Below are 115,343 nucleotides of genomic sequence, written 5' to 3'. Positions count from 1 at the left end.
CCGACGCGCTGGGCGGATGCAGTCGCCTCAGAACGCAGCGCCTTTCTGCGCTGGCAGAAGGGTTAGCCGTGCCGGAAGGGATCTTTTGCGTTACACTGCCGCCAGAATGATGTTGAAGAGACCCTGTCATGTTACGTAACCCTATCCATTTGCGCCTCGAAAAGCTGGAAAGCTGGCAGCATGTGACCTTTATGGCCTGCCTCTGTGAGCGGCTTTACCCCAATTATTGGGCATTTTGCCAGCAAACCGGCTTTGCCGACGCGCAGCGCTACCGCCGCATTCTCGATCTCATCTGGGAATCCCTGACGGTAAAAGATGCAAAAATCAATTTCGATTCGCAGCTGGAAAAGCTGGAAGAAGCGATTCCGCTGGCGGACGATTTTGACGTCTACGGCGTTTATCCGGCGATCGATGCCTGCGTCGCGTTAAGTGAACTGCTGCATTCACGTCTGAGTGGGGAAACGCTTGAGCATGCTATTGAGGTCAGCAAGGCATCAATTACGACCGTAGCAATGCTGGAAATGACCCAGGCCGGGCGGGAAATGACGGATGAAGAGCTGGGCAATTTACCGGCGATTGAAGAAGAATGGGATATCCAGTGGGAGATTTTTCGCCTGCTGGCAGCCTGTGAAGAGCGCGACCTGGATCTGATAAAAGGACTGCGTTCTGACCTGCGGGAAGCCGCGATAAGTAATATCGGTATAAAAATAGAGCAATAACGCGAGAAAACGTGACTTCATGCCTCAATTGTCGCGCCTAAAGGCTTCACATTCGCCCCCTGTCTGGTCTACATTTGGGGGGCTGAAAAATGTGGCTATCGGTGCGTGCAGGCTGAAGAGTGTCAGAATCTGGCTATTCCCTCGCACTCGATGCTTAGCAAGCGATAAATACACTGTAAGGATAACTTATGAACAAGACTCAACTGATTGATGTAATTGCAGAGAAAGCGGATCTCTCCAAGTCCCAGGCTAAAGCTGCGCTGGAATCCACCCTGGCTGCAATTACCGAGTCTCTGAAAGATGGTGATGCTGTACAACTGGTTGGTTTTGGTACTTTTAAAGTTAACCACCGTGCTGAGCGCACTGGCCGCAACCCGCAGACTGGCAAAGAAATCAAAATTGCTGCTGCAAACGTACCGGCATTCGTATCTGGTAAAGCACTGAAAGACGCTGTTAAGTAATCGCGTCGTTGCAGTGAAGGTTTTACGAGGGCGGCAATGATTTGTCGCCCTTTTGTTTTATGTCGTCTGTTATCGTAACGGAGCATCATGAAGCGGCTAATTGCACTTCTGACGTTATTGTTGGCAGGATGCAGCTCGCAGCCGACGCTGCCCGCTTTTACCGCCAGCGGCTATCTTGCCGATCGCGGTTCGGTACGCATCTGGCGTAAAAACCAGGATCGCCATGTTCATATGATGACGGTGTTTGCGCCGTTTCAGGGCGGAGCGACAATCTTTACGCGTTACAACTGGCAGGATGACAACCTGGTCAGTATGGAACGTCACCTTAGCGGCGCTCAGCCGGATGACATTACCCTGCGTTTCGATCGCGACGGCAGCCTGAGCTATATGCAACGACAGCTTGCCGGACGACGCGAATCGGTCAGTGAGCAAAATATCGAACTGTATAAATTCGAGGCGCAGCGGATGTTGCGTATCAGCGATGCGCTGCTGGCGGGAAGAGTGCTGCTAAAGCAGGGGCGCTGGCAAGGGGACGAAACGTTACGTAGCTGTCAGGGCGAGCCGCTAAAGCCTGCGCTGGATGAGCATGAATGGCAGTTTGTCCGTCAGTATCGCCATGCGGCGGGACAGGCGCTTAGCGTCGCCTGGCTGGAGGCACCAGCGGGCACCCAGCTGTTGCAGGTATCAGCGGAAGATGCATGTTCATGGGAGCCGCAGGAAGCGGATTTTTGATGTCAGCCGGAAGAGAGAGCGGCTCCGCCCACGCAGAGCAGAACCGCCAGCAGATTATTTGCGGTTGATAGCGCGATAGCCGATATCATGGCGGCAGAAGCTGCCTTCCCATGAGATGGGCGTTGCCAGTTCATAGGCGCGACGTTGCGCTTCAGCAATATCTTTCCCTAACGCCGTCACGCACAGCACGCGTCCGCCGTTGGTCAGTGCACGATCGTTTTCCAGCCGGGTTCCGGCGTGAAATACTTTGCCATCCGGCAAGGCTTCCAACGGCAGACCGTGAATAACGTCACCGGTGCGGTAGTCTCCCGGATAGCCGCCTGCTGCCAGCACCACACCCAGCGCCGGACGATCGTCCCAGCGTGAATCCTGTTTATCTAACGTACCGTCGCACGCCGCCAGACAAAGCTCAACCAGATCCGATTGCAGGCGCAGCATGATCGGCTGTGTTTCGGGATCGCCGAAGCGGCAGTTAAATTCAATGACTTTAGGCTGACCGTCTTTGCCAATCATCAGCCCGGCATACAGGAAGCCGGTATAAACATTGCCTTCTGCCGCCATGCCGCGCACCGTAGGCCAGATTACCTCATCCATCACACGCTGATGGATCTCCGCTGTTACCACCGGTGCCGGAGAGTATGCGCCCATGCCGCCGGTATTCGGGCCGGTATCGCCATCGCCGACGCGCTTGTGATCCTGGCTGGTGGCCATCGGCAGCACATGCTCACCATCAACCATAACGATGAAGCTTGCTTCTTCGCCATCAAGAAACTCTTCCACCACAATCCGGTGCCCGGCGTCGCCGAAGGCGTTACCCGCCAGCATATCGCGCACGGCGGCTTCCGCCTCTTCCTGCGTCATCGCCACGATAACGCCTTTGCCCGCCGCCAGACCATCCGCCTTAATCACAATTGGCGCGCCTTTAGCTTGTACGTACTGGAGTGCCAGCTCGACATCGGTAAAGTTCTGGTATTCAGCGGTGGGAATCTGATGGCGCGCCAGAAAATCTTTGGTAAAGGCTTTTGAGCCTTCCAGCTGCGCGGCGGCTTTGGTGGGGCCGAAAATTTTTAGCCCCGCCTGACGAAATGCGTCCACCACGCCTTTTACCAGTGGCGCTTCCGGGCCGACGATAGTCAGGCCAATGTTCTCTTTTTGGGCAAAGGCCAGCAGCGCCGGGATATCAGTCGCGGCGATATCGACGTTTTGTAGCGCAGGTTCCAGCGCGGTGCCCGCATTGCCCGGCGCAACGAAAACGCGATCAGCCAGCGGAGACTGGGACGCTTTCCAGGCCAGCGCATGTTCACGCCCGCCGTTGCCGATAATTAGAATATTCATCTGTTTCTCCGGGAGCAATTAATGGCGGAAATGGCGCATATCGGTAAAGATCATTGCAATGCCGTGTTCGTTAGCGGCGGCGATCACCTCTTCGTCACGAATTGAACCGCCGGGCTGGATAACGCAGCTTACACCAACGGCAGCAGCGGCATCGATTCCGTCACGGAACGGGAAGAAGGCGTCTGACGCCATCGCGGAGCCTTCCACTTCCAGTCCTTCATCGCCTGCTTTGATACCGGCGATTTTAGCGGAATAGACGCGGCTCATCTGTCCTGCGCCGATACCGATAGTCATATTGTTGCGCGCATAAACAATGGCGTTGGATTTCACAAACTTCGCCACCTTCCAGCAGAAGAGCGCGTCACGCAGTTCCTGCTCTGTTGGCTGGCGCTTGCTGACCACGCGCAGCTGGTGGCTTTCTACCATACCCAGATCGCGATCCTGCACTAACAGGCCGCCGTTGACGCGCTTAAAGTCCAGGCCGGGAACGCGCTGCTGCCAGGTGCCGCAGGTCAGCACGCGCACGTTCTGTTTGGCCGCCGTTACCTTTAACGCCGCTTCGCTGACGGAAGGGGCAATAATCACTTCAACAAACTGACGGCTGATAATCGCTTCTGCGGTAGCTTCATCCAGTTCGCGGTTAAAGGCGATGATACCGCCGAAAGCAGAGGTAGGATCGGTTTTATAAGCGCGATCGTAAGCGTCAAGCAGAGAGCCGCCTACCGCTACGCCGCACGGGTTAGCGTGCTTCACGATAACGCAGGCGGGCTCATCAAAGGCTTTAACGCACTCCAGCGCGGCATCGGTATCGGCAATGTTGTTATAGGAGAGCGCTTTGCCCTGAAGCTGTTGCGCGGTGGCGACGGAAGCTTCTTTAACTTCCTCTTCTATATAGAATGCGGCCTGCTGGTGGCTGTTCTCGCCGTAGCGCATATCCTGTTTCTTGATAAAGTTCAGGTTCAGGGTACGAGGGAAGCGTCCGGCTGGCGCGTTTGTTTCGCCATGGTAGGCGGGCACCAGGCTGCCGAAATAGTTGGCGATCATGCTGTCGTAAGCGGCGGTGTGTTCAAACGCCTTAATCGCCAGATCGAAACGGGTTTCCAGCGTTAACGCATTCTCATTAGCATCCAGCTCGGCAATGATTGCCTGGTAGTCGCTGCTTTTCACTACGATGGCGACATCTTTATGGTTCTTGGCCGCTGAGCGTACCATCGTCGGCCCGCCAATATCGATATTCTCTACCGCGTCCTCCAGCGTGCAGCCTTCACGCGCTACGGTCTGAGCAAAAGGATAAAGGTTAACGACAACCATATCGATCGGTGCAATATGGTGCTCCGCCATGATGGCGTCATCCTGACCGCGACGCCCCAAAATACCGCCGTGTACTTTTGGATGCAGCGTTTTAACACGACCGTCCATCATCTCCGGGAAACCGGTGTAATCGGAAACCTCTGTTACCGGCAGGCCCGCGTCTGCAAGCAGGCGAGCGGTACCGCCGGTGGAGAGCAGTTCAACACCCCGGCTGGAAAGAGCCTGAGCGAATTCGACGATACCGGCTTTATCAGAAACGCTGAGCAGAGCACGGCGTACAGGGCGACGTTGTTGCATGGTGGTTTTATCCCTTGGCTTTGGTTCGCAAGTAAAGAGCGTTACATCAAGCTTAAGAATTAATACAGCCGTAAGCTTCAGGTAACGCCCCATCAGGGGCATTGCTAACGTCGGCTGGCATTGTAGCGAAAACGTTTGCGCGATGCTCGTCTAAATTAAATGGCTGGCGCAATGTGGGTAATTCTGTGGATAACTGGGTATAAACCCGGCTTTTGCTGAGGATTGCAGCAAACAGTCATTTTATTGCAATTTAGCGGTTGCAGCGCCGCGAGAACTCCCTATAATGCGCCTCCATCGACACGGCACAGCGGCTTACGCCACGCGGTGTTGAGCGGTTCAGCGGTTCTGAATCGCCGGAGAAAAACTTCCCGAAAAAGGGGTTGACTCTGAAAGAGGAAAGCGTAATATACGCCACCTCGCAACACGGCGAAGCGCCCTGTTGCACTGCTCTTTAACAATTTATCAGACAATCTGTGTGGGCACTCACGGAACGGATATCGCAAACTAATTGCAGTATCAAAGTCTCTGAGTGAACACGTAATTCATTACGACGTTTTTCTCTGAGCATCAGACTTTAATTGAAGAGTTTGATCATGGCTCAGATTGAACGCTGGCGGCAGGCCTAACACATGCAAGTCGAACGGTAGCGGGAAGAAGCTTGCTTCTTTGCCGACGAGTGGCGGACGGGTGAGTAATGTCTGGGAAACTGCCCGATGGAGGGGGATAACCACTGGAAACGGTGGCTAATACCGCATAACGTCTTCGGACCAAAGTGGGGGACCTTCGGGCCTCACGCCATCGGATGTGCCCAGATGGGATTAGCTTGTTGGTGGGGTAACGGCTCACCAAGGCGACGATCCCTAGCTGGTCTGAGAGGATGACCAGCCACACTGGAACTGAGACACGGTCCAGACTCCTACGGGAGGCAGCAGTGGGGAATATTGCACAATGGGCGCAAGCCTGATGCAGCCATGCCGCGTGTATGAAGAAGGCCTTCGGGTTGTAAAGTACTTTCAGCGGGGAGGAAGGGGTGAGCCTTAATACGGTTCGTCATTGACGTTACCCGCAGAAGAAGCACCGGCTAACTCCGTGCCAGCAGCCGCGGTAATACGGAGGGTGCAAGCGTTAATCGGAATTACTGGGCGTAAAGCGCACGCAGGCGGTCTGTCAAGTCGGATGTGAAATCCCCGGGCTCAACCCGGGAACTGCATCCGAAACTGGCAGGCTTGAGTCTCGTAGAGGGGGGTAGAATTCCAGGTGTAGCGGTGAAATGCGTAGAGATCTGGAGGAATACCGGTGGCGAAGGCGGCCCCCTGGACGAAGACTGACGCTCAGGTGCGAAAGCGTGGGGAGCAAACAGGATTAGATACCCTGGTAGTCCACGCCGTAAACGATGTCGACTTGGAGGCTGTGAGCTTGACTCGTGGCTTCCGGAGCTAACGCGTTAAGTCGACCGCCTGGGGAGTACGGCCGCAAGGTTAAAACTCAAATGAATTGACGGGGGCCCGCACAAGCGGTGGAGCATGTGGTTTAATTCGATGCAACGCGAAGAACCTTACCTGGTCTTGACATCCACGGAAGACTGCAGAGATGCGGTTGTGCCTTCGGGAGCCGTGAGACAGGTGCTGCATGGCTGTCGTCAGCTCGTGTTGTGAAATGTTGGGTTAAGTCCCGCAACGAGCGCAACCCTTATCCTTTGTTGCCAGCGCGTGATGGCGGGAACTCAAAGGAGACTGCCGGTGATAAACCGGAGGAAGGTGGGGATGACGTCAAGTCATCATGGCCCTTACGACCAGGGCTACACACGTGCTACAATGGCGCATACAAAGAGAAGCGACCTCGCGAGAGCAAGCGGACCTCACAAAGTGCGTCGTAGTCCGGATCGGAGTCTGCAACTCGACTCCGTGAAGTCGGAATCGCTAGTAATCGTGGATCAGAATGCCACGGTGAATACGTTCCCGGGCCTTGTACACACCGCCCGTCACACCATGGGAGTGGGTTGCAAAAGAAGTAGGTAGCTTAACCTTCGGGAGGGCGCTTACCACTTTGTGATTCATGACTGGGGTGAAGTCGTAACAAGGTAACCGTAGGGGAACCTGCGGTTGGATCACCTCCTTACCAGCGGATACCATTCGGTGAAGTGCTCACACAGATTGTCTGATAGAAAGCATGAGCAAGGCGTCTTGCGAAGCAGACTCAGTGTCCCCTTCGTCTAGAGGCCCAGGACACCGCCCTTTCACGGCGGTAACAGGGGTTCGAATCCCCTAGGGGACGCCACTTGCTGGTACGTAAGTGAAAGTTACCTGCCCCCATATCTTAAAACTGACTTTAGCGAGTCGGCTTTAAGATATTGCTCTTTAACAATCCGGAACAAGCTGAAAATTTGAAAGAGCGGCTTTTTTACAGAAGCCGTTCAGAGTCTCTCAATTTCTCGCGCCGGTAAGTGTCTCACGAGACGCTTGCGGGTTGTGAGGTTAAGCGACGAAGCGTACACGGTGGATGCCCTGGCAGTCAGAGGCGATGAAGGGCGTGCTAATCTGCGATAAGCGCCGGCAAGGTGATATGAACCGCAATAATCGGCGATACCCGAATGGGGAAACCCAGTGCAATCCGTTGCACTATCATGTCATGAATACATAGTGGCATGAGGCGAACCGGGGGAACTGAAACATCTAAGTACCCCGAGGAAAAGAAATCAACCGAGATTCCCTGAGTAGCGGCGAGCGAACGGGGAAGAGCCCAGAACCTGAATCAGCGCGTGTGTTAGTGGAAGCGTCTGGAAAGGCGCACGGTACAGGGTGACAGTCCCGTACACAAAAGCGCATGCGCTGTGAGTTCGACGAGTAGGGCGGGACACGTGGTATCCTGTCTGAACATGGGGGGACCATCCTCCAAGGCTAAATACTCCTGACTGACCGATAGTGAACCAGTACCGTGAGGGAAAGGCGAAAAGAACCCCGGCGAGGGGAGTGAAACAGAACCTGAAACCGTGTACGTACAAGCAGTGGGAGCCTACTTGTTAGGTGACTGCGTACCTTTTGTATAATGGGTCAGCGACTTATATTCTGTAGCAAGGTTAACCGCATAGGGGAGCCGAAGGGAAACCGAGTCTTAACCGGGCGCTAAGTTGCAGGGTATAGACCCGAAACCCGGTGATCTAGCCATGGGCAGGTTGAAGGTTGGGTAACACTAACTGGAGGACCGAACCGACTAATGTTGAAAAATTAGCGGATGACCTGTGGCTGGGGGTGAAAGGCCAATCAAACCGGGAGATAGCTGGTTCTCCCCGAAAGCTATTTAGGTAGCGCCTCGTGAATTCATCTCCGGGGGTAGAGCACTGTTTCGGCTAGGGGGCCATCCCGGCTTACCAACCCGATGCAAACTGCGAATACCGGAGAATGTTATCACGGGAGACACACGGCGGGTGCTAACGTCCGTCGTGAAGAGGGAAACAACCCAGACCGCCAGCTAAGGTCCCAAAGTCATGGTTAAGTGGGAAACGATGTGGGAAGGCCCAGACAGCCAGGATGTTGGCTTAGAAGCAGCCATCATTTAAAGAAAGCGTAATAGCTCACTGGTCGAGTCGGCCTGCGCGGAAGATGTAACGGGGCTAAACCATGCACCGAAGCTGCGGCAGCGACACGTAAGTGTTGTTGGGTAGGGGAGCGTTCTGTAAGCCTGCGAAGGTGTGCTGTGAGGCATGCTGGAGGTATCAGAAGTGCGAATGCTGACATAAGTAACGATAAAGCGGGTGAAAAGCCCGCTCGCCGGAAGACCAAGGGTTCCTGTCCAACGTTAATCGGGGCAGGGTGAGTCGACCCCTAAGGCGAGGCCGAAAGGCGTAGTCGATGGGAAACGGGTTAATATTCCCGTACTCGGCGTTACTGCGAAGGGGGACGGAGAAGGCTATGTTGGCCGGGCGACGGTTGTCCCGGTTTAAGCGTGTAGGCTGAGCATCCAGGCAAATCCGGATGCTTAAGGCTGAGGCGTGATGACGAGGCGCTACGGCGCTGAAGCAACAAATGCCCTGCTTCCAGGAAAAGCCTCTAAGCTCCAGGTAACGCGGAATCGTACCCCAAACCGACACAGGTGGTCAGGTAGAGAATACCAAGGCGCTTGAGAGAACTCGGGTGAAGGAACTAGGCAAAATGGTGCCGTAACTTCGGGAGAAGGCACGCTGGCGCGTAGGTGAGGGGACTTGCTCCCGGAGCCGAGGCCAGTCGAAGATACCAGCTGGCTGCAACTGTTTATTAAAAACACAGCACTGTGCAAACACGAAAGTGGACGTATACGGTGTGACGCCTGCCCGGTGCCGGAAGGTTAATTGATGGGGTCAGCGGCAACGCGAAGCTCTTGATCGAAGCCCCGGTAAACGGCGGCCGTAACTATAACGGTCCTAAGGTAGCGAAATTCCTTGTCGGGTAAGTTCCGACCTGCACGAATGGCGTAATGATGGCCAGGCTGTCTCCACCCGAGACTCAGTGAAATTGAACTCGCTGTGAAGATGCAGTGTACCCGCGGCAAGACGGAAAGACCCCGTGAACCTTTACTACAGCTTGACACTGAACACCGGTCCTTGATGTGCAGGATAGGTGGGAGGCTTTGAAGCGCGGACGCCAGTCCGCGTGGAGCCGCCCTTGAAATACCACCCTTTAATGGCTGGTGTTCTAACGTAGGCCCGTAATCCGGGCTGCGGACAGTGTCTGGTGGGTAGTTTGACTGGGGCGGTCTCCTCCCAAAGCGTAACGGAGGAGTACGAAGGTCAGCTAATCACGGTCGGACATCGTGAGGTTAGTGCAATGGCATAAGCTGGCTTGACTGCGAGAGTGACGGCTCGGGCAGGTGCGAAAGCAGGTCATAGTGATCCGGTGGTTCTGAATGGAAGGGCCATCGCTCAACGGATAAAAGGTACTCCGGGGATAACAGGCTGATACCGCCCAAGAGTTCATATCGACGGCGGTGTTTGGCACCTCGATGTCGGCTCATCACATCCTGGGGCTGAAGTAGGTCCCAAGGGTATGGCTGTTCGCCATTTAAAGTGGTACGCGAGCTGGGTTTAGAACGTCGTGAGACAGTTCGGTCCCTATCTGCCGTGGGCGCTGGAAGACTGAGAGGGGTTGCTCCTAGTACGAGAGGACCGGAGTGAACGCACCGCTGGTGTACGGGTTGTCATGCCAATGGCACTGCCCGGTAGCTACGTGCGGAAGAGATAAGTGCTGAAAGCATCTAAGCACGAAACTTGCCTCGAGATGAGTCTTCCCTGAGGCCTTTGAGCCTCCTGAAGGGACGTTGAAGACGACGACGTTGATAGGCCGGGTGTGTAAGCGCAGCGATGCGTTGAGCTGACCGGTACTAATGACCCGTGAGGCTTAACCTTACAACGCCGGAAGCGTTTTGGGGAAAGAGAGAGACGCGAGAATTTTCAGTTTGTTCACCGGATTAAAGCATCAAGCGGGAGCGGGTAAAAGCGCGTTCCGGCGACAAGAATTTGCCTGGCGGCGAGAGCGCGGTGGTCCCACCTGACCCCATGCCGAACTCAGAAGTGAAACGCCGCAGCGCCGATGGTAGTGTGGGGCTTCCCCATGCGAGAGTAGGGAACTGCCAGGCATCAAACAAACGACGGAGCCCCGGCGAAAGCCGGGGCTTTTTCGTCTCTGCAATATCCAGGTTTTCCTTTCCTTTTTCCTGCCGGGAAAATTTTCACCCTGTTTTTCTGATCAACAGATCAATCCCACCTTTCCTGACCAGCCTTTTCCGATTTTTTCTATAACCAATTTCATGTTTTTTTAGCTCCGTTATTCCGCTTATGCCGTTTTGTATGAAACATTTTCAATTTCTGCCTGAAGACTCGACATTTTACACGCCACAGGTTATTTTTAGGCATCTGGATGTCTAAACGTATAAACGTGTGTTGTGAGGAAAACAGGTTATGCCGATTCGGGTACCCGATGAACTACCAGCCGTAAACTGTCTGCGTAATGAGAATGTGTTTGTCATGACCCATTCCCGCGCCAGCGTTCAGGAAATTCGACCGCTCAAAGTGCTGGTACTGAATCTGATGCCGAAAAAGATCGAGACAGAAAATCAGTTTTTGCGCCTGCTTTCCAACTCGCCGCTACAAATTGATATTCAGCTGTTGCGTATCGACAGTCGTGAATCGCGTAATACGCCTATGGAGCACCTCAATAACTTCTACTGCAACTTTGAAGATATCGCTCATGATAACTTTGATGGCCTGATAGTGACCGGTGCCCCGTTAGGTTTGGTGGATTTTCAGGATGTCGCCTACTGGCCACAGATCCAGCGCGTACTGCACTGGGCTAAAGAGCATGTCACCTCAACCCTGTTTGTCTGCTGGGCGGTACAGGCCGCGCTCAACATCCTCTACGGTCTCCCAAAACAGACCAGGGCTACCAAGCTGTCAGGCGTCTATGAACATCAAACGCTGCAACCGCATGCGTTGTTGACTCGTGGTTTCGACGATACCTTCCTTGCTCCACATTCGCGCTATGCCGATTTTCCTGCACAGCTCATCAGGGACTATACCGATCTGGAAATCTTCGCTGAATCTGAGCTGGCAGGACCTTATCTGTTAGGCAGCAAAGATAAACGCCTGGCTTTTGTCACCGGCCATCCGGAATATGATGCGCTAACGCTGGCGGGTGAATATCAGCGTGACTGCGAAGCCGGTCTAAATCCGGTTATTCCCTGTAATTATTTTCCACAAGATAATCCGACATTGCCGCCGCGCGCCAGCTGGCGCAGCCACGGTAATTTGCTGTTCTCTAACTGGCTTAACTATTACGTTTACCAGATCACACCTTACGATTTACGGCATATGAATCCCACGCTCGACTAGGTAAAAAAGCGTTGCCAGTGAAAGTGCGCAGCAACTCACCGTTACGACACGCTGGCTCTTATAACTATTAATAAAAACAGCGTGATCTACGGAGTCGTTTTCCCGATTCGTAGACGGTAATAAGAATGATGAGACAGGTGAAATAAGAGTGAATAACAGAATCGATACGCTGCATCAGCAGCTGGCACAGCGCATTATGGTGCTGGATGGCGGTATGGGCACCATGATCCAGAGCTATCGGCTGGAGGAAAAGGATTACCGCGGTGAGCGCTTTGCCGACTGGCCCAGCGATCTGAAGGGAAATAACGATCTGCTGGTACTGACGCAGCCAGAGATCATACGTTCTATTCACTGCGCCTATCTGGAAGCTGGTGCCGATATTCTGGAAACCAACACCTTTAACGCCACCACGATCGCCATGGCGGATTACCAGATGGAGTCGTTGTCGGCAGAAATTAACTATGCCGCCGCAAAGCTCGCCCGCGCCTGCGCTGACGAATGGAGCGCTAAGACACCGCATCGTCCACGCTATGTGGCTGGCGTGCTGGGCCCGACTAACCGCACCTGCTCTATTTCGCCTGACGTTAACGATCCCGCCTTTCGTAATATCACCTTTGAGCAGCTGGTTACCGCCTATCGCGAATCCACGCGTGCGCTGATTGAGGGCGGCGTCGATCTGTTGATGATCGAAACCATTTTTGACACGTTAAACGCCAAAGCCGCCATTTTCGCGATCCAAAGTGAATTTGAAGCGCTGGGCGTCACGCTGCCGCTGATGATCTCTGGCACCATTACCGATGCTTCCGGACGCACGCTGTCGGGTCAGACAACCGAAGCCTTTTATAACTCGTTGCGCCATGCTGAACCGCTGTCGTTTGGTTTGAACTGCGCATTGGGGCCGGATGAACTGCGTCAGTACGTGGCGGAAATGTCTCGTCTTGCTGAATGCTGCGTTAGCGCGCATCCCAACGCCGGGTTGCCTAACGCCTTTGGCGAATACGATCTGGATGCCGCGGTCATGGCTGAGCAGATCAGCGAATGGGCACGCGCTGGCTTTCTTAATATCGTTGGCGGCTGCTGCGGTACCACGCCCGCACATATTGCCGCTATGGCCCGTGCGGTGGACGGCGTAGCGCCGCGTAAACTTCCACAGCTAGCGGTAGCCTGCCGTCTTTCCGGCCTTGAGCCGTTAAATATCGGCGCTGACTCGCTGTTTGTTAACGTCGGCGAGCGTACCAACGTTACCGGTTCGGCCAAATTTAAGCGGTTGATCAAAGAAGAGAAATATAGCGAGGCGCTGGATGTCGCACGGCAACAGGTAGAAAACGGTGCGCAAATCATCGATATCAATATGGATGAGGGCATGCTCGACGCTGAGGCGGCGATGGTGCGCTTCCTGAACCTGATTGCTGGCGAGCCGGATATTGCCCGCGTGCCGATTATGATCGATTCCTCCAAATGGGAAGTGATCGAAAAAGGCTTACGCTGCATCCAGGGGAAAGGCATCGTCAACTCCATCTCGATGAAGGAGGGCGTTGCTGCCTTTATTGAACATGCGCGGCTGGTGCGGCGTTACGGCGCGGCGATGGTGGTTATGGCCTTTGATGAAGAAGGCCAGGCGGACACGCGGGCACGTAAAATTGAAATCTGTCGTCGGGCTTATCAGATCCTGACAGAAGAGGTGGGTTTCCCGCCGGAAGATATTATTTTCGATCCCAACATCTTTGCGGTTGCCACCGGCATCGATGAGCATAACAACTATGCGATGGATTTTATCGGTGCCTGCGAGGATATTAAACGCGAGCTCCCGCACGCGCTGATCTCTGGCGGCGTCTCCAATGTTTCATTCTCATTTCGCGGAAACGACCCGGTACGCGAGGCTATTCACGCGGTATTCCTCTATTACGCCATCCGCAACGGTATGGATATGGGCATCGTCAACGCCGGTCAGCTGGCTATTTATGACGATCTGCCCACTGAACTGCGCGATGCGGTTGAAGATGTTATTTTAAACCGACGCGCCGACGGCACCGAGCGCCTGCTGGATCTGGCGGAGAAATATCGCGGCAGTAAAAGCGATGATGAGAGCAGTAAACCGCAGGCGGAATGGCGCAGCTGGGACGTGGCGAAGCGGCTGGAATATTCGCTGGTTAAAGGTATCACCGAATTTATCGAAGAGGATACCGAGGCGGCGCGTCTGGAAGCCGATCGGCCTATTGAAGTGATCGAAGGACCACTGATGGCCGGGATGAATGTCGTTGGCGATCTCTTCGGCGAAGGGAAGATGTTTCTGCCGCAGGTGGTGAAATCGGCACGCGTCATGAAGCAGGCGGTGGCCTGGCTGGAACCCTATATTCAGGCCAGCAAGGCGGTCGGCAGCAGTAACGGCAAGATCGTGCTGGCGACGGTAAAAGGCGATGTGCATGATATCGGTAAAAATATCGTTGGCGTGGTATTGCAGTGCAACAATTATGAAATTATCGATCTCGGCGTAATGGTGCCGACAGAAAAAATTCTTAAGACCGCGCGCGAAGAGAAGGCAGATATTATTGGCCTGTCGGGGCTGATTACGCCTTCGCTGGATGAGATGGTTAACGTCGCCAAAGAGATGGAGCGCCAGGGCTTTACGCTGCCGCTGCTGATTGGCGGCGCGACCACATCAAAAGCGCATACCGCAGTGAAAATTGAGCAGAACTACAGCGGCCCGACGGTCTATGTGCAGAATGCTTCGCGTACCGTAGGCGTCGTTTCTGCACTGCTGTCGCCTACGCAGCACGATGATTTTGTTGCCCGCACGCGTAAAGAGTATGAAACGGTGCGCATACAGCACGCGCGTAAAAAGCCGCGCACGCCGCCGGTAACGCTCCAGGCGGCGCGGGAAAATGATTTCGCCTTCGACTGGGCGCACTACACGCCGCCGGTGGCGCATCGACTGGGCGTTAGTGAAGTGCGGGCCTCTATTGAAACGCTACGTCACTATATTGACTGGACGCCCTTTTTCATGACCTGGTCTCTGGCAGGGAAATACCCGCGCATTCTGGAAGATGAGGTTGTTGGAGAAGAGGCGCAGCGGCTGTTTGCCGACGCCAATGCCATGCTGGATCGGCTGAGCGCTGAGGGCAGCCTGACGCCACGCGGCGTGGTAGGCATCTTTCCAGCTAACCGTGTAGGCGATGATATTGAAATCTATCGTGATGAGTCACGCACGCAGGTTATCGCCATCAGCCACCATTTGCGTCAGCAAACGGAGAAGGTAGGCTTTGCAAACTATTGCCTGGCGGATTTTATCGCGCCGAAAGCGAGCGGAAAGGCGGACTACCTTGGCGCTTTTGCCGTAACCGGCGGCCTGGAAGAAGATGCATTGGCACAGGCCTGGGAGCGCCAGCACGACGATTACAATAAAATTATGGTGAAAGCGCTGGCCGATCGTCTGGCGGAAGCCTTTGCCGAATATTTGCATGAGCGGGTGCGTAAGGTTATCTGGGGCTACGCGGCCAATGAAAATCTTAGCAACGAAGAACTGATCCGCGAGAACTATCAGGGAATCCGTCCGGCTCCTGGCTATCCCGCCTGTCCGGAACATACCGAGAAAGCCACCATCTGGCAGCTGCTGGAGGTAGAGCGCCATACCGGTATGAAGCTGACGGAATCTTTCGCCATGTGGCCCGGCGCTTCGGTTTCCGGCTGGTATTTCAGCCATCCTGACAGCCGCTACTTTGCCGTGGCGCAGCTGCAACGCGATCAGATTGAGGATTATGCGCAGCGTAAAGGAATGGCGGTCAGCGAAGTCGAGCGCTGGCTGGCTTCGCATCTCGGCTATGATGCGGATTAAGACGCGGTATCAGGTCAGCTTCACCAGCTGGCCTTATCGCTTATCCTGAAAATGGGTTCCTGCACGCCAGCTCCGGCTGGCGGATAACTTCTTTACCGTTAACCGCCCGCAACCGGACTTAACTTTACCTGCCACTCGTCGCTATTGGTCTACATTTATAGTGCCGCCAGTATTAACTTGCCTGAAAAATAAGCTAAAAATATGCCGCCGTGGTGTGCTTAAAGGGCAGGCATTTCCTTCATTTGTTGATTTTTTCTGTCGGGCTGGCAACCAATGCTGCTTTAGTCCGGCACGAAGGAGTGGATAGTTGTGTTAACTCTGCTTAATTTACTTTCCGCCGTCGCGTTACTGGTATGGGGCACGCATATTGTCCGTACCGGTATTATGCGCGTTTACGGTGCGGATCTGCGGCGCGTGCTAAGCCGCAGCGTAGAAAAAAAACCGATGGCTTTTATCGCCGGTATTGGCGTGACGGCGCTGGTGCAGAGCAGCAATGCTACCACGCTGTTAGTCACTTCATTCGTGGCACAAAACCTGGTAGGGCTAACGCCCGCTTTGGTTATTATCCTCGGCGCTGATGTCGGGACGGCGATCATGGCGCGCGTGCTGACCTTTGATCTCTCCTGGCTATCGCCGCTATTTATCTTCTTTGGCGTGGTATTTTTCCTTGGGCGTAAACAGTCGCGTGCCGGTCAGCTGGGGCGGGCCAGTATCGGCTTAGGCTTGATTCTGCTGGCGCTACAGCTGGTGGTCGAGGCGGCACGCCCGATTACTCAGGCATCGGGCGTGCAGGTTCTTTTCTCGTCGCTAACCGGCGATATCATGCTGGATGCGCTGATCGGCGCGGTATTTGCCATTATCAGCTATTCCAGCCTGGCGGCGGTGCTGCTGACGGCCACCTTAACGGCAACCGGCGTCATTTCCTTTCAGGTAGCACTGTGCCTGGTTATCGGCGCTAACCTTGGTAGCGGCCTGCTGGCGATGCTCAATAACAGTGGCTCTAACGCCGCCGGGAAGCGCGTGGCGCTTGGCAGCCTGTTGTTTAAAGCTATCGGCTGCGTGCTGGTACTGCCTTTTATACATGTGCTGGCACCCTGGCTTGACAGGTTGCCGGTTCATGATGAAGAGCTGGTAATTTTCTTTCATGTCTTCTACAACCTGATCCGCTGCGTAATTATGGTGCCCTTCACCGATCCAATGGCGCGCTTGTGTAAACGGCTGATCCGGGACGATCAGGAGAATGACGCACGTCTGAAGCCGAAACATCTCGATCGCAGCGCGCTCGATACCCCCGCGCTGGCGCTGGCAAATGCGGCGCGTGAAACGCTGCGCATGGGCGATGTATTGGAGTTGATGATGTTTAACTTCAGTAAGGTTATTCACGGTGAACCGCGTCAGGATCGTGAAATACGGCGGCTGGATGATGATGTGGATGTGCTCTATACCGCCATCAAACTTTACCTGGCGCGGATGCCAAAAGAGGATCTGCCGGAAGAGGACTCGCGCCGCTGGGCTGAAATCATTGAAACTGCGCTGAATCTGGAGCAGGCGGGCGATATTATTGAACGCATGAGCGGCGACGTAGCCGATAAGTCACTGGCTGCGCGTCGCGCTTTTTCACCGGAAGGGCTAAAAGAGCTGGAGCAGCTGCATGAGCAGCTAATGAATAACCTGCGGCTGGCGCTGTCGGTATTTCTGTCGCGCGATATCGCCAGCGCAAAACGGCTGCGCCGCGCCAAACATCGCCTGCGTATGATGATTCGCCGCTTTTCCCACGCGCATGTCGATCGACTGCATCAGAAGAATGTGCAGAGTATTGAAACCAGTTCGCTGCATTTGGGGCTGTTGGGCGATATGAAGCGCCTGAATTCGCTGTTCTGTGCGGTGGCCTATAGTGTACTGGAGCAGCCGGATGATGAGCGGGATGAAGGGTGACGGGATATTTTGAAACGTAAAATCCCGCGCAAAGCCGCGCGGGACAAACAGGCCTGTTTTACATCTTCTTCTCTGCAACCGGCTTACCTGACCAGTAACCTGCCAGTAGCGAGCCGGAGAGATTATGCCAGACGGAAAACAGCGCGCCGGGCAGTGCCGCCAGCGGCGAGAAATAAAGTTTACCCAGCGTTGCTGCGAGCCCGGAGTTCTGCATGCCGACTTCCAGCGCCAGCGTGCGGCAGGTAGACTCATCGAAACCAAAGAGCTTGCCACCCCAGTAGCCGCCAAGCAGCCCGGTGGCGTTATGCAGCATGACCGCGACGATCGTTACCAGCCCCACTGAACCGATAAAACCCTGGCTGCCTGCTACCACGGCGCTGATAATCAGCAGAATAGCGATCATGGAGAAAGCAGGCAGCCACGGCTCAATACGTTTAACCAGGCTATTCATGCTGTGATGGATAATCAGGCCGAGACCAATCGGAATTACCACAATTTTGATGATGCTGAGCAGCATGCCCATCACATCCACTTCGATATGGGTATCGACATACAGACGCGTCAGCAGCGGCGTAGCGAAAACGCCGACCAGCGCCGACACTGAAGAGATAGTGACCGACAGCGCCACATCGCCTTTCGCCAGATAGATCATTACGTTGGAGGCAGTACCGCTGGCAACGCTGCCAACCAGAATCATACCTGCTGCCAGATCGGGCGGCATCTGGAACAGTTTTGCCAGCAGCCAGGCCGCCAGCGGCATCACCAGATAGTGCAGAAAGGTGCCGGCAATAACCGGTGCCGGACGCACCAGCACGCGTTTGAAGTCATTAATATGCAGAGTTACGCCCATTGCGAACATAATGATCATCAACAGATAAGATACCCAGGGGCCAATGCCAAGAAAGGTGCCGGGAGAATAACAGGCGGCCGCGGAGAGCAAAACAGCCCACACGGGGAACAGCCGGGTGATTTTGGCGAGCATAAGCCAGACTTCCTTATAAGAATGTGATGTTGATTTGCCAGTAGACAGTTGTCGCCTTTATCCGGAACGTGGGTAAAAAGCGAACAAAAATCATAGCATTAAGGAAGAATGGGTAAAGGGGCGACAGGACGCCGCCCCTGAAAAGCGAGTTTATGCCTTGTTTTGCAGCAGAAAACGGTAAACCAGACCGCCAACGACGCCGCCAGCCAGCGGAATCAACCAGAACATCCACAGCTGATCGATAGCCCAGCCGCCCTGATAGAGCGCAACGCCGGTACTGCGCGCCGGGTTGACGGAGGTATTGGTTACCGGAATACTGACCAGATGGATCAGGGTCAGCGCCAGACCGATAGCCACAGGTGCGAAGCCCGCAGGCGCATTTTTATCGGTTGCACCCATAATCACCACCAGGAAGATCGCGGTCAGTACCGCTTCCACTAACATACAGGCGAACAGCGAATAGCCGCCAGGTGAGTAGTCGCCGTAGCCGTTAGCGGCGAAGCCGTGGATATCTACGTCAAATCCAGCCTTACCGCTGGCGATTAACCACAGCACGCCACCGGCAGCGATAGCGCCGAGCACCTGAAAAACAATGTAGGGCAGGATCTGCGCAGCATTGAAACGCCCGCCAGCCCACAGTCCCAGCGTTACGGCTGGGTTAAAGTGCCCGCCGGAAATATGTCCAACGGCGTAAGCCATCGTCAATACCGTCAGACCAAACGCCAGCGAAACGCCGGTAAAACCGATTCCCAGCTCAGGCCAGCCGGCAGCTAATACCGCACTGCCACAACCGCCCAGAACCAAAACAAATGTCCCTAAAAATTCAGCCAATAGTTTTTGCATCATGATCCCTCATTTTATTTATATCCAGCGCAGCGCATTATCTTTGTCTGTTCAAAGACTGCAATCTTTATACGTGTTTTGCCGCCGGTTGGCGGCCTGTAGCGTCAATTTCGAGACGAGTCTTGCTTTTTTAACCGGGTAAAAGCGCAGGAAAAGGAAAAAATAAAGGGCGATGTTATGAACAGGGTAAAAAAGAAAGGATGCCGGAAATTGACCGGCATCCATGCCCGTTTCAACATTTAAATAAATTATGGTGCAAAGTGCGTACAACCTGTTCGGCATCGTTTCCCGGTACCAGGAAACAGAGATTGTAGCTACTGGCACCATAGCAGATCATCCGCAGATTAAACGGCTCCAGCACGCCAAACACCTCTTTACCTACGCCACATGCCTGCGACAGCTTGTTACCGATTAACGCAACCAGCGCCAGATTCTCTTCAACCTCAACCCGACACAGCGAAGAAAGCTCGGTCAGCAGCGCCTGCGTCAGCAGGCTGCCGTCGGTGGAGGTGGATCCGGTGGTATCCAGCGTCAGCGCAACGCTGACTTCTGAAGTGGTAATCAGATCGACAGAAATATGATGGCGCGCCAGGATAGCAAAAACCTCGGCAAGAAAGCCGCGTGCGTGCAGCATATTCAGGCTATGCAGGGTCAGCAGCGTTTGCTTGCGGCGCAGCGCCAGCGCCCGGAACAGCGGAGGATTTTCCGTTTCGTTACAGACCAGCGTGCCGCCAGCAGCGGGATCTTTGCTGGAACCAACAAATACCGGGATGTCACTGCGTACCGCTGGCAGCAACGTCGCCGGATGCAGCACCTTCGCGCCAAAGGTCGCCATTTCCGCCGCTTCTTCAAACGTAATTTTATCGATGCGCTGGGCGGCAGGCACAATACGCGGATCGGTAGAATAGATCCCCGGTACATCGGTCCAGATATCAATACGTTGTGCCTGTAACGCTTCACCCAGCAGCGCAGCGGTGTAATCACTGCCGCCGCGCCCAAGCGTGGTAGTGCGGCCTTTTGCCTCGCTGCCGATAAAGCCCTGGGTTATTACCAGCGCTTTTTCCAGGCGTGGACGCAGTTGCAGGCGGCTTAGCTCGGCCAAAGCATTAACATCCGGCTCGGCGCGCCCAAAACGATCGCTGGTGCGCATAATTTTGCGTACGTCAAACCATTCTGCGGCAACGTTACGCTCGCGCAGAATCTCTACAAACAGCAATGATGACATCAGTTCGCCGTGGCTGACCAGTTCGTCGGTTAGCGCGGCGGAAGCGGTCTGTGCGGCGGTTTCCGCCAGCATGGCAATATTTTCCAGCATCCGATCGATCTCTTCGCGGATTACCGCTGGCTGCTGTAGCCGATCGATAATGGCATACTGAATCTGGCGAATATCCTCCAGCAGATTATCGCGCTGTGGCTGTGGTTGGCCTTCTGCCAGAGCAACCAGCAGGTTAGTGATACCGGCGGAGGCGGAGAGCACCACCAGACGTACGCTGGCATCAGCCAGCACCACATCGGCGCTGCGGTTCATAGCGGTAAAATCGGCAACGCTGGTACCGCCAAATTTTGCAACGATCAAATCAGTGTGAGACATAGTGACCCCGTGTCAGGTTTATTCTGGCAGCCTTGGCACAAGGGAAGCAGAGACGGGAGCAGACGTAGAGAGGAACAGCTACGAGCACCCAGAAGCGCTCCACCTTGCGGCGCGTCCGACTGTCGCACGCGCCTGGTGACAACCCAGGGGATTCAGCCCCTGCAGCCGACAGATTTTCCGCCGTGGATTTTCTGCCTCGGCGTCGCTCCCCCTGATGTGTTTTCACCGGATACGGCTCCTCCAACACACTGCCTGGGCGACGCGCCTCTTCTGGCCTGCGCATTGCTGCGCAAGTAACCATTTACAAATATCGGGTTATCGTTCTGCTGTCAATCAATGGTTTTTGAATATTTTTCAACTTATTGACACTCATTAGGTAAACAAGTTGATAACATCGAATGAATACAGGCAGTTTCATCCTTACCAGGCTATTTTCATCGGCTATTTAGCGTTAACTTGAGCTGTTGAAATGATTCAGCATGCTGATGCAGCACAATGAAAGGGCGTTGCAATAGCGTAAAAATAGACGCTGCAACGCACGTAGTGCTGCTGGCTTTTTGTATCTTATTAAACCGCTTAGGCTATCGTCCGGCGCGCATTTTCAGCGAGCGTGAACGCATTGGGGAACAAAATGTGCGTTATCGAACCGGGTACGATTCCGAAAACCAGCAGCAATAGCGTAGCTGAAAGCCGCAGTTGCCAGGCTATCCGTCCGGGCAGGCGATGCCCTGAAGCTGATATCTGGCCGCAGCGCTAAGGCAAAAAGCGGCATAAAAAATTTTCCTTCGCGGTAAGAATCGTCATACTGAAATACCTGACGGCTATCATCGCCGCAGCCTGAATTACAATGAGTCCCGGGCTCCGGGTGAGGAAAACCAGCGCGCCCTATGAGAGTCGTAACCTGTTGCAGAAAACGGAAAGTGAGTCACCATCAGCAGGTAAGATGACGTCCGGTCAGAATTACGGTTGTTAAACATAAGAGTGTTGCCATGAAAAATATCAATCCGACGCAAACTGCTGCCTGGCAAGCCCTGCAGCAGCATTACGAACAGATGAAAGATGTACGCATTGCCGAGCTGTTTGCCCAGGACAGCGATCGTTTTGCGAAATTCTCCGCCACCTTTGACGACCAGATGCTGGTGGATTTCTCAAAAAACCGCATCACTTCTGAAACCCTGGATAAATTGCAGGCGCTGGCGAAAGAAACCGATCTGGCAGGCGCGATCAAATCCATGTTTTCCGGTGAGAAAATCAACCGTACCGAAGATCGTGCAGTGTTGCACGTTGCCCTACGCAACCGCAGCAACACGCCGATTATGGTTGATGGCAAAGATGTGATGCCGGAAGTGAATGCCGTACTGGATAAAATGAAGACGTTTTCTGAACGTATCATTGGCGGCGAATGGAAAGGTTATACCGGCAAGCCGATCACGGACGTAGTAAATATCGGTATCGGCGGTTCCGATCTGGGTCCTTACATGGTGACCGAGGCGCTGCGTCCCTATAAAAACCACTTGAATATGCACTTTGTTTCCAACGTTGACGGCACCCATATCGCTGAAACGTTGAAAAAAGTCAGCCCGGAAACCACGCTGTTCCTCGTGGCTTCCAAAACCTTTACCACGCAGGAAACCATGACCAACGCCCACAGCGCGCGTGACTGGTTCCTGAAGGCGGCAGGTGATGAGCAGCACGTAGCAAAACACTTTGCGGCGCTCTCTACCAATGCGCAAGAAGTTGCAAAATTCGGTATCGATACCGCCAATATGTTTGAGTTCTGGGATTGGGTTGGCGGTCGTTATTCTCTGTGGTCTGCGATTGGTCTCTCTATCATCCTGTCCGTTGGCTTTGATAATTTCGTGCAGCTGCTGAGCGGCGCGCATGCCATGGACAAGCACTTTGCAGAAACCCCAGCAGAACAGAACCTGCCGGTACTGCTGGCGCTAATCGGCATCTGGTACAACAATTTCTTCGGCGCGGAAACTGAAGCGATTCTGCCTTATGACCAGTATATGCACCGTTTTGCGGCTTACTTCCAGCAGGGCAACATGGAATCTAACGGTAAATATGTTGACCGCGAAGGCAACCCGGTTACCTGGCAGACTGGCCCCATCATTTGGGGTGAGCCTGGCACGAATGGTCAGCATGCGTTTTATCAGCTGATCCACCAGGGTACTAAGCTGGTTCCCTGCGATTTTATCGCTCCAGCTATCACGCATAATCAGTTAGGCGATCATCACGACAAGCTCCTCTCTAACTTCTTCGCGCAGACCGAGGCGCTGGCTTTCGGTAAATCACGTGAGGTAGTAGAGAAAGAGTTTGCTGATGCGGGTAAAGATGCTAAATCCGTTGAGCATATCGTACCGTTTAAAGTGTTTGAGGGTAACCGCCCAACAAACTCTATTCTGTTGCGTGAGATCACCCCGTACAGCCTGGGCGCGTTAATTGCGCTGTATGAGCATAAGATCTTTACTCAGGGCGCGATACTTAACATCTTTACGTTCGATCAGTGGGGCGTTGAGCTGGGTAAACAGCTGGCAAACCGCATCCTGCCTGAATTGAAAGATGCCGGTAATGTCAGCAGCCATGACAGTTCCACTAACGGCTTGATTAACCGTTATAAATCCTGGCGCTAAGATTTCTCATTATTTCTCAAGGCGTCTTAATGACGCCTTTTTTACGGATATAGTCTGGCAAAGTCTCATTGTTCGCACCTTCCTTTCAAACTTTACCTGCCTGAACATACTGCGCGCGGCTGAATAAAACATGCTGTTTTGTTCTTCTTCTGACTTGATGATAAACCGTAAAACGGGGGTAAAGCACTGTCTCTCCGCCATGCAGTTAATCCAGCTTAAAAATAACGAGAAATTAAGTTAACTTATTGAAAGATAAATTATTTGGTAAAACTTGCTTATGTAATTACCCTTGGTAATTTTCTTTTAATCTAAAAAGAAATTAATTTAGATAATCTTAATAATTAAATTAGTTTTAGGATAAAGGCTTGCATTTACCCTCAATACCTTCTCTGTTTTACTAAGGGTTAATCATAATCCGGAATAATATATCCTTACCAATTCTTATCGACTTTTCTTGTTATCTCACAATTTCTGATAATTTATTTTCTGTACTGGAGCGCGCCGAAAGTAACCGGTCCTTTTCTGATTCAGTTAATAAAGGAATGCTCATCATAAAACCTATAAGAAATTCAATATGAAAATTCTACGTTACGTTATGGCTGCTGCGTTGATTTTAGCCTCTTTGTCGGCTGTAGCCGCTGAAAAAAATGAGGTGGGTGCAGCAGTAGGGGATATTGCCGGTATCGCCGCTGGTGAAGAAGCTGGCGCTATTTCTACAGGCAGCACAAGTTATGCTGGCGTTAGTGTGGCCAGTTCGTTGTTAGGGACCGGGGTAGCTGCTATCGGCGGCGGTGATAGTGCTAATACCGGCACTACAACCACAGGAACAAGACGTTAGTGGCCTGATGATAGTCACAACCATGTAGTTCTTTCGTTTTGCACAACCTACGCAAGGATGCCAGGGTGCGCCATATTCTATTGCTGTTTTTATGCCTGTTCTTACAGGCTTGTACACAAGTGCAACAGGGGCTGGTTGATAGCGTTAAACAGGCGTTTATAGGTCTGGATGATGTTACCGTACCGGTAGAACGTATTCGGTCCCTGCCTTACGCCAGTATTTACCTTCGTGTTAATCACGGTCAGCGCATTTTCCTGGTACTCGGCTATGCCGAAAATGGTCAGCATAAATGGGTCACACAAGACCGTGCGATGCTGGTTACGCAAAACGGGCGTCTGGTGAAAACCCTGGGGCTGACCAATAACCTGCTGGAAACCACTAACCTTTCTCAGGATCCGCTTGCTCAGCCACTGTTGATACAGGAAGGCGATAGCTGGTCGTACGTGCTGATCTGGACTGATAAGGGACGTCTGCAATCGGCACTGGTCACTTCACGTTTTCAACGTGCGCAGGATGAAATACTGCATATTGCCGGGAAAGCCATCGCCTGTCGCGTTTGGCGTGAAAAGGCCAGCGTCGCTGCTACCGGTGTCCGCTGGCAGAATACATTCTGGATTGACAATGCCAGCGGTGAAGTGCGTCAGAGTACACAACATTCTGGCGCAGAGGCGTTATCGGTTGATATCACCCTGTTAAAACCGGTGAAATCATGAAAATTTTACTGCTTCCGATCGCGATGGCATCTGGCCTTTCGTTAAATGCGCTGGCGGCAAGCCAGGTTATCGTTCATTCCCCCCATACGTCCGAAACCGCCGTAGTGAAAGATGCCGAAAGGCTGTTACAGTTGGCAACCAGTCCGATGCTGGCACAACGCACCTGGTGGCCTGGTACGATTATCGCTGAACCTCTGGCAAGTGCAGCAATGCATCAACGCTATCAGCAAACGCTCTCGCGACTGCGTGACTGGGCTGCAAACGAGCGGGGCGATCGCGCCGCAGCCATTCATTCCGTTATTCAACAGTTGAGCACGGTTCAGGTAACCGGGCGGCAATTTACCGCACTCGATCCTGACTGGATACGGCTGCATCCGGAGGCGAATCGTTGTCTGGAAGGGGAATATCATCTCTATACCTTACAGCGTCCCGATACCGTTACGTTGATGGGGGCGATTAGCAACGGCGGTAAGGTGCTTTGGCAGCCGGGACGCGATACACGGGACTATCTGCGTGGCCATGCATGGCTAAGCGGTGCGGATCTTAATCAGGCGATCGTGATTGCGCCAGACGGCGCTACACAGGCAGTGCCGATAGCTTACTGGAATCATCGTCACGTTGAGGTAATACCGGGCAGCACTATTTTTGTCGGCTTTTCACCCTCGGTGCTGCCGGATGAGCTGCACGATCTGAATTCGCACATTGTTGCTGTTTTAACGCACCGGATTCCTGACTGATGAAAAAATATCTGCTTCCCACCCTGATGGCTGTTTCTGTCACTGCCGCTCTTCATGCACAGGCAACAATCTGGGATGAGCCGGTGCGCTCCTCCCAGTCAGATTTCGGCGGCGTAGGCCTGCTTCAGGTGCCAACGGCGCGCATGGCGAAAGAGGGTGAGTTCAGCTTTAACTATCGCGATAACGATCAGTACCGTTTCTATTCCGCATCAATGGTGGTTTTCCCATGGCTGGAAGCTACCGTACGCTATAGTGATGTGCGCACCAGACAGTACAGCAGCTCTGTTAACTTCAGCGGCAATCAGACCTATAAAGATAAGGCGTTCGATTTTAAGCTACGCCTGTGGCAGGAAGATTACTGGTTGCCGGAAGTGGCGGCAGGAACGCGCGACCTGTCCGGAACCGGCCTGTTTGACAGTGAATATCTGGTTGCCAGCAAAGCCTGGGGGCCACTCGATTTTACGCTGGGCATCGGCTGGGGTTATATCGGTAACGGCGGCAATATTAAGAATCCTTTCTGTAGCTATGACGATAAGTTCTGCCAGCGCCGCAACGGTTCCGGATCGTCAACCTCCGTTAACGGCGACGATCTGTTCAAAGGACCTGCCTCAATCTTTGGTGGCGTCGAATACCAGACGCTGTGGCAACCGTTACGCCTGAAAATAGAATATGAAGGTAATGATTACCGTGGAGACTATGCGGGACAGCTGGAACAACGTAGCAAAGTAAACGTTGGTGCCGTTTATCGCCTCAGCGACTGGGCCGATATTAATACCAGCTATGAGCGTGGCAATACCTTAACTTTTGGCGTCACGCTGCATACGAACTTTAACGATCTGCATACGCAGCATCTCGATCAGGCGAAACCAAAGTGGCGACCGGAACCGCAGATGGAAGTCTTGCAGCATACGGTGGTCGCTAATCAGCTGATGGCGCTGAAGTATAATGCCGGTTTTGATGCACCCAATCTGCAAATTAAAGACCGTACGCTCTATGTCACGGGCGAACAGGTCAAATACCGCGATACTCAGGAAGGTGTCGATCGAGCTAACCTGATTTTAATGAATCATTTACCCGCGAATATCGATAGGCTGCGTATTACCCAGACACGTTATAACCTGCCACAGGTTACTACCGAAACGCGCGTGAGCAGTTTGTATCAGCAGCTTGATGGTTATCCACTGGGACATAAGCCGCCGCTACAACAACGACGCGTCAATCCTGTCGATCCTGGAAAAACGGAACAGGGCTACTATATCGAAAGAGATTCCTTCAGTTATGGTCTTGCGCCGGTATTGAATCAGTCATTTGGCGGCCCGGAAAGCTTCTATATGTATCAGGTTGGTGTCGGGGGGCATGCCGACTACTGGCTAACTCAGCATCTGCTGGTGGGGGGCGGTTTCTTTGCCGACGTAACGAACAATTATGATCGATTCAAATATGATGGGCGACCTGCTGATTCCGCGCTGCCGCGCGTACGTACTCATATCCGTGATTATGTAAAAAATGATTTATACATTAATAATCTACAAATGACTGGCCTCCACTATTTTGGTAACGGCATCTATGCGCAGCTCTATGGCGGTTATCTTGAAACCATGTACGCTGGCGCGGGCGCAGAGATACTTTATCGTCCGCTGGACAGCTGCTGGGCAGTTGGCGTCGATGCAAACTACGTGAAGCAGCGCGACTGGGACAATATGATGCGGTTCACCCGTTATAAAGCTTCAACGGGCCATCTTACCGCCTACTGGCAGCCCGGTTTTGTGGATGATGTACTGGTAAAAACGAGCGTTGGACAGTATCTGGCGGAGGATAGAGGCGGTACGCTTGATATTTCGAAGCGTTTCGCCAGCGGCGTTAGCGTGGGTGCTTATGTCACGCTGACGAATGTCTCCCGCGAAGAGTATGGTGAAGGTGATTTTACCAAAGGCTTTTATATCTCCGTGCCGATGGAGCTGTTTACCGCCACGCATAACCGTGGAAAAGCGCTGATTGGCTGGGAACCGCTGACGCGTGATGGTGGGCAGAGGCTGATCCGTAAGCATCGCCTGTACGATATGACCAGCGATCGCGACATAAACTTTCGTTAGTTATTAAGACTTAGTGAAAGTAGGTTTTTCGTCCGCTTTTTATTTTGTTGTGACTATACTGTGATCTTGCTCACGTTATGTCATGATGCCTGTACGGTCTGGCTGACCAGTTGAGCCACCTTTAACAGGAAGCTTTAATGATAAGTGAAAAATTCATCGCTGCGGCGCTACAATGGGTATTAAATGCCGGTCTGTTGATCCTGGCGATTATTTTAATTGTTTTCTTAGGTAAAGAGACAATTCATCTGGCAAACGTATTGCTGAATACCGGTGAGGCGGCTTCCGCCTATCTGCTGGTGGAAGGGATTGTCATCTGGTTTCTTTATTTTGAATTTATTGCGCTGATAGTGAAATATTTTCAGTCCGGATACCATTTCCCGCTACGTTATTTTGTCTATATCGGTATTACAGCGATTATTCGACTGATCGTTGTCGACCATAAAAATCCATTTGATACGCTCTGCTATTCCACAGCGATACTTATTCTGGTGGTAACGCTGTGGCTGGCGAACAGTAACCGGCTGAAGCGTGAGTAATATTGGCGGCTTCAGGCCGCCTGAACCTGTTTTTACTGGTTGATAAGCCGCAGTGGTTATCCCTTTTTATAAGAGCATCGGTTGTTGTTTATTAACAGAATTCCTTAAAAAAAAGGCGGCCTACAGGCCGCCGGAAAAACACAGGGAACAACTTAGCAGTGGCAATAACAACAAAGGCAACAACACAAAATCATTAATTAACCCTTCACGCCGCCAGCGGTCAGGCCGCTTACCAACCAGCGCTGCGCCAGCAAAAAGACCAGCGTAATCGGCAGCGCTGACAGCACCGCCGCTGCGGCAAAATCACCCCACAGATAGTTCTGCGGATTCAGGTACTGCTGCATTCCTACCGCCAGGGTATAGCTGTTAACGTCGCGCAGCAGCAGCGAAGCAACCGGCACTTCGGTGACGGCAGCGATAAACGACAAAATAAACACCACGGCGAGAATCGGTACGGAAAGCGGCAGCAGAATCAGGCGAAACGCCTGCCAGGGCGTCGCGCCATCAAGCGCCGCAGCTTCTTCCAGCGAACCGTCGATAGTCTCGAAATAACCTTTAATCGTCCAGACATGCAGAGCAATGCCGCCCAGATAAGCAAATACCAGCCCGGCATGAGTATTCAGGCCAATAAAAGGAATGTACTGCCCCAGGCGATCGAACAGTGCATAGAGCGCCACCAGCGACAGTACCGCCGGGAACATCTGAAATATCAACATGCCCTTCAACAGCGTTGATTTACCGCGAAAGCGCATACGGGCAAAAGCATAGGCACAGGTGGTTGAAAGCGCCACGATACCAACGGCAGTAATCGCCGCCACTTTTACCGAGTTCCACAGCCACAGCAGCACCGGAAAGGGCGGCGGTGTGACGCTGCCGTTTTCATGGGTTACCGCAAAACCGAGGGCCAGCTTCCAGTGATCCCAGGAAATATGCTCCGGCAGCAAACTGCCGATGGCATAATTGCCAGGGCGCAGCGAGATAGCAAACACCATCAGCAGCGGATACATAATCAGTACGATAAAGCTAAGCAGCAACAGATGCGTCAACGCCAGCCGTAGCTTTTGCGATTTAGGTTTTACCATCGCCATGATTCGCTCCTTACTCTGTTCTGATACGGGTGAACTTCAGATTAACCAGCGCCAGTGCGCCAACCAGCAGGAAGATCAGCGTAGCGATAGCGGCTGCCAGGCCGAAATCCTGACCGCCGCCGCCTTCAAAGGCGATACGCCAGGTGTAGCTCACCAGCAGATCGGTGTAGCCTGCAGGCGTGGTCGTGCCCAGACGGTCCGGCCCGCCGTTGGTCAGTAGTAATACCAGTACGAAGTTATTAAAGTTAAATGCAAAGCTGGCGATCATCAGCGGTGTCAATGGCTTAATCAGCAGCGGCAGCGTAATACGCAGGAAGTTTTGCCGTGGCGTGGCGCCATCCAGCGCGGAAGCCTCATAGAGATCGTCCGGTATCGCCTTTAACAATCCCATACAGAGAATCATCATGTAGGGATAACCAAGCCAGGTATTAACGATGACCAGCATAGTGCGCGCCATCGCCGGATCGCTGAACCAGGCGGGTTTGATACCGAACAGGCTATCAAGCATCATATTGATCTCGCCGAAGCTCTGATTAAACAGCCCCTTAAAGATCAGAATAGAGATAAAGGCGGGCACCGCGTAGGGCAGAATCAACAGTAGTCGATAAATTGCGCGTCCTTTCAACGCTTCCCACTGCATCAGGCAGGCCAGCACCATGCCAACCGCGACGGTCAGCAGCACCGTCAGCGCCGCGAAAACTACCGTCCAGATAAAAATAGCGACAAACGGCTGCTGGATGCCCTGATCGGTCATTACGCGCAGGAAATTTTTCCAGCCAATTGCGACGGTGTAGCCAGGACTAAGCTTTTCGCTGGTCCACTGCTGATTTGCATCTTTGGTTTGCCAGAAGCCTGTATCATCGTTGGGATACCATATCTGGCCGGTTTGTTTGTCGGTCAGGATATCACCTTCACCGAGGTGATAACGCGGCTGTGTACCGGAGAACTGGCGCAGCGAACTCATCCGTAGCTGTGTGCCATCCGGCAGGTGCGCAGTCAGCCGGGAAAGAGCCTGACGATTCTGCGTAATAACACGCAGCATTGCACGCTCGCCATCGGGCGGCTGTTGTGTCTCAGTAAGAGTAAGCGTTTGCTCACTTGGAGAAGAGAGCGAGAAGGGCGGCGAGATAAACTGTTTGTTTTCCGCGCCGTTCAGTAACAGACGCCATTGGTTATCTGTCGCTGACCAAAGTGAAAAAGCGTAGCCTTCGCCCGCCTGAAACTGGCGGTCCAGCAACACCTGGCGTGCCCGCTCGAAGGTGAGCTGGTTAGTGCTGCTGTAATTAGTGAAGGCGATAGCGATAGTGCAGGCGAGCGGGAACAGGATAAACAGTACCATGCCCGCCAGACCGGGCCAGACATAGCGCCACGCCTGCGCCCGGCGTGCGGAAAACACCACCAGGCCGCTGCTGAGCAGCACCAGCGTGACGATAGCGAACAGGTATTCGCCCTGAGCATACATCAGCACAACCAGATAGCCGGTTACTAACACGCAGAGGGCAAGAACCAGCCACTTCAGGGCGTCACGCTGCCACCACAATGCGGATTTTGCCATTTCAGGATCCTTCTGCAACAGATGAAAAGAGGTACGGGTAACGCTCCACACCGGAAACGCGACAGATAACACTCAGCCTGCGAGCGACACAGGCCGCCCGTAGTCCAATTTAATTCGGTAGTGAGTCCTTACTTGGTTAGACGGCTCTCCGCATCTTTCAGCGCGGCTTCCACGCTCTGACGCCCGTTAATCGCGTTCAGTACCGCGCTGCGTTCCGCATACCAGAAGGCGGACATCTGCGGCACGTTCGGCATGATTTCACCTTTCTGTGAGTTCTCCATGGTGGCGGAGATCTTCTCATCCTTCGCCAGCTTCTCCTGGTAGGATTTCAGCGCCACGGCACCCAGTGGTTTGTCAGCGTTCACTTTCGCCAGACCATCGTCTGTCAGCAGGTAGTTTTCGATAAACTCTTTCGCCAGTTCTTTATTCGGGCTGGCGGCGTTAATTCCGGCGCTCAACACTCCAACGAACGGTTTTGAAGGCTTACCTTTAAAGGTAGGCAGCAGCGTTACGCCATAATTAACTTTCGCGCCGTCGATATTATTCCACGCCCAGGGACCGTTAATAGTCATAGCGGTTTCACCTTTATTAAATGCGGCTTCGGCGATGGCGTAATCGGTATCCGCATTAAGATGTTTGTTCTTAATTAAATCGACCAGGAATTTCAGACCTTCCTGCGAGCCTTGATTATTAACACCGACGTTTTTTACGTTATAGCTGCCGTTTTCTTTCTTAAAGGCGTAGCCGCCGTCCGCAGCAATGAGCGGCCAGGTAAAATAGGGCTCCTGAAGGTTAAACATAATGGCGCTTTTACCTTTGGCGCGCAGCTGTTTATCCAGCGCCGGGATTTCTTCCCAAGTTTTCGGCGGATTAGGCAACAGGTCTTTGTTATAAATCAGCGACAGTGATTCCACCGCGACCGGATAACCGATCAGCTTGCCGTTATAGCGCACGGCATCCCAGGTAAAGGGGTAGATTTTGTCCTGTAGGGTTTTATCTGGTGCGACTTCCGCCAGCAGGCCGGACTGCGCATAGCCGCCGAAGCGATCGTGCGCCCAGAAAATAATATCAGGGCCATCACCGGTTGCGGCCACCTGCGGATATTTTTCTTCCAGCTTATCGGGATGCTCGATAGTGACTTTAATACCGGTATCCTGCTCAAATTTCTTACCCACTTCCGCCAGGCCGTTGTAGCCCTTATCGCCGTTAATCCAGATGACCAGCTTGCCTTCTTCGATTTTCGCCAGCGCCGCGCCGGGCAGCAGCGCGGCGGTCAGAGCGCATAACAGTAGAGTTTTGCCATTCAGTTTGAACTTTGACATTTCCCTTTCCTCTAAACGTGAGTGGTTGTCGTTAGGCAGAAGTCTGCTGTTAAGCGACGGCTGACTCATCCTCCTTGTTTCTACGCCCTGCCGTTAATAAGTGTGATCTCTGTAGCTTTTTTGCCGCTTTCTGCGTGTTGGGACACATAAAATCGCCTGTTTTCCTGCCGATTCGATCACGAAAAAGCCTGTCTGACCGGTTAACCCTCCCTGCTATTGTCAATCTCATCCTCCTGCCTCCTCCCCCGTAAAAAAGCGGATGGCGGAGGATTTTTCCTCTGTGGCCTTCACGCACACTCCCAGCCATTCGAAGGAAGTCGTAACGAGACGGGAGAAAGCAATGGCGAATGTGGTGCTGAAAGAGGTCACCAAATCCTGGGGCGATGTGGTGGTATCGCAAGATATCAATTTGACCATTGCCGAAGGGGAGTTCGTGGTATTTGTCGGGCCGTCAGGCTGCGGCAAATCAACGCTGCTGCGCATGATCGCCGGGCTGGAAGATATCACTGCCGGTGAGCTGACCATCGGCGGTAAACGCATGAACGATGTGCCGCCTGCGGAACGCGGTGTGGGCATGGTGTTTCAGTCCTATGCTCTCTATCCCCACCTGACGGTGGCGGACAATATGTCGTTTGGTCTCAAGCTGGCGGGCGTCGGCAAACGTGAAATCCAGCAGCGTGTTTCGCAGGTAGCGGAAGTCTTGCAGCTGGCGCACCTGCTCGATCGTCAGCCGAAAGCGCTCTCCGGCGGTCAGCGTCAGCGCGTAGCGATTGGCCGCACGCTGGTGGCCGAGCCGCAGGTTTTTCTGCTGGATGAACCGCTCTCTAACCTTGATGCTGCGCTGCGCGTACAGATGCGTATTGAGATCTCTCGTCTGCATAAGCGTTTACAGCGCACCATGATTTACGTCACCCACGATCAGGTCGAAGCAATGACGCTGGCGGACAAAATCGTGGTGTTGGAAGGCGGACGCATCGCGCAGGTCGGCAAGCCGCTGGAGCTTTATCACTATCCCGCTAACCGATTTGTCGCCGGTTTTATCGGCTCGCCCAAGATGAACTTCCTGCCGGTTAAGGTAACCGCCACCGCAATCGATCAGGTTCAAGTGGAGCTGCCGAATCGCCAGCAGGTCTGGCTGCCGGTAGACAGCACCGGCGTACAGCCCGGCACCAATATGTCCTTAGGTATTCGCCCCGAACATCTGCTGCCCAGCGAGGTGGCGGACGTTACGCTGCAAGGCACCGTTCAGGTCGTCGAGCAGCTGGGTCATGAAACGCAAATCCATATCCAGATCCCCGCGCTGCGTCAGAACCTGGTCTACCGCCAGAATGACGTGGTGCTGGTTGAAGAAGGTGCCCAATACGCCATCGGCCTGCCGCCACAGCGTTGTCATCTGTTCCGAGAAGATGGCCGCGCATGCCGTCGGTTACACAGCGAACCCGGCGTAGAAGCACACAACAACAGCAGAACGTTAACAGGAGAACCGCGATGATAACGCGCTCTAAGTACCCTCTGGCCGTGGCAGTGGCCCTTGCTATCGTAGCACCGCACGCTAATGCGGTGGATTTCAAAGGCTATGCTCGTTCTGGTATTGGCTGGACCGGCAGCGGCGGCGAGCAGCAGTGCTTCCAGGCAACCGGCGCCAGTTCTAAATATCGTCTCGGCAACGAATGCGAAACCTATGCGGAAATCGAGCTGGGCCAGGAAGTATGGAAAGAAGGCGAAAAAAGTTTCTACGTTGATAGCATGATCGGTTACAGCGTTTCGCAGCAGAACGATTATGAAGAAGATTCGCCTGCGGTACGTCAGATGAACGTGGTGGGTAAAAACCTGTTTGATGCGCTGCCGGGTGCCAATATCTGGGCCGGTAAGCGTTACTACAAACGCCACGACGTGCATATGATCGACTTCTACTACTGGGATATCTCCGGTCCTGGCGGCGGTATTGAAGATATCGATCTCGGCTTTGGTAAACTCTCGCTGGCCGCTACCCGCAGCAGCGAATCGGGCGGCTCCTCTGCGTTTACCGTTGGCAACACGCGTGGCGAAGCCAAAGACCGTGCTAACGATATCTTCGATGTGCGCCTCGGCGGTATGCAGGTTAACCCTGGCGGTTCGCTGGAGGTGGGCTTTGATTACGGCAGCGCCAACGATACTGACGGCTATAGCCCGAATGAAAGCGATGCCTCTGACGATGGCTGGATGGCGACGCTGGAACATACCCAGACTTTCTACGGCACCAGCCTGAACAAATTTGTCGTGCAGTATGCTACCGATGCCATGACGCAAAACCGCAACGGTCGTCCCGGCACCGCCGAGAACAACAACGGCTCAATGATCCGCGTGATTGATCACGGCGCTATCGATTTCAACGACACCTGGAGCCTGATGTATGTCGGCATGTACCAGGATGTAGATCGCGATAACAACAACGGCACCACCTGGTACACCGTAGGCGTGCGCCCGATGTACAAATGGACGCCGATCATGAGCACCCTGCTGGAAGCGGGTTACGACAATATCAAGTCGCAACGCACCGGCGATCGTAACAGTCAGTATAAAGTTACCCTGGCGCAGCAGTGGCAGGCGGGCAACAGCATCTGGTCACGTCCGGCTATCCGCGTTTTCGCTACCTACGCCAAGTGGGATGAGAAGTGGGGCTACTCCTCTAACGACACCAGCAGCGATAACTACGTTGCTAACGTCGCTAACAACACCGCTTTCAGCGACACCAGCTCCCGCACTTTCAGCCGTGGCGATAGCGATGAGTTCTCCTTCGGTATTCAGATGGAAGCCTGGTGGTAACAAAACAAGCTAAAGGAGCGTAGTTAGCTCTGCGATCTGCCTTAGCCCGCCGTTCTATTGCCTGAGAGCGGCGGGTTTCTCCTGAGGATAAAAAAATGAAAAAACATCTGCTCGCGCTCTGCCTGTTTCCGGCTCTGAGCTTTACCGTGCTGCCTGGCTTCGCCGCCAGCCCCAGCGTTAATCCACAAAATGTGGCGACCGCACCAAGCGTATCGCCTGATAAACTGCAACGTCTTTCCTGGCTGCCGCTGACGCCACCGGTGAGTCAGGATATTATGCTGGATGCCGCGTCGGCCACGCTGAACGAAGGTGACATAAGCGGGCCGGTGGCTGCCGTGACGCTGCCTGCCGATCAGGGCTCGCTGGAAGTGACCTTAGCCAGCATCATGAAAGATCAGCAAGTCTATGCGCCTAATGTGCTGGTGCTGGACAGCCAGCTTCAACCTGCCGCTTTCTTTCCCAGCAGCTATTTTACCTATCAAAAGCCCGGCATCATCGCCACTAACCGGCTGGAAGGCACCATGAAACTGACGCCGGTGCTGGGGCAAAAACAGATCTATCTGTTGATCTACACCACCACGCGTGACCTGGCGCAGACCTCTACCATGATCAATCCGGCGAAGCTCTACGCGGAAGGGGCCAGCAATGCGATCCCTGACGTGCCCGATCCGATCGTGCGTCATGTCAGCAGCGGCACTCTGTCGCTGAAAGTGAAAAGCGAGCAGAACAGCGGCAATATCATGATTGGCAAGCTGTTCGGTTCCGATAGCGCCAAACCGGTTGTGGTTGGCAGCAACAATGCGGCGGTGAGCCAACCGTTAGCGCCATCAGCGGCACCGCTTCCCGCACCAGCGCCTGCTGCCAAAGCGGAGCCGATGCTGAACGACACAGAAAAATATTTTAACGACGGTATCCGCAAAGCGGTGAAAGCAGGGGATATCGATAAGGCGCTGAAGCTGATGAATGAGGCGGAGCGTCTCGGCTCCTCATCGGCACGCGCAACCTTTATCAGCAGTGTGAAAGGCAAGGGATAACAGATCCCCATATTGCTGATCTTGCTGGACGATTGGTGCGCCGCTGGCGCACCCTTTTTCGTGGTCATCCCGAACGCTTTTTCCTTCTCGCCGGGTGTTCTGTGCCTGTCTCTGCGCTACACTATGGCACCTGATTTCTTACCGGAGATGCCGTATGTCAGATAACGCGCTTTCCCTGTTGCGCGCCATCGAATGGCTTCCCGCTTCGTCACCGCTTCTCTCTGCCGCACTGCTTGACTGGCTATTGGAAGAGGATTCAATGACGAAGCGCTTTGAACGCCACTGTCGGCAAGTTACCGTTGAGCCACAATATGAGGGTTTTGTCACCGCCGAGGCGATAGCCGCAGAGCTGCCGTTTCTGTCGCGAGAGTCGCGCTACTGGCTGCGCGAGGTAATCCTTTTTGGCGATGGTGTGCCCTGGCTGGTTGGCCGCACGGTAGTGCCGGAATCAACGCTGAACGGACCGGAAATGAAGCTTAGCCAGCTGGGTAACTGCCCGCTGGGTCGTTATCTTTTTTCTTCCTCAACGCTGACGCGGGACTTTATCGATCCTGGTATCGTTGCAGCGCAGTGGGGACGTCGATCCCGCCTGCGTTTGTCAGGCAAGCCGCTGCTGTTGACCGAACTTTTTTTGCCCGCTTCGCCGCTTTATCAAAGTCTGTCTGGAGAAACGCGTGACTAATCTCGAGAAAGGAGTGACGCTGACAAAGCTACAGGCGTACAGCCGCCTGATGCGTATTGATAAACCTATCGGCTCGCTGCTGCTATTGTGGCCAACACTGTGGGCGCTGTGGCTGGCAGGTGAGGCAGTGCCATCGTTACAAGTGCTGTTGGTGTTTGTGCTCGGCGTCTTTTTTATGCGCGCGGCGGGTTGTGTGGTAAATGACTTCGCCGATCGGAAAATCGACGGACATGTAAAGCGTACCCAGATGCGTCCGCTGGCCAGTGGCGCGGTCACGGAAAAAGAGGCGAAAGTGCTGTTTGTCGCCCTGGTGCTGATCTCCTTTGCGCTGGTGCTGACGATGAATGCATTAACCATCTGGCTGTCGTTTGCCGGGCTGGTGCTGGCGTGGATTTACCCTTTTATGAAGCGCTACACTCATTTGCCGCAGGTGGTGCTGGGCGCAGCTTTCGGCTGGGCGATACCTATGGGCTGGGCAGCGGTCAGCGGTAGCGTGCCGCTTAACTGCTGGCTGCTGTTTTTCGCCAATATTTGCTGGACGGTGGCTTACGATACGCAGTACGCCATGGTGGATCGGGATGACGATTTAAAAATTGGTGTCAAATCAACGGCGATCCTGTTCGGGCGCTTCGATAAGCTGATTATTGGATTATTGCAGCTGGCGACGCTGCTGCTGTTGATATGGGTAGGATTGCGTATGGCGCTGGATGGCGCTTTTTACTGGTCGCTACTGGTTGCCGGTGCGCTCTTTGTGCATCAACAAAAATTAATCGCCGATCGTCAGCGTGAGCGCTGTTTCCAGGCCTTTTTGAATAACAACTATGTTGGGCTGGTGGTGTTTGTTGGCGTTGCGCTGAACATGCCGCCTTTCAGCCAGTAGTAAGATAAACAGAATAATAAAACGGGCGCTCCAGGGCGCCCGTTTTGTTTTATGCGCCAGCTTAACTCAGCTGTGCGCGACTGCATTTTCAATGGTTTGTCGCACGTCACTGGTAATCAACTCTGACAGCAGGCGAGAGGTGCTCTGCGTTTTGTCCAGCGCCGCATCGCCGGTATCGCTGATATAGCCTTCATCACGCAGCGTCAGCACCAGCGTCGAGAAGACCGCTTTATCAAAGAACTCTGGTGCGTTGATACCGTGCAGTACCGACAGGCGCTGGGCCAGGGTACGGCTCTCTTTCTCCAGCGAACCGCGATTAATTTCTGGGTTGGCGCTCAGGATAGAGAAAGTGATGGCATAGCGCTGTAGCGTTTCACGCATCCCGGCAGCCAACAGCTGTAGCGTCCGAAAGCGAGTGGCATTCAGGCGCATCGTTTCGCCCTCAACCGTAATAAGCTGCTGGCGTGCCAGCTCCGCTACCAGAGACTGAAGCAGCTGCGGCAGCTGCGCTTGATCCCAGCGCAGGAACAGTTCGCTTTTCAGCAGCGGATAGATCACTTCTACCTGACGTAGCAGCTCTGCGGTATCAATCTCGCGGCGCTGCTGCACAATCGCGGCGATCAGCGACGGCATGACCAGCATATGATGTACGTTATTGCGGTAATACGTCATCAACACAGCCTGCTCACGCGGCAGAATAATGATATCGCCGATATTGTCCTGCTCGGTCTCAAACTTGTTCATGCTTAGCGCATGTTTCAGCAGCGCTTCTGGCGTCATATCCGGCACGGTAGCATCCGGCGAATAGGGCACGTTGCGCAGCAGCTCAAGATAGCATTCTAACTGTTCCAGCAGCTGTTCGCGGGTTAGCGAACGCTGACGTGAAGCGAGCAGGGCAGTTACGCACAGGTTCATCGCGTTGACGGCACCGGCGTTATTAATACGCACCATAACCTGCTGAGCGATATCGTTAACTGCCGGCGTCAGCCACTGCGGGCGCTGAGCCACAATGGGATCGATAGAGTCACGCCACTCCGGTACCTGTTTGTTAAGGTAGCTCACCAGCGGCAGCGGTTCGCCGAAGTTAACGTAGCCCTGCCCCAGGTTGCGCAGCTTACTGAGGCCACGCACCATCTGCATAAAGCTCTCTTTCTCTTTCGCCGCGCCGCGCAGCTCTTTGGCGTAAGTACCCACTTCCATTACGTGCTCGTAACCGATATAGACCGGCACCACGGTAATCGGGCGATTACCGCCACGCAGCATCGCCTGTATCGTCATTGCCAGCGTGCCGGTTTTCGGATCGAGCAGGCGTCCGGTACGCGAGCGCCCGCCCTCAACAAAATACTCTACGGAATAACCGCGGCTGAACAGTTCGCCCAGATATTCACGGAACACCGTGGAGTAGAGTTTGTTGCCTTTAAAGGTGCGACGGATAAAGAATGCACCCAGGCGGCGGAAAATCGGACCGGCGGGCCAGAAGTTAAGGTTAATACCGGCGGCGATATGCGGCGGCACCAGGCCCTGATGATAGAGCACATAGGAAAGCAGCAGATAATCCATATGGCTGCGGTGACAAGGTACGTAAACCAGCCCATGTCCGTCCAGCGCCAGCTGACGCACTCGTTCGCCGCCGCTAACGTTGATGCCCTGATAAATTTTGCTCCACGTCCAGCCGATAACGCGATCGGTAAGGCGGATCATTTCATAGGAGAAGTTGGCAGCAATTTCTTCCATCAGCTCGACGGCATTTTGCTGCGCTTTTTCCTGCGAAATTTTCTTACTGCGCGCCTCATCTTCTACCGCTTTAGCGATAGCTGGTGATTGCAACAGCTTGTTAAACAGATCGTGGCGTACCGGCAGACGTGGCCCTACGGCAGCCAGCCGTTGACGGGCGAAATGGATGCGCGCCACACGCGCCAGTTTTTGCGCGATAGTTTTATCGGTACCGTGTTCCGTCGCCATTCGGCGTAGCGAAACCATCGCTGAAAAGCGAACAAAACTGTCACGCCCCAGCCACAGCACGGCGAAAAATTTTTGCACCCCGTTCAGTTCGCGCAGATAAGGTGTCTGTTCGCCCTGTACCTCGCGTCCCGGCGCACGGCCAAACATCACCGAAACCGGCACCATCTGTACGTCTAAATCGGGATTATTACGGTGCAGATCGAGATAATCGTGAAACAGCTTCACCGATTCCTGATTCGGCACGAAATAGGGGAATACGCGCGGGCCGTCATGAATAAAAACATAACGCGGCAGCAGCGTACCATCGATCTCCAGCGGCTCAAGCGGATCGGGCAGATCATGCAGGCGGCACTGGGTGCGCAGCGCCAGCAAATCGGCCTTTGAATCGTAAGGCAGCACATACATAATGGGGCGTGATGTATCCAGACCCAGTTCGGTGACCGGATCGCCCGGTATCGCCTTACTTTTAACTAAAAATGTAAGTGGTAAATTCAGTAACTTATAATAAAGTTTACGCCAACCTGACATAGACAACATGAAGCCTCTTGTTAGCAAAGCGCGGCAAGCATACCAGAAAGCGCATTGAAGATCTGTGGTGTTGCATTTAGTGCTCCACCCTGACATTGACGTTAAACATGGCAAAGGGTTCCCTGAAGATGGCAAATAACGTAACGGGCCTGGTACGCATCATCAAAGCGGCGGGCTATTCCTGGAAAGGCTTGCGCGCGGCATGGCAACATGAGGCGGCGTTCCGTCAGGAAGCGGTGCTGGCGCTGGTGGCCATTATTATTGCCTGTTGGCTGGATATCGATGCCATGACGCGAGTCATGCTGATCGGTTCGGTGGTGCTTATCATCATTGTTGAAATCCTTAACAGCGCTATCGAAGCGGTCGTTGACCGTATCGGCAACGAATTCCATCCGCTGGCTGGACGGGCGAAGGATATGGGATCCGCCGCCGTTCTGATCAGCATCATACTGGCGCTTTTTGTCTGGGTAACCTTGCTCTGGTCATATTTGCGATAGCGCTTCCGTAATAGACAAAGTGTCGTTTTTTACGCGGCAATTGGTTTCCATTCCGCCAATACCTGTATATACTCACAGCGACTGTATAAACAACCAGGGGGCGGGATGAAAACCTTAACGGCTCGGCAGCAGCAGGTTTATGACCTGATTCGCGATCACATTAACCAGACGGGGATGCCGCCTACACGTGCGGAAATTGCCTCTCAGCTGGGCTTCCGCTCCCCTAACGCTGCTGAAGAACACCTGAAAGCGCTGGCGCGTAAAGGCGTAATTGAGATGGTCTCCGGTGCGTCGCGTGGTATTCGCCTCATGGCGGAAGAAGAAAACGGCCTGCCGCTGATCGGTCGTGTCGCCGCCGGTGAGCCGCTGCTGGCGCAGGAACACATTGAAAGCCGCTTTCAGGTCGATCCTAATCTGTTTAAGCCCCATGCAGATTTTCTGCTGCGCGTAAGCGGCATGTCGATGAAAGATATCGGTATCGTTGATGGTGACCTGCTGGCGGTTCATAAAACGCAGGATGTGCGTAACGGGCAGGTAGTGGTAGCGCGTATTGATGATGAAGTCACGGTAAAACGCCTGAAAAAACAGGGCAACACAGTACAGCTACTGCCAGAAAACAGCGATTTCCAACCGATCGTGGTCGATTTGCAACAGCAGACGCTGACGATTGAAGGACTCGCCGTTGGCGTTATTCGTAACGGCGACTGGCTCTGATGCTGCGGTGGCGGCTGTGGTCGCCACCCCGTTTCGCTTCCTCTCTTTTTCTCCGGCGATAACCGCTGTGGCCTGTCGCCATATTGTTATCACGGATGGTCATGCAACTCTTTTCAGCAACTGATAAACAACTTTGGCGGCTGGCGCTGCCGATGATCCTCTCCAACATTACCGTTCCGCTACTGGGCCTGGTTGATACCGCCGTTATTGGGCATCTGGACAGCCCGGTTTATCTGGGTGGCGTAGCCGTTGGCGCTACGGCGACCAGCTTTCTGTTTATGCTGCTGCTGTTTCTACGTATGAGCACTACCGGTCTGACGGCGCAGGCTTTTGGTGCCGACGATAAAGCCGGGATGGCGCGCGCGCTGGTGCAACCATTGCTGATGGCGCTGGTGGCTGGCGGATTATTTATCTTGTTGCGTTACCCGCTCAGTAGTCTGGCGGCACAGGTAGTCGGCGGTAGCCCGGAAGTGCTTGAACAGGCACAGCGTTTTATTCAGGTGCGCTGGCTCAGTGCGCCTGCCACGTTAGCAAACCTGGTGATTCTCGGCTGGCTGCTGGGCGTGCAGTATGCGCGTGCACCGGTGATTTTACTGGTGACAGGCAACCTGGTGAATATTCTGCTCGATCTGTGGTTTGTCATTGGTCTCCGCTGGGGCGTTGCGGGCGCTGCATCGGCAACGGCGATTGCTGAATACGTTACGCTGGCGGTAGGGCTGGGGATGGTATGGCACGTAATGCGTCTGCGGCAGATCTCTTTCACGCTGTTGAAAAGGGCAGTACGGGGCGATATGCGTCGTCTTCTGCGGCTGAATCGCGACATTATGGTGCGTTCGCTGCTGTTACAAGTCTGCTTTGCGTCGGTCACGGTATTGGGCGCGCGCATGGGCAGTGATATTGTGGCAGTTAATGCTGTGTTGTTGATGTTCCTGACCTTTACCGCCTATGCACTGGACGGCTTTGCCTATGCGGTCGAAGCGGTATCAGGCGAAGCCTTTGGTGCGCGCGATGCGGATAAACTTCACCGTGTTTGGCGTGCCGCCTGCCGTCAGGCGGGTACGGTGGCGCTGCTGTTTGCCTGTGCATGGGGATTCTGGGGGCAGAATATCGTTGCGTTATTAACCTCTCTGTCTGCTTTGCAAACGCTGGCGGATCGCTATCTGTTTTGGCAAATGATTTTGCCGCTGGCGGGTGTCTGGTGTTATCTGCTGGATGGTATGTTTATTGGCGCAACGCGTGGACGCGAAATGCGTAACAGTATGGCCGTGGCCGCGCTGGGTTTCGGCTTAACGCTGTTGACGCTGCCTCATCTTGGTAATCATGGCCTGTGGCTGGCGGTTACGGTTTTTCTGCTGTTACGTGGTTTAACGCTGGGCTGGATATGGCGACGTTATCAACGACGCGGCGACTGGTTCACGATTTGACATACTTCTTTACGGCTGCGCTTATTACCTGAATCCGCTGGTTTTTTGGCGGATTCAACGGGTTTATTGCCTGTTTTTCAGTTCATACTTCTGTGTTTTCGGGCGGATCTGCCGCTTCCTGCTATAGTTAAATAGTGACAAACAAGGAATCAGCGTTTTGTTTCACAGAATGAAACGATGCTGAGATTCATCGAGCTGCTAACACCTAAGGTAGAGGAAACAACTATGAACAGAGACGAAGCCGGCGGTAACTGGAAACAGTTTAAAGGTAAGATGAAAGAGAAATGGGGCAAGCTGACCGATGATGATATGACCGTTATTGAAGGTAAACGCGATCAGCTGGTTGGTAAGATTCAGGAACGCTACGGCTATGCAAAAGACGAAGCGGAAAAAGAAGTAAACGACTGGGAAACCCAAAACCGCGATTATCGCTGGTAAAGATTTAGCCTTTCAGGACGATGCTCCTACCCTGGCACACGGAGTGTGCCGCATTTTCTTTCTGTAAACCCGCGTTTTACTGCTGACTGGTTTTTCATCGTTGAAAAAACAATGCGCCTTTTTTATTGATTAACGCATCTCACTCTAACAGGTTGTTTACTCCAGCTTTATCTGGATCTTTTAGCTATTGTTCAGCGCCCGCGTTTTTTGCTGACCTGGCTGTGATCGTGCGTACAGGTTTCGGGGTGTTCACAGCTCTCTACATCCCTACAGTTCGCACACAGACCATGCGCTTCAATCACGCTGTTACTTAGCGCAAAGCCGCTCTGCTGCGCCAGTAGTTCGAGGATCGATTCTACGCCATGCGCTTGCTGTTCACTGACTGCGCCGCAACGATCGCAAATTAACATTGCCGATGTATGCGGTGGCTGCTCGAAATGATGGCAAACCACATAGCTATTGTTGGATTCCACGCGATGAATAAAACCCTGCTCCAGCAAAAAATCGAGCGCACGATAGACGGTGGGCGGTTTTGCCTGCGGCTCAGATACACGTAGCAGATCGAGCAGATCGTAAGCGCTGATAGCGCCGTTTCTCTCGCTCATTAAACGCAGCACCTCCAGACGCTGCGGCGTCAGGCGCACATTACGCTGCTGACAGATTTTTTCAGCCTGCGACAGAATCTGCTGTGAAGGTGATAGCATAATTATTCTCCAACGATTGAGATGTTATCTTATCACGTTGCACAAAAAACGCCGACTCCTTCCTTAACTTCCCTGAAAAAGCCCGATTCGGACGCTTTACTTGCCGTTCTGCTCTGATTATTGCCAGGCACAAAAAACGACTGCTTGAGCAAAATGAAATGACATGCTTTAGCGCCATCCCTAATGAGCGCTTATTGCTTGCTGGCATATCTTACTTCAGTCAATGTTTAATGTTTCTTAATCAGTGAGAGCCAAATAAAAGCTACAGTGATAAGAACTTTTAAGTTAATAATTGATTATAAAACAGGCAATGGATTAATAAGCTGGGGAAAAAGCCTTGAGTTCAGGGCAATAAATTGGGAAGTTATTGGTCATAATTCGGTCAGAGGTTTCCTGCTTACTTTTAGCTTATTTTGGGTGGCGTCTAATAATGGCAATGAAAACTGTTAAATATTTTAAGATTTCTTCTGTAACTGCATTAACCGCAATTATGTTAACCCCCTTTTCTTTGCAGGCGGCCAGCGGTTATTTTGATGCGCGTAACGATGCTATGGGCGGAACCGGCGTTGCATCATCGAATTTTGCTACTGCGCCACTGGCTAACCCGGCGCTGTTAACCAAAGGTCAGGCTGAAGGGGCTATTAGCCTGATCCTGCCTTCCGTGGGCGGGCAGATCAGCGATAAAGATAAAATGATTGATAAGATCGACGATGTGAACAGCACGGTGGATTACTATCGCAATGTGTACAAAAGTTTTGATGCGAGCAACCTGGGCGCTCTGCTTGATAGCTATGCCCGAATTCGCTCAGCCTCAGGTGGTTTAGCCAATCAGCTACGCGATTTGCGCGGTAATCGGGCCGATGGCTCTGCTGGTGCGGCTATTGTGGTGGCGGTGCCCAATGAAACCTTACCCTTTGCCTTTGTCACTAAAGCCTACGGTACGGCGCATCTACAAACTGACGTGGCGCAAAGTGATATCGACTATCTGGACGCGGTAGCTGAGGGTAAGCGGATACCTGCGCCGGGCGATCAGTATCTGTTGCGTTCCAGCGCCACGGGTGTTGCAGCCGTTGTGGCAGATTACGGGATTGCGGTTGCCCACAAGTTTAATGTTGGCGGGCAGGCGGTTTCGGTTGGTATTACGCCGAAGCTACAGCAGACATACCTCTACAACTATCGTGCGCTGGTTTACAACTTCAATAAAAACAAGGTGACCAACAGCGAGTACCGCACCAACGATACCGGATTTAACCTCGATGCAGGGCTATCCACCGACGTTGGCGATAGCTGGACTTTGGGCCTGAGCGCGCAAAACCTGATTTCACGTAATATCGAGACCAAAAAAGTAGAAGGCTATCGTGATACTTATCAGATCCGCCCGCTGGTCACCGCCGGTGCCGCCTGGCATAGCGAAACGCTGACCGCCAGCCTGGATGTTGACGCCACGGCGACAAAGCGCTTTAAATCTCAGAATGACAGCCAGTATGCAGGCGTGGGCGTAGAATATCGCGTGTTGAACTGGCTACAGCTGCGTGGTGGCTATCGTGCCGATATGAAATCTAACGATACCGATGTGGTTAGTGCCGGTATTGGTATTGCGCCTTTCAACAACCGCGTTCATCTTGATCTTGCCGGTTCGGTGGGGGAAGACAACACCTGGGGTGCGATGGCGCAGCTGGGCTTCTCTTTCTGATCGTGCGGCTGCGCCAGAAGCGGCGCAGCCGCTACAGCCTTGTGGTGAAGCTGTGGTATCATTGCGCATAATTTCCACGAACGATTCGGGCTTCTCGCTTTATGTCCCAGCAATTCCCTTCCCAACGTTTTTCCATCGCGCCGATGCTCGACTGGACCGATCGCCACTGCCGCTATTTTCATCGTCAGCTGACGCGAAACACGCTGCTTTACACCGAGATGGTCACTACCGGTGCCATTATTCATGGCAAAGGCGATTATCTGGCGTATAGCGAAGAAGAACATCCGGTAGCGTTACAGCTGGGCGGCAGCGATCCGGCGGCGCTGGCGCAATGCGCGCAGCTGGCGCAGGCGCGCGGCTATGATGAAATTAACCTGAACGTAGGCTGTCCTTCCGATCGCGTACAGAATGGTCGCTTCGGTGCCTGTCTGATGGGCGAAGCCGTGCTGGTCGCTGACTGCGTTAAGGCGATGCGTGACGTGGTATCTATTCCGGTCACGGTAAAAACCCGCATCGGCATTGATGATAGAGATAGCTACGAATTCCTGTGTGATTTTATCGGCACCGTAGCGCAGCAGGGCGGTTGCGACACCTTTATTATTCATGCCCGTAAGGCCTGGCTGTCCGGCCTCAGCCCGAAAGAAAACCGCGAGATCCCACCGCTGGATTACCCACGCGTATATCAGCTCAAGCGTGACTTTCCACACTTGACGCTGGCGTTAAACGGTGGCGTCAAATCGCTGGAAGAGGCACAGACCCATTTACAGTATGTTGATGGCGTCATGATGGGGCGTGAAGCCTATCAGAATCCTGGTCTGCTGGGTCAGGTGGACCGCGTGCTGTTCGGCAGCGAGGCACCGGACGCCGATCCTGTTGCCGTAGTGCGCGCTATGTATCCTTATATTGAGTGTGAACTGACGCAGGGTACTTACCTGGGGCACATCACTCGTCATATGCTGGGTCTGTTTCAGGGCATTCCGGGTGCGCGGCAGTGGCGTCGCTATCTGAGCGAGAATGCGCATAAGCCAGGCGCAGATATCGAAGTGGTAGAAAAAGCGTTGTCGCTGGTTGCGGATAAGATAATCGCCAGCGCCTGATTTGTGATGATTATGTTAAAAATGCGCCTGTGTCCTGCCATTTTTCTATGTCGTACGGTCAGAGAGAAAACGGTGAAAGGATTAATGACTGTTAGTTATCAATAACTTGAATTTTGTTTAATTCGTGAGATGCGCGCTGGATCACAGAGTCACGTTTTTCTCTGGCAATTTCGTTATTAAACATATTTTTTACTTATGATTTCTGCGAGACTACTCAGGTCGAATTAAAAGTCATTCATCATCGCTGTACCCTACAACCACAGCGCGAATGCAAAAAAACAAAAAAGGGGCTTCCTGCGGGAGGCCCCATTACTTTTCTGGCACTGTGTAAGTCAGGGAATAAGCAGGCTGGAGCCCTGAGTTGCACGGCTTTCCAGCGTCGAGTGTGCCCGCTGAGCTTCCCGTAGCGGAAAACGCTGATTTTCCGGCACGTCCACCTTAATCGCTCCGCTGGCAATCATTGAGAAAAGGTCATTGCTGGCCCGCTGTAGCTCATCGCGCATGGTGATATAGCCGTTCAGCGATGGGCGCGTCAGATAAAGCGATCCTTTCTGGTTCAGGATAGCCAGGTTAACGCCGGTAACCGGGCCGGATGAATTGCCGAAGCTCACCATCAGGCCGCGGCGCTGTAAGCAATCCAGCGAGGCCAGCCAGGTTTCTTTACCCACCGAATCGTAAACCACCCGTACTTTGTTACCGTTGGTCAGATCGCTAACGCGCTGAACGATATCCTCCTCGCGGTAATTGATGGTGGCCCAGGCACCGTGATCTTTCGCCAGCTGTGCTTTTTCTGCCGAGCCGACGGTGCCGATCAGGTGTGCGCCCAGCGCTTTCGCCCACTGACAGGCAATCAGTCCGACACCGCCTGCCGCCGCATGAAACAGGAAGATCTCATCCGGCTGCACTTCATAAGTCTGGCGTAGCAGATAATGGACGGTTAGCCCTTTTAAAAACGAGGCTGCTGCCTGCTCAAATGAGATGGCGTCCGGCAGCAGCGCCACCTTATCCTGATGCACATTATGTATTTCGCTGTAGGCTCCCAGCGGCGACTGGGCGTAAACCACGCGATCGCCTGGCTTAATGGCGGTTACGTTGCTGCCGACGCGGGACACCACGCCCGCCGCTTCGGTGCCGATGCCGGAAGGTAATGCCGGTGCCGGGTAAAGGCCGCTGCGCACATAGGTATCGATATAGTTGATGCCGATGGCTTTGTTTTCTACCTGTACTTCATCTTCATGTGGTTCACCGGGATCGAAATCGACCCACTGTAGTTCTTCCGGGCCGCCGTGGCGGGCGATTTGAATACGTTTTGCCATGTCCACTCCTTCAGTTTTCCGGGCACCGCTTTTACCTGCAAACGGCGTAAAAACGGTAAAAAACAGGTATACTTGCGCGTCACTCACATATTCGGTATTGCATTCACTATGGCAGGAAATAAACCCACCAACAAATCCAACGAGGTTCGCGATCGCCAGGTAGAAGGGCTGAAATTACCGCCCCATTCGCTGGAAGCGGAGCAGTCGGTGCTGGGCGGGTTGATGCTGGACAATGAGCGCTGGGATAACGTCTCAGAACGCGTCGTGGCCGAAGATTTTTACAGCCGCCCGCATCGTCTGATATTCAGTGAAATGCAGCGGCTGTTGGAAGCTGGTCAGCCTATCGATCTGATTACGCTTTCAGACTCGCTGGAACAGCGTGGCGAGCTGGATATGGTCGGCGGTTTCGCCTATCTGGCTGAGCTGTCGAAAAACACCCCCAGCGCGGCGAATATCAATGCCTATGCTGATATCGTACGCGAACGTGCCGTCGTGCGCGAAATGATCGCGGTAGCGAATCAGATTGCCGACGCCGGTTACGATCCGCAAGGCCGCAGCAGTGAAGAACTGCTCGATTTTGCCGAATCCAACGTTTTTAAAATCGCTGAACAGCGCGCCAATAAAGATGAAGGACCGCAAAACATCGAGCAGATTCTGGAAGCGACCGTTTCCCGTATCGAATCGCTCTACCAGAAGCCGCACGATGGCGTTACCGGCGTTGATACCGGCTATCAGGATCTGAATAAGAAAACCGCTGGCTTGCAGGGTTCCGATCTGATTATCGTGGCGGCGCGTCCGTCGATGGGGAAAACGACTTTCGCTATGAACCTGTGCGAAAACGCCGCGATGCTACAGGACAAGCCGGTGCTGATTTTCAGCCTGGAGATGCCCAGCGAACAGCTTATGATGCGTATGCTGGCCTCGCTGTCACGCGTCGATCAAACCCGTATTCGTACCGGGCAGCTGGATGATGAAGACTGGGCGCGTATTTCCGGTACGATGGGCATTCTGCTGGAGAAAAAGAACATCTATATCGATGATTCCTCCGGCCTGACGCCCACCGAGGTGCGTTCACGCGCGCGCCGCGTGTTCCGTGAAAACGATGGTCTGAGCATGATTATGATCGACTATCTGCAACTGATGCGCGTGCCATCGCTCTCCGATAACCGAACGCTGGAAATTGCCGAGATTTCTCGCTCGTTAAAGGCATTGGCAAAAGAGCTGAACGTGCCGGTAGTGGCGCTGTCGCAGCTTAACCGCTCGCTGGAACAGCGCGCCGATAAACGCCCGGTTAACTCGGATCTGCGTGAATCTGGCTCGATCGAGCAGGATGCTGACCTGATCATGTTTATCTATCGTGACGAGGTTTACCACGAAAACAGCGATCTGAAAGGCATAGCTGAGATCATTATCGGTAAGCAGCGTAATGGGCCGATTGGCACCGTCCGCCTGACGTTTAACGGACAGTGGTCACGCTTTGATAATTATGCCGGCCCTCAGTACGACGACGAATAGCCTGCACGATTTGTGCATCCCCGCTGCGTCATCAGAAAATTGTGTTGGACAATTGCCGCTTATTTACGCTTATCTGTCACGATATCAGCGCTAAGAGCGGCAACATGCTATGACACAGATTGACGATTACGACCTGAAAATCCTTACCCTGCTGCAAAATAATGGACGTCTGACCAATCAGGAACTTAGCTATCTGGTCGGGCTTTCCGCCTCGCAATGTTCGCGGCGTCGTATCAGCCTGGAACAGGCGAAGCAAATCCTTGGTTATCACGCGCGTGTTTCGCCAGAGACGGTGGGGCTGGGCATGATCGGCCTGATCGAGGTGCGCCTGATTAACCATACCAGCGGTTGCGTAGAAAGCTTTCACCGTATGGTGGCGGAGCAGGACGCTATCGTTGATGTTTATAAAACTACAGGCGATGCGGATTATCTGATTAAGGTTGCGGTTGCCAGTCTGGCAGAATTAAGCGCTCTGATCAGTGAGCTGGTAGCGGGACATCGCAGCGTTGCGCATGTAAAAACGTCGGTAGTGCTGGAAAGGGTAAAAGAGCACGGGATAATGATGACCGCAGAGCATTTGCACCAGGTAAAGGTATGATGCGCAATATTGGTGCAACTGACTGTCGTTTTGGCTGATTGTATGCGCCGTTTAGCGGTTAATTGCTTATTTTGTGCATGAAAGGCGTCCCTGTTGCACGCTTTTATGAAAAATAAACCACTGCTTTTATTTAGCCAGCTGCGACCGCTGCTTATTCATTTTAGCGCGTTGGACCCGTTTTATGCGACATTGTGCGGTAACGTCATGACGGGCGTTACGAAGTCTGACTCTGTCAGCTTCGGCCCTTAATAATTACTATGGAGATTCACCGTGTTTCAGAAAGTTGATGCCTACGCTGGCGATCCGATACTGACTTTAATGGAAACCTTCAAGCAGGATCCGCGTCCGCATAAGGTTAACCTGAGCATTGGCCTCTATTACAACGAGCAGGGCATTATTCCGCAGCTTCAGGCGGTGGAAGAAGCGGAGACGCGTCTGAATGCGCAGCCGCATCAGGCCTCGCTCTATTTGCCGATGGATGGGCTGGCCGGTTACCGCGAGGCGATTGCGCCGCTGCTGTTCGGCGCGCAGCATCCCGCGCTCCAGGCGAAGCGCATCGCTACGATTCAGACCGTAGGCGGCTCCGGTGCACTGAAGGTTGGCGCAGACTTCCTGAAACGTTATTTTCCGCAGTCGCAGGTATGGGTTAGCGATCCCACCTGGGAAAACCATATTGCCATCTTTGCGGGCGCGGGTTTTGAAGTGAACACCTACCCCTGGTACGATGCGCAGAGCAATGGCGTACAGTTCGACGCCTTCCTCGCTACGCTGAAAACCCTATCGGCGCAAAGCATCGTGCTGCTGCATCCCTGCTGCCACAACCCAACCGGCGCAGACTTAACTCAGGATCAATGGGATCGGGTGGTTGAGGTGCTGAAAGCGCAGCAGCTGATTCCTTTCCTGGATATCGCCTATCAGGGCTTTGGGGCCGGGATGGAGGAGGATGCTTACGCTATTCGCGCAATCGCTGCGGCAGGCATTTCTGCTCTGGTTAGTAATTCCTTCTCAAAAATTTTCTCGCTCTATGGTGAACGCGTCGGCGGCCTGTCGGTGGTATGTAGCGATGCGGAAGAGGCGGCACGCGTACAGGGGCAGCTGAAGGCAACGGTGCGCCGCAACTACTCGTCGCCACCGAATTTTGGTGCCCAGGTAGTGGCCTGCGTGCTGAATGACGAGGCGCTAAAAGCTAACTGGCTGGCGGAAGTGGAGGCGATGCGCGTGCGCATCCTGGAAATGCGCCAGGCGTTGGTAACGGTGCTAAGCAAGGCGGTGCCCGGTCAGAATTTTGATTATCTGCTGAAGCAGCGCGGCATGTTCAGCTACACTGGCCTGAGCGCGCAGCAGGTTGATCGCCTGCGTGAGGAGTTCGGCGTTTATCTGATCCACAGTGGACGCATGTGCGTGGCCGGGCTCAATAGCCGCAACGTTCATCAGGTAGCGGAGGCCTTCGCCGCCGTTATGTAACCTGAACGCCCTGTCGCCTGAGCGTGTCAGGGCGTTATTCAGAGAAGGAGCATCATCTGTGTGGCATCAGCAAACCCTTTCCCTTAGCGCGAAGTCGCGTGGCTTCCACCTGGTTACCGATGAGATTGTGCAACAGCTTCCGGCGCTGCGTGAGATCAGGACGGGGCTGCTGCACCTGCTGTTACAGCATACCTCGGCATCGCTAACCTTAAATGAGAACTGCGATCCTACGGTGCGCAGCGATATGGAACAGCATTTCATGCGCCATGTGCCGGAGGAGGCACCTTATCAGCATGACTACGAAGGCGTGGATGATATGCCTGCGCATATCAAATCTTCATTGCTGGGCGTTTCGCTGCTGCTGCCAGTCAGTCGCGGGAGTCTGGTTCTGGGTACATGGCAGGGCATCTGGCTCGGCGAGCATCGCATCCACGGCGGCGCACGGCGTATCGTTGCCACGCTACAGGGCGAAAGCAGCGTAAGTTAACCGCTGCTCTGTTACCCAGTTACGATCGTTTCTTCCTGACCGTAAAGCGCGGTTGTTTGGCTATACTCAGTGAACAATAAGCCGTTTCCGGGAAAAAATGAGGCTGAATGGGCCTGTCCGCCTGGTCTGAAAAACGCATCCCGGAAATTTATTCATGTCGTTCGCGCCGGTAAACGCTGAAAAGCTATCTCAGCGGTGTGGCCTGTGGCGTAGCGCATTACCTCAGGGGGAATGAAAAATGACCAGCTCTCAGCTGTTGCAGTATTGTATGGCGAAGCCCGGAGCGGAACAGAATGTCTACGATGACTGGAAGGCAACGCAGATTAAAGTCGCGGATGTTCTCTTTGCCATGCTGCATGAGGTGAATGACCGCCCGGCGCTTACGCTGAAAACTTCGCCAGCGCTGGCCGATCTGCTGCGTGAACAGCATGCGGATGTTTTCCCCAGCGCGCACCTTAATAAAACGCACTGGAGCACGCTTTATCTGGATGGTGAACTGAAGGATTCGCAAATTTACTATCTGGTGGATGCTTCGCTACAGCAGGCGCTGGCAACCAAAGGCGGTTATCACGGTTGAAAGGCTGTCGCTGCGCAAGCCCGCAGCGACAGTGAGTTTACGCGGCGCTTTCCTGACGCAGCGTATCGATATCAATGACAAAGCGATATTTCACGTCGCTTTTCAACATACGCTCATAGGCTTCGTTAATCTGGTTCATCGCGATCAGTTCGATATCGGACGTGATATTGTGCTTACCGCAGAAATCGAGCATCTCCTGCGTTTCCGCGATACCGCCGATCAGGGAACCGGCCACGCTACGGCGTTTAAAAATCAAATCGAAAACGTGCGGTGCCGGATGATCGTGCTCAGGTGCGCCAACTAATGTCAGGTTGCCATCGCGCTTCAACAGGTTAATGAACGGATTAAGATCGTGCTGGGCTGCAACGGTATTCAGAATAAAATCGAAGCTGTTCGTATGCTGTGCCATCTGCTGGGGATCTTTAGAGATCACCACCTCGTCAGCGCCCAGACGTTTGCCATCTTCGATTTTAGACGGGGAGGTGGTAAACAGCACCACGTGCGCGCCCATCGCGTGCGCCAGTTTCACGCCCATATGGCCCAGGCCACCCAGACCGACGATGCCCACTTTTTTGCCCGGTCCGACATTCCAGTGACGCAGCGGAGAGTAGGTGGTAATACCCGCGCACAGCAGCGGCGCAACGCCTGCCAGATCGAGGTTTTCCGGTACGCGCAGTACGAAATCTTCATGTACTACCACGCTGGTGGCGTAACCGCCGTAGGTCACCGCTTTGGTTTCGCGGTCCTGACCGTTATAGGTAGGGACAAAGCCTTCCTCATAATACTGTTCCAGCCCTTCCTGGCAGCTTGGACAGCTGCGGCAGGAATCTACCATGCAGCCGACGCCAACCAGATCGCCAACGCGATATTTTTGGGTATGAGCGCCTGTTGCCGTAACGCGTCCCACGATTTCATGGCCCGGCACCACCGGGAAGATGGTGTTTTGCCATTCATTACGGGCCTGGTGCAGGTCTGAGTGGCAAACGCCACAGAATAACACTTCAATTTGTACATCATGCGCGCGCAGTTCACGCGGCTTGTAATCAAAAGGCGCGAGTTTAGATTTAGCATCCTGGGCTGCATAAGCGTGCGTAATATTCATGGTATCTCCCGTGATGAAGCGGTTAGAGACGAGCGAACCGGCTGCTCGCCTGAGATAAAGCTGAACGCGTTGCTTCTGTAACAGAAACAACGTGAAGCTTAAGGATAAACAGCGAAGGCAAGAGCAGCCAGACACGATAGTGTTTAAATCTTGCCTGTTTCTGCAAGGTTAATCTTGTATAAGGCAACGGAGCGAAAAGATGTACAACATAGCGCCGCTGACGGCAGAACCAGGTCAGGTGCGGCGAGAGAAAAGCCCCTGCGCGTTGGCAACAGGGGCGAGAATGACGAAACGCTTAGCGTTTTTCCAGCAGCGGCTTCAGAAAGCGTGCGGTATGGGATTCCTTGCACCTGGCAACGGTTTCCGGCGTACCGGCAACCAGAATCTGGCCGCCACCGCTGCCACCTTCGGGGCCGAGATCGACAATCCAGTCGGCGGTTTTGATCACGTCCAGGTTGTGCTCAATCACCACAATAGTATTGCCCTGATCGCGCAGCTGATGCAGTACCGTCAGCAGTAGCTGAATATCAGCGAAGTGCAGGCCGGTAGTCGGTTCATCAAGGATGTAGAGCGTCTGACCGGTGCCACGCTTCGACAGCTCACGCGCCAGCTTAACGCGCTGCGCCTCACCGCCGGAAAGCGTGGTAGCGGACTGACCGAGACGGATATAAGAGAGGCCGACATCCATCAGGGTTTGCAGCTTACGCGCCAGCGCCGGAACGGCATCAAAGAAATCGCGCGCCTCTTCGATAGTCATATCCAGCACTTCGTGAATGCTTTTGCCCTTGTACTTAATTTCCAGCGTTTCGCGGTTGTAGCGCTTGCCTTTACACTGATCGCACGGCACGTAGATATCCGGCAGGAAGTGCATTTCAACGCGCAGCACGCCGTCACCCTGACAGGCTTCGCAACGTCCGCCACGGACGTTAAAGCTGAAGCGGCCCGGATTGTAACCACGCGAACGCGATTCCGGCACGCCCGCGAACAGTTCTCGAATGGGGGTAAAAATACCGGTATAGGTAGCCGGGTTAGAGCGCGGTGTACGTCCTATTGGGCTTTGATCGATATCGATGACCTTATCGAAATTCTCCATGCCGGTCACTTCGCGATAGGGCGCGGCTTCGGCGATAGTGGCCCCGTTCAGCTGACGCTGAGCGATGGGGAACAGCGTATCGTTAATCAGCGTCGATTTCCCGGAGCCGGAGACGCCGGTGACGCAGGTAAACAGGCCTACCGGCAGCGTCAGCGTCACATCCTTGAGGTTGTTGCCGCGTGCGCCGGTAATTTTCAGCACCTTATTCGGATCGGCAGGTACGCGCTGTTCCGGCACTTCGATTTTACGCTTGCCGCTCAGGTATTGGCCGGTAAGGGAATCTTCTACCTGCATGATTTCTTCAGCGGTGCCTTCTGCGACGATCTGACCGCCATGCACCCCGGCACCGGGGCCGATATCGATAATGTGGTCAGCGGCGCGAATCGCATCTTCATCGTGTTCAACCACAATTACCGTGTTACCGAGATCGCGCAGGTGGATAAGCGTATCCAGCAGGCGCTCGTTATCGCGCTGATGCAGACCGATAGAAGGCTCATCCAGCACGTACATGACGCCCACCAGGCCCGCACCGATCTGGCTCGCCAGACGAATACGCTGCGCCTCGCCGCCGGAGAGCGTCTCTGCCGAGCGTGACATCGAAAGATAGTTCAGGCCGACATTGACCAGGAAGCTCAGACGATCGCCAATTTCTTTCAGTACTTTTTCCGCGATCCTGGCGCGCTGGCCGCTCAGCTTCAGGTTGCGGAAAAAATCCATCGCATGACCGATGCTCATCTCTGAGATAGTCGGCAGCGTGGTGTTTTCCACATAAACATGGCGCGCTTCGCGGCGCAAACGGGTGCCTTCGCAGGTAGCGCAGGCGCGATTGCTGATAAACTTCGCCAGATCCTCGCGCACTGCGCTCGATTCTGTCTCTTTATAGCGGCGCTCCATATTGTGCAGGACGCCTTCAAACGGATGGCGACGTATCGAAGTATCGCCACGGTCATTGATATATTTGAACTCAATGCTCTCTTTGCCGGATCCATACAGGATCACCTGCTGCACTTTTTCGCTCAGGCTGTTAAACGGCGCTTCGATATCGAACTTCAGATGATCCGCCAGCGAGCGCAGCATCTGGAAATAGTAAAAATTACGGCGATCCCAGCCGCGGATAGCGCCGCCAGCCAGCGACAGCTCGGCATTCTGCACCACGCGCTCAGGATCGAAATATTGTTGTACGCCCAGGCCATCGCAGGTTGGGCAGGCTCCCGCCGGGTTGTTAAAAGAGAACAGGCGCGGCTCCAGCTCGCTCATGCTGTAGCCGCAGATCGGGCAGGCGAAGTTAGCTGAGAACAGCAGCTCTTCCGCATTAGTATCATCCATGTTGGCCACGATCGCCGTACCGCCGGAAATCTCCAGCGCGGTTTCAAAAGATTCCGCCAGGCGTGTCGCCAGATCTTCACGCACCTTGAAGCGATCGATAACCACTTCAATGGTGTGTTTCTTTTGCAGCTCCAGCTTCGGTGGATCGGAGAGATCGCACACCTCGCCATCAATACGGGCGCGGATATAGCCCTGCGTCGCCAGGTTCTCCAGCGTCTTGGTATGCTCGCCTTTACGCTCTTTCACCACCGGTGCCAGCAGCATCAGGCGTGAGCCTTCCGGCTGTGCCAGTACGTTATCCACCATCTGACTCACGGTTTGCGCCGCCAGCGGTACATTATGATCGGGACAGCGCGGCTCGCCTACGCGGGCAAACAGCAGGCGCAGGTAGTCGTGGATCTCGGTAATGGTACCGACGGTGGATCGCGGGTTGTGAGAAGTTGATTTTTGTTCGATCGAAATCGCGGGCGACAGCCCTTCAATATGATCGACATCCGGTTTCTCCATCAGCGAAAGAAACTGACGCGCATAAGCGGAAAGCGATTCCACGTAGCGGCGCTGCCCCTCGGCATAGAGCGTATCGAACGCCAGCGAGGATTTACCGGAACCTGACAGGCCGGTGACAACGATCAGTTTGTCGCGAGGGATGATCAGGTTGATGTTTTTCAGGTTGTGGGTGCGAGCACCCCGGACTTCAATCTTATCCATTCACATTTCCCGGATTAACGCAGACTCACCATGCCTGTAACGATACGGCTGGACTAAACAGGTCATTATGGCACAAAAAATAACTGAATGTATATCCAGTAGTCTGTTGCAACAATGCAAAAAGATCTTCATTATTGGAAGCTTGCTCGGAAGTATGATCGGGCAGGCTAGCGTGATAGAATTTACCGTTTAGACTTTAGTGAATACTCATCGGGAGACGCGAACATGGCCAGCAGAGGCGTTAACAAAGTGATTCTTGTCGGGAATCTGGGTCAGGATCCGGAAGTGCGTTATATGCCGAATGGTGGAGCCGTAGCGAACATTACGCTGGCTACCTCTGAAAGCTGGCGTGACAAGCAGACCGGAGAGACCAAAGAGAAAACGGAATGGCACCGCGTTGTGCTGTTTGGCAAACTGGCGGAAGTGGCAGGCGAATACCTGCGTAAAGGTTCTCAGGTTTACATTGAAGGTTCTCTGCAAACGCGCAAATGGCAGGATCAGAGCGGCCAGGAACGCTATACCACGGAAGTGGTGGTAAACGTTGGTGGTACTATGCAGATGCTGGGCGGTCGTCAGAACGGCGGCGCGGGCGGTCAGGCCAGTGGCGGCATGGGCGGCGGCAACAACAGTGGCTGGGGCCAGCCTCAGCAGCCACAGGGCGGCAACCAGTTCAGCGGTGGTGGACAGCAGCAGGCTCCTGCTCGCCCGCAGCAGAGCGCGCCAGCCAGCAGCGAACCGCCGATGGATTTCGACGACGATATCCCGTTCTGACGAAAAATCACGGTTTAAAGGCCCGGCACCTCTGTCTGCAGCGGGGCGTCAGGCAACGAACTGAAGCATTACGAAACCCCGCTGGAGCGGGGTTTTTTTATGCGGCTTAGCGGTTTTCTCTGTAATGCTGTTCGCAGCGCTCTTTTGCCTCCTGGCGTAAATCACGCAGGTCGGGCAGGCTGTCGCCGGAACCGTAATCCATCGTGCCGCTGGTCGCCTCCTGCTTTTCATCCGCTGCGGCAAACGGTAGTTTGTCGCTCTGCTGCCATTCTTCGTTTTCACCCTGGCGAGTAAAAATCAGCGCATACTCCGGTGTAGCATCATCAGCGCCATAAATCTCATATTTATAGTGGGATTCCGCATCATCGCCCAGTTCCAGCGTATCAATCAGTTGTAAGTCCGCCATCGATGCCTCCTGTTGAGCAAATAGCAAGTATAGGTAATTTATCATTACCTGAGGCGCGCCCTCTTTTTGGCTTGAAAGCGGCTCAGCAACCTAAGCGGCAGGGCAGAGAGTAAAGGAAAAAATGAACGGCTTTACATCCAGACGGTATGGATAGCGCTGAATGAGAGAGAAGCTGGCGTCAGAAGTGAAAACCAAAATATAAACACAATTTAACTTAATCGGGAGATGAACACCTTTCAGTTGCGTAGTTAAGGTAAAACTCGGCTTTTAACCTTAAGAGGTATTAAACCCTTTTAGTGCCTTGCCGATATATACGGTACGGTTTTATACAGAGATCTCCTTGATGACCATTAGACGTTGTTCATTGTTTATCCTTTTTACCTTGCTGGCCATATTTCTTATCAGTTCGCTGACCAACGCCTGGCTGTTTGTACGCAGCAATAATTCTCTTGATAGCGTTAACAAAGAGATCCGCGTGGTATTAGCGATCATCGATCCGATTAACCACAGCCGTAACCTGCGCGTGCATTTAATGGAGTACATGAAACTGCTGGAACAGGGCAATGTGGAGGAGGCTAACGCCAGAATGAGCGGTGTGGATGAGCTGATGCACAAAATGGATGACGCCTTTACCACCTACATGCAGGCACCACGGTTAACGAATGAAGAGGCGGCGCTGGATAACTATCGTAATGCCTGGCTAATCTACAAACAGCAGGGAATTGAGCCGTTAATCGCTGCTGTACGCAACGGCGATCGGGCGGGATTCGCTAAACAGATCGCCAACATCGGAAAGCTGGATCGTCAGTATGAAGTAGCGCTGAATAATGTGCTGGCGCTGCATGAAGGGTACGCGAGACAGCTTAACGCGACTGCACAACAGGATTTCAGCTTTTCAGTCATGGTGCTGGGCATCTTTGTGGTAATTTTTGGGCTTATCATTGGCCTGATTTACTACCTGCTGAAGAAGTTTCTGCTTGATTCGCTGCTGGCAGCGAAAGAGCAGTGCAGCAAAATCGCTGAAGGGCAGCTTCAGCATGCCGTTGCGGTTAGCGCAACGTCGCGCACGGAAATTGCCGATTTGCTGCGTTCTATTGAATTAATGCGCCTGGAGCTGATTCAGATTATCAGCCAGGTGCGTGACTCCTGCCATAGCGTAGCCAATGCTTCACAGGAAATTGCCGCCGGTAATATCGATCTTTCCTCACGCACCGAACAGCAGGCCTCAGCGCTGACGCAGACCGCAGCCAGCATGGAAGAACTGAGCGCGACGGTAAAACAGAATACCGATAACGTTTACCAGGCGACTCGCCTGACCCAGGAGGCGGTAAAAGCGGCGCATACCGGTGAAGAAGTATCGAAAGCGGTGATTATGACCATGGGCGGGATCACGCAGAGCTCGCGGAAAATCGAAGAGATAACCTCAGTGATTAACAGCATCGCTTTTCAGACCAATATTTTGGCGCTGAACGCGGCGGTAGAAGCCGCACGCGCCGGTGAGGAAGGGCGAGGCTTTGCGGTAGTGGCAGGTGAAGTTCGTAGTCTGGCACAGCGCAGCGCCGCCGCCGCACGTGAAATCGAAGGGCTGATTAAAGATTCAGTTGCGGGTATCAGTCAGGGTTCGCAGCAGGTGAGTAAAACAGGCGAGGCGATCGCGAATATCATCGATTCCGTTTCACGAGTAGATGCGCTGATGCATGAAGTTTCTACCGCTTCAGATGAACAGAGTCGCGGTATTTTGCAAATTGAGCAGGCGGTAACGGAAATGGATGGCGTAACGCAGCAGAACGCGGCGCTGGTTCAGCAATCCGCTTCGGCAGCCTCTTCGCTGGAAGAGCAGGTGAATTACCTGAAAAAAACCGTGGCGGCTTTCCAGTTGCCTGCACGCTAAGCGCTAAAGCGAGGCCGGGAAGGGAGCTGCCTTTCCGGCTTGCGGCGTACTTTCATTGGCATGGCTCCCGCTATACCGCATTTGGCGTAACCTTCCGGCAGGGCGGCTGTAAGCGGTTACAGGTTCATTCCTGAGTAGCCGGACTCAGGGCTGACGTTTAATGCTACTATTTACCGGTACGATTCATTTTTTCCGTTTTGCATAGCATCAGGCTGAATAATGTCAATGTGTTCCGGTAAAGGGTGATAGCAGATACAGATTTATCTGGTACGACACAGCATTATTAGCGTAGCGGCAAATTTTAATCTTCGGATATTTCTGCCATGGTGTGGTTATTTCCGTTATTCGTTTTTAACGAGCCAAACGGGAATTTTAAGAAAAGCCTCAGAGCGCAACGGTGATTTTGGGTTTGATTTTCATTCCATAGGGATTTTCTGCCAGAAAATACCCGGCACAGAAATAAAGTTAATGGTGAAAGAAGGCTAATATCGGTCAGGATAAAAAATGGACCTGATATTAAGATTATGCTGATAATAATAACGGATGTTAAAAAGAACAATTTTTTGTTAACTGACTGATTGTCTTGCCATAAATCTCTTATACTACGCTATCAGAATTTTCGCTAAAAGGGCTCAGGCCGTCTGTTGGAATATACACTTTTACTACTGTATTTCTAATGTGATCTCAGTCGCAATCAGGCAGAAAGCACGGACCAGATTTAGCTTGAAATGACCCCGGCAAGTGAAACGGCAGCGGCGTTATTGGCAAGATAAAACATTAGCTATATTGAAATCGTTTTAGCGATTCTGACGTTTAGCACGTTTTTCTTAGCTTTAAACATTAGCCTTTGTGAACTAATTTATTGGTTCAGGGGCGAGGGGAGCATGTCTGAAGCCGGTCGAACAGGCGCAAAGGAAGCCGAAATTGTGATGCTTATCATCAAAAATATCAGGCGGGATGACGTGCCTTAGAAGCGGCATGCAGCAATAAAAATAAAGTGCTTCCCGGCCTGTTTCTCTTTTCTCAAAGAGAAAATAAGCCGGGAAGTGACTGAATCAAAGGGTTTTTATGTGAGTGTGATAAAAGGAAGCCTGAAAATCAATTACGCCCAAACGGAAATCGTTCAGGAAAAACTGGTACAAACGGCTGCTTCTTAAAATTTTTATTAACTTTACATATTGCTGTTTAATGACACTGTCAGTTGAGTTTACCCCTTTTTATTCAGTGATTGTCGCACTGACTGGAGGGATAATGGTAAACGCTACGGCTGATATCAAGCAGACGGCAGCTACGGCGCGTCCCAATCTCGAAAGTTTCCTGTAAATAATTAACCGCCTGACGCTTATCATTGGTGGTAAAGAAGTTTTTCACGACGCTTTGCAGCATGGCTTTATCAGAGGTGAGAATCTGTAACTCCCGGTTAAGTGCCTGAAGTTTTTCTTCCAACTCTTTGATTTTCCTTCCTTCTTCAGAAGATAATCCCGCGTATTTTTTCTTCCAGCTATAGAAGGTTGCTTCTGAAATCCCCAGATCTTCACAAATGTCCTTAACTTTGACACCACACTCAGAAGCTTTAATCGCATTGGTGATTTGCTCTTCGGTGTATCGTGACTTTCTCATAAATGCTGTTACCTTTCTAATCAATTAATGGATGAGAAAAGCTGCGATAATAAATGGATCTAATCCCCTGGAATATTAAAGCAGCGTATTAAAGTGCGCGATTTGAATGGCAAGCAATAAGTTAAGTTATCCTGTAGAAATATCATCATGGGATTTCTCTTATTTTAACTTCAGCTTCCTTCCATAACCTTCCTCAAAACAAAGTTTTGTTATAGATTCTCTCCCGAACAGTTGAAACGATTTCGGTAACCCAAACGTGGCAATACGACTTGCGTAACGGCAAAAGTGTGCCAGGGTTGTCCTTTAAAATAATTCCTATGAAATCGTTTACAGGGAAAACAACAGGCCAGTTTTTATCAGATGCTATCTGAGATTTATCTTAATAAAGAACTGACTGCTGTTATTAAAATAACTGCCAGTCAGGCGCGTTGTTTTAATGTTTTGCCCGGTGTTCACTGTGCGTAATTGTACGTTGTAAACATGGACGTAGTTTTCATAAGTGTGAGTAGTGGAAATACAAAGGATGCGTCGATGAAATACAGTGTGATGTCCAACGCCGCCTGGATGATATCTGAAAAATTCGTTTCCATATTTGGCGTTATATTTGTCACGTCTTATGTGGCGAAATCGTTTGGACCCACGGTATTTGGCCAGATGTCTTTTTCTGTGTCGCTGTTTTCGGTAGTGCAGACTATCGCTATTTTCGGCACCGAAACCATTCTGTTCAAGCGTATCAGCAAAAGCGCCCAGAAAGGGGTACGGCTGATGACGATAGCTAAAAAGCTGCGCCTGTCGCTGCTGCTGCTGCTTTCGCTGCCGTTGCTGGTGTGGATGTACTACAACATGCGCGAGAACTATCTCGCTTTTGCGCTGGCCTCTTTTTTGTCGGCACTATTTGTTACGCAGGACACGTTTAGCGTCTTTAACAACGCGCGTCTGGCGTCGCGTCTGAATACTGTCGCTAACACCGCCGGAATGCTGCTGAGTTTCGCTATCAGCTTTAGCATCGCCTGGCTGAAGCTAAGTCCGCTCTGGTTGACCCTGTCGATCGTGGCGGTAACGCTGGTGCCGTACATGATAAAAAGGCACAACTTCTATCAGCGCTTCAGCGATGAGGCACCGCCGCGTGGCAAAAGCGGCAATTATCTGCGCTATTTAATTTATGCCGGCTTGCCATTGGCGATTTCCAGCATATTTATTTCCGTGCAGATTAAAATGGCGCAATTTTTCCTGGTTGGCGTAGGGACCGCTAAGGATGTTGGGCTGTTTACCGCTGCGAATATGATATCTGCATCCTGGATATTTATTCCGGCGGCGATCATTACTTCAAGTTTTACCGAAATATTCAGAGAGCAGTCAGAGCGAGCTTTAAAACTGACCGCGCGTTTGAATGGCTATGTTATGGTTGTTTCGTTATTGATGTTTCTTATCGCCTCCCTGTACGGTGAGCAACTCATTATTACCCTTTATGGGCAAGATTACACACAGTCGGGAAGTCTCATTACGTTATTGTCGTTAGCAACCTGCTTTTCGTCGATGGGGACAGTCGCATATCGTTATATGGTCAAAGAAGGAGGTTTTAATTATCTGCTGAAAAAAATTCTCTGCCTGATGTTATTCAGCGTACCGTTAACCTGGTTGTTAATTACCGTTTTCGGCCTGAAAGGCGCGGCGTGGAGTGTTTTACTCACAGAAGTTCTGTCCCTGACCGTAATGAATTACTTCTTCAAACATGGCGTCATACGCAAGATTCACGTTTCCTCACTCAACTACAAAACTTACAAATGAGGTTAAGATGTCTAAGTTTAAAGATGAATTAAGAAGAAGCGTTCTCTATTTTGTTAAAAAAATGCCGTGGGCATACCAGGATCGCATTCATTATTTTCGTAAGTTTAAAAGACTACCCAATATTCGTGAACCTAAATTGTTCAACGAAAAAGTGCTCTACCGTAAGTTTGTTAACGGTGACTATGCACGCTACAGCAAACTCTCTGACAAGTTTACCGTACGTGACTACATCGCTGATACCATCGGGAGCGAGTACCTGATTCCACTGGTGCATGAAACCTGCGATCCTGCGACCCTGCTAAGCCTGCCAGGCCTGAAGAATACCGTGGTGAAGCCGAATCATGGCTCTAACATGGTGGAGATTCTGCTGGAAGAGCCAGACAGCCTGCAAAAGCAGCTAATCGTTAATCGCTGTCATGAGTGGTTGCGTAAAGATTTTTCCGAAGAGGCGCGCGAGATTCACTATCGTTATATTAAGCCGCGTATTCTGGTGGAGAAATATATTGGCGATGGCAAGAGTGCGCCGATCGATTATAAATTCCATATGTTCAATAAAAAAGACGGCAGCTTTGAATATGTGCTACAGGTAATTTATAACCGTAGCAATCCGGCTCTGTCGATGAATTTTTACGTCAATAACCTGCATGAGGCATGGTATAAAATTCGCGACACCGGGCTGAATATTAGTCAGACGGTGCCGAAGCTGGAGCAGGCGTTAGCGCTGAGTAAAACGCTGGCGAAGGATTTCGATTACGTACGCGTTGACTGGTATATTCATGAAGAGCAGATCTGGTTTGGTGAATTAACGTTCACGCCGGGCGCTGGACTGGTTACCGGACTCGATCGCGGCCTGAATCGCATGATGGGGGAGATGTGGTTACAGGATCATATTATACCTTCGCTGCCACCAGGCACCGCTGACGTTACAGATGTTACGCTGCCGGTAATGCTGAAGAAGGTGTGAAAGTATTGCCGTGAGGTTTATCAGATATAAAAAAAGCGAGCTGGCGTGCTCGCTTTTTTTATTAATAATTGATTAAGGCATTGGCCATTCCGGTGGCGTCTGGCTCATGATATTAACGAACGCGTCTTTGGTAATGTTCAGGAAATTATTGATATTTTCCATGCTGAACGTCATACCCAGCAGTCCGGCCACAAACCAGCAGGTCAGGCCAACACCAATGCCGCTGAACATAAAAGCCATTACCGGATGGCTTGTCTGGCGACACTTAATTTTAAATGTGCTGGCGAAAAACATCAGGACGGCGCTTAGCAGTTCCCAACGCATTACAACAAGGCTGGCGGTAAGCGTAGCCATAACATTCAACCTCTGTTTTCTATCAACCCTGACGCCCCAAAGAGAGACGCGATAAAGATGCCAGGGAGTCTTTACCGGTCGTAACGTGCCATACCAAAGTGTGACTTGAGTCACATTATATCACTGCTTTTTAAAAGTTGAACAAAATTTATGCCACGAGAAATTATATAGCACTTGGCGTAAAAGTTATTATTATTCAGTCGCTTGGTTTGTTTTGGTGTGCGATTTTTTACGATTATTATTGATTTTTAGCAGGGAAATGGGCGCTAACGGTTACGGTAATAACCCAAACAGTAATCTCTTAGGGAGTAAAAGCACGGGCCCAGGATAAATCCTGATCCGTCCGACAGAAATACAACGGAAATCCATTTAGCTGATTGTTTTAACAGGAAAACTTCAAAAATATCGCTGGCTTTGGGATGAATCTGACTCCGTGAGTCATTGTACGCATGATGGCAGCTGGATAGTCTTTTGAGACCGCATTTTACCTCCGTAGCGTTAGCGAGAGCAGTAGCGCTATCACGCAGCATTATCTATCTCATTCAGGACGCCATTATGACCAGGTTGCACTCTGCCTCTAACATCGTTCTGAGGTGCTGTCTGTTACAGAAACATCCTTCATGTAACGGTAGGCCGGATGGAGGAAGCTATGATCGGAAATAGCCTGAGCGACAGAAACGCCGGACCAGCGCCTGCGCGCCCCACGCTGCGTAAATCACTACAGCGTATTCATCTGATCATTATTATCGTTTCGATGACTATTTCCGGCCTTTCACTTTCCACCCTCTCGCTGATCGCGCTGCGTAATTATGCGGAAAACAATCTGGAGCTGCTTGCCTCCACGCTCAGCTTTACCGTGCAGCCATCGGTAATAAAAGGTGACGCCCGGACCGTTCATGAGGCGCTGGCAGAGATTGGCAGTCGCGGCAGCTTTTCATACGGGCGCGTCTACAATCGCCAGGGCGAATTGCTGGCAGGCTGGCACGCTTCGCCACGGCAGCGTCAGAACGGCGTTGAACGGTTGATTGCGCGCTGGCTGTTTCCGGCACCGGTTAGCGTACCGATAATACATAGCGGAGAAACCATTGGGCGAATCTGGCTGATTGGCGATGCCTGTAACGTCATTGAGTATCTGTATAAGACCTTTGCCTGGCTGGCGGCCAGCCTGATGATGACCGCAACGCTCGCCTCGCTGCTGTCGCGGCGTATGCATGCCGGGATATTACAGGCGCTACAGAGTATTACTTCCGTTACGCATGATGTACGGCAGCGTCGCGCTTTCGCGCAGCGGGTGCCCGCCGCAGAGATCGCTGAACTGGATGCGTTGAGCCATGATTTTAATAGTCTGCTACAGGAGCTGGAAGAGTGGCAGCACAGTATCAGGCGGGAGCATGCCAGTCTGGCACACCAGGCCAGTCATGATGCGCTGAGCGGTTTGCCTAACCGCATCGCTTTCGAGCGCGCCCTGCAACGGGCTTTTGCCGATAGCGAACGACGCCAGAGGCTGGCGCTATTATTTATCGATGGCGATCGTTTTAAAGAGATCAATGATACCTGGGGCCATGCCGCCGGTGACGCCATTATTACCGCAACGGCACAACGGCTGCGCGTGCAGGTCAGAAAAACGGATATGGTCGCGCGGCTGGGCGGCGATGAGTTTGCCATTTTGCTGCACGATATTAGCGGGCCGGACCAGATCGCACGCGTGGCGCAGCATCTGATGAACGCGATGAAAAAGCCGCTAATTCTGCCGGATGGTCAATCTATTCTCTGGTCGCTGAGCATCGGTGCCGCGCTGGGTAAAAGCGCGAGATCGGCTGAAGGATTACTGGCTCAGGCCGATGCCGCCATGTATCACATTAAGTCGCTTGGCGGCGGCTGGTATCTGTCACCACTCGGACAGAGCCAGCCGCAGGCTGAACCGGCCTGACTTTAGCCGCTTACCGGACAGCAAGCGCCGGTAGTGCGCTGGGCAAAACTGCCCATATTGTCGACGCGCGGAAAGCTAACCGGACGCTGACGCAATGCATTCTGCCGACGCATACTGTGGCGATAGGCCGTTGGTGTCTGTGAAAACTGGCGGCGGAAAACGCGGGAGAATGTCTGTTGTGAATCAAAACCATACTGCATGGCGATATCGAATACCGGGCGCTGAGTCATCGTGAGCGCTTCGGCCGCCAGGGTCAGACGACGTTCACGAATGTAGCTGCCCAACGTCTGTTTCGTTACGGTACGGAACATACGTTGCAGGTGCCACTTGGAGTAGCCAGCTTTGGCTGCGACTTCGTCGATAGAAAGGTTCTTATCCAGATTCCGATCAATCCAGTCAGTCAGAGAATGAATAATGTCGTTATGCATCATGACTACGTCCTTTTGTTGAGATTTTGCGCTTTGCGAGTTAATGGTGGGGAAGTATAATTCCTCAAGTTAACTTGAGGTAAAGCGTAAAATGAAAAAAAATGCCTATCCCAAACCGGTGCTGACACCAGGAGAAGTTGCGAAGCGTAGCGGCGTGGCCGTTTCGGCGCTGCACTTCTATGAATCGAAGGGGCTGATAACCAGTACGCGTAACGCAGGTAACCAGCGGCGCTACAGTCGTGACGTGCTGCGCCGGGTTGCCATCATCAAAATCGCTCAACGTATCGGTATTCCGCTCGCAACGGTTAGCGAAAATCTGGCGCATATGCCTGGCGATAAGCGTATTTCGACCAAAGCATGGGAGGAGCTGACTGAGCAGTGGCGTCAGGAGCTAACCAAGCGAATTGAGACGCTGACTCGCCTGCGTGACGATCTGGATGGTTGTATCGGCTGCGGTTGCTTATCGATGCGTGATTGCCCGCTGCGTAACCCTGGCGATAAGCTGGCGGAAGAGGGCACCGGCGCTATCCTGCTCGATCCGCATCGCGATGAGGAGTAGCCGCTATACTGGAGGCTAACGCATCGTTGCAGGAGCCTTCTATGATCGTGGTACATCATCTGAACAATTCGCGCTCCCAGCGCATTCTTTGGCTACTGGAAGAGCTGGCGCTGCCCTATGAAATCAGGCGCTACCAGCGCCAGGCGACGATGCTGGCACCTGAAACACTGAGAAAAGTGCATCCGCTGGGGAAAGCGCCGGTCATTACCGATGGCGATCGGGTGATCGCTGAGTCAGGAGCCATACTGGAATATCTTGCTGAACGCTATGATCGTCAGCACCTGCTGTCGCCGCAGAATGAAGAGGCAAAACTGGAGAGCCGCTACTGGCTGCACTATGCGGAAGGTTCGTTGATGCCGCTGGTGGTGATGCGTCTGATCTTTAGCCGTATGGGGAAACCTCCGGTCCCCTGGCTGCTGCGTCCGGTCGGCGCAGCGTTTGGTAACGGCGTGCGTAAAGGCTTTATTGATAAACAACTGGCGACACATCGTCAGTTTATTGAGCAGCATCTGGCGCATCGCGCGTGGTTTGCCGGTGAGCAGCTATCGCTGGCGGATATTCAGATGAGTTTTCCCATACAGGGGCTGGCGGCGCGCGGCGGCCTGAAGGAGATGCCCGCTACCCAGGCGTGGCTGGATAAGGTTACCCGTCGTCCTGCCTGGCAACGCGCTATTCAGCAGGGCGGCGAACTGGATCTGACGGGCTCCGATAACTGATTTTTACTCCCCTCCTGCGCCAACTCGTGAATTATCCTGAATCATGGGTAAAGAGCAGTTGAAAATCTGTTAGCAAAGACAGGATAATCGTTTGCCTTTTTACAGGCCGCTATCCGGCCCCTTTTCGCGCGGCGAGGTAAACGTTTGCTTTTTTTAATGGGTATAGGGCAAGCGTTTTCACGCGGGTCTTTCCAGGGATCCAGACCACGCAGTATTACGCCGCGTCGCGCAGGCCGTCATCCAAAATAACGAGGTTTTTCATGTCGACTCCATCACAACCCGCGCGTCGTTCGCTCGATGCCTGGTTTCAGATCTCCGCGCGCGGCAGCAGCGTGCGTCAGGAGATTATCGCTGGCCTAACCACCTTTCTGGCGATGGTGTATTCCGTTATCGTTGTGCCGGGCATGTTGGGCAAAGCCGGTTTTCCGCCTGCGGCGGTGTTTGTCTCGACCTGTCTGGTAGCCAGCGTTGGCTCGATCATTATGGGCCTGTGGGCCAATCTGCCGATGGCGATTGGCTGCGCGATTTCGCTCACCGCCTTTACCGCCTTCAGCCTGGTACTGGGACAGCAGATCGCTATTCCGGTGGCGCTGGGCGCGGTATTCCTGATGGGTGTACTGTTTACGCTGATTTCCGCTACCGGTATTCGTGCCTGGATTCTGCGTAATCTGCCGATGGGCGTGGCGCACGGTACCGGTATCGGTATCGGCCTGTTCCTGCTGCTTATCGCCTCTGATGGCGTGGGCCTGGTGGTGAAAAATCCGGCGGCGGGCCTGCCGGTGGCGCTGGGCGACTTTACCTCTTTTCCGGTAATCATGACGCTGCTTGGGCTGGCTGCTATCTTTGGTCTGGAAAAACGCCGCGTGCCGGGCGGCATTCTGCTGACCATTATCGTTATTTCGCTGATTGGTCTGGCGGTAGATCCGGCGGTCAGCTTTAAAGGGCTGTTTGCGATGCCAAGTTTGAACGATGCGAACGGTCAATCGTTGCTGTTCAGCCTTGATATCGGCGGCGCGCTACAGACGGCGGTACTACCCAGCGTGCTGGCGCTGGTAATGACGGCGGTTTTTGACGCTACCGGCACTATCCGCGCGGTAGCAGGGCAGGCTAACCTGCTGGATAAAGACGGGCAGATCATCAGCGGCGGTAAGGCGCTGACTACTGACTCCCTCAGCAGTATTTTTGCTGGTCTGGTCGGCGCATCGCCTGCGGCGGTTTATATTGAATCGGCAGCCGGGACAGCGGCGGGCGGGAAAACCGGCCTGACGGCGATTGTGGTTGGCGTGTTGTTTTTACTGATTCTGTTTATGTCGCCGCTGGCTTATTTAGTACCAGCCTATGCGACTGCACCTGCACTAATGTATGTTGGCTTGCTGATGCTGAGCAACGTAGCGAAAATCGACTTTAACGATTTTGTCGATGCGATGTCAGGACTGCTGACGGCGGTATTTATCGTTCTGACCTGTAATATCGTCACCGGTATTATGGTTGGTTTTGGCTCGCTGGTGATTGGACGCCTGTTTGCTGGCGAGTGGCGCAAGCTGAACGTTGGCACTGTGATTATCGCTGTGGCGCTGGTGGCTTTTTACGCTGGCGGTTGGGCACTGTAACTGCTCTTGGCGCGGCAGCATAATGCCGCGCCTGCTTTACCGGACACGTTGCATTTCCTGCCTTCCGCTTGATAAACAGAGAATCATCCTGAAGCTACAGGAATCGCACGCCTTGTTTTTAACAGACTTAGCGTTTTGTTTTACACTGCTGAGGGGCGACCCCCAGGGTAATCGACTACAACGCCTGTTGGAAGGGGCTATAAGGAAAGCATGGAAATCTTTTTTACTATTCTCATCATGACGCTGGTGGTGTCGCTATCCGGCGTCGCTGCTCGCATTATTCCGTTCCAGATTCCGCTGCCGCTGGTGCAAATCGCCGCGGGCGCGCTGCTTGCCTGGCCGACTTTTGGCCTGCATGTCGACTTCGATCCGGAACTGTTTTTGGTCCTGTTTATTCCGCCGCTGCTGTTTGCGGACGGCTGGAAAACGCCAGTTAATGAATTCCTGCATCACGGGCGGGAAATTATCGGCCTCGCGCTGGTGCTGGTGTTGATCACCGTGGTTGGGATTGGCTACCTGATTTACTGGATGGTGCCGGGCATTCCGCTGGTTCCTGCCTTTGCGCTGGCGGCGGTGCTGTCGCCTACCGATGCCGTGGCGCTGTCAGGCATTGTCGGTGAAGGGCGCATCCCGAAAAAAATCATGTCTATTTTGCAGGGCGAAGCGTTAATGAACGACGCCTCCGGCCTGGTATCGCTAAAATTTGCCGTCGCGGTGGCGATGGGCACGATGGTATTTACCGTTTCCGGTGCCACGGTGGAATTCTTTAAAGTTGCTATCGGCGGCCTGCTGGCCGGTGCTGCGGTATGCTGGCTGTTCGGTAAATCGCTGCGCCTTTTCAGCCGTCTGAGCGGTGACGACCCCGCCACGCAAACCGTACTGTTGCTGCTGTTGCCGTTCGCCTCTTATCTGATTGCAGAACACCTGGGCGTATCGGGCATCCTGGCAGCGGTTGCCGCCGGTATGATGATTACCCGTTCCGGCATTATGCGCCACGCGCCGCTGGCGATGCGTCTGCGCGCTAACAGCGTCTGGCAGATGTTGGAATTTGTATTTAACGGCATGGTATTCCTGATGCTGGGCCTACAGCTGCCGGGTATTCTGGAAACCTCAATTACCGAAGCGAATGCCGATCCGAACGTGCAGCTGTGGATGCTGTTCACCGACATCCTGCTGGTTTACGCCGCGCTGATGCTGGTGCGTTTTGGCTGGCTCTGGACAATGCAGCGCCTCAGCAAACGCTTCCTCACTAAAAAGCCGATGGAATTTGGCAACTACAGCACGCGCGAGCTGCTGGTCGCCTCTTTTGCGGGCGTGCGCGGGGCGATTACCCTGGCGGGCGTGCTCTCCATTCCGCTGTTCTTGCCCAATGGTGATGCGTTCCCTGGGCGCTATGAGCTGGTGTTCCTTGCAACCGGCGTGATTCTGTTCTCATTACTGGTTGGCGTTATCCTGTTGCCAGTGCTGCTGCGTGGCGTTGGCGGCGTTGATAAGAGCAGCGATCGCCGTGAGATACAGCAGGCGCGGGCAATGATGGCGGGCGTGGCGATCGAAAGCCTGTACAAGATGGAAGAGCGCCTGACGCATGATACGCAAGAGAACATCGATAATGAGCTGCTGAAAGAGGTTAGTTCACGCGTTATCGGCAACCTGCGCCGCCGTGCCGACGGGCAAAGCGATCTGGAACATGCGCATATTGCCGAGGATCTGGAGCGTCGTTTCCGCCTCACCGCGTTACGCGCCGAGCGTGCCGAACTTTATCATCTGCGGGCAACGCAGCAGATCAGTAACGAGACCATGCAGAAGCTGCTGCGCGATCTCGATCTGATGGAAGCGCTGCTGGTTGAAAAAGAAGACCATTAACGCTGATGACGAATATGGGCGGCTCAGGCCGCCCTTTTTTATACCGACAGCTTTGGCGTTTCGTCCGGCCAGAAAGTGCGGCAGCAGTCAATCCAGGCCTGAGCGCTGCGGGAAAGATAGCTTCCTTCGCGCCAGATTAGCCCCAGCGTCCAGGTCAAATCTGATTCCAGCGGTAGCCACAGCAGCGACTGTTTATCCAACCGCTGACAGATCGGCTCCGGTAAAATCGCCACGCCCATTCCCGCCTGAACCATTGCGGCAAGAAAATCCCACTGCCCGCTGCGCACCGCAATTTGTGGTGACAGACCGGCCCGCTGAAACGCTACCTTTAGCTGCCGGTTAAGAGAAAATTCCTCATTAAAAATCAGTAACGGATGTTGCGCTACCTCTGCCAGTGAAATACTTTTTCGATCGCGCCAGGGCGTAGTGTGCGGTAACAAAACGCAGAGCGGATGGCGCATCAGCGTTAACGTATTTAGCGGCAGCGGCTCATCCACCGGTAACGCGGTTAAGGCCAGATCGAGGCTACCGGACAGCAGCGCCTCCTGTACCGCCAGGCCGCCCGCCTCAACGATTTTTAGCGCAATGCCAGGATAGCGCTGGCGGAAAGCAGAGACGGAGCCAGCAATCTGCATACCCACCATCGGCGGCACGCCAAGCCGTAGCTCACCGGTTTTAAGCTGGTTAATATCCGCAATTTCCATTTCCAGCTGCTTAAATTCCTGCAAAATGAGCTGGCCACGCTGATAGACCACCTCGCCGCTGTCGGTCAGATGCAGCTTGCGCCCCTCGCGTAGCAGTAGCGTACAGCCCATCTCCTCTTCCAGATGGCGCAACATTTTACTGATAGTCGGCTGAGTGACGAACAGAGCCTCCGCTGCGCGGGTAAAGCTTTGCTGCCGTACCACCTCCACGAAATACCGTAGCGCCCGAACGTCCATAAATTATTCCGATAATGAATAGTTCGAATAATATTAATTCATTTTTTTCACCCTTTCACCGCGCCGTATAATGACAGCCGTCACAGACAGAGCAGGAGAAGCAAATTATGGCAGTTGCGATAAGCCCGCAACGCACAGGCTGGCTACAGCGTTTGCAGGTACCGTTACAGGTGGGTATTTATATCGTCCTGTTTATTTTTGCCCAGCAGCTGGTGAGCTGGCTGCATTTGCCGCTACCGGCCAATATTGTCGGGATGGTGTTAATGCTGGCGTTGATTATGCTGCGCATTATCCCACTGAAATGGGTCAAGGCAGGCGGTAACTGGTTGCTCGCTGAGATGCTGCTGTTTTTCGTCCCGGCAGTAGTGGCAGTGGTGAACTACGGTGATTTGCTGAAAGTGGAAGGCTGGCGCATCTGCGTGGTCATTGCTCTCAGTACAATAATGGTGTTAAGCGCTACGGCGCTGGTGGTTGATCGCGTTTACCGGCTGGAAATTCGGCTGGCGCAGCGTAAGCAGGTGCGCCATGATTGATCTCATACTTAGCCTGCTCTGTTTTATCGCCACGCTCTGCATCTATTTTCTTAATAAACGACTTTACCGGCGCTGGCGTAAGCTGGTGCTGATGCCGCTGGTACTGACGCCGCTGGTGCTGGTAGTGATGCTGCTGTTTGCGCATATTTCCTGGCAGGATTATATCGGCGAAAGCCACTGGCTGATTTGGCTGCTTGGCCCGGCAACGCTGGCCTTTGCCGTGCCGGTATATGAGAACCTGGCCATCATTCGTCGGCACTGGATGTCGCTGACGGCAGGGGTAATAACCGCGACGCTGGTGGCGGTATGTAGCTCAGTCTGGCTGGCACGGCTGCTGTCGCTGCCGGAAGTGATTCAGCGTAGCCTGGCCGTTCGTTCAATCACCACGCCGTTTGCGTTAGCGGCGGCTTCGCAGGTAGGCGGTCAGCCCGATTTAGTTGCGCTGTTCGTGGTTATTACCGGCGTTTTTGGGATGGCGGTGGGCGACGTGTTATTCCTGCGCCTGGCGGTGAAAGAAGGGATAGCGAAGGGTGCGGGTTTAGGTGCCGCTTCGCACGGGGCCGGTACTGCTCGCGCCTATGAAATTGGACAGCAGGAAGGCGTTGTCTCCAGTCTGGTGATGATGTTGTCGGGCGTATTAACCGTGGTTGCCGCGCCGTTAATCAGCCAGATAATGTGGGCTGCCAGTTAACCTCCAGAAAAAAGGCCGCGTAAGCGGCCTTTGTCTGTCATCCATCCTTAATGCGCTTTTCCCTGATCGATACCGATACCGGTTTGTGAGCGAACAAACTGGGCGCGGAACAGCTGGCGCTCCTGTGCGCCCTGCGCCGAACCATCGGTAATTGAGAAAAACCAGGTACCGATAAAAGCCACCAGCATTGAGAAGAGGGCCGGATACTCATAGGGAAAAACCGGCGCGGCGTGACCCAGCACCTGAACCCACACCGTCGGGCCCAGAATCATCAGCAGCACCGCCGTTAACAGGCCCAGCCAGCCGCCGGTCATTGCGCCACGCGTGGTTAGTTTTGACCAGTACATCGACAGCAGGATAATCGGGAAGTTACAGCTGGCGGCGATGGAGAAGGCCAGTCCTACCATAAAGGCGATGTTCTGTTTCTCAAACAGAATCCCCAGCGCAATGGCTACCACGCCCAGCACCAGCACGGTGATTTTCGATACCCGCAGCTCTTCACGCTCGGTCGCCTGGCCTTTACGTACTACGCTGGCGTACAGATCGTGTGATACGGCGGAGGCACCGGCCAGCGTCAGCCCGGCTACCACCGCCAGGATGGTGGCAAAAGCGACCGCAGAGATAAAGCCGAGGAAGGTGCTACCGCCTACCGCATTTGCCAGATGCACTGCCGCCATATTGTTGCCGCCGATCAACGCGCCGGTAGCATCTTTAAACGCCGGGTTCGCGCCTACCAGCAGGATCGCGCCGAAGCCGATTATAAAGGTAAGAATATAAAAGTAGCCCATAAAGCCGGTGGCCCAGAACACGCTTTTACGCGCCTCGCGGGCATCACTGACGGTAAAAAAGCGCATCAGGATATGCGGCAGCCCGGCGGTGCCAAACATTAAGCCCAACCCCAGCGAGAGAGCAGATATCGGATCGTTAACCAGCCCGCCAGGACGCATTATCGCTGCGCCTTTAGGGTGCACCTCCATTGCCTGCGTGAAGAGAGCGTTAAAGCTAAAGCCGACCGCCTTCATTACCATCACCGCCATAAAGGTCGCGCCGAACAACAGCAGTACCGCTTTAATAATCTGCACCCAGGTGGTGGCCAGCATGCCGCCGAACAGGACGTAAAGCACCATCAGAATACCGACCATTACCACGGCGACGTGATAATCCAGGCCAAACAGCAGCTGAATCAGTTTCCCGGCACCGACCATCTGCGCGATCAGGTAAAGCGCCACCACCACCAGCGAGCCGCAGGCGGAGAGGGTGCGGATCGGTTTCTGTTGTAAACGATAAGAAGCGACGTCGGCAAAGGTATAGCGGCCCAGATTACGCAGCCGTTCAGCAATCAAAAACAGAATGATCGGCCAGCCGACCAGAAAGCCGAGCGAGTAGATCAGACCGTCGTAGCCGGAGGTATAAACCAGCGCGGAGATACCGAGAAACGAGGCGGCAGACATAAAATCACCGGCCATCGCCAGGCCGTTCTGGAAGCCGGTAATATTACCGCCTGCGGTATAATAATCGTTGCGCGAGCGGGTACGTTTGGAGGCCCACCAGGTAATGCCCAGCGTACCGGCGACAAATACCAGGAACATAATAATCGCCTGATAGTTGGTGCTCTGTTTTTGCACCGCGCCGGTAATGGCATCGGCAGCCAGCAGCGGCAGAGGCAGCAGCAAAGCGCCTGCCGCAGTAAAGCGTTTTAGCACGCGCATTATTTCACCTCATCGATAATCTGTTTGGTCAAACGATCAAACTCGCCGTTGGCACGCCAGACGTAGACGCCGGTCAGCAGGAAAGAAATCACAATCAGGCCGACGCCGATGGGAATACCGCGTGTCACGTTGGTGCCTTCATGCAGCGGCGTGCCCAGCCAGCCGGGGGCAAAAGCGATGAGTAAAATAAAGCCGACGTACAGAATTAACATAATGACGGACAGGATCAGCGCGAAACGCTGGCGTTTATGCACCAGCTGTTTGAAGCGCGCGCTCTTCTCTATCCGGGCGTAGATAGCGTCGTTCATTACAGCGTCTCCAGAGGTATAAAAGGTTGCAGCAACCTTTTTGGGTATTCTTATAGGGTTTTGACGTCTGTTTTACCGGCTGGCGCAAGGCCAGCCGTGCCGCTTGTGGCTCAGAGTAGACGGCGTATGCCGCTGACAGGTTATGGCATCGTAATGCTCTGTTTCTCCTCCAGCAGTTTTTCCACCACGCCCGGATCGGCCAGCGTTGAGGTATCCCCCAGATTGCTGGTGTCACCGGTAGCGATTTTGCGCAGGATACGGCGCATAATTTTGCCGGAGCGCGTTTTTGGCAGGGAATCGGTCCAGTGCAGGACATCCGGTGTGGCGATTGGCCCTATCTCTTTACGCACCCAGCCACGCACTTCGGCATAGAGTTCAGGCGTGGGTTCTTCACCATGGTTTAGCGTGATGTAGGCGTAAATGGCCTGGCCTTTGATGCTGTGGGGAATGCCCACTACTGCCGCCTCGGCGATTTTCGCATGCGAAACCAGCGCTGATTCAATTTCGGCGGTACCCAGACGATGACCGGAGACATTCAGCACGTCATCCACGCGCCCGGTAATCCAGTAATAGCCATCCTCATCGCGCCGCGCGCCGTCGCCGCTGAAATACATATTTTTAAAGGTGGAGAAGTAGGTCTGCTCAAAGCGGTCGTGATCGCCGAATAGCGTGCGCGCCTGACCCGGCCAGGAATCGACGATCACCAGGTTGCCTTCGCAGGCACCTTCCTGGCTTTTTCCTTCGTTATCCACCAGCGCGGGCTGTACGCCGAAGAAAGGTTTGGTGGCTGAACCCGCTTTCAGTTCGGTAGCGCCGGGCAGGGGAGCGATCATGAAACCGCCGGTTTCGGTTTGCCACCAGGTATCCACAATCGGGCAGCGGCTGTCGCCTATCTTTTTGTAATACCACTCCCAGGCTTCCGGGTTAATCGGCTCGCCAACCGAACCTAATATACGCAGCGAGGCGCGGCTGGTTCCGGCAATCGCCTTATCGCCTTCCGCCATCAACGCGCGGATCGCGGTGGGCGCGGTGTAGAGCAGCGTTACCTTATGCTTATCCACCACTTCCGCCATGCGGCTCGGCAGCGGCCAGTTCGGTACGCCTTCAAACATTAGCGTGGTAGCGCCGCAGGCCAGCGGGCCATACAGCAAATAGCTGTGACCGGTGATCCAGCCGACATCGGCGGTACACCAGTAAACATCGTTAGGATGGTAATCAAAAACATATTTAAAGGTAGTAGCGGCATAGACCAGATAGCCGCCGGTGGTATGCAATACCCCCTTGGGTTTGCCGGTAGAACCGGAGGTATAGAGGATAAACAGCGGATCTTCCGCATTCATCTCTTCCGGCTGATGATGCGAGCTGGCGCTGTTCATGCGCTCATGCCACCAGCTGTCGCGACCATTTTGCCAGCCGATATCGTTACCGGTACGCTTCAGCACAATCACCTGCTTAACGCTGGTTACGCCGGGATTTTTTAATGCTTCATCAACGTTCTTTTTCAGCGGAATGGCGCGGCCTGCACGAATGCCTTCATCGGCCGTTACCACCAGCCTGGCGCTGGAATCGATAATGCGCCCGGCTACCGCTTCCGGTGAGAAGCCACCGAAAATCACGGAATGGATAGCGCCAACGCGGGCGCAGGCCAGCATCGCAATTGCCGCTTCCGGCACCATCGGCATGTAAATCGCCACCACGTCGCCTTTTTTGATCTCCAGCTCTTTCAGTACGTTAGCAAAACGACATACTTCACGATGCAGGGCGCGGTAGGTCAGGGTTTTACTTTCGCTGGCGTCATCGCCTTCCCAAATAATCGCCGGATGTTCGCCGCGTTCGTGCAAATGGCGGTCAAGGCAGTTTGCTGCCAGATTCAGCGTGCCATCTTCATACCAGCGGATATTGATATTGCCCGGTGCGAATGACGTATTTTTTACTTTGCTGTAAGGCTTAATCCAGTCCAGAATTTTTCCCTGCTCGCCCCAGAAAGCGTCAGGATCCTGTACCGATTGTTGATACATCGACTGATACTGTTCAGCATTTATCAGGGTATTTTCCGCAATACTGGCGGGAACAGGGTGTTTAAATATTTGGCTCATAGCTGATCTCCTTAGATATGTTAATGATATGTCAATCAAAGGTTAATAACAGCGGGGAGCGGCGCTTTGTTTCCTTTTTGCGCGACAGATCACGTGATTGCCCGTTGTGGTGTAACAGGCTGGTTTTTTTAACAGCCAGATGCGGAGCGTTTTATTTTTCAGATTTCAATAAAGTGTAGGTAAGCCGAAAAAAATTGTTGAAAAAAGCAGCAAACGGTTTACTGTCCTTATTGCATAGCTATGCCAAAAACGGCAGCTATATTACTTTTTAGAACATGGAGTTAGTGAATTGATAACCTGAAGGAATTTATCTTGCCATAGCACAACCTGACGAAAGAGATAGCCACAAAGGTTGCTTTTCGCCCATTGATAATGGTACTTATCAAATGCCCTTTTCCGGGCGTTACCATCAATAACCCTCGATTTTACCGGACTTTGTCCATTTCCCTTAAGTGTGTAAATGTCCGCTATTTCACTGCGGTAACAGGGTTTGTTAAGGAAATGAAACACTATGAAAGGTTTTAAAATCAGTCTTGCCTGGCAGATACTGATTGCGTTGGTGCTGGGTGTCATCGTTGGTGCGATTTTGCATAATCAGCCTGGGGATCGTGAATGGTTAATCATCAATATCCTCTCGCCTGCCGGTGATATCTTTATTCATCTGATTAAGATGATCGTTGTGCCTATCGTAATCTCCACTCTTGTGGTGGGTATCGCTGGCGTGGGCGACGCGAAGAAGCTTGGGCGAATTGGCGTCAAAACAATTGTGTACTTTGAAGTGATTACCACCATTGCCATCGTGGTAGGGATTACCCTGGCGAATGTTTTCCAGCCTGGCACCGGCATTGACATGTCGACGCTGGCAACGGTGGATATCTCTAAATATGAAGCGACTACCGAGCAGGTGCAGAGCGGCGCGCACAGCCTGGTGCTGACTATTCTGTCACTGATCCCGCAGAATATTTTCGCGGCGTTCGCCAAAGGCGACATGCTGCCGATTATCTTCTTCTCGGTGCTGTTTGGTCTGGGACTTTCTTCACTGCCGTCGGAACATCGCGATCCGCTGGTGAAAGTGTTCCGTTCCGTTTCAGAAACCATGTTTAAAGTGACGCATATGATCATGCGCTACGCGCCAATCGGCGTATTTGCCTTGATCTCTGTGACCATTGCAAACTTTGGTTTTGCCTCGCTGTGGCCGCTGGCGAAACTGGTGCTGCTGGTGTATGCCGCGATCCTGTTCTTCGCTTTCGTGGTACTGGGCGCGGTGGCGCGCTTCTGTCAGCTGAAAATCACTACGCTGATGCGTATTCTGAAAGATGAGCTGATTCTCTCTTACTCTACCTCCAGCTCTGAAACAGTGCTGCCACGTATCATGGAGAAGATGGAAGCCTACGGCGCGCCGAAGGCAATCACCAGCTTCGTGGTGCCGACCGGCTACTCGTTTAACCTGGATGGCTCGACGCTTTACCAGAGCATCGCGGCAATCTTTATTGCTCAGCTGTACGGTATCGATCTCTCCCTGACGGATGAGATTGTGCTGGTACTGACGCTGATGGTGACATCAAAAGGGATCGCTGGCGTGCCGGGCGTTTCTTTTGTGGTGCTGCTGGCAACCCTGGGTAGCGTCGGTATTCCGCTGGAAGGCCTGGCGTTTATCGCTGGCGTAGACCGTATCATGGATATGGCGCGTACCGCGTTGAACGTGGTGGGCAACGCGCTGGCAGTGCTGGTTATCGCCAAATGGGAAGACCAGTTTGATAATGTCCAGGCGGAAAAATATGAGCGGCAGATGCTCCATCCGCGCTCAGCTCAGTAAGCTGTTTTAGCTGACCATGCCGCCTTCGGGCGGCATTTTTTTTGTCCGCGTTGAGCTATTTTTACCTGACAGCGAAAGCTTCTGTCGTTTAAGTGGTTTATCTCTGCCAATAAGTTGCTCATTATAAGGCGCTGGGCCTTTGGTAGCCCAAAATAGGTATCAGCACTATTCAGGAGTAACAATGAGTCTCGATCTGTCACGCATGATCACCGAAAGCCGCAATCCGGCCAGCGAAAATATCGATGAGCTGACAACGGAAGCGATGCTGCGGATTATCAACAATGAAGATAAAAAGGTAGCGCTGGCGGTAGAGGCGATCGTGCCGCAGATAGCCAAAGCGGTGGACACGATTACCGCGGCTTTTCAACAGGGTGGACGATTGATTTACAGCGGAGCCGGTACATCCGGGCGGCTGGGCATCCTTGATGCCAGTGAATGCCCGCCGACTTTTGGCACGCCGCGTGAACAGATTATGGGACTAATTGCCGGTGGTCACCGCGCTATATTACAGGCGGTTGAAAACGCGGAGGATAAGCCGGAGATGGGCGCGGCAGATTTGCAGGAAATTAATTTTAACGCCCGCGATGTGCTGGTGGGCATCGCAGCCAGCGGGCGTACGCCCTATGTACTGGGCGCGCTGGACTATGCGCGACGCCAGGGTGCGACCACCGTTGCGCTGACCTGTAATCCTGACAGCGAAATGGCGCGCGTGGCGCATATTGCCTTAACGCCGGTGGTGGGGCCGGAAGTGATTACCGGTTCTTCCCGCCTGAAGGCGGGAACGGCGCAGAAGCTGGTGCTTAATATGCTGACCACCGGTTCGATGATCCGCAGCGGTAAAGTGTTTGGCAATCTGATGGTGGATGTTGAGGCCACTAATCAGAAACTGGTGCAGCGTCAGATTAATATTGTCCGACAGGCGACCGATTGCCATACCGAAGAGGCGCAGGCGGCGCTGGCAGCCTGTAACGGGCACTGTAAGACCGCTATCCTGATGGTATTGGGCCAGCTTTCGGCTACGGAGGCAACGCAGCTTTTGGCGCAGCATCAGGGCTTTATTCGTCAGGCGCTGCGTCAGGCGATATCTTCACAACGCTAATTCGCGCCGGAAGCACGCCACGGCGATAGAAAAAAACAGCAAAAGAGAGGCCGTGGGTACTCGCCGCAGACGGCCTTTTTTATTTCTGCGCCGCCTATCGCAGACGAACTGGTTTCCCTTACGCGTCGGGCATGGTCTGGCATGTACCGTTCCCGTCGAACGCTACGATCGGATGAGGCTGTATCGGGTTGCTTCTGTGCATAGCCAGCCGCTTTTCGGCTACAGTTAACCTTTTGCGCCGCCGGGCCTGGGCGAACCAACACTAAGAGAGGAAGCGATGAGTCAGTTTTTCATGAATGATAAAAGCGAGCTGGTCAATGAGGCGATTGAAGGCGCGCTGTTGAGCACGCCCTGGCATAACCTGAGTCGGCTTGAGGTTGGCGACAACATTCGCGTGGTGGTGCGTAACGACTGGGACAAAAGCAAGGTCGCGCTGGTTTCTGGCGGCGGCTCCGGTCATGAGCCTGCCCATGTTGGCTTTGTCGGCAAAGGGATGCTGACCGCAGCGGTCTGCGGTGATGTTTTCGCTTCGCCCAGTGTGGATGCGGTGCTGAGCGCTATTATCAACGTTACCGGCGAGTCGGGCTGCCTGCTGATTGTAAAAAACTATACCGGCGACCGTCTTAACTTCGGCCTGGCGGCGGAAAAGGCGCGGACGCTGGGCTACAAAGTTGAGCTGGCGATCGTGCAGGATGATATCGCTCTGCCGGAGAATCCGCAGCCGCGCGGCCTGGCGGGCACCGTGCTGATCCATAAACTGGCGGGTTATTACGCGGAACAGGGCGCAACGCTGGAAGAGGTAACGCGCCGTGCGCAGCAGGCGATTGAGGCGACGGCCAGTATCGGTATGGCGTTCGCCACCTGCCATATCCCCGGTGAATCATCAGATAACCGCGTGGCGGAAGGCGAAAGCGAGCTGGGAATGGGCATTCACGGCGAGCCGGGCGTCTCTACGCTAAAAACCCAGAACAGCCGCGAAATCGTGCAGATCATGACGGAAAAACTGGCGGAAAAGGTGCCTCAGGGGCAAAAGGCGCTGCTGTTAATCAATAACCTCGGCGGTTTTTCTATGCTGGAACTGGGCGTGCTGGTGCGTGAGACGTTGCGCACGCCGTTGGGCGAGCGGATTAGTCACCTTATCGGCCCGGCAACGCTGGTCAGTTCGCTGGATATGAAAGGCTTTTCCCTGACCACGCTGTTGCTGGATGATGAGCGGCTACAGGCGCTTCAGTTTCCGGTTGAGGCGAGCGGCTGGCAACCGCTACAGGCGCTACACATACCCGAAGTCATAAAAGGTGAGGCGATCCAACGCCAGCAGGCGGCGCAGCCTTCTGAAAATGCAGCGGTACAGCATGTGGTGGAGACGGTGTGCCAGACGTTAATCGATCTGGAAAGCGAGCTGAATAAGCTGGATGCCAAAGTAGGTGACGGTGATACCGGTTCTACCTTTGCCGCTGGAGCCCGTAAAATTTTGCAGGGCAGCCAGCAAAAGGCGCTGCCTCTGAATGAGCCTGCCCGTCTGCTAACGCTGATTGGTGAGCAACTGGCGGTGGTGATGGGGGGTTCCAGCGGCGTGCTGATGTCGATTATGTTTACCGCCGCGGGGCAGCAGCAGGCAGAGGGCAAGCCGCTGGCGCAGGCGCTGATGACCGGGCTGGAGCGCATGAAGCATTACGGCGGGGCACGCGTTGGCGATCGCACCCTGATTGATGCGCTGGAGCCTGCATTGCAGCAGCTCATTGCGGGCAAAGGGCTAAGTGAGGCTGCCATTGCCGCCGAAAAAGGCGCTGACTCAACGGCCAGCATGAGCGCCGCAAAAGCGGGCCGCTCTTCCTACCTCAACCAGGAAAGCCTTAACGGGGTAAAAGATCCCGGTGCTTACGCAGTAGAGCGTGTCTTCGCCGCGCTTAAATAGGTGCCGTTTTTCTCTGCGGCGACCTGCTCCAGGCGGGTCGCCAGTTCGATAATGTACTGGCGCTGCGGCGTTTCACGTAGCGCCAGCGCCAGATTGATGTTTTCCATTACCTGTGCATTTTCCGTCAGCTCCGCGCTGAGTTTACCGCTCTCATGCAGCCAGCGCGCCACGCTTGCCCAACGCCATAGCGGAGAGTGACCAGCAAGCCGCTGAACGGGAGCCGGGAAGTGGCCTGGCCCGCGTGTGCCATCTTTTAACATCGCAATGGCCTGGCGAGAGAGCTGGCTACGTTGCGCGATATCACTCAGGCCGAGCAGGGTAGTATCAACAGACATGACCCGCGCTGACGGCACGCCGCTTTCAAAATCGCGCAGAGGCATATCGAGCGGTAGCGGAAAAATCTCCGCCGTAGACGAGAATGATGTTAATTAATTTGTTCCATTTTGTTTTATAAAGCTGAATTTTTTACAGGATAGCTGTTACAATACACCTCATTGTTACCGGTAACAATCAAGTTTTTTCCATCCGGGAAAATCCTGCATTTATCCATAACTACAATAACATCGAGACGATCAACTGTTGCGTCGTTACGCGACGCGCGCTAAGGCAATGTCATGTCAAAAGAAAAAACAAGCACCTCCAGAAGAGACTTTCTTCTGAAAACGATCACGCTGGCACCCGCCGTCGCGATGGGCAGCACCGGGATAGTCTCGCTGGGCCTTGGCAACAGCGCCCAGGCACAAGAAAAGGTGCAGCCAGCCGGGCCACAAACCGCCCGTGACTATCAGCCAGCGTGGTTTTCAGCGGAAGAGTTCGCCTTTATTAAAGCGGCGGTCGCACGACTCATTCCAGCCGATGAACGTGGCCCAGGTGCGCTGGAAGCGGGCGTGCCAGAGTTTATCGATCGCCAAATGAATACGCCTTATGCCATCGGCAACAACTGGTATATGCAGGGGCCGTTCAATCCTGATGCACCGAAAGAGCTGGGCTATCAGCTGCCGCTGGTGCCGCAGCAGATCTATCGTCTGGGCATTGCCGAAGCGGATGCCTGGGCGCAACAGCAGCACGGTAAAGCCTTTGCCGCGCTAACGCCGGAGCAACAGGATGCGCTATTGGGCGATTTCGAAAGCAATAAAGCCAGCTTTAAGCAGCTACCGGCGAAAACCTTTTTTGCCTACCTGTTGCAAAACACCCGTGAGGGCTTTTTCTGCGATCCGCTGCACGGCGGCAATCAGCATATGGCGGGCTGGAAGCTGATCGGCTTTCCGGGCGCACGCGCTGATTTTATGGATTGGGTGGAGCGCGGCGAGCGTTATCCCTTCCCGGCAGTATCGATTCGTGGAGAAAGAGCATAAGCATGGCAAACGTAATGAAAAAAGTGGATGCGGTGATCGTCGGTTTCGGCTGGGCCGGATCTATCATGGCAAAAGAGCTAACGGAAGCGGGCCTGCATGTGGTGGCGCTGGAGCGCGGGCCACATCGCGATACTTACCCGGACGGTGCCTATCCGCAGGTCATTGATGAGCTGACCTACAACATACGCAAAAAGCTCTTCCAGGATCTGTCGAAAAGCACCGTCACAATTCGCCATAACGTCTCGCAGACCGCGCAGCCTTATCGCCAGCTGGCGGCATTTTTACCCGGTACCGGTACCGGCGGCGCGGGCCTGCACTGGTCCGGCGTCCATTTTCGTGTCGATCCCATTGAGCTGCGAATGCGCAGCCATTATGAAGAGCGCTACGGCAAGAACTTTATCCCGGAAGGCATGACCATTCAGGATTTCGGCGTGACCTATGACGAGCTGGAGCCGTTTTTCGATAAGGCAGAAAAAGTATTCGGTACTTCCGGCTCCGCCTGGAGTATCAAGGGTAAAATCGTTGGTCAGGGACGTGGTAACCCCTTTGCCCCGGATCGCTCAGATGATTTCCCGCTGCCGCCGCAAAAGCGCACCTATTCTGCCCAGCTGTTCGCCAAAGCCGCCGAGTCGGTGGGTTATCATCCTTACGATCTGCCTTCGGCCAATACCTCCGGCCCCTATACCAACACCTATGGGGCACAGATGGGGCCGTGTAATTTCTGTGGCTATTGCAGCGGCTACGCTTGCTATATGTATTCCAAGGCGTCGCCGAACGTAAATATCTGGCCTGCGCTGCGCCAGGAGTCGAAGTTCGAGCTGCGTGATAACTCCCATGTGCTGCGCGTTAACCTGACCGACGATAAAAAACGCGCCACCGGCGTGACCTATGTTGATGCACAGGGACGTCAGGTTGAACAGCCAGCCGATCTGGTGATTCTCTCCGCCTTCCAGTTCCATAACGTCCATTTGATGCTGCTTTCCGGCATCGGCAAGCCCTACAACCCGATTACTAATGAAGGCGTTGTGGGACGCAATTTCGCCTATCAGAACATCTCTACGATCAAGGCGTTTTTCGGCAAGGATGTGCATACCAATAACTTTATCGGCGCGGGTGGCGCAGGCGTCGGCGTGGATGATTTCAATGCCGATAACTTTGATCACGGCAAATATGGCTTTGTTGGCGGCTCGCCTTTCTGGGTTAACCAGGCGGGCGTGAAGCCGATTTCCGGTCTGCCGGTGCCGAAGGGTACACCTGGCTGGGGAAGCAAATGGAAAGCGGCAGTGGCCGATCACTACACGCACCATGTTTCTATGGATGCGCATGGCGCGCATCAGTCCTACCGCAACAACTATCTCGACCTCGATCCTAACTACAAGGATGCTTACGGGCAGCCGCTGCTGCGCATGACGTTCGACTGGCAGGATAACGACATCAAAATGTCGCAGTTTATGCACGATCGGATGCGTAACATCGCCGTGGCGATGAACCCGAAAGAGATCATCGGCGCGCCAAAAACGCAGGGCACCCATTTTGATACTACCGTTTACCAGACTACCCATATGAACGGCGGCGCCATCATGGGCGAAGATCCGAAAACCAGCGCGCTGAACCGCTATCTGCAAAGCTGGGACGTGCCCAATGTGTTTGTGCCTGGCGCTTCCGCCTTCCCGCAGGGGCTGGGCTATAACCCTACCGGCATGGTTGCTGCGCTTACCTACTGGTCAGCAAAGGCGATTCGTGAACAGTATCTGAAGAACCCAGGACCGCTGGTACAGGCATAAGGATGATGGCGATGAAAAATGTATTTCTGGCGATCTGCCTGCTGGCGAGCGCTACCGGCGCGATGGCGGCTGATGAGCAGGCGGGCGATCTGATTAAGCGCGGTGAATATCTGGCGCGCGCGGGCGACTGTATCGCCTGCCACACCAGCAAAGATGGCAAGCCGTTTGCGGGTGGGCTGGCGATGGCAACGCCGATCGGCACTATCTACTCCACCAATATCACTCCAGATAAAGAGAGCGGCATCGGCAGCTACAGCTACGATGATTTCCAGAAGGCGGTGCGTCACGGCGTGGCGAAAAATGGCGATACGCTCTATCCGGCGATGCCTTATCCCTCATATGCGGTGGTCAGCGATGAGGATATGCAGGCGCTCTACGCCTACTTTATGCATGGCGTAGCGCCGGTAGCGGCGCAGAACCGGAAAAGTGATATTCCGTGGCCGCTTTCCATGCGCTGGCCGCTGGCGATCTGGCGTGGCATCTTTGCGCCGGACGTGATCGCCTTTCAGCCGAAAAGCGGTGAAGATCGCGAACTGGCACGTGGACGTTATCTGGTAGAAGGGCTGGGCCACTGTGGGGCCTGCCATACGCCGCGTAGCTTCACCATGCAGGAAAAAGCGCTTAGCGATGACAAGGGCAGCGACTACCTTTCCGGCAGCAATGCGCCTATTGATGGCTGGACCGCCAGCAACCTGCGCGGCGATAACCGCGATGGCCTGGGCCGCTGGAGCGAAGAAGATCTGGTGCAGTTCCTGCGCACCGGACGCAATAACGATACCGCGGCCTTTGGCGGCATGACCGACGTGGTAGAGCACAGTCTGCAATATCTTGATGATAAGGATATCCGGGCAATTGCACGCTACCTAAAATCGCTGGGCGCGAAAGATCCGGCGCAAACCGGTTTCCAGCCTGATGACAGCGTTGCCCAGGCGTTGTGGAAAGGTGATGACAGTAAAGCGGGCGCGGCGGAATATGTGGATAGCTGTGCCGCCTGCCACCGTACCGACGGGCGCGGCTATCAGCGATTCTTCCCGGCGCTGCGCGGTAATCCAGTGGTATTGGCGGACGATGCCACTTCGCTGATCCATATCGTGCTGAGCGGCAGTACGCTACCCGGCGTGAAGGAAGCGCCCAGTACCGTCGTGATGCCCGCTTTCGGCTGGCGTCTGAACGATAGCCAGGTGGCAGAAGTGGTGAACTTCATTCGTACCAGCTGGGGTAACAAGGCGCAAAAACCGGTAACGGCGGGCGACGTTGCTAAGGTGCGTAAAGAGAGTTTTGTCGCGCAGCAGCAGGGCAATGTTGATATTGATAAGCTGCCACAGGCTGAACGCTGATTGATTACGTTAGCCGCCATGCCGCAGGCTGAGAGGAATACGGCACGGCGCTAAACAGTGGCGACGATCTCTACCGGATTGTCGCCGCTTTGTTATCAGGAGAGAAAATCATCACGCTGCGGGGTAAAGGTATCAAGCAGTACGCCCGCTTCCAGGCAGACGCAGCCGTGAACCACATTGGGTTTTTTATACAGCGTATCCCCGGCACTTACCTCATGGGTTTCACCATCAATGGTGAAAGAGAAACGGCCTGACAGCACGTAGGTCAGCTGTTCATGGGGATGATGATGCATCGGGCCGATAGCATCCTTTTCGAAGGTGACTTCAACCGCCATCATGCCGCCGCCGTGCGCCAGAATGCGACGTGTCACACCTTCACCCACGGTTTCCAACTTAGTATCTTTTTTAAAAGTAAACATACGTTTATCCGTTATTCTGATTAGCTAAAAAAATTGTCACTGGTGGGCGTCAGATAGCGTGCCGGTTGGCCTTCCTGATCGGAGGTAAACAGCACCTGACGATTGCCGTGCTTAAGGCAAAATGAAACGATGTTTCATATTGTGCGATAATACTCCGTTCAGGAGCGCTTCGGGATAGCCTCGACGGAAAATGTAAGGCGGATCACATAAATTTTTATGGCGGGAAGGAGTGTTGCCTGGCTCGCAAAATACGCTTTACAAAAAGGGGCGATCGGAAGAAATGTGAGTGTAATCACAGCAAAATAGCCTGGCTATCTCTATAAGGAACAGCAAATCATAAATTATGAAACGATGTTTTATAATTTTGAAGGACGCAGCCGTAGCGATGTCTCACGGCGGGCGCGCCTGGATGAATATTATGCAGGAAATGTGGGCGGGGAACTCTGCGTCCTGTCAGCCTGATAAACGCTATGTAACGAAGAGGATAAATGATGAAAATTGCGTTGATGATGGAGAACAGCCAGGCGGCGAAAAACGCCATTGTGTTGAAAGAATTGCAGCAGGTCGCGAGCGGGCTGGACTACCCGGTATTCAACGTTGGTATGAGCGATGAACAGGATCATCATCTGACCTATATCCATCTGGGGATTATGGCCAGCATCCTGCTGAATTCTAAAGCGGTAGACTTTGTCGTTTCCGGCTGTGGTACTGGTCAGGGCGCGCTGATGTCACTGAACATTCATCCGGGCGTAGTATGCGGCTACTGCATCGATCCGGCTGACGCCTATCTGTTCGCACAGATCAATAACGGTAACGCACTCTCCCTGCCTTTTGCGAAAGGCTTTGGCTGGGGCGCTGAGCTGAACCTGCGCTTTATCTTCGAAAAAGCCTTCAGCGGCGTTAAAGGCCAGGGCTATCCGCCGGAACGTAAAGAACCGCAGGTGCGCAATGCTGGCATTCTGAACCAGGTTAAAGCTGCCGTGGTGAAAGAAAGCTATCTGGATACGCTGCGTGCTATCGATCCTGAACTGGTGAAAACCGCCGTTAGCGGCGAGCGTTTCCAGCAGTGCTTCTTTGAGAACTGCCAGGATAAAGAGATTGAAAACTTCGTACGCGGAGTGCTGGGTCAGGCTTAATACGCTTTTCCCATGCTTTAAGCGTTGTTCGCTCTTTAAAGCCAGCCTGGCGGCTGGCTTTTGTATATCGGTGATGTGCTGAATTACCCGGCTTTGCCGCGAGTAGTCAGAACATCTTAAATTTATAATCGATAATCACTTCACCGGCCAGAAAGTGCGAATGGCTGTAGTCGCCATTATGCATAACCGGCTTACGCTTGATGTTTTTATAAGACCAGCCGGGGCCGAACATCGCCCAGACGCGCAGGTTCTTCAGGCTGGGATGCGAAGGTGTCCACTGTCCGTAGAGATTGATTTCAGCGGTAGTGATAGGGTGACCGAGATAATTGATGCGTCCGGCGTTAACCGCAATTCCCGACAGCAGATCTTTCGTCAGTCGATAATCGGTCATGGTAGCGATCATCAGTTCTTTATCCCGTAAATAGTCATCACCGGCGGAAGCCATAGAGATAAAGGTGCCAAAAGATTGCTTGCTCATATGACGCGGATAAAAGCCGACGCCATCTTTTTTCGCGGCTTCGGTATAGCCCAGCCCCCATTTGGAACGCCACCTGTCCTGTTGCCAGGTGAGATCCAGCGCGTAGTGCCGAGCGGAGTGGTCAAAATCGCGTTTGCCCGGAGCCATGACGCGGTACGCTTCCAGCGCACGCGTAAAATAGAGCTGGCTGCCTAACGAGAGGGAAGGCGTCAGCGGCATAGAGATAAACAGATGCTGGCGACGCAGATAGTCATCGCTTTCACCCAGCGCATAGCGCACGTTGACCGCATCGCTGTTATAACGCAGTTCACCGCTGGCAAGATGATCGATATGACGTCCGTCATTGGTTTTTAAAAAGCTTTGCTCAGGCGAGTCACGGTAAAGAGAGCGATCGACCCAGGCACCCAGCAGGGTGAAATCACCCAACGCCATTTCACCGCTCCAGCCCCGGTAGGTGATGGGTGAAAGGCGCAGTGAGGTCGAAATAACACCCTGTTCTTTTAATCGTTGCCAGCCGCCCTGAGCCTTAAGCTGAAAATTATCGCTGCCATACTTAAACTTCACGTAACGCTGCCCAAATTTATTAAAGCCATGCGCGTTACTTTTCTTGTTCTCTGAGCCTGACTTATACAAAATGCCGCGGCTGCTAAAATAATCGCTCGCCCCCAGTTTTGCCGCACCGTACCATGAAGCGTCGAAGCCGATAAAATCCGCTATATAACCCGACTTGTAATCCAGCGTCAGACCCTGGCCCCATCCAGCGTGAACGGTTTTCGGGTTGGCGGCATCTTCTTTCAGGTATTTCCAGTAGTTACGTAATGACACATCAAGCGAGCTGTCGCTTAATAATGGCAGGGTTGTGATTTCATTAATAAAAGGCTTAGCATCGCTTTCCGCCAGGCAAAACAGAGGTAACAGGCTGGCGGAAAGGATAACTGTTTTTTTTATTTTCATCTTTTTACTCTCTGTAATAAGGCGGCAGACTGCCGCCAGAAAAGTACTAAAAGGGGTGGGTTAATAAAATCAATACATCTTTCCGTTTGGTTTTTATAAGTCGATTAATTAAGGTAGACCTGTAATAATGTTTTTTTGCCGTAATAAGCGCCAAAATAATATTATCCGCTTATTGTCCGGCTTTCTTTCCCAGCGATTTTTTGCCAGCCTCGATATAAGCGAGGTTACCAATTTCTGTAGCGTCTATTTTCCCGTTGTGATAAACCATTTTTACTACGGCGGAATTAGCCAATGGCTTATCTTTTTCGGGACGGGTGGTAAGATCGGAAATCATTATCTGAATGGATGAACCTGAGGAAATGGCCAGCACGTTCTTTTGCTTTTCACGTCGTGCATTCTCAATCATGATTTGCAGTGCTGCCTGGGTACGAGATTTTACCTGCTGGTAGCTTTCCGCCTGCCCGGAGGGATCGGCGCTTGCGATAGCATTAATATTGTTTTCGATGGATAAGGTGCCTGCTTTCATGGCGGCAAATAAGGCTGCGGCATCCGGCAAGCCCAGCTGGGCGGCACCGGCAGCGGCCATATCTTTATTAAAGCCGCCTTCAAAGCTGCCAAAGAACACTTCACGCAGTCCGGGAAGCTCAATCGGGCGAATTGTTTCCTTGCCTGCCTGCTGTAAAATAATCTGCATGGTTTCTCGTTGGCGCCCGGCATCGCTGGTATAGAAGCCATCAAAATCGACAGTTTTTAATCCTTCGCCTAAATAGCGGGCAACCTGTTTCCCTTCTTCCGTTAAAGGTGAGTCGGCCCAGCCCTGCACGCGATCCAGGGTATTGAGCAGCGTTTTTCCATGACGAACAAACCAGAACGTAATGGTTTCATCTTCTTCCTGTTGAGGGGAAACCGCGGTATCAGCGCACCATGCCGAACCGCACGCCATCAATAATGACAGCGCAATCAGCCATTTTTTCATACTATATTCCTTGTTGTTTATTGTCCCTGTATTAGGACTAACGTTATTCAGATTAACTAAAGCTTCAGCTATGCCGGTAATTATTGTTTAGCCAGCGCGATTTTTCCTTCATTGATATAACGCTGTGTTCCGAGTTCAACGACGTTAAATTTGCCGTCCTTATAGGTCATTTTGATTACTGCGGCGTTGGGTAGCGGATGATTTTTACGTGGATCGTCCGTCAAATCAGAGATCATTACCATTAAAGCCATACCAGAAGAGACCACCAGGATATTTTTCTCGCCGTTCTTTTTTGCATTATCAACGATCGTGCGCAGCGCCGTCTGGGTACGGGATTTTACCTGGCTAAAGTTTTCTGCGTAGCCCTGCGGATCGACTGCGGCAATGGCATCTATATAGCGATCGACGCTGAAGGTGCCTGCTTTAAGCTGGGCAAACAGCCCGTCGCGTCCGCTTAGCCCCATTTTACGCGCGCCGGCATCCTGCATAATCTTCTCTGGCGTGCCTTCAAAACTGCCGAAGAAAACCTCGCGCAGGCCGGTTAATTCCTGTACCTGACTGGCCTGCAAACCGGCCTGCTTTATTACAATCTGCATGGTTTCGCGCTGACGTCCGGCATCGCTGGTATAGAAGCTGTCAAAAGGAATACCTTTCAGCCCTTCGCCAAGATAGCGTGTGGTTTCTTTGCCTTCTTCGGTAAGCGGAGCATCCGCCCAGCCCTGTGCATGTCCAAAGCGGTTCAGCCAGGTTTCGCCATGACGTGCCAGCCAGAGAGTAATTACCTCACTGTCTTCCGTTGCTGAAGAGGCCGCTTTTTCCATACTCCAGGCGGAACCTGTAGAGAGAAACAGAGTAAATGCAATAAGCCATTTTTTCATATAACGTTCCTTATTCTAAACGAGCGAGAAAAGGGATTAACGATATTTTCCATACGAAAAAAAACCTGCTTTTCTGAATAGCTCCCGACGGTGAACGATCACCAGGAACTATTCAGAAAAGCAGGTTTTGCCTGTAGTTACAGTAACAATCCGCAGAGCAAATACGCTAGCACAGTGGTTTAAAAAATAAATAGCTTTGCACGGTTATTTATGAAAATTGTGATTCTCCTCATGCGTTAAAAACGCAGGGCCAGCTGTAAAGATAAATCACCTGATAACCGGGAAAGAATGAGTTTAATATAAGTTATGTCACCAGTGCGTAATAATGTTTATTTGATTAGGACTGGTAATTGAATTAAAGACTATACATTTTCTTTTTTTCGTTGGCAGATGTGTAATGTAGTGGGTTAACTACGAAAATAATTAATCGAAATCGTTAGCTTAAGGCTTAAATATTAGATAAGGAAAAATAATTGATATTATGATTGGCAGGTTTGATTGCCTGACATGAACAAAATTTTTATGGTTAATAATAAAATTTTACTGTTAGATGGAAGTGTCAGGCTGGATCATCGGATAAACAGATTTTACCTGTCGCGGTGTATAAGCCAACAGGTAAACATAACCGGGGCAGCTGTCCGCCCCGGTCGTAACGGATTAGAAGTTGTAACCTACCACCAGGTAGTAACCCCAGCCGGTTGATTTCACTTCAAATGGCCCGTCGCCGAAATTCAGGTTAGCGCCATCGGCCCACTGGCCGCCGTTATGGAAATAACGCGCGACCACTGAGTAGTGCCAGTGGTCGTAACCCAGCGCCAGAATATGACTGGAAGCGATAGAATTGCTACTGCGGAAGGAACCCGGCGTCTTATCTGCCAGATCGGAGCCCCAGTCAAAGTTAGTAAAGCCGATATAGCTCAGATTCCCGCCCCACAGCGTGGTCAGCGGCAGGAAATATTTCACTTTAAAGCGGTAGCCATCCCAGCTATTTTCATTGGCTGCGCCGTAGTTTTCCCACTGATATTTCGCATAGATGTTCAGCGCCAGCGACATTTTGGTATGAGTATCAATATCGGTTCCCAAACCCATATACCAGGTGTTCTGGCGGTTATCGCTATTGTGTCCCATGTCGTAGACATAGTTGTTGGCGAAGTACCACTCTTTAAACGGGCCGAAGCTCAGATCGGTGCCGGTCAGCTTATCGATAGAAAAGCGCGGCTCGATTTCCATAAACAGCGGCGAACCTTTATCCCAGATTCCCTGCTGGTAGCTGTTCGCGGCACCAAAGAAGTTAGGGATATCGATGTAGCCGTAAAAATCGAACCAGTCTTTATGCGCGAAGGCTTCATATTCCAGGTAGACGTCGTTATTCAGATGCGGACCGAAGCGGGTGTGATTGCTTCCCACGACGTTAACGCTTTGATGCCACCAGTCTGACAGATACTCAGGACCGTTGGTTTCTGCCTGGGAAGTGAGGCTATAAGACGCTGCCAGCAGCGCGCCAGCCATCAATAATTTCTTTTTCATGGGTTACCACATGCTTAAAGGCCGCTCTGCTGAGTCAGAGGTGGCCGCGAACCAGTGTTCATTGTTGAACGGGAAGATGTTGTTATCTGCCACTCCAGGGAAGGCTTATGGATATTTCTGAGCAGCCCGCATAGGTTGCCCGTATCCTGCGGATAGAAAATAGATATTGCTCACGTTTGTCAAAGTTTGTTTCATTTTGATTCAGTTGTTTTGTGATGTAGATCACTAAGTGGCAGGCTGACGTTAAAAATAGTGTCACAAAACCAGGTTATAACAAAAAGCAAACGCTTTCGTAGCGTACGCAAACGTTTGATCGTTGGCGTTTTGCCTGCCAGTCAGATACGGCAGAATGTATCCGTATTCAAGAAATGTCGTAAAAATCTTGAACGCATGTTCAAGAAAAATATTGAACGCCTGTTCAAAAATCGGCACAATGTGAGCCGATGAAAACAGACGAGGCAAAAGGATGAGCTATTTAAAGGCGGATGCGCGCGCAGAGTTACTGATTGACGCCACCCGCATATTAATTGAAAAGGAAGGGTATGCCGCCGTCACTGCCCGCAAAATCGCGCAGGCGAGCGGTGCGGCAATTGGGCATATTAATCGTCATTTCACTTCTCTTAACCAGCTAAAGTGCCAGGCTTTTCTCGCGATCGTTAACGAAAAAGTGCTGGAACATCAGGCGGCCAGCGCCGCACGCGAAGGGATTGAATCGGTACTGGCACTACTGATAAAGCCTGATAAGGAACAGCACAAGATAGAGCTATGGCGTGAGATCTCCATTTTGTCCCAGCAGGATAAAGAATTGCATGAGATCTTCGTTTATGCGCTGCGCCTTTGGCACCGTTCGGTCAGCAATACTATTGAGCGCGGTATGCGGCAGAAGCTGCTGCGCTGCCATGACACGGCAGCGGCGACGGCATGGAGATTAATTGCACAGACGCTGGGGCAGGATTCGCTGGCGATGCACGGTATGCTGAACGGTGAGCCAGATATTGTGGAGAGTAACCTGCTTCATATGATTCGGCTGGAGCTACAGCCAACAACGGATATTTTGTAAAGGGAGATCGTAATGGGCGTAAGCGTAGCAAGTGAAAGAATGTTTACCTACAGCGTCATCCGTGAGCTGATGCGCTGGATTGAGAGCAATCCGCATCGTCGCATTACCGTGGATGACTGTGCAGAGAAAACAGGCTATTCGAAGTGGTATCTACAGCGCTATTTTCATGCTGCAACCGGCAAAACTCTGGCCGCTTTCTGCCGCGAGAAAAGGCTGGTTGCCTCAGCGCGTATGCTGATCGAAGATAATGTGACCATTGAATATGTTGCCGTTCAGCATGGGTTTTCTTCCCACGATACCTTCCATAAAACCTTTGTTCGTCACTACGGAATGACACCCGGTGAGTTTCGACAAAAATGTCGGCAGTAATGCATTACGACAATATAGCTGGCTACCGGGCCAGACTATATAATCATTTTCCCGCGTAATAAGATAAGCAGAACGCTAACGCGCTATTTACCGTTGCGTCTGTTTAACGCTGTACAGCTTATTAGTTTTTTACGTCTGAATGTAATTAAATTTTTCAAAATAACGCTTATTTCGTTGCGTTTTTATTAATATCATCAACTTATTACCGCTGCGTTTGCCATTTGCATTCCTTCGCTTATCGACTAGATTTAGATCCGAACACGCAAATATTCTTTTCCGCTACTTCGGTAGTGGATAAGAATATTATTTATGGAATATCGAGGAGGAATACAATGGCTGAACATCGTGGCAATCCTGGTAATTTCGCTGAAGATCGTGAGAAAGCTTCTGAAGCCGGTAAAAAAGGCGGACAGCACAGCGGCGGTAACTTTAAAAACGATCGTGAAAAAGCATCCGAAGCCGGTAAAAAAGGCGGGCAGAACAGCCACGGCGGGGGACGTCCGCAGGGCAGCTAATTTCTTAGCTTATTAATTTATCCATTATTTACTCCTGGCGCGGTTTATCTGCGTCGGGGGTTTATTATTTTCCCCTTTCTTGTTTTGACTTACCTTCGAATTTAAGCTTATTCCTAAAGCTCTTCTCTGGTATCGCCTCCGGTCAAAATTTTTACCGTTAGGGTTGTTATTTACGGATCTGCTGCCTACGCTTTTTAGGTGTTAAATATAACTTTATCGGCTAATTATCGATGAATAATGGAAAAGAGATGATTCTGACGTCGAGCTAACTGATGACGGCAGATTTATTTTCTGACTCACTTATCACGAGGTGAATATATGACTTATCAGGAAAACTATCTTAGCTGGTTGCGTGATGCGCATGCAATGGAAAAACAAGCAGAAGAAATGCTGGAAAAAATGTCCGCCCGCCTGGAACATTATCCTGATCTGAAAGCCCGTCTTCAGCAACATATTGAAGAGACCCGTCAGCAACAGCAGATGCTGCAACAGGTTATCGATCGTCAGGATACTTCTCATTCCACCATGAAAGACATAATGGGCAAAGTCGCCGCTATGGGCCAGGCCGTTGGCGGCATGTTTGCCTCTGATGAAGTGGTTAAAGGCGCAATTAGCGGCTATGTCTTTGAACAGTTTGAAATCGCCTGCTACACCTCACTGATTGCCGCTGCTGAACTGGCAGGGGACAGCGAAGGCGCACGCGTATTTGAACAAATCCGCGAGCAGGAAAAAGCGATGGCGGATTGGGCGCTGACGCATCTGCCAGACGTTACCGAACAGTTTATGGTGCGCTCGGCACAGCCGGACACCGAAGCGAAAAAATAAAACCAAAGCCAGAAATGGCATTTCACCATTATCGGGGTTGCCGCGGTTGGCAACGCCAATAGAGGAGTGAGCAATGTTTAGACACGTCAAACAATTGCAGTACACGGTACGCGTGGCTGAGCCTAACCCTGGCCTGGCAAACCTGCTGCTTGAGCAGTTTGGTGGGCCACAGGGTGAGCTGGCTGCGGCCTGCCGTTATTTCACCCAGGGTCTCGGTGATGACGATGCTGGCCGCAAGGATATGCTGCTGGATATCGCAACGGAAGAACTGAGCCACCTTGAAATTATCGGTTCGCTGGTAGGGATGCTGAACAAAGGGGCGAAAGGTGCCCTGGCGGAAGGGACCGAACAGGAAGGGGAGCTTTATCGTTCCTTAACCGGCAACGGTAACGACAGCCATACCACCGCGCTGCTGTACGGTGGCGGGCCGCCGCTGACTAACTCTGCCGGTGTTCCGTGGACCGCCGCCTATATCGATACCATTGGTGAAGTCACTGCCGATCTGCGCTCGAATATTGCTGCTGAAGCGCGGGCAAAGATTATTTATGAGCGCCTGATCAACCTGACGGACGATCCGGGCGTGAAAGACGCGCTGGGCTTCCTGATGACGCGTGAAGTTGCGCATCAGATCTCCTTTGAAAAAGCGCTCTACGCGATTCGCAATAATTTCCCGCCGGGCAAACTGCCGCCGATTGAGCAGTATGCGAACACCTACTTCAATATGTCTGAAGGTGGGGAAGTGCGCGGTAGCTGGAATTCCGACGAGAATTTCGACTACGTAGCAAATCCGCAGCCAGCGGTTGACGGTGGCGACGGGCTGGCTTCTGTGATGCTTTCCGAAGGCGAAAAAGCCGATCTGGAAAGCATGGTACTGCGTACCCGTTCGAACCCGGACGTTAATCCGACAACCGGCACCGAGCTGGGATCGCAGCCGCCAGATGGCGAGCTGAATAAACCCAAAAAATAGTCACTCCGGGCCGCTGAAAAGCGGCCCTGCTTTATTCCTCCGCCATATTACTTTCTGATTTTCTCTGTACATTCTTACTCTCCAGCGTTTGTTGCCAGTGCCAGTGCCAGTGCCAGTGCCAGTGCTACCCGCCTGCCGTGGGGCGCAGATATAAAAAACCCCGGCACCAGGCCGGGGTTAAGTTAACTGCTGAGCAGCTTATTTCTCGTCGGGCAACGCGTAAGCAATAATGTAATCGCCAAGCTTGGTGCCGAAAGATCCATGCCCACCGGCCGCAATCACTACGTATTGTTTACCGTTGGCTTCATAGGTCATCGGCGTGGCCTGCCCACCTGCTGGCAGTCGACCTTCCCACAGTTTCTCACCGGTATTGGTGCTGAAAGCGCGCAGGTAGTTATCGGCGGTCGCGGCGATAAAGAATACGTGACCGGCAGTGGTAACCGGGCCGCCAAGCATCGGCATCCCCATTTTGAACGGCAGCGGCACCGGCGCGCTATCGCGTACCGTACCGATACGTTTTTTCCACACTACCTGGTTAGTTTTCAGATCCAGCGCGGAAATGTAACCCCAGGCAGGCTGTTTACACGGCAGGCCAAACGGTGACAGGAACGGATTCAGCTCTACGCCAAACGGCACGCCATACTGCGGCTGAATGCCGGTTTCCGTACCTGAACCGCCCGCGCCATCTTTCGGTGGCTCGATCGGGTTGCCTGGACCGCGCGGCACCAGTTTAGAGACAAACGGCAGCGCCATGGGGTTAGCGATGGCAATCTGACGATCGGTATCTACCGCAATGCCACCCCATTCAAACATGCCGAGGTTGCCAGGGAAAACCAGCGTACCCTGCTCGGACGGTGGAGTAAACGGACCTTCATAACGCAGGCGATGGAAAATTACGCGGCACACCAGCTGATCGAACATGGTCGCACCCCACATATCCTTGCCGGACAGGTGCTGCTGCGGACGGAACGTCAGTTCTGAATAAGGCTGGGTTGGAGAGAGGCGATCGCCTTTCGCCGGGCCTTGTGGGACCGGCGTTTCCGGTGCCGGAACGACCAGCTGACCGTTACGGCGATCCAGCACAAAAATATTGCCGGTCTTCGCTGGCGCATAAATCACCGGCACGGTGTTGCCGTTTTTGTCGGTGATATCCGCTAATGTCGGCTGTGAGGGCAGGTCCATATCCCACAGATCGTGATGTACGGTCTGATAAGACCATACCAGCTTACCGGTAGTTGCGTTCAGCGCCAGTACGCTGCTGGCATAGCGTTCCTGCTCAGGCGTGCGGTTGCCGCCCCAGATATCCGGCGTGGTGACGCCCATCGGCAGGTAAACCATATCCAGCTTCGCGTCATAAACCGCAGGTGCCCAGGAGTTTGGTGAGTTAGGCACAAAGCTCTGGCCATCTGCCGGGATAGCGTTAGGATCTTTCGCGCCCGGATCGAATACCCACAGCAGGGCACCGGTATTAACGTCGAAGCCGCGAATCACCCCTGACGGCTCATGCGTCGAGTAGTTATCGGTTACCGCACCGGCAATCACAATCACTTTATCGGTGATAATCGGCGGTGAAGTCGGCTCATAAGCGCCCGGCGTGGTGACCGGCTGTTTGTGCTGTAGATCCAGCACGCCGTTATCAGCAAAGTCAGGGCAGCGCTTGCCGGTTTCGGCATCCAGCGCGAACAGACGACCGTCGTTCACCGGCAGGATAATGCGGCGTGAACAAAGCGCTGGCGTAGCTGCTCCGGTATTGGCCGCCGCCGGTGTTTCATGATAGGAAACGCCGCGACAGGTAACGTGCTGGAAGGTAGGATTAGGCTTCAGGCCCGGATCGAACTTCCATTTTTCTTTTCCGCTCACCGCATCCAGCGCAAACAGGATCTGATGCGCGGTGCAGAGATAGAGCGTGTCGCGGACCTTAATCGGCGTCACTTCGTTAGTGATCTCACCCGGATCGTTCGGCGTCTTTAAATCGCCGGTGCGGAATGTCCAGGCAACCTGCAGATCCTTGACGTTTTTCTCGTTGATCTGATTCAGCGGAGAGTAACGCGTGCCCGCCTGATCGCGCCCGTAGGCTGGCCAGTCTCCCGGTGGGATCGTGCTGTCAGCGGCGGCTGGCGCAGCCTGATCGGCCGTCGGCAGCGTACCGTTGATCTCCTGGGGATCGTTAAACACCGCCCAGGCCAGTACCACGGCGCTGATCACCAGGCTGACGCCCATCAGCGAAACGCCCGTTTTTTTGCTGCCGTGCTGAGAAATACCACGGTAAACAAACGGCAAGATCAGCCAGATACCAAAAATTACCCAGACGTCGGTACGCGGTGCCAGCGCCCAGAAATCGAAGCCGACTTCCCAGACCGCCCAGGCCAGCGTGCCCAGCAGCAGCAGCGCATAAACGATCAGCGCGGCGCTGTGGCGACGCCAGAGCAGGAATGCCGTTACCAGCATCGCGATGCCACTGATAATGTAGTACCAGCTACCACCTATTGTTGAGAGCCAAAGGCCGCCAACCAGCAAATACGCGCCGCAAAGCACAGCGAAGAATACGGTTAAAAACCGTATCACGCGTAAAGATGAGGAGTCTTTCCCCATAATGTAGTCCTCTTGAGTGTTGCCATAAACTTAAGTAAACAACCAGTCCGGTTGCGTACCAGCAGATAGATAAAGTACGGGTGTTCAGTGTTCCTGATATCGCTCTTCCTGTGAGCTTAATGTTCCTGATGCGTTAAATTTTATATTAATAAGCGTTACAAGTTATGGTTTTTTGGCGGAAAAAAACCATCGTTGCTTTTTATATAGCAGCTGTGGCTGATTTGTGGGCGAAAAATAACCTCCTGTTACGTTGATGAGACGAAAAGAGAGGTTGATTTTTATCCAGATCCTAATTGAGGTTATTTTTATTTGCTTATTGCGCTGCGCCAGAAGCGCAGCGCTGAATTTTCTGATGATTATTTACTGTTCAGGAAGCCAGCGGAGCCGTAGTGGGCAAATGGCTGCTAACCGGCATGAAAAAATGCCCTACCAGCCGTTCCGGTGTACAGTTGATGAGATCGAACGTTTGCAGATCGGGACCGGGACGCCGTGATAAACCCGGCTGCGCCAGATGACGATAATAGGCTTCAATAATAAAAGCGCTAAAATCCCGCGGATCGCCCTGATAAGGGAGTTTTAACCAGAGCCCGGCAGGTAAAATATCACGCTGCGCCTGTAAGGAATATTCTCCTTCCCGCTGCTCCAGCCCACGCATTAATGAAACCCGGTGATATTCTTTGCGCTGCGCACAGGCACCAAATTCCAGGGTGACAAAAGCTGACGCACGGCTTCCCTTATTATCCCGAATAAAATCACTGAAATAGTTGCTCAGAATCTGTTGTTTATCTTCGACAAAATCGCCATATAAACACTGATATTCTTCTTTCTCGCCATAAATAACCCTGGCAGGCAGCGTAACCAGTTCCGGGCGCAGCGTATTATCCCTTACTGGCTGGAAACGGCTATGAAAAGCGGCGGTGTTCAGTTCGCTGGCATAACGATAGGCATGGGGCGTCAGGGCAAACTGATTGCGAAACGCGCGGGTGAAGTTTTGCTGCGTATCGAATCCGTAACGCAGGGCGATATCAATCAGCGACAGGCGCGTTAGCCGCAGCGCCATAGCGGATTTAGTAAGACGCCGTTTACGGGCATAGGCGGCGACGGTCTGGCCGGTCATCTCCTTAAACAGCCGTTGCATATGCCATTTTGAATAACCTGATTTTTGCGCGATGGTATCGATATTCAGCTCTTCCGTCAGATTATCTTCAATCCACGCGATCAGATCCTGAATGTACTGCGTTTTTTGCGTTGCACCCATTTTGCCACCCAGACAGTAACGATTGTTATAGTTTTGTTAGATACAGTTTTCCGGGTGATTAATGTAGCAAAAGTTAGCGTAACAAAATGGCACTCACTGTAAAATATTATGTTTTTTAGTGCTGCTGAAAGTTAGATAATTGGTTATTTAAATGTTTTTTTGAGCAGATCGAGCCGCCTGTACACCATTATGCTAACAGGTCCCTGGTGAGATAAACCAGGGACCATACCTTAACTAACTGACTAATTAATAAATATATTTACTCTCACGGGGAGGTTATATTCATCATATACATCAGATTTAATGTAGAGAGGTAAAACACCTTTACAGGCGGTGCCGCCCAGATGTTGGTTATCTTTAACGCTAAATGAAATGGCTAAGTCAAATGCACCCGGTGATTCATCAGCCGCATCCGCCGCGCTGTTCATGGTAAAACGTCCGGCAGCATTTACTTTACTGGCCTTTAGATAGACCACGTTGGTATTGCCATCTTCATCTATTACCGGCAGATTAATTTTGCTGTAGCCGTAAGTATACCATTCAAGCTCAGAAGGGCCGACAGAATCGTAATATACGACTACACCGGTATCGATAATATCGCTAAAGCGATAGTCAAAATGTATCTTTGCCTCATTGTCCTTATTAATTTTTAAATGAAGATTGTAATTCAGATAGCCGGATGAAACCGGGAAAGGGTTAACGTTGGCAAGCGGAGGTAAGACCATGCTGTCGATGATTTTAACCAGCTGCGCTACGTTTGGTCTTTTGCCAATTCCTTTTCCTGCCGCTTCGTTGTAATCAGAGCTCTCAATCAATAGCTTCATGGCTTCTGGCGTAAGCATTACCCCGCGTTGTTTAGCATGAGACTGGAGCAGCGCCAGTGCACCAGCGCATAAAGGCGTTGCGCTGGACGTTCCGGAATAAGTATTTGTGTAATTTCTGTTATTACCGGGCAATTTCTGCAACGAGCTGTAACCCGTCGTGACGACGCTATCACCCCATGAATTTATTAACGAGGCGTAATGACCATAGTTGGATGAATACCTTCGATCGCCGTTATGCGAGTTACATGAGCCGACTAATATTGCTCCGGAATCGCCATAGTCACGGCAAATGTTTTTATCACTCAAATCCAGACTGCCGTTACCTGCGGCTAATAGTACGATGACCTGCTTTTCAGTTAAATTTTTAATCGCATCCCACCAGCTTTTTGAGATGATCATCGGTAGATTACCGATATTGGCAATAGTATATTGAATATCTAAGCTTACAATATCACCTGGGTTAGCCTGCTGAACAATTTTGTCCAGATCATCGGTGTCGTAAAAGTAGAAAGCGGCGGAGTGGGCAATACCGATAACGCCGAAACTATTATTACCGGCGGCAATGCAGCCTGTTGACGCTGTTCCGTGGTTACAGTCATTACTTTCATCACGGCTGTTAACTACATGGATATTCCCTTCCTGGAAATCTTCATGGTTTTTGTAGATACCGTAATCAAGATGCCTGATAGTAGCCAGCTGACCGGTCGTGCCCCGTTGCCAGACAGAACGAATATTCATACCGAGCCCTTCATCCAGATACGTTTGCAGTGCTGAAAAATCAGGCGTCACGGTAGTGTCGTCACTTTGCACATCGCTTTTATCAGGCGTTTCACTGGCTAATGGCGACGGTAGATTTTCTGTTAGCGGCGTGATCGAGCAGAATATCACATAGTCTAATTTTTCCAGCTGAGCGCAAAAATCATCAACGTCTAATCGATCGAGAAGCTGCGTGATCTGATAATATTCATAATCATGAATTGAATGCCAGGCAGGAAAAGTACTCGTATCGATAACTTTTTCCTTAAGTGTAATGTCAGCGCTTAATTTGCTGACTTCATCCGCCAGTTTGCTGTGCGAACCTTTTTTCGTTTTTATTTCAATATAGAACTTGTTAATATCATCAAAAATGCTTTTGATACCTTTTAGCTTATTGGTTACCTGATCTTTTTCAGCAGCGTGTTTTTTTGGGCGTAACTCATTAGCACTGAATGCGACACAATCGGATTGTAAAACAGAGGAATCGGTTTTAACTACAATATAATAGCTTCCGCTATCCTTTACCCTGAAAAGATAATTAGGATGACTGTGCTTTGCTTTTTCCAGTAGCGATCTGTTTAAATAGAGTTCAAATTCGTATTGTGTTGCGTCTGAATCTAAAACCTCAGCATAAACAGCAGGGGTAGAGCCCAGGGTTTTATAAATTTTTACCTCTGTTGTCATTCTTATCTCCAGTAATAGTTAACTGTGATGCTATAAACATCTTTCGATAAATGAGAGCAAGTTGCGCCTTATATGGCGGATCTTTCTACTTATCAGTAAGCCAAAAAAATTACAAATTGGTTAAGATGAATTATCAGGTAATAACGGAAATGCCTGATGGCATTAAAAATACAGCTATCGCAGATTAACTGGAAATCTATTTTTTATTAGTGAGGAAACAGAAGTTGATAAGTAAGGAAAATATAGCGGATGCGGGAAGATTTTTTCTTTGGTCAGCAATTGTATGGGTGACAGAAAGGGCTGGTCTTATTCAGCCCGATTCCCGTAGCACCAGCTCTCCCGATAGCGTAATACGCTGTGGCGTTAAGTGTGATTGCTGAATTTTGCCGATAATCACGGCTGCCGCCTGGCGTCCCGCTTCTTCACTGGCGGAAGAGACATAGGTAAAAGCAGGGGAGCTGAGATTGATTTGCAGCATATCCTCAAAACCTACCAGCGAAACCTGTTGGGTAAGAAACACGTCTTTACCAACGGTGCGTCCGGTTTGATAAATACCGCTCAGGCAGCCAATAATCGCATGCGCGGAATGACAGAGCAGGGCGGTGATTTTGTTATTGCTCTCCAGCAGGCGACGGCTTGCCAGCCGGGCGGCATCGGTTTCCTCCGCGCAGGCAGGAACCCACTCTTCGCGAAACGGTAACCCGTGTTGTTGTAGCGCCAGACGGTAGCCTGCCAGCCGCTGTTCGCGGATTAATGACGAGAGTTCACCGCCGATATAGCCAATATTGCGATGCCCGCGCCCAATCAGATAACGCGTTGCCAGCGCCGCCGCCTGACGGTTATCACGCATCACCAGATCGCAGGGATCGTTAATCTGCGTTTGCGAGACAACCACCTGCGGCAGTGGCGACTGACGCAGCGCCTCCGGCAGCGTCTGGCGGCGAGCATTCGCATTAAGGAAAACAACGCCCGCCACGCCCTGGCGACTAAACGCCAGCAGACACTGTGTCAGCTGCGCCTCTTCATCCTGCGGATGGGCAAGCAGCGTCATATAACCCTGCTGTTCCAGTGCCTGCACAAGGTGAGTCATCACCTTAAGCGTAAAGGTATCGCTAAGGTCACTGACGATCAGGCCAATCAGATTAGAGGTGCTGGCGCGCAGATTCGCGGCAGTGACGTTATGCACATAGCCAAGATCGGCGATAGCCGCCTGCACCCTTTCAATCGTCTGCGCTGAAATTTTCCCTTTTTGACGCAGCACCAGCGAGACGGTGGATACCGATACTCCCGCTGCTTTTGCCACATCAATGATACCCACCTTTTTCATCGCGATCCCTGTAATAGCCCCTTTCCGGCGGTGCCAGAAAAAGGGGGTTCCTCTGTTTAACGGCCCGTTAGTTTATGCATTTGCTGGGCAATAAACTGTGCCCGTGCGCCGAAGATAACCTGAATTCCTTTATCACCGACAAAAACCACGCCGCGAGCGCCCAGATTATGCAGGCCATCCTTATCAACCGGCTGACCGTCCTCCACTTCCAGACGCAGGCGCGTAATACAGGCGCCAACGCTGGCAATGTTTTTCTCACCGCCCAGCAGGGTAACAATTTCCTGGGCCAGCGCTTCATCACTTTTATCGCCAGCGTTAGCAGCGGCATCGGTACGCCCCGGCGTTTTGATATCGAAACGACGAATAACGAAACGAAAGGTGAAGTAGTAAATCAGTCCCATCGGCACGCCGACGATAACCGCATTGAGATAATTGGTCTGGAAACCGTTAAGCGAAGGCAGGATGCCAAAGGAGATATAATCGATCAGGCCAGCGGAAAACGATTTGGCGATATGGGCATGCAGCAGATACATGCACATATAAGAAAGTCCGGCCATTACCGCATTGAAAACATACAGCAGCGGCGCGACAAAAATAAAGGTGAACTCTACCGGCTCGGTAATACCGGTCAGGAAGCAGGTCAGCGCGGCGGAAAACAGGATACCGGAAGCGATCTTTTTATTCTTACTGTTCGCTTCATGGTACATCGCCAGACAGGCGGCGGGCAGCGCAAACAGCATCAGTGGGAATTCGCCCTGCATGAATTTACCGGCATCGTGATAGCTGTCGCTACTGAATGATTTCACTCCTTCTTCTAGCATCTTAAACCAGATGGTCTGGTCGCCATGAATCAGCTGTCCACCTTGCGTAGTGTAATCGCCAAAAGAGTACCAGAACGAGGGATACCAGATGTGATGTAGTCCCAGCGGAATCAGCGCGCGCTCTACCAGCCCGAAAACAAAGGTGGAGACGGCCTGATTGTTGCCGTTTACCAGTACCGAAAGCGCATCAATACCTGTCTGAATATGTTGCCAGATATAGGGCAGTACCAGCCCAAGCAGGAATGAGAGAAAGGCTGTCGCGATAGCAACAAAACGCTTACCGGAGAAGAAGCCGAGAAATTCCGGCAGCTGCAAAGTATGGAAGCGGTTAAAGCACCACGCCGCCAGGATGCCGCAGATCAGGCCGCCAAAAACGCCCATTTGCAGGGTTGGAATGCCGATCACCATTGCGTATTTTCCGCCGCTGGCCGCCATCTCCGGCGTGATATGCATAACCGTGCCGATGGTAACGTTAGTAATCAGTACCGACACCGCGGCAGAAAGCGCAGCGATACCCGATTCCGAGGCGAGGCCTACCGCAGAGCCGATGGCAAACAGCATCGGCAGGTTATCAAATATCACCCCGCCAGCGTTCATCATTAGCGGTAAGTGAAATTTATCGCCAAACGCCAGCAGTAAACCCGCCGCAGGCAGCAGCGAAATCGGCAGCATCAATGCCCGCCCGATCATGGATAATTTGGATAATGAGGTGAATAACCCTGTAAACAGCCGCATAGTGCCCCCGGTGGAATAGCCAGCGATGCCTGAAGATTTTTTGTTAGGTAAAACGTTTTACTAGAACGTTCTACTTATCCTTATGCAGGCGTGATCTTTGCGCAACAGAAACTTCTCGCGCAGCCAGAGGGAATTGTTATTTTATGACGCGGATCTGAAAACCGCGTTATGTCAGCGGCAACTGGTAACTGATAAACCCTGCTAAATGCAGGGTTTATGCGGGTAAAAGATGGCGAATGGCGTTAACTCTGGCGCGATCCTGGTGAGGGACAGGATCAGGCGATAGCCGCAGTTTTAATCTGCGCCTGTCCGGCGGATCCGCAGACGTTAATTTTGCTTTTGACCACGTCTTTCATCGCGTCCATGCCCACGCGCATGTAGTAACGTGGATCGTTACCCTGCGGGTTTTTTGCAAACCACTCTTTTACTGCGGCGGCGAAAGCGATTTTCAGTTCCGTGGCAACGTTGACCTTGCAGATACCCAGTTCAATAGCGCGTCGTACCAGCGCATCCGGCACGTCGCTGGCTCCGTGGAGAACCAGCGGTACGTCAACCACGGCGCGGATTTCTGCCAGCCGCTGGAAATCGATTTTTGGCGTTTTGGTATAGAGGCCATGCGCCGTGCCTATCGCTACGGCCAGGCTATCCACACCGGTCAGTTGCACAAAGCGCCGCGCTTCCTGAGCATCGGTGAGAAATGCGCTCTCTTCATCAACGCTCATATCATCTTCCACGCCGCCCAGCCTTCCCAGTTCCGCTTCAACGCTGCAATCGTGACGGTGGCTGTAATCGACCACGGCTTTCACCAGCGCGACGTTTTCTTCGAAAGGTAAGTGGCTGCCGTCGATCATAGCGCTGCGTACGCCTGCATCGACTTTACGCCTGATATCGTCCAGCGATTCATGATGATCGAGGTGTAGCGCCAGCGGTATGCCGTAGCTGTTAGAGTAGGCTTCGCACAGCGCATAGATTTCCTGGAAGGCGATATGCTTAAAGGTGCCGGGCGTTCCGGCCAGGATCACCGGAGACTGCATTTCGCGGCAGACTTCCAGAATGGCCTGGATAGTTTCGGCGTTATGAATATTAAATGCCGGTACGGCATAGCCTTTCGTTTGTGCATCAAGAAGAAGGTATCTGGTAGAGATAATCCCCATGCTGTAATCCTCTTATGCCTGCCACGGATGAATAACAACGCCTTTGACTACGCGGTTTACCGTGCCGCTGGCGGACGGTGAATCCGGCGTGATGCCCGCTTTGATCGATTCCATCAGCGCGAACACCTGCGCATAAATCAGAAAGCAGAATGCCTGTTCAACATCAATAAAGGCGCGCGACGGCGGCAGTAACAGATGTGGTCCAGATTCAACGATCGCATCCGTTTCTGCCGCAATCGCCACTACGCGCATCGCCTGGTTATCGCGACGCAGCTCGGCCAGCAGATCGAGATCGTACTGACGGGTATAGGGATGGCTGGAGATGAACACCACAACCAGCGTTTCGTTATCAACCAGCGATTTAGGTCCGTGACGGAAGCCGGTCGGGGAATCATAGAATGCGGCAATGTTACCGGCGGTCAGCTCCAGCACTTTCAGCGCTGATTCACGTGCCGCGCCTTGCAGGCCGCCGCTGCCAAGATAAACGATCCTTTTCCATGGGTAATCGCCAAAGACGCCGTGGCTGAAATCGCCCAGCGAGGTGAGGATCGCGTGACAGCGATCGGCTACCTGGCGGAAGGTGCTGCTGTTGACGACCGCTGGGGCAAATACTGCCAGGCAGCTCGCCATCATGGTGGTGATACTGCTGGTCATGGCAAATCCGCGATCGTGTGTCTCTGCGGGCGTGAGTAGCGCAAAGGCGTTATCGTTATTGATCGCGTTCTGATAAAGACTGCCCGCTTCATTGCAGGTGATCACCAGATGATAGCACTCATTAACGAACTGATTTGCCAGATCCACGGCGGCTACGCTTTCCGGGCTATTGCCGGAGCGGGCAAAGGAGACCAGCAGCAGCGGTTTTTCCGGGGCCAGATAATCCATTGGATTGGTCACTAGGTCGGTCGTTGGGATCGCGCTGACGTTTTTTCCGCTGTGGCTTGCCAGCCAGGAAGCAATCATATCGCCGATAAAGGCCGAGCTACCTGCACCGGTCAGTACAATGCGCAAATCCGTTTTATGCAGCAGCGGGGCAAGAAAATTGTCGATTGACTGACGCAGCGTGTCGATATGAGCAAGGGAACGCATCCAGCTGGTGGGCTGTTGGCGGATCTCTTCTTCTGTCCAGGTGCCGGTAGTGGCGGGGGAAGGAACGTAGGTTTCAGACATAGCGCAATCCTTAATGGCATGAAACTCAGCGGAGAGCGAAGCGATATCGCATTGCTTTCGTTTCATTTCTATTGAGTCATTTAAATCATTAATTGCAATGTATAGCAAAGAAAAAGAAACTTCAACGAAGGAAAATGAAAGAAAGCGCAAAGTGTGATCGGGATAAAAGGTAACCGGATAACTAATTGATAAATAATGTTTTTAAATAAATGGAAAGTTGATCTTTCCTAAAACAAAGAAAAAGAAAGCTGGCGATAGTGATATCGCCAGTAAGGGAATGAAACAGACTCTGCTATAAAGTAACTGGCTTACCCTGGACCCAAACCCGCTGCACATACAGCGCATCGTTCAGCGCGATAACGTTGGCCTGCTTCCCTTTCTTGATCGAACCTAAACAGCGATCAAGCCCCAGCAGCTTCGCCGGATGCAGCGAGGCCATATGTATGGCTTCCGCCTCTGTGATGCCGACGCGTTTGACCATATATCTGACGGCGGCATCCAGCGACAGGGTGCTCCCCGCCAGCCCGCCAGCGGCGGTACGAACGATGCCGTCATGCATTTCTACAGCCTGACCACAAAGCGTATAGCGTCCATCCGGCATACCCGCTGCACGCATGGCATCGGTAATCAGAATCAGCCGTTCTTTCGCACAGCCGCAGCACAGCTGCATAACGGCAGGATGTACATGATGTCCGTCAGCGATCAGTTCCAGCCAGGCGCGTCTGTCGGTGAGCCCGGCACCGACCATACCCGGCTCGCGATGATGTAAGCCGGTCATGCCGTTGAAGCAGTGGACCAGGCCATCGCCTCCCGCATCAAACGCGGCAATGGTTTGCTCGTAGGTGGCGGCGCTGTGCCCAGACATTACCCGTATGCCGCGCTGTTTCAGGTAACGGATCGCTTCTCCGGCCCCCGGTTTTTCTGGTGCCAGCGCCACGACGCGTAGTGTGTTTTGTGAGGTGGCGATCAGCGCCTCCAGCTCAGACAGATCCAGTTCCCGAAACAGTTCTGGCGTATGAGCGCCTTTGTTCTGCGGCGTAAAATAGGGGCCTTCGAGATAGCTGCCCAGCACCTGGGCTCCTGGGCCGCCGCGTTGGCAGCGCCGGGCAATGCGCGCCAGTGCATTTTCAATATCGGTGAACGGCGCGGTCACCGTGGTCGCCAGCCAGGCCCCAACGCCCTCGCGCGCCTTATGCATCGCCAGTATATCCAGCGTCTCCGGCGCTTCATCCATGACGTCAACCCCAGCCCCGCCATGCACATGAATATCAATCAGGGCTGGACAGAGCAGGTCGGCATCACGCGTCGTTACGCCAGCGGGGATCGGCTCAATCGCCGAAATCGTGCCGTTATCAATACGAATCTGATAATCGTCAAGCCAGCCTTCTTCGCTCAGCAGGCGTCTGGCGCGCAACAGCCGGGTCATATTCCTTCCTCAGCCAGCGTTTCTTCGCGGCAACGCCCCAGCTCGTCAGCCAGACAGGTCAGCCCACGATGACCGCACTCTAGTGCCTGTAGCCGGAACGCTTCACTGCTCAGTCCGTCGCGATCCAGCACCATTTCCAGCAGCAGCTGTAAATTTGTGCCGGTGATAACCTCGCGTCCGGGTTTCTGCATCGCCAGCGTAGAGGCAACACGGAACGGCGTGCCACCCAGCAGATCGGTGAGAAAAACGATATCTTCCTGCGCGTCCAGCGTTGCGACAGCTTCTTCCAGCTGCGAGGTCAGCAGCGCGGTGGTTGAGGATTCCGGGAAATCGATAGCGATAAACTGCGGCTGTTCCCCCAGAATCTGCCTCATCGCCTGTGCCAGACCGCTGGCGAATCCACCGTGACCGCAAAGAATAATGCCTAACATAGAAGCTCCTTCTGCTTACAGGAAATGGGCGAACTTGCCGACGATACCGAGAAGTACGGTAATACCGATCAGACGTAACGGGCTCCAGCCACGGCGTACCAGCCAGAACATGGTCAGGGTATAAACCAGCGGCAGGAAAGCGGGCATCAGCTTATCGATCACGTCCGCTTGCAGTTTGACTACCGCATCACCAGCGGTGATCTCCAGCGTGGTTGCGAGGCGTACATAGGTGGCAACCAGCGCGCCGATAACCGTCATACCGACGATTGAGGCAGCGTGGCCGACTTTTTTGGTGTTGGCCTTAATCAGTGGGATGGCAGCGACACCCATGCGATAAGCGTAATGGGCAAGGCCAAAGCGCAGACCAAGATGCACGACGTTAAACAGCACCATAAAAACTATCGCGCCGAGTATTGAACCTTGCAGCGCGAGGCTGGCACCGATACCGCCGCAGATCGGCAGCAGCGTCAGCCAGAACATGGCGTCGCCAATGCCGCCCAGCGGTGCGCCCACGGCAATTTTGGTGCTCTGAATACTGTTAACGTCCTGCTTGGAGCGCTCCATCGCCAGAATAATGCCGATAACAAAGGTCACCAGGAAAGGATGGGTATTGAAGAAGCCCATGTGCCCTTTCATGGCACGCGCCAGATCGCGCGGATTGGTATGAATTTTCTTCAGCGCGGGCAGCAGTCCATACAGCCAGCCGGAAGCCTGCATACGTTCATAGTTAAAGGACGCCTGTAATAGCATTGAGCGCCATGCGACACGATTGATATCTTTTTTTGTCAGATCGGCACCGATAGACTGATCTTCATACACATCTTCATTGACGCCGGTCAGCAGCGATTCTTCGTTTACCGCGGCATTGGTCAGGGTGGTTTGATTAGATGCCATCTTCGAATTCCTCTTGCTGGGTCTGAGTAACGGCGGGTTCCGGGTTTTTACGAAGCAGATCGATCAATGCCATAGCCAGCGCAGCGGCGGCGATGGCCAACACCGGCAGTTTCAGCCAGGCGGCGGCGACAAAGCCGATGATGAAGTAGGGGATATAGACATTTTTCATCATAATTTTCAGCAATACGGCGAAGCCGATGGCTGGCATGATTCCGCCCGCTACGCCAAGCCCGTCAATCAGGCGCTCCGGCAGCACGTCAATGGCGGTTTTGGCATGTTCGGCCCCGAAGTAAATGGGCAGGAACGCGCAGAGAAAATAGAAAGTACCGAGCGCCAGCAGAGCCAGATAATTCACGCGCTCGATTCCGCGTGTATCCGCATTCGCGGCCATGCGGTCACAGCGTGACATTACCCCGGACATCACAGAGAAGAGGAAAGTAATCCCCATCTGCACCGCGACGGCAAAAGGCACCGCGACACCGACGGCGACATCAGGTTTGACACCGGTAGTGATGGCAAAGGTGGTGCCGACAATAGTACCGATAATTACGTTAGGCGGCTGCGCGCCAGCCAGCGGTGCCAGCCCCATCCATACCAGCTCCAGCGTACCGCCGGTAAGGATACCGGTATGCAGGTCGCCCAACACAAGGCCAACCAGTGGGCCAAGCACTACCGGACGATGCAGATGCGTTAACCCGTTGAACATATCCAGGCCGGCAATAAAGGCAAGGATGCCAAGAGCAAGAGCCTGTAGCAGACTGATTTCCATCGTCAGCTCCTTAAAGTGCTTTAAAGAGATCTAAAGCGGGTTCCGTTGGGACGCCCTGTATAAAACATTCCACGCCAGCGGCTTTCAGCCCCTGGAACGCGGCGATATCGCCCGCATCTACCGAGACGGTTTTAGCAATTTGCTGCTTGCCGTTGGCGTAGTGCATGTTGCCAACGTTGATACGTTGAATGGGCACGCCACCTTCAACCAGCTTGAGAAAATCTGCGGGCGTTTTGCAGACCAGTAAAATCTTCTGACGATCGGCAGCGCGATGAATATTGTCGATTACCTTCTGTAAGGGCCAGAAGCGAACGGCGATGCCTTCTGCCAGTACCATCTCCATCAGGTTTTGCTGTACGGTATCTTCAGCCACCTCATCGTTAGCGACCAGTACCAGATTCGCCCCGGCAAACCCAACCCACTGAACGCCAACCTGACCGTGAATCAGGCGCTCATCAATGCGGCTTAAAACAATATTTGGCATAGTCATATTCCTCTTATTTGTTATGCATTATCGCGAGGCTCGCCCTGGCAGGCGGCAAAGTAGTGGTGCAGTACATCCTGGATGCGGTCGATAATCAGCTCATGCGGAGTCGCCAGCAGTTGCCCCTGGCGAACTTTCTGATATTGCAGTGGAAGATACTGGCTGATTAGCGGTAGCGGAATTGGGTTATCCGCCAGGTTGCTGACCAGCCGGGAGAAGGCTTCATCAATTTCCTTGTCTGGCCAGTAGTAGCGAATCCGGTCGGAATAGCTGTAGCTGCGGGCGAGGCGGCAGGCGCTGTCATCGCCGAAATAGTGGCTTTTCCAGTAATCCGGGTGCTTATGCATGACCTCTTCCAGTACCTGGCGCAGCCTGGAGCAGGCGCTTTCCGGCAGCAGTTCCTGTTCAATCGCCGCCAGAGCAAATAACGCTTCACGCAGGGCAAAGGTTAATGCCGGACCTACCTTCAGAATGGCAAAGTGATCTTTTACCAGCTGATGCAGCGCGTGGGGCGTCTGATAATCGGTAGAATGGGCTTCAAATACCAGCGTATCGCTGGCGTTGGTAACCTGACTTAACGCGGCGGCAGCCTGCGGACGGTAATCAATGACGTTCGTGTGATCAAACTCTACGCCAGGCTGAACAACCAGAGCGATAATACGTGGCCAAACCGCCTGTAGTCCCTGTTGCGCAAATGCCTGACGGTGCGCGTCCAGCGTGGCATGTGCGGCTTCAGGCGTGGTGACGGCAAGCTCGGTAAGTGTTTCATGTGCGCCGCCCGGTACCGGCACTTCGGTGCCGATAACGTAAACCAGATCGGATTCGCCAAAGTGGCGCTGGCAGGTCTCTTCGGCTACTTTCGCCAGCCGTGCTGCGCGTTCAGCGACGATTGCATCGGTCAGGGGAAGCGGATCGTCAGCGCAGGACATACTGCAATCGAGATGGATTTTTTTAAATCCGGCGGCAACATAGCTTTCAATGAGCGCTTCCGCATTGGCCATCGCTTCTGCTGCCGATAATTTTTGCCAGCGGTTTGGGCCCAGATGATCGCCGCCCAGAATCAGCTGTGATAGCGGGAAGTTTAGTGAATCGGCGAGTCTGACAACGAAACCGTAAAAATCGGCAGGCGTCATCCCGGTATAGCCGCCAAACTGATCGACCTGGTTAGACGTTGCTTCAATCAGCAATGCACTCTGATTCTTTTGCGCGAAGCGTAATGCGGATTCCAGTACCAGCGGATGGGCAGAGCAGACGGCATAGATCCCGTTCGCCTTGCCTTGCTTGTGCTGCGTTACCATTTCAGTAAGAAGTTTCACTTTTGTCTCCGTCTCAGATGCCAGGACACTTGCATTTCGGTTCCTTTTATTTATGCTGCATTAGCGCATCATGAAAACAAAACGAAAGATAATGGTTTTTCGATCTGTTTCACAAAAGAAGCGTAATGAAAGTTATAAGTCGTAAGACAGGTCACTTTTATCGGGAGAATGAGGCTTGCATTTTGTAAAAAGAAAGGTGTTAATAGAATGTTCGAAATGAAACGAAAGTTTTTAGTAAGGGGCCGCTATGGGTAGCACTGATTTTTCTTTAGATAAGCGCGTCGCGGGAACCAGCGAGCGGCGTGAACTGATTATTCAGCGGCTGCGGCAGCAGGGAAGCGTTCAGGTTAACGATCTTTCGGCGCTTTTTAATGTTTCAACGGTGACTATTCGTAACGATCTGGCGTTTCTGGAGAAGCAGGGGATTGCGGTTCGCGCCTATGGTGGCGCACTGATTTGCGACAGTCATACTCCCGCCATCGAGCCTTCCGTTAAGGATAAAAGCTCACTTAATCCAGCGTTAAAACGCGAAATTGCTCAGGCTGCGGTAAAGCTGATCGAGCCAGGCCATCGTATTATCCTGGATTCCGGGACGACGACTTATGAAGTGGCGCGTATGCTGCGTCAGCATCAGGACGTTATTGTGATGACTAACGGTATCAACGTCGGCAATGCACTGCTGGATGCGGAGGGCGTGGAACTGTTGATGACCGGCGGGCATCTGCGCCGTCAGTCACTTTCGTTTTATGGCGATCAGGCGGAGCAATCGCTGCAAAATTATCACTTCGATATGCTGTTCCTCGGGGTTGATGCCATTGACGCGGAGCGCGGCGTCAGCACGCATAATGAAGATGAGGCGCGCCTGAACCGCCGTATGTGTGAGGTAGCGGAACGCATTATAGTGGTTACTGATTCCAGTAAATTTAACCGTTCCAGCCTGCATAAAATCATCGATATTCCACGGATACATACCATTATTACCGATCGTGGCGTACCGGCGAAAAGTTTGCAGGAGCTACAGAAAGCGGGCGTTGAGATAATACTGGTAGCGGAAGAGT

Annotated in this window: 93 protein-coding genes, 1 tRNA gene, 3 rRNA genes and 1 riboswitch (2 of these 98 cut by a window edge); of the genes, 57 read left to right on the top strand and 40 right to left on the bottom strand. The window is 52.9% G+C overall.

What is annotated here, in order from left to right; genetic code table 11:
• From nfi to C7M51_RS15600, 4 genes are all read left to right on the top strand, one after another.
• A protein-coding gene (nfi, locus tag C7M51_RS15615) for a deoxyribonuclease V (protein WP_160622577.1) crosses the window boundary here: on the top strand, positions 1-66 show its final stretch. It extends 600 nt beyond the left edge of the window; only the last 66 of its 666 coding nucleotides appear in the window; its start codon lies beyond the left edge, outside the window; its stop codon occupies positions 64-66.
• 62 nt (positions 67-128) lie between these two features.
• Positions 129-719, top strand: coding sequence for a YjaG family protein (locus C7M51_RS15610; RefSeq protein ID WP_160622576.1), 591 nt, complete (start codon positions 129-131; stop codon positions 717-719).
• A gap of 188 nt (positions 720-907) precedes the next feature.
• Positions 908-1,180, top strand: a complete 273-nt coding sequence (gene hupA, locus C7M51_RS15605; protein ID WP_038629805.1) for a nucleoid-associated protein HU-alpha — start codon at positions 908-910, stop codon at positions 1,178-1,180.
• An 87-nt stretch (positions 1,181-1,267) separates the two neighbouring features.
• A complete protein-coding gene (locus C7M51_RS15600) occupies positions 1,268-1,912 on the top strand; it encodes a DUF1481 domain-containing protein (protein WP_160622575.1) in 645 nt (214 codons plus the stop codon).
• Between the two features lie 54 nt (positions 1,913-1,966).
• Here the strand turns inward: C7M51_RS15600 and purD are convergent, their stop codons facing one another.
• Entirely contained in the window at positions 1,967-3,247 is a 1,281-nt protein-coding gene (gene purD, locus C7M51_RS15595; protein ID WP_160622574.1) for a phosphoribosylamine--glycine ligase, read from the bottom strand.
• A gap of 18 nt (positions 3,248-3,265) precedes the next feature.
• Positions 3,266-4,855 carry a bifunctional phosphoribosylaminoimidazolecarboxamide formyltransferase/IMP cyclohydrolase gene (purH, locus tag C7M51_RS15590; RefSeq protein WP_160622573.1) on the bottom strand — a complete coding sequence of 530 codons (1,590 nt, stop codon included), beginning with the start codon at positions 4,853-4,855 and terminating at the stop codon, positions 3,266-3,268.
• Positions 4,856-5,430: 575 nt separating this feature from the next.
• Here purH and C7M51_RS15585 point away from each other — a divergent pair.
• From C7M51_RS15585 to C7M51_RS15555, 7 genes are all read left to right on the top strand, one after another.
• Positions 5,431-6,973, top strand: a 16S ribosomal RNA gene (locus C7M51_RS15585).
• Positions 6,974-7,056: 83 nt separating this feature from the next.
• Positions 7,057-7,132 (top strand) — tRNA-Glu (locus C7M51_RS15580).
• A 195-nt stretch (positions 7,133-7,327) separates the two neighbouring features.
• A 23S ribosomal RNA gene (locus C7M51_RS15575) occupies positions 7,328-10,232 on the top strand.
• A gap of 114 nt (positions 10,233-10,346) precedes the next feature.
• Positions 10,347-10,462 (top strand): 5S ribosomal RNA (rrf, locus tag C7M51_RS15570).
• Together the 16S, 23S and 5S rRNA genes with 1 tRNA gene alongside form the textbook arrangement of a ribosomal RNA operon.
• Before the next feature lie 322 nt (positions 10,463-10,784).
• Positions 10,785-11,714, top strand: a complete 930-nt coding sequence (gene metA, locus C7M51_RS15565; RefSeq protein WP_160622572.1) for a homoserine O-acetyltransferase MetA — start codon at positions 10,785-10,787, stop codon at positions 11,712-11,714.
• A 196-nt stretch (positions 11,715-11,910) separates the two neighbouring features.
• Positions 11,911-15,546: a methionine synthase gene (gene metH, locus C7M51_RS15560; RefSeq protein WP_425281021.1), complete on the top strand. Its 3,636-nt coding sequence runs from the start codon at positions 11,911-11,913 to the stop codon at positions 15,544-15,546.
• A 309-nt stretch (positions 15,547-15,855) separates the two neighbouring features.
• Positions 15,856-17,481 carry a Na/Pi cotransporter family protein gene (locus tag C7M51_RS15555; protein WP_160622570.1) on the top strand — a complete coding sequence of 542 codons (1,626 nt, stop codon included), beginning with the start codon at positions 15,856-15,858 and terminating at the stop codon, positions 17,479-17,481.
• Between the two features lie 58 nt (positions 17,482-17,539).
• Here the strand turns inward: C7M51_RS15555 and panS are convergent, their stop codons facing one another.
• The 3 genes from panS to lysC form a co-directional block, all read right to left on the bottom strand.
• Entirely contained in the window at positions 17,540-18,463 is a 924-nt protein-coding gene (gene panS, locus C7M51_RS15550; protein WP_160622569.1) for a ketopantoate/pantoate/pantothenate transporter PanS, read from the bottom strand.
• 150 nt (positions 18,464-18,613) lie between these two features.
• The gene (aqpZ, locus tag C7M51_RS15545) at positions 18,614-19,309 is read right to left on the bottom strand and encodes an aquaporin Z (RefSeq protein WP_160622568.1); all 696 of its coding nucleotides are present in this window, start codon (positions 19,307-19,309) and stop codon (positions 18,614-18,616) included.
• A 229-nt stretch (positions 19,310-19,538) separates the two neighbouring features.
• Complete coding sequence (gene lysC, locus C7M51_RS15540; RefSeq protein ID WP_160622567.1) at positions 19,539-20,897, bottom strand: lysine-sensitive aspartokinase 3; 1,359 nt, start codon at positions 20,895-20,897, stop codon at positions 19,539-19,541.
• A gap of 84 nt (positions 20,898-20,981) precedes the next feature.
• Positions 20,982-21,175, bottom strand: a riboswitch (Lysine riboswitch).
• A 711-nt stretch (positions 21,176-21,886) separates the two neighbouring features.
• On the opposite strand from lysC, the gene pgi reads away from it, so the two are divergent.
• The 6 genes from pgi to psiE all read left to right on the top strand — a co-directional run bounded on the left by pgi (position 21,887) and on the right by psiE (position 28,450).
• Positions 21,887-23,533 carry a glucose-6-phosphate isomerase gene (gene pgi / locus C7M51_RS15535; protein ID WP_160622566.1) on the top strand — a complete coding sequence of 549 codons (1,647 nt, stop codon included), beginning with the start codon at positions 21,887-21,889 and terminating at the stop codon, positions 23,531-23,533.
• Positions 23,534-24,107: 574 nt separating this feature from the next.
• On the top strand, positions 24,108-24,371 hold the full coding sequence (yjbE, locus tag C7M51_RS15530; RefSeq protein ID WP_244323744.1) for an exopolysaccharide production protein YjbE: 264 nt from the start codon (positions 24,108-24,110) through the stop codon (positions 24,369-24,371).
• A gap of 65 nt (positions 24,372-24,436) precedes the next feature.
• A complete protein-coding gene (locus tag C7M51_RS15525; RefSeq protein ID WP_160622565.1) occupies positions 24,437-25,084 on the top strand; it encodes a YjbF family lipoprotein in 648 nt (215 codons plus the stop codon).
• Positions 25,078-25,821, top strand: a complete 744-nt coding sequence (locus C7M51_RS15520; RefSeq protein ID WP_425281020.1) for a capsule biosynthesis GfcC family protein — start codon at positions 25,078-25,080, stop codon at positions 25,819-25,821. The genes C7M51_RS15525 and C7M51_RS15520 overlap by 7 nt, the downstream gene beginning before the upstream one ends.
• Positions 25,821-27,914 carry a YjbH domain-containing protein gene (locus C7M51_RS15515; protein WP_160622563.1) on the top strand — a complete coding sequence of 698 codons (2,094 nt, stop codon included), beginning with the start codon at positions 25,821-25,823 and terminating at the stop codon, positions 27,912-27,914. The genes C7M51_RS15520 and C7M51_RS15515 overlap by 1 nt, the downstream gene beginning before the upstream one ends.
• A gap of 137 nt (positions 27,915-28,051) precedes the next feature.
• Positions 28,052-28,450 (top strand): phosphate-starvation-inducible protein PsiE, encoded by a 399-nt coding sequence (psiE, locus tag C7M51_RS15510; RefSeq protein WP_160622562.1) that lies wholly within the window; start codon positions 28,052-28,054, stop codon positions 28,448-28,450.
• 197 nt (positions 28,451-28,647) lie between these two features.
• Here the strand turns inward: psiE and malG are convergent, their stop codons facing one another.
• The 3 genes from malG to malE all read right to left on the bottom strand — a co-directional run bounded on the left by malG (position 28,648) and on the right by malE (position 32,415).
• Positions 28,648-29,538, bottom strand: a complete 891-nt coding sequence (gene malG, locus C7M51_RS15505; protein ID WP_160622561.1) for a maltose ABC transporter permease MalG — start codon at positions 29,536-29,538, stop codon at positions 28,648-28,650.
• 10 nt (positions 29,539-29,548) lie between these two features.
• Positions 29,549-31,093, bottom strand: a complete 1,545-nt coding sequence (gene malF, locus C7M51_RS15500) for a maltose ABC transporter permease MalF (RefSeq protein ID WP_160622560.1) — start codon at positions 31,091-31,093, stop codon at positions 29,549-29,551.
• 128 nt (positions 31,094-31,221) lie between these two features.
• On the bottom strand, positions 31,222-32,415 hold the full coding sequence (gene malE / locus C7M51_RS15495; protein ID WP_160622559.1) for a maltose/maltodextrin ABC transporter substrate-binding protein MalE: 1,194 nt from the start codon (positions 32,413-32,415) through the stop codon (positions 31,222-31,224).
• A 340-nt stretch (positions 32,416-32,755) separates the two neighbouring features.
• Here malE and malK point away from each other — a divergent pair, with 340 nt between their 5' ends.
• The 5 genes from malK (at position 32,756) to ubiA (ending at position 37,816) form a co-directional block, all read left to right on the top strand.
• Positions 32,756-33,907: a maltose/maltodextrin ABC transporter ATP-binding protein MalK gene (gene malK / locus C7M51_RS15490; protein WP_160622558.1), complete on the top strand. Its 1,152-nt coding sequence runs from the start codon at positions 32,756-32,758 to the stop codon at positions 33,905-33,907.
• Positions 33,904-35,220: a maltoporin gene (locus tag C7M51_RS15485; protein WP_160622557.1), complete on the top strand. Its 1,317-nt coding sequence runs from the start codon at positions 33,904-33,906 to the stop codon at positions 35,218-35,220. The genes malK and C7M51_RS15485 overlap by 4 nt, the downstream gene beginning before the upstream one ends.
• A 95-nt stretch (positions 35,221-35,315) precedes the next feature.
• Positions 35,316-36,254, top strand: coding sequence for a maltose operon protein MalM (gene malM, locus C7M51_RS15480; protein ID WP_160622556.1), 939 nt, complete (start codon positions 35,316-35,318; stop codon positions 36,252-36,254).
• A 154-nt stretch (positions 36,255-36,408) separates the two neighbouring features.
• Positions 36,409-36,936, top strand: coding sequence for a chorismate lyase (gene ubiC / locus C7M51_RS15475; protein ID WP_160622555.1), 528 nt, complete (start codon positions 36,409-36,411; stop codon positions 36,934-36,936).
• A 19-nt stretch (positions 36,937-36,955) separates the two neighbouring features.
• Positions 36,956-37,816, top strand: a complete 861-nt coding sequence (gene ubiA / locus C7M51_RS15470; RefSeq protein WP_160623672.1) for a 4-hydroxybenzoate octaprenyltransferase — start codon at positions 36,956-36,958, stop codon at positions 37,814-37,816.
• A gap of 66 nt (positions 37,817-37,882) precedes the next feature.
• On the opposite strand, the gene plsB is transcribed toward ubiA, so the two are convergent.
• Positions 37,883-40,306 carry a glycerol-3-phosphate 1-O-acyltransferase PlsB gene (gene plsB / locus C7M51_RS15465; RefSeq protein ID WP_160623671.1) on the bottom strand — a complete coding sequence of 808 codons (2,424 nt, stop codon included), beginning with the start codon at positions 40,304-40,306 and terminating at the stop codon, positions 37,883-37,885.
• A 128-nt stretch (positions 40,307-40,434) separates the two neighbouring features.
• Here plsB and C7M51_RS15460 point away from each other — a divergent pair, with 128 nt between their 5' ends.
• The 4 genes from C7M51_RS15460 (at position 40,435) to C7M51_RS15445 (ending at position 43,379) form a co-directional block, all read left to right on the top strand.
• Positions 40,435-40,803 (top strand): diacylglycerol kinase, encoded by a 369-nt coding sequence (locus tag C7M51_RS15460; RefSeq protein WP_160622554.1) that lies wholly within the window; start codon positions 40,435-40,437, stop codon positions 40,801-40,803.
• Between the two features lie 105 nt (positions 40,804-40,908).
• Positions 40,909-41,517, top strand: a complete 609-nt coding sequence (lexA, locus tag C7M51_RS15455; RefSeq protein WP_141177268.1) for a transcriptional repressor LexA — start codon at positions 40,909-40,911, stop codon at positions 41,515-41,517.
• Positions 41,518-41,618: 101 nt separating this feature from the next.
• A complete protein-coding gene (gene dinF / locus C7M51_RS15450) occupies positions 41,619-42,941 on the top strand; it encodes an MATE family efflux transporter DinF (protein WP_160622553.1) in 1,323 nt (440 codons plus the stop codon).
• A gap of 225 nt (positions 42,942-43,166) precedes the next feature.
• Entirely contained in the window at positions 43,167-43,379 is a 213-nt protein-coding gene (locus tag C7M51_RS15445) for a CsbD family protein (RefSeq protein WP_160622552.1), read from the top strand.
• Positions 43,380-43,570: 191 nt separating this feature from the next.
• On the opposite strand, the gene zur is transcribed toward C7M51_RS15445, so the two are convergent.
• Positions 43,571-44,083, bottom strand: coding sequence for a zinc uptake transcriptional repressor Zur (gene zur, locus C7M51_RS15440; protein ID WP_208852104.1), 513 nt, complete (start codon positions 44,081-44,083; stop codon positions 43,571-43,573).
• A 430-nt stretch (positions 44,084-44,513) separates the two neighbouring features.
• On the opposite strand from zur, the gene C7M51_RS15435 reads away from it, so the two are divergent.
• Both C7M51_RS15435 and dusA read left to right on the top strand, forming a co-directional pair.
• Positions 44,514-45,776: a conjugal transfer protein TraF gene (locus C7M51_RS15435; protein ID WP_425280976.1), complete on the top strand. Its 1,263-nt coding sequence runs from the start codon at positions 44,514-44,516 to the stop codon at positions 45,774-45,776.
• 101 nt (positions 45,777-45,877) lie between these two features.
• A complete protein-coding gene (dusA, locus tag C7M51_RS15430; protein WP_160622551.1) occupies positions 45,878-46,873 on the top strand; it encodes a tRNA dihydrouridine(20/20a) synthase DusA in 996 nt (331 codons plus the stop codon).
• 332 nt (positions 46,874-47,205) lie between these two features.
• On the opposite strand, the gene C7M51_RS15425 is transcribed toward dusA, so the two are convergent.
• The gene (locus C7M51_RS15425; protein WP_160622550.1) at positions 47,206-48,189 is read right to left on the bottom strand and encodes a quinone oxidoreductase; all 984 of its coding nucleotides are present in this window, start codon (positions 48,187-48,189) and stop codon (positions 47,206-47,208) included.
• A 108-nt stretch (positions 48,190-48,297) separates the two neighbouring features.
• Here C7M51_RS15425 and dnaB point away from each other — a divergent pair, with 108 nt between their 5' ends.
• The 5 genes from dnaB (at position 48,298) to C7M51_RS15400 (ending at position 52,830) form a co-directional block, all read left to right on the top strand.
• Complete coding sequence (gene dnaB, locus C7M51_RS15420) at positions 48,298-49,704, top strand: replicative DNA helicase (RefSeq protein ID WP_160622549.1); 1,407 nt, start codon at positions 48,298-48,300, stop codon at positions 49,702-49,704.
• A 109-nt stretch (positions 49,705-49,813) separates the two neighbouring features.
• A complete protein-coding gene (locus tag C7M51_RS15415; RefSeq protein WP_160622548.1) occupies positions 49,814-50,302 on the top strand; it encodes an Lrp/AsnC family transcriptional regulator in 489 nt (162 codons plus the stop codon).
• A 270-nt stretch (positions 50,303-50,572) separates the two neighbouring features.
• Positions 50,573-51,766 carry an amino acid aminotransferase gene (locus C7M51_RS15410; protein ID WP_160622547.1) on the top strand — a complete coding sequence of 398 codons (1,194 nt, stop codon included), beginning with the start codon at positions 50,573-50,575 and terminating at the stop codon, positions 51,764-51,766.
• A 58-nt stretch (positions 51,767-51,824) separates the two neighbouring features.
• Positions 51,825-52,253, top strand: coding sequence for a secondary thiamine-phosphate synthase enzyme YjbQ (locus tag C7M51_RS15405; protein WP_160622546.1), 429 nt, complete (start codon positions 51,825-51,827; stop codon positions 52,251-52,253).
• 238 nt (positions 52,254-52,491) lie between these two features.
• Positions 52,492-52,830, top strand: a complete 339-nt coding sequence (locus tag C7M51_RS15400; RefSeq protein WP_160622545.1) for an MmcQ/YjbR family DNA-binding protein — start codon at positions 52,492-52,494, stop codon at positions 52,828-52,830.
• A gap of 37 nt (positions 52,831-52,867) precedes the next feature.
• Here C7M51_RS15400 and C7M51_RS15395 read toward each other — a convergent pair whose 3' ends face one another.
• A complete protein-coding gene (locus C7M51_RS15395) occupies positions 52,868-53,932 on the bottom strand; it encodes an NAD(P)-dependent alcohol dehydrogenase (protein WP_160622544.1) in 1,065 nt (354 codons plus the stop codon).
• A 295-nt stretch (positions 53,933-54,227) separates the two neighbouring features.
• The gene (gene uvrA / locus C7M51_RS15390; RefSeq protein WP_160622543.1) at positions 54,228-57,059 is read right to left on the bottom strand and encodes an excinuclease ABC subunit UvrA; all 2,832 of its coding nucleotides are present in this window, start codon (positions 57,057-57,059) and stop codon (positions 54,228-54,230) included.
• Positions 57,060-57,284: 225 nt separating this feature from the next.
• On the opposite strand from uvrA, the gene ssb1 reads away from it, so the two are divergent.
• The gene (gene ssb1 / locus C7M51_RS15385) at positions 57,285-57,830 is read left to right on the top strand and encodes a single-stranded DNA-binding protein SSB1 (RefSeq protein WP_160622542.1); all 546 of its coding nucleotides are present in this window, start codon (positions 57,285-57,287) and stop codon (positions 57,828-57,830) included.
• A 106-nt stretch (positions 57,831-57,936) separates the two neighbouring features.
• On the opposite strand, the gene C7M51_RS15380 is transcribed toward ssb1, so the two are convergent.
• A complete protein-coding gene (locus C7M51_RS15380) occupies positions 57,937-58,236 on the bottom strand; it encodes a hypothetical protein (protein ID WP_160622541.1) in 300 nt (99 codons plus the stop codon).
• Positions 58,237-58,579: 343 nt separating this feature from the next.
• Between C7M51_RS15380 and C7M51_RS15375 the strand changes: the two genes are divergently transcribed.
• Entirely contained in the window at positions 58,580-60,127 is a 1,548-nt protein-coding gene (locus C7M51_RS15375) for a methyl-accepting chemotaxis protein (RefSeq protein WP_160622540.1), read from the top strand.
• A gap of 1,221 nt (positions 60,128-61,348) precedes the next feature.
• Here the strand turns inward: C7M51_RS15375 and C7M51_RS15370 are convergent.
• Positions 61,349-61,747 carry a transposase gene (locus C7M51_RS15370; RefSeq protein ID WP_160622539.1) on the bottom strand — a complete coding sequence of 133 codons (399 nt, stop codon included), beginning with the start codon at positions 61,745-61,747 and terminating at the stop codon, positions 61,349-61,351.
• A 531-nt stretch (positions 61,748-62,278) separates the two neighbouring features.
• Between C7M51_RS15370 and C7M51_RS15365 the strand changes: the two genes are divergently transcribed.
• Complete coding sequence (locus tag C7M51_RS15365; RefSeq protein WP_160622538.1) at positions 62,279-63,535, top strand: oligosaccharide flippase family protein; 1,257 nt, start codon at positions 62,279-62,281, stop codon at positions 63,533-63,535.
• A gap of 7 nt (positions 63,536-63,542) precedes the next feature.
• The gene (locus C7M51_RS15360; protein WP_160622537.1) at positions 63,543-64,499 is read left to right on the top strand and encodes an ATP-grasp fold amidoligase family protein; all 957 of its coding nucleotides are present in this window, start codon (positions 63,543-63,545) and stop codon (positions 64,497-64,499) included.
• Between the two features lie 72 nt (positions 64,500-64,571).
• Here C7M51_RS15360 and C7M51_RS15355 read toward each other — a convergent pair whose 3' ends face one another.
• Positions 64,572-64,853 carry a YjcB family protein gene (locus tag C7M51_RS15355; RefSeq protein WP_160622536.1) on the bottom strand — a complete coding sequence of 94 codons (282 nt, stop codon included), beginning with the start codon at positions 64,851-64,853 and terminating at the stop codon, positions 64,572-64,574.
• A gap of 649 nt (positions 64,854-65,502) precedes the next feature.
• On the opposite strand from C7M51_RS15355, the gene dgcN reads away from it, so the two are divergent.
• A complete protein-coding gene (dgcN, locus tag C7M51_RS15350) occupies positions 65,503-66,783 on the top strand; it encodes a diguanylate cyclase DgcN/YfiN (protein ID WP_160622535.1) in 1,281 nt (426 codons plus the stop codon).
• Between the two features lie 2 nt (positions 66,784-66,785).
• Here the strand turns inward: dgcN and soxS are convergent, their stop codons facing one another.
• Positions 66,786-67,214: a superoxide response transcriptional regulator SoxS gene (gene soxS, locus C7M51_RS15345; protein ID WP_160622534.1), complete on the bottom strand. Its 429-nt coding sequence runs from the start codon at positions 67,212-67,214 to the stop codon at positions 66,786-66,788.
• 88 nt (positions 67,215-67,302) lie between these two features.
• Here soxS and soxR point away from each other — a divergent pair, with 88 nt between their 5' ends.
• From soxR to C7M51_RS15325, 4 genes are all read left to right on the top strand, one after another.
• Complete coding sequence (soxR, locus tag C7M51_RS15340; RefSeq protein WP_160622533.1) at positions 67,303-67,770, top strand: redox-sensitive transcriptional activator SoxR; 468 nt, start codon at positions 67,303-67,305, stop codon at positions 67,768-67,770.
• A 41-nt stretch (positions 67,771-67,811) separates the two neighbouring features.
• Positions 67,812-68,486 carry a glutathione S-transferase family protein gene (locus C7M51_RS15335; RefSeq protein ID WP_160622532.1) on the top strand — a complete coding sequence of 225 codons (675 nt, stop codon included), beginning with the start codon at positions 67,812-67,814 and terminating at the stop codon, positions 68,484-68,486.
• Positions 68,487-68,746: 260 nt separating this feature from the next.
• Positions 68,747-70,096, top strand: coding sequence for an NCS2 family permease (locus C7M51_RS15330; RefSeq protein WP_160622531.1), 1,350 nt, complete (start codon positions 68,747-68,749; stop codon positions 70,094-70,096).
• A gap of 210 nt (positions 70,097-70,306) precedes the next feature.
• A complete protein-coding gene (locus tag C7M51_RS15325) occupies positions 70,307-71,959 on the top strand; it encodes a Na+/H+ antiporter (RefSeq protein WP_160622530.1) in 1,653 nt (550 codons plus the stop codon).
• Between the two features lie 38 nt (positions 71,960-71,997).
• Here C7M51_RS15325 and C7M51_RS15320 read toward each other — a convergent pair whose 3' ends face one another.
• Positions 71,998-72,900, bottom strand: coding sequence for a LysR family transcriptional regulator (locus C7M51_RS15320; RefSeq protein WP_160622529.1), 903 nt, complete (start codon positions 72,898-72,900; stop codon positions 71,998-72,000).
• Positions 72,901-73,007: 107 nt separating this feature from the next.
• On the opposite strand from C7M51_RS15320, the gene C7M51_RS15315 reads away from it, so the two are divergent.
• Together C7M51_RS15315 and C7M51_RS15310 are read left to right on the top strand one after the other, a co-directional pair.
• Entirely contained in the window at positions 73,008-73,433 is a 426-nt protein-coding gene (locus C7M51_RS15315) for a CidA/LrgA family protein (protein WP_160622528.1), read from the top strand.
• Positions 73,426-74,124 (top strand): LrgB family protein, encoded by a 699-nt coding sequence (locus C7M51_RS15310; protein ID WP_160622527.1) that lies wholly within the window; start codon positions 73,426-73,428, stop codon positions 74,122-74,124. Before C7M51_RS15315 ends, C7M51_RS15310 begins: the two co-directional genes overlap by 8 nt.
• Before the next feature lie 47 nt (positions 74,125-74,171).
• Here C7M51_RS15310 and actP read toward each other — a convergent pair whose 3' ends face one another.
• The 3 genes from actP to acs all read right to left on the bottom strand — a co-directional run bounded on the left by actP (position 74,172) and on the right by acs (position 78,237).
• Positions 74,172-75,833, bottom strand: a complete 1,662-nt coding sequence (gene actP, locus C7M51_RS15305) for a cation/acetate symporter ActP (protein WP_160622526.1) — start codon at positions 75,831-75,833, stop codon at positions 74,172-74,174.
• Entirely contained in the window at positions 75,833-76,141 is a 309-nt protein-coding gene (locus C7M51_RS15300; RefSeq protein ID WP_160622525.1) for a DUF485 domain-containing protein, read from the bottom strand. Before C7M51_RS15300 ends, actP begins: the two co-directional genes overlap by 1 nt.
• Before the next feature lie 140 nt (positions 76,142-76,281).
• Positions 76,282-78,237 carry an acetate--CoA ligase gene (gene acs / locus C7M51_RS15295; RefSeq protein ID WP_160622524.1) on the bottom strand — a complete coding sequence of 652 codons (1,956 nt, stop codon included), beginning with the start codon at positions 78,235-78,237 and terminating at the stop codon, positions 76,282-76,284.
• 511 nt (positions 78,238-78,748) lie between these two features.
• On the opposite strand from acs, the gene gltP reads away from it, so the two are divergent.
• The 3 genes from gltP (at position 78,749) to C7M51_RS15280 (ending at position 83,067) form a co-directional block, all read left to right on the top strand.
• The gene (gene gltP / locus C7M51_RS15290) at positions 78,749-80,053 is read left to right on the top strand and encodes a glutamate/aspartate:proton symporter GltP (RefSeq protein WP_160622523.1); all 1,305 of its coding nucleotides are present in this window, start codon (positions 78,749-78,751) and stop codon (positions 80,051-80,053) included.
• A 181-nt stretch (positions 80,054-80,234) separates the two neighbouring features.
• Positions 80,235-81,152, top strand: a complete 918-nt coding sequence (murQ, locus tag C7M51_RS15285) for an N-acetylmuramic acid 6-phosphate etherase (protein WP_160622522.1) — start codon at positions 80,235-80,237, stop codon at positions 81,150-81,152.
• A 277-nt stretch (positions 81,153-81,429) separates the two neighbouring features.
• The gene (locus C7M51_RS15280) at positions 81,430-83,067 is read left to right on the top strand and encodes a dihydroxyacetone kinase subunit DhaK (protein WP_160622521.1); all 1,638 of its coding nucleotides are present in this window, start codon (positions 81,430-81,432) and stop codon (positions 83,065-83,067) included.
• Here C7M51_RS15280 and C7M51_RS15275 read toward each other — a convergent pair.
• The gene (locus C7M51_RS15275) at positions 83,031-83,402 is read right to left on the bottom strand and encodes a helix-turn-helix transcriptional regulator (RefSeq protein WP_160622520.1); all 372 of its coding nucleotides are present in this window, start codon (positions 83,400-83,402) and stop codon (positions 83,031-83,033) included. The two genes, C7M51_RS15280 and C7M51_RS15275, sit on opposite strands and share 37 nt — an antisense overlap.
• Positions 83,403-83,681: 279 nt before the next feature.
• Between C7M51_RS15275 and C7M51_RS15270 the strand changes: the two genes are divergently transcribed.
• From C7M51_RS15270 to C7M51_RS15260, 3 genes are read left to right on the top strand one after another with little or no spacing between them, the layout of a single operon-like run.
• Positions 83,682-84,422, top strand: a complete 741-nt coding sequence (locus C7M51_RS15270; protein ID WP_160622519.1) for a gluconate 2-dehydrogenase subunit 3 family protein — start codon at positions 83,682-83,684, stop codon at positions 84,420-84,422.
• 2 nt (positions 84,423-84,424) lie between these two features.
• The gene (locus C7M51_RS15265) at positions 84,425-86,206 is read left to right on the top strand and encodes a GMC family oxidoreductase (protein WP_160622518.1); all 1,782 of its coding nucleotides are present in this window, start codon (positions 84,425-84,427) and stop codon (positions 86,204-86,206) included.
• A gap of 11 nt (positions 86,207-86,217) precedes the next feature.
• Positions 86,218-87,543 (top strand): c-type cytochrome, encoded by a 1,326-nt coding sequence (locus tag C7M51_RS15260; RefSeq protein ID WP_160622517.1) that lies wholly within the window; start codon positions 86,218-86,220, stop codon positions 87,541-87,543.
• A 95-nt stretch (positions 87,544-87,638) separates the two neighbouring features.
• Here the strand turns inward: C7M51_RS15260 and C7M51_RS15255 are convergent, their stop codons facing one another.
• The gene (locus C7M51_RS15255; RefSeq protein ID WP_160622516.1) at positions 87,639-87,962 is read right to left on the bottom strand and encodes a cupin domain-containing protein; all 324 of its coding nucleotides are present in this window, start codon (positions 87,960-87,962) and stop codon (positions 87,639-87,641) included.
• Positions 87,963-88,453: 491 nt separating this feature from the next.
• On the opposite strand from C7M51_RS15255, the gene C7M51_RS15250 reads away from it, so the two are divergent.
• On the top strand, positions 88,454-89,098 hold the full coding sequence (locus C7M51_RS15250) for an RpiB/LacA/LacB family sugar-phosphate isomerase (RefSeq protein ID WP_160623668.1): 645 nt from the start codon (positions 88,454-88,456) through the stop codon (positions 89,096-89,098).
• A gap of 106 nt (positions 89,099-89,204) precedes the next feature.
• Here C7M51_RS15250 and C7M51_RS15245 read toward each other — a convergent pair whose 3' ends face one another.
• The 4 genes from C7M51_RS15245 to C7M51_RS15230 form a co-directional block, all read right to left on the bottom strand.
• Entirely contained in the window at positions 89,205-90,530 is a 1,326-nt protein-coding gene (locus C7M51_RS15245; RefSeq protein WP_160622515.1) for an OprD family outer membrane porin, read from the bottom strand.
• A gap of 169 nt (positions 90,531-90,699) precedes the next feature.
• A complete protein-coding gene (locus tag C7M51_RS15240; RefSeq protein WP_160622514.1) occupies positions 90,700-91,506 on the bottom strand; it encodes a histidine phosphatase family protein in 807 nt (268 codons plus the stop codon).
• An 80-nt stretch (positions 91,507-91,586) separates the two neighbouring features.
• Positions 91,587-92,384, bottom strand: a complete 798-nt coding sequence (locus C7M51_RS15235) for a histidine phosphatase family protein (protein WP_160622513.1) — start codon at positions 92,382-92,384, stop codon at positions 91,587-91,589.
• Positions 92,385-93,041: 657 nt separating this feature from the next.
• Positions 93,042-93,911, bottom strand: coding sequence for a nucleoside-specific channel-forming protein Tsx (locus C7M51_RS15230; RefSeq protein WP_160622512.1), 870 nt, complete (start codon positions 93,909-93,911; stop codon positions 93,042-93,044).
• Positions 93,912-94,377: 466 nt separating this feature from the next.
• On the opposite strand from C7M51_RS15230, the gene C7M51_RS15225 reads away from it, so the two are divergent.
• From C7M51_RS15225 to C7M51_RS15205, 5 genes are all read left to right on the top strand, one after another.
• Positions 94,378-94,971: a TetR family transcriptional regulator gene (locus tag C7M51_RS15225; protein WP_160622511.1), complete on the top strand. Its 594-nt coding sequence runs from the start codon at positions 94,378-94,380 to the stop codon at positions 94,969-94,971.
• Between the two features lie 12 nt (positions 94,972-94,983).
• Positions 94,984-95,340, top strand: a complete 357-nt coding sequence (locus C7M51_RS15220; RefSeq protein ID WP_244323742.1) for a helix-turn-helix transcriptional regulator — start codon at positions 94,984-94,986, stop codon at positions 95,338-95,340.
• Positions 95,341-95,672: 332 nt separating this feature from the next.
• Positions 95,673-95,855: a con-10 family general stress protein gene (locus C7M51_RS15215; protein ID WP_141177315.1), complete on the top strand. Its 183-nt coding sequence runs from the start codon at positions 95,673-95,675 to the stop codon at positions 95,853-95,855.
• Between the two features lie 318 nt (positions 95,856-96,173).
• A complete protein-coding gene (locus C7M51_RS15210) occupies positions 96,174-96,680 on the top strand; it encodes a ferritin-like domain-containing protein (RefSeq protein WP_160622510.1) in 507 nt (168 codons plus the stop codon).
• Between the two features lie 73 nt (positions 96,681-96,753).
• Positions 96,754-97,647, top strand: a complete 894-nt coding sequence (locus C7M51_RS15205) for a manganese catalase family protein (protein ID WP_160622509.1) — start codon at positions 96,754-96,756, stop codon at positions 97,645-97,647.
• A gap of 198 nt (positions 97,648-97,845) precedes the next feature.
• On the opposite strand, the gene C7M51_RS15200 is transcribed toward C7M51_RS15205, so the two are convergent.
• The 13 genes from C7M51_RS15200 to kbaZ all read right to left on the bottom strand — a co-directional run bounded on the left by C7M51_RS15200 (position 97,846) and on the right by kbaZ (position 114,285).
• Positions 97,846-100,239 (bottom strand): glucose/quinate/shikimate family membrane-bound PQQ-dependent dehydrogenase, encoded by a 2,394-nt coding sequence (locus C7M51_RS15200; RefSeq protein ID WP_160622508.1) that lies wholly within the window; start codon positions 100,237-100,239, stop codon positions 97,846-97,848.
• A gap of 367 nt (positions 100,240-100,606) precedes the next feature.
• On the bottom strand, positions 100,607-101,497 hold the full coding sequence (locus C7M51_RS15195) for a helix-turn-helix domain-containing protein (RefSeq protein WP_160622507.1): 891 nt from the start codon (positions 101,495-101,497) through the stop codon (positions 100,607-100,609).
• Positions 101,498-101,739: 242 nt separating this feature from the next.
• Positions 101,740-103,761 carry a S8 family serine peptidase gene (locus C7M51_RS15190; RefSeq protein WP_160622506.1) on the bottom strand — a complete coding sequence of 674 codons (2,022 nt, stop codon included), beginning with the start codon at positions 103,759-103,761 and terminating at the stop codon, positions 101,740-101,742.
• Positions 103,762-104,071: 310 nt separating this feature from the next.
• Positions 104,072-105,088, bottom strand: a complete 1,017-nt coding sequence (gene malI, locus C7M51_RS15185; RefSeq protein ID WP_160622505.1) for a Mal regulon transcriptional regulator MalI — start codon at positions 105,086-105,088, stop codon at positions 104,072-104,074.
• 56 nt (positions 105,089-105,144) lie between these two features.
• The gene (locus C7M51_RS15180) at positions 105,145-106,644 is read right to left on the bottom strand and encodes a PTS transporter subunit EIIC (RefSeq protein ID WP_160622504.1); all 1,500 of its coding nucleotides are present in this window, start codon (positions 106,642-106,644) and stop codon (positions 105,145-105,147) included.
• Positions 106,645-106,919: 275 nt separating this feature from the next.
• A complete protein-coding gene (gene kbaY / locus C7M51_RS15175; RefSeq protein WP_160622503.1) occupies positions 106,920-107,798 on the bottom strand; it encodes a tagatose-bisphosphate aldolase subunit KbaY in 879 nt (292 codons plus the stop codon).
• Between the two features lie 12 nt (positions 107,799-107,810).
• Positions 107,811-108,965: an SIS domain-containing protein gene (locus C7M51_RS15170; RefSeq protein ID WP_160622502.1), complete on the bottom strand. Its 1,155-nt coding sequence runs from the start codon at positions 108,963-108,965 to the stop codon at positions 107,811-107,813.
• 292 nt (positions 108,966-109,257) lie between these two features.
• Positions 109,258-110,391: an N-acetylglucosamine-6-phosphate deacetylase gene (gene nagA, locus C7M51_RS15165; protein ID WP_160622501.1), complete on the bottom strand. Its 1,134-nt coding sequence runs from the start codon at positions 110,389-110,391 to the stop codon at positions 109,258-109,260.
• Complete coding sequence (agaF, locus tag C7M51_RS15160) at positions 110,388-110,822, bottom strand: PTS galactosamine/N-acetylgalactosamine transporter subunit IIA (protein ID WP_160622500.1); 435 nt, start codon at positions 110,820-110,822, stop codon at positions 110,388-110,390. Before agaF ends, nagA begins: the two co-directional genes overlap by 4 nt.
• Before the next feature lie 15 nt (positions 110,823-110,837).
• Positions 110,838-111,716, bottom strand: a complete 879-nt coding sequence (agaE, locus tag C7M51_RS15155; RefSeq protein WP_160622499.1) for a PTS N-acetylgalactosamine transporter subunit IID — start codon at positions 111,714-111,716, stop codon at positions 110,838-110,840.
• On the bottom strand, positions 111,706-112,485 hold the full coding sequence (gene agaW / locus C7M51_RS15150; protein WP_160622498.1) for a PTS N-acetylgalactosamine transporter subunit IIC: 780 nt from the start codon (positions 112,483-112,485) through the stop codon (positions 111,706-111,708). The genes agaE and agaW overlap by 11 nt, the downstream gene beginning before the upstream one ends.
• A gap of 10 nt (positions 112,486-112,495) precedes the next feature.
• The gene (gene agaV / locus C7M51_RS15145) at positions 112,496-112,969 is read right to left on the bottom strand and encodes a PTS N-acetylgalactosamine transporter subunit IIB (RefSeq protein WP_160622497.1); all 474 of its coding nucleotides are present in this window, start codon (positions 112,967-112,969) and stop codon (positions 112,496-112,498) included.
• Positions 112,970-112,989: 20 nt separating this feature from the next.
• On the bottom strand, positions 112,990-114,285 hold the full coding sequence (gene kbaZ / locus C7M51_RS15140) for a tagatose-bisphosphate aldolase subunit KbaZ (RefSeq protein WP_160622496.1): 1,296 nt from the start codon (positions 114,283-114,285) through the stop codon (positions 112,990-112,992).
• 247 nt (positions 114,286-114,532) lie between these two features.
• Here kbaZ and C7M51_RS15135 point away from each other — a divergent pair, with 247 nt between their 5' ends.
• Positions 114,533-115,343 carry the 5' portion of a DeoR family transcriptional regulator gene (locus C7M51_RS15135; protein WP_160622495.1) on the top strand. Its footprint extends 11 nt past the window's final position, so 811 of the gene's 822 nt are visible here — the first part of the coding sequence; it begins with the start codon at positions 114,533-114,535; the stop codon falls past the right edge of the window.

This window comes from Mixta intestinalis, from assembly GCF_009914055.1.
Taxonomy (GTDB): Bacteria; Pseudomonadota; Gammaproteobacteria; order Enterobacterales; family Enterobacteriaceae; genus Mixta; species Mixta intestinalis.
Note: the sequence above shows the minus strand (reverse complement) of the source record. Positions and strands in the feature narration are given on the sequence as shown.

Bases quoted from the DNA above. Each gene is read 5' to 3' on its own strand.
- malE (WP_160622559.1), bottom strand. From the start codon at position 32,415: ATGTCAAAGTTCAAACTGAATGGCAAAACTCTACTGTTATGCGCTCTG.
- C7M51_RS15320 (WP_160622529.1), bottom strand. From the start codon at position 72,900: ATGGACGTTCGGGCGCTACGGTATTTCGTGGAGGTGGTACGGCAGCAA.
- C7M51_RS15310 (WP_160622527.1), top strand. From the start codon at position 73,426: ATGATTGATCTCATACTTAGCCTGCTCTGTTTTATCGCCACGCTCTGC.
- C7M51_RS15610 (WP_160622576.1), top strand. From the start codon at position 129: ATGTTACGTAACCCTATCCATTTGCGCCTCGAAAAGCTGGAAAGCTGG.
- malM (WP_160622556.1), top strand. From the start codon at position 35,316: ATGAAAAAACATCTGCTCGCGCTCTGCCTGTTTCCGGCTCTGAGCTTT.
- plsB (WP_160623671.1), bottom strand. From the start codon at position 40,306: ATGTCAGGTTGGCGTAAACTTTATTATAAGTTACTGAATTTACCACTT.
- C7M51_RS15210 (WP_160622510.1), top strand. From the start codon at position 96,174: ATGACTTATCAGGAAAACTATCTTAGCTGGTTGCGTGATGCGCATGCA.
- nagA (WP_160622501.1), bottom strand. From the start codon at position 110,391: ATGACCCGGCTGTTGCGCGCCAGACGCCTGCTGAGCGAAGAAGGCTGG.
- C7M51_RS15360 (WP_160622537.1), top strand. From the start codon at position 63,543: ATGTCTAAGTTTAAAGATGAATTAAGAAGAAGCGTTCTCTATTTTGTT.
- agaE (WP_160622499.1), bottom strand. From the start codon at position 111,716: ATGGCATCTAATCAAACCACCCTGACCAATGCCGCGGTAAACGAAGAA.
- C7M51_RS15425 (WP_160622550.1), bottom strand. From the start codon at position 48,189: ATGGCAAAACGTATTCAAATCGCCCGCCACGGCGGCCCGGAAGAACTA.
- ssb1 (WP_160622542.1), top strand. From the start codon at position 57,285: ATGGCCAGCAGAGGCGTTAACAAAGTGATTCTTGTCGGGAATCTGGGT.
- C7M51_RS15335 (WP_160622532.1), top strand. From the start codon at position 67,812: ATGATCGTGGTACATCATCTGAACAATTCGCGCTCCCAGCGCATTCTT.
- malF (WP_160622560.1), bottom strand. From the start codon at position 31,093: ATGGCAAAATCCGCATTGTGGTGGCAGCGTGACGCCCTGAAGTGGCTG.
- C7M51_RS15195 (WP_160622507.1), bottom strand. From the start codon at position 101,497: ATGGGTGCAACGCAAAAAACGCAGTACATTCAGGATCTGATCGCGTGG.
- agaV (WP_160622497.1), bottom strand. From the start codon at position 112,969: ATGCCAAATATTGTTTTAAGCCGCATTGATGAGCGCCTGATTCACGGT.
- acs (WP_160622524.1), bottom strand. From the start codon at position 78,237: ATGAGCCAAATATTTAAACACCCTGTTCCCGCCAGTATTGCGGAAAAT.
- zur (WP_208852104.1), bottom strand. From the start codon at position 44,083: ATGCTATCACCTTCACAGCAGATTCTGTCGCAGGCTGAAAAAATCTGT.
- purH (WP_160622573.1), bottom strand. From the start codon at position 4,855: ATGCAACAACGTCGCCCTGTACGCCGTGCTCTGCTCAGCGTTTCTGAT.
- C7M51_RS15220 (WP_244323742.1), top strand. From the start codon at position 94,984: ATGGGCGTAAGCGTAGCAAGTGAAAGAATGTTTACCTACAGCGTCATC.
- purD (WP_160622574.1), bottom strand. From the start codon at position 3,247: ATGAATATTCTAATTATCGGCAACGGCGGGCGTGAACATGCGCTGGCC.
- C7M51_RS15300 (WP_160622525.1), bottom strand. From the start codon at position 76,141: ATGAACGACGCTATCTACGCCCGGATAGAGAAGAGCGCGCGCTTCAAA.
- dusA (WP_160622551.1), top strand. From the start codon at position 45,878: ATGTCCCAGCAATTCCCTTCCCAACGTTTTTCCATCGCGCCGATGCTC.
- C7M51_RS15460 (WP_160622554.1), top strand. From the start codon at position 40,435: ATGGCAAATAACGTAACGGGCCTGGTACGCATCATCAAAGCGGCGGGC.
- C7M51_RS15365 (WP_160622538.1), top strand. From the start codon at position 62,279: ATGAAATACAGTGTGATGTCCAACGCCGCCTGGATGATATCTGAAAAA.
- hupA (WP_038629805.1), top strand. From the start codon at position 908: ATGAACAAGACTCAACTGATTGATGTAATTGCAGAGAAAGCGGATCTC.
- lexA (WP_141177268.1), top strand. From the start codon at position 40,909: ATGAAAACCTTAACGGCTCGGCAGCAGCAGGTTTATGACCTGATTCGC.
- C7M51_RS15250 (WP_160623668.1), top strand. From the start codon at position 88,454: ATGAAAATTGCGTTGATGATGGAGAACAGCCAGGCGGCGAAAAACGCC.
- C7M51_RS15200 (WP_160622508.1), bottom strand. From the start codon at position 100,239: ATGGGGAAAGACTCCTCATCTTTACGCGTGATACGGTTTTTAACCGTA.
- C7M51_RS15485 (WP_160622557.1), top strand. From the start codon at position 33,904: ATGATAACGCGCTCTAAGTACCCTCTGGCCGTGGCAGTGGCCCTTGCT.
- dnaB (WP_160622549.1), top strand. From the start codon at position 48,298: ATGGCAGGAAATAAACCCACCAACAAATCCAACGAGGTTCGCGATCGC.
- actP (WP_160622526.1), bottom strand. From the start codon at position 75,833: ATGCGCGTGCTAAAACGCTTTACTGCGGCAGGCGCTTTGCTGCTGCCT.
- pgi (WP_160622566.1), top strand. From the start codon at position 21,887: ATGAAAAATATCAATCCGACGCAAACTGCTGCCTGGCAAGCCCTGCAG.
- C7M51_RS15600 (WP_160622575.1), top strand. From the start codon at position 1,268: ATGAAGCGGCTAATTGCACTTCTGACGTTATTGTTGGCAGGATGCAGC.
- C7M51_RS15380 (WP_160622541.1), bottom strand. From the start codon at position 58,236: ATGGCGGACTTACAACTGATTGATACGCTGGAACTGGGCGATGATGCG.
- C7M51_RS15515 (WP_160622563.1), top strand. From the start codon at position 25,821: ATGAAAAAATATCTGCTTCCCACCCTGATGGCTGTTTCTGTCACTGCC.
- C7M51_RS15370 (WP_160622539.1), bottom strand. From the start codon at position 61,747: ATGAGAAAGTCACGATACACCGAAGAGCAAATCACCAATGCGATTAAA.
- dgcN (WP_160622535.1), top strand. From the start codon at position 65,503: ATGATCGGAAATAGCCTGAGCGACAGAAACGCCGGACCAGCGCCTGCG.
- kbaY (WP_160622503.1), bottom strand. From the start codon at position 107,798: ATGGGGATTATCTCTACCAGATACCTTCTTCTTGATGCACAAACGAAA.
- gltP (WP_160622523.1), top strand. From the start codon at position 78,749: ATGAAAGGTTTTAAAATCAGTCTTGCCTGGCAGATACTGATTGCGTTG.
- C7M51_RS15325 (WP_160622530.1), top strand. From the start codon at position 70,307: ATGGAAATCTTTTTTACTATTCTCATCATGACGCTGGTGGTGTCGCTA.
- C7M51_RS15190 (WP_160622506.1), bottom strand. From the start codon at position 103,761: ATGACAACAGAGGTAAAAATTTATAAAACCCTGGGCTCTACCCCTGCT.
- psiE (WP_160622562.1), top strand. From the start codon at position 28,052: ATGATAAGTGAAAAATTCATCGCTGCGGCGCTACAATGGGTATTAAAT.
- C7M51_RS15375 (WP_160622540.1), top strand. From the start codon at position 58,580: ATGACCATTAGACGTTGTTCATTGTTTATCCTTTTTACCTTGCTGGCC.
- malK (WP_160622558.1), top strand. From the start codon at position 32,756: ATGGCGAATGTGGTGCTGAAAGAGGTCACCAAATCCTGGGGCGATGTG.
- C7M51_RS15330 (WP_160622531.1), top strand. From the start codon at position 68,747: ATGTCGACTCCATCACAACCCGCGCGTCGTTCGCTCGATGCCTGGTTT.
- C7M51_RS15230 (WP_160622512.1), bottom strand. From the start codon at position 93,911: ATGAAAAAGAAATTATTGATGGCTGGCGCGCTGCTGGCAGCGTCTTAT.
- soxS (WP_160622534.1), bottom strand. From the start codon at position 67,214: ATGATGCATAACGACATTATTCATTCTCTGACTGACTGGATTGATCGG.
- C7M51_RS15275 (WP_160622520.1), bottom strand. From the start codon at position 83,402: ATGTCTGTTGATACTACCCTGCTCGGCCTGAGTGATATCGCGCAACGT.
- C7M51_RS15445 (WP_160622552.1), top strand. From the start codon at position 43,167: ATGAACAGAGACGAAGCCGGCGGTAACTGGAAACAGTTTAAAGGTAAG.
- lysC (WP_160622567.1), bottom strand. From the start codon at position 20,897: ATGTCTCACACTGATTTGATCGTTGCAAAATTTGGCGGTACCAGCGTT.
- C7M51_RS15235 (WP_160622513.1), bottom strand. From the start codon at position 92,384: ATGAAAAAATGGCTTATTGCATTTACTCTGTTTCTCTCTACAGGTTCC.
- metA (WP_160622572.1), top strand. From the start codon at position 10,785: ATGCCGATTCGGGTACCCGATGAACTACCAGCCGTAAACTGTCTGCGT.
- C7M51_RS15435 (WP_425280976.1), top strand. From the start codon at position 44,514: ATGGCAATGAAAACTGTTAAATATTTTAAGATTTCTTCTGTAACTGCA.
- C7M51_RS15170 (WP_160622502.1), bottom strand. From the start codon at position 108,965: ATGTCTGAAACCTACGTTCCTTCCCCCGCCACTACCGGCACCTGGACA.
- agaW (WP_160622498.1), bottom strand. From the start codon at position 112,485: ATGGAAATCAGTCTGCTACAGGCTCTTGCTCTTGGCATCCTTGCCTTT.
- C7M51_RS15240 (WP_160622514.1), bottom strand. From the start codon at position 91,506: ATGAAAAAATGGCTGATTGCGCTGTCATTATTGATGGCGTGCGGTTCG.
- uvrA (WP_160622543.1), bottom strand. From the start codon at position 57,059: ATGGATAAGATTGAAGTCCGGGGTGCTCGCACCCACAACCTGAAAAAC.
- murQ (WP_160622522.1), top strand. From the start codon at position 80,235: ATGAGTCTCGATCTGTCACGCATGATCACCGAAAGCCGCAATCCGGCC.
- soxR (WP_160622533.1), top strand. From the start codon at position 67,303: ATGAAAAAAAATGCCTATCCCAAACCGGTGCTGACACCAGGAGAAGTT.
- C7M51_RS15245 (WP_160622515.1), bottom strand. From the start codon at position 90,530: ATGAAAATAAAAAAAACAGTTATCCTTTCCGCCAGCCTGTTACCTCTG.
- C7M51_RS15280 (WP_160622521.1), top strand. From the start codon at position 81,430: ATGAGTCAGTTTTTCATGAATGATAAAAGCGAGCTGGTCAATGAGGCG.
- agaF (WP_160622500.1), bottom strand. From the start codon at position 110,822: ATGTTAGGCATTATTCTTTGCGGTCACGGTGGATTCGCCAGCGGTCTG.
- C7M51_RS15265 (WP_160622518.1), top strand. From the start codon at position 84,425: ATGGCAAACGTAATGAAAAAAGTGGATGCGGTGATCGTCGGTTTCGGC.
- malG (WP_160622561.1), bottom strand. From the start codon at position 29,538: ATGGCGATGGTAAAACCTAAATCGCAAAAGCTACGGCTGGCGTTGACG.
- C7M51_RS15400 (WP_160622545.1), top strand. From the start codon at position 52,492: ATGACCAGCTCTCAGCTGTTGCAGTATTGTATGGCGAAGCCCGGAGCG.
- C7M51_RS15260 (WP_160622517.1), top strand. From the start codon at position 86,218: ATGAAAAATGTATTTCTGGCGATCTGCCTGCTGGCGAGCGCTACCGGC.
- C7M51_RS15315 (WP_160622528.1), top strand. From the start codon at position 73,008: ATGGCAGTTGCGATAAGCCCGCAACGCACAGGCTGGCTACAGCGTTTG.
- C7M51_RS15355 (WP_160622536.1), bottom strand. From the start codon at position 64,853: ATGGCTACGCTTACCGCCAGCCTTGTTGTAATGCGTTGGGAACTGCTA.
- C7M51_RS15395 (WP_160622544.1), bottom strand. From the start codon at position 53,932: ATGAATATTACGCACGCTTATGCAGCCCAGGATGCTAAATCTAAACTC.
- C7M51_RS15270 (WP_160622519.1), top strand. From the start codon at position 83,682: ATGTCAAAAGAAAAAACAAGCACCTCCAGAAGAGACTTTCTTCTGAAA.
- dinF (WP_160622553.1), top strand. From the start codon at position 41,619: ATGCAACTCTTTTCAGCAACTGATAAACAACTTTGGCGGCTGGCGCTG.
- C7M51_RS15180 (WP_160622504.1), bottom strand. From the start codon at position 106,644: ATGCGGCTGTTTACAGGGTTATTCACCTCATTATCCAAATTATCCATG.
- malI (WP_160622505.1), bottom strand. From the start codon at position 105,088: ATGAAAAAGGTGGGTATCATTGATGTGGCAAAAGCAGCGGGAGTATCG.
- C7M51_RS15415 (WP_160622548.1), top strand. From the start codon at position 49,814: ATGACACAGATTGACGATTACGACCTGAAAATCCTTACCCTGCTGCAA.
- C7M51_RS15205 (WP_160622509.1), top strand. From the start codon at position 96,754: ATGTTTAGACACGTCAAACAATTGCAGTACACGGTACGCGTGGCTGAG.
- C7M51_RS15225 (WP_160622511.1), top strand. From the start codon at position 94,378: ATGAGCTATTTAAAGGCGGATGCGCGCGCAGAGTTACTGATTGACGCC.
- ubiC (WP_160622555.1), top strand. From the start codon at position 36,409: ATGTCAGATAACGCGCTTTCCCTGTTGCGCGCCATCGAATGGCTTCCC.
- C7M51_RS15215 (WP_141177315.1), top strand. From the start codon at position 95,673: ATGGCTGAACATCGTGGCAATCCTGGTAATTTCGCTGAAGATCGTGAG.
- panS (WP_160622569.1), bottom strand. From the start codon at position 18,463: ATGCTCGCCAAAATCACCCGGCTGTTCCCCGTGTGGGCTGTTTTGCTC.
- aqpZ (WP_160622568.1), bottom strand. From the start codon at position 19,309: ATGATGCAAAAACTATTGGCTGAATTTTTAGGGACATTTGTTTTGGTT.
- C7M51_RS15255 (WP_160622516.1), bottom strand. From the start codon at position 87,962: ATGTTTACTTTTAAAAAAGATACTAAGTTGGAAACCGTGGGTGAAGGT.
- yjbE (WP_244323744.1), top strand. From the start codon at position 24,108: ATGAAAATTCTACGTTACGTTATGGCTGCTGCGTTGATTTTAGCCTCT.
- metH (WP_425281021.1), top strand. From the start codon at position 11,911: ATGGTGCTGGATGGCGGTATGGGCACCATGATCCAGAGCTATCGGCTG.